Annotated in this window: 115 protein-coding genes and 3 tRNA genes (2 of these 118 cut by a window edge); 62 read left to right on the top strand and 56 right to left on the bottom strand. The window is 56.5% G+C overall.

Annotated elements, in window-relative coordinates:
• Positions 1-430, top strand: the final stretch of a protein-coding gene (locus tag COMA2_RS13015) for an APC family permease (protein ID WP_217490747.1). The gene continues 1,046 nt to the left of window position 1, outside the view; only the last 430 of its 1,476 coding nucleotides appear in the window; its start codon lies off the left edge, out of view; the stop codon is at positions 428-430.
• 85 nt (positions 431-515) lie between these two features.
• On the top strand, positions 516-1,664 hold the full coding sequence (locus tag COMA2_RS13020) for an agmatinase family protein (RefSeq protein WP_090898880.1): 1,149 nt from the start codon (positions 516-518) through the stop codon (positions 1,662-1,664).
• Positions 1,665-3,102: 1,438 nt separating this feature from the next.
• On the opposite strand, the gene COMA2_RS13030 is transcribed toward COMA2_RS13020, so the two are convergent.
• A complete protein-coding gene (locus COMA2_RS13030) occupies positions 3,103-3,315 on the bottom strand; it encodes a hypothetical protein (RefSeq protein ID WP_090898885.1) in 213 nt (70 codons plus the stop codon).
• Between the two features lie 535 nt (positions 3,316-3,850).
• Here COMA2_RS13030 and COMA2_RS13035 point away from each other — a divergent pair.
• From COMA2_RS13035 to COMA2_RS13050, 4 genes are all read left to right on the top strand, one after another.
• Positions 3,851-5,089, top strand: a complete 1,239-nt coding sequence (locus COMA2_RS13035) for a vanadium-dependent haloperoxidase (protein ID WP_217490748.1) — start codon at positions 3,851-3,853, stop codon at positions 5,087-5,089.
• A 209-nt stretch (positions 5,090-5,298) separates the two neighbouring features.
• Positions 5,299-6,387, top strand: a complete 1,089-nt coding sequence (locus tag COMA2_RS13040) for a phosphotransferase family protein (RefSeq protein WP_090898888.1) — start codon at positions 5,299-5,301, stop codon at positions 6,385-6,387.
• Between the two features lie 145 nt (positions 6,388-6,532).
• Positions 6,533-7,075, top strand: a complete 543-nt coding sequence (locus COMA2_RS13045) for an adenylyl-sulfate kinase (protein WP_090898891.1) — start codon at positions 6,533-6,535, stop codon at positions 7,073-7,075.
• Between the two features lie 90 nt (positions 7,076-7,165).
• The gene (locus tag COMA2_RS13050; RefSeq protein WP_090898894.1) at positions 7,166-10,798 is read left to right on the top strand and encodes a DEAD/DEAH box helicase; all 3,633 of its coding nucleotides are present in this window, start codon (positions 7,166-7,168) and stop codon (positions 10,796-10,798) included.
• Positions 10,799-10,974: 176 nt separating this feature from the next.
• Here COMA2_RS13050 and COMA2_RS13055 read toward each other — a convergent pair whose 3' ends face one another.
• The 7 genes from COMA2_RS13055 to COMA2_RS13080 form a co-directional block, all read right to left on the bottom strand.
• A complete protein-coding gene (locus COMA2_RS13055) occupies positions 10,975-12,111 on the bottom strand; it encodes a Fic family protein (protein WP_090898897.1) in 1,137 nt (378 codons plus the stop codon).
• A gap of 291 nt (positions 12,112-12,402) precedes the next feature.
• Positions 12,403-12,531 carry a hypothetical protein gene (locus COMA2_RS20925; protein ID WP_281176444.1) on the bottom strand — a complete coding sequence of 43 codons (129 nt, stop codon included), beginning with the start codon at positions 12,529-12,531 and terminating at the stop codon, positions 12,403-12,405.
• Positions 12,532-12,553: 22 nt separating this feature from the next.
• On the bottom strand, positions 12,554-13,981 hold the full coding sequence (locus COMA2_RS13060; protein ID WP_090898901.1) for a pentapeptide repeat-containing protein: 1,428 nt from the start codon (positions 13,979-13,981) through the stop codon (positions 12,554-12,556).
• 247 nt (positions 13,982-14,228) lie between these two features.
• Positions 14,229-14,702: a c-type cytochrome gene (locus COMA2_RS13065; RefSeq protein WP_175304589.1), complete on the bottom strand. Its 474-nt coding sequence runs from the start codon at positions 14,700-14,702 to the stop codon at positions 14,229-14,231.
• A gap of 4 nt (positions 14,703-14,706) precedes the next feature.
• Positions 14,707-14,871 (bottom strand): FmdB family zinc ribbon protein, encoded by a 165-nt coding sequence (locus COMA2_RS21340; protein ID WP_090898907.1) that lies wholly within the window; start codon positions 14,869-14,871, stop codon positions 14,707-14,709.
• A 20-nt stretch (positions 14,872-14,891) separates the two neighbouring features.
• Entirely contained in the window at positions 14,892-15,755 is an 864-nt protein-coding gene (locus COMA2_RS13075; protein ID WP_175304590.1) for a universal stress protein, read from the bottom strand.
• A gap of 45 nt (positions 15,756-15,800) precedes the next feature.
• Positions 15,801-16,757, bottom strand: a complete 957-nt coding sequence (locus COMA2_RS13080) for a magnesium transporter (RefSeq protein ID WP_090898914.1) — start codon at positions 16,755-16,757, stop codon at positions 15,801-15,803.
• Positions 16,758-17,217: 460 nt separating this feature from the next.
• Here COMA2_RS13080 and COMA2_RS13085 point away from each other — a divergent pair, with 460 nt between their 5' ends.
• The 8 genes from COMA2_RS13085 to COMA2_RS13125 all read left to right on the top strand — a co-directional run bounded on the left by COMA2_RS13085 (position 17,218) and on the right by COMA2_RS13125 (position 23,966).
• On the top strand, positions 17,218-17,721 hold the full coding sequence (locus tag COMA2_RS13085) for a universal stress protein (RefSeq protein ID WP_090898917.1): 504 nt from the start codon (positions 17,218-17,220) through the stop codon (positions 17,719-17,721).
• Positions 17,722-17,745: 24 nt separating this feature from the next.
• Positions 17,746-18,171, top strand: coding sequence for a cupredoxin domain-containing protein (locus COMA2_RS13090; RefSeq protein ID WP_090898920.1), 426 nt, complete (start codon positions 17,746-17,748; stop codon positions 18,169-18,171).
• Complete coding sequence (locus COMA2_RS13095; RefSeq protein ID WP_175304591.1) at positions 18,168-19,124, top strand: universal stress protein; 957 nt, start codon at positions 18,168-18,170, stop codon at positions 19,122-19,124. Before COMA2_RS13090 ends, COMA2_RS13095 begins: the two co-directional genes overlap by 4 nt.
• Before the next feature lie 14 nt (positions 19,125-19,138).
• Complete coding sequence (locus COMA2_RS13100) at positions 19,139-19,363, top strand: DUF2934 domain-containing protein (RefSeq protein WP_090898925.1); 225 nt, start codon at positions 19,139-19,141, stop codon at positions 19,361-19,363.
• Positions 19,347-20,738, top strand: coding sequence for a P-loop NTPase family protein (locus COMA2_RS13105; RefSeq protein WP_090898928.1), 1,392 nt, complete (start codon positions 19,347-19,349; stop codon positions 20,736-20,738). The genes COMA2_RS13100 and COMA2_RS13105 overlap by 17 nt, the downstream gene beginning before the upstream one ends.
• 105 nt (positions 20,739-20,843) lie before the next feature.
• Positions 20,844-22,091, top strand: a complete 1,248-nt coding sequence (gene pfp / locus COMA2_RS13110; RefSeq protein ID WP_090898930.1) for a diphosphate--fructose-6-phosphate 1-phosphotransferase — start codon at positions 20,844-20,846, stop codon at positions 22,089-22,091.
• 231 nt (positions 22,092-22,322) lie between these two features.
• A complete protein-coding gene (locus COMA2_RS13120) occupies positions 22,323-23,180 on the top strand; it encodes a universal stress protein (protein WP_090898935.1) in 858 nt (285 codons plus the stop codon).
• A gap of 105 nt (positions 23,181-23,285) precedes the next feature.
• Positions 23,286-23,966 carry a MarR family winged helix-turn-helix transcriptional regulator gene (locus tag COMA2_RS13125; RefSeq protein ID WP_090898938.1) on the top strand — a complete coding sequence of 227 codons (681 nt, stop codon included), beginning with the start codon at positions 23,286-23,288 and terminating at the stop codon, positions 23,964-23,966.
• On the opposite strand, the gene COMA2_RS13130 is transcribed toward COMA2_RS13125, so the two are convergent.
• Together COMA2_RS13130 and COMA2_RS13135 are read right to left on the bottom strand one after the other, a co-directional pair.
• Positions 23,952-24,548: a hypothetical protein gene (locus tag COMA2_RS13130; protein WP_090898941.1), complete on the bottom strand. Its 597-nt coding sequence runs from the start codon at positions 24,546-24,548 to the stop codon at positions 23,952-23,954. The two genes, COMA2_RS13125 and COMA2_RS13130, sit on opposite strands and share 15 nt — an antisense overlap.
• Before the next feature lie 57 nt (positions 24,549-24,605).
• Entirely contained in the window at positions 24,606-25,097 is a 492-nt protein-coding gene (locus COMA2_RS13135) for a hypothetical protein (RefSeq protein WP_090898944.1), read from the bottom strand.
• Positions 25,098-25,299: 202 nt separating this feature from the next.
• On the opposite strand from COMA2_RS13135, the gene COMA2_RS13140 reads away from it, so the two are divergent.
• From COMA2_RS13140 to COMA2_RS13165, 6 genes are all read left to right on the top strand, one after another.
• The gene (locus COMA2_RS13140) at positions 25,300-25,725 is read left to right on the top strand and encodes a rubrerythrin family protein (protein WP_086416402.1); all 426 of its coding nucleotides are present in this window, start codon (positions 25,300-25,302) and stop codon (positions 25,723-25,725) included.
• Between the two features lie 107 nt (positions 25,726-25,832).
• Positions 25,833-27,113, top strand: a complete 1,281-nt coding sequence (locus COMA2_RS13145; RefSeq protein WP_090898947.1) for a heterodisulfide reductase-related iron-sulfur binding cluster — start codon at positions 25,833-25,835, stop codon at positions 27,111-27,113.
• A 49-nt stretch (positions 27,114-27,162) separates the two neighbouring features.
• Entirely contained in the window at positions 27,163-27,753 is a 591-nt protein-coding gene (locus COMA2_RS13150) for a DUF3501 family protein (protein ID WP_175304592.1), read from the top strand.
• 12 nt (positions 27,754-27,765) lie between these two features.
• Positions 27,766-28,518: a 6-carboxytetrahydropterin synthase gene (locus COMA2_RS20250; RefSeq protein WP_175304593.1), complete on the top strand. Its 753-nt coding sequence runs from the start codon at positions 27,766-27,768 to the stop codon at positions 28,516-28,518.
• Positions 28,519-28,714: 196 nt separating this feature from the next.
• Entirely contained in the window at positions 28,715-29,005 is a 291-nt protein-coding gene (locus COMA2_RS21135) for a BrnT family toxin (protein WP_090898950.1), read from the top strand.
• Positions 28,986-29,216, top strand: coding sequence for a BrnA antitoxin family protein (locus COMA2_RS13165; RefSeq protein WP_090898953.1), 231 nt, complete (start codon positions 28,986-28,988; stop codon positions 29,214-29,216). Before COMA2_RS21135 ends, COMA2_RS13165 begins: the two co-directional genes overlap by 20 nt.
• Before the next feature lie 31 nt (positions 29,217-29,247).
• On the opposite strand, the gene COMA2_RS13170 is transcribed toward COMA2_RS13165, so the two are convergent.
• The gene (locus tag COMA2_RS13170) at positions 29,248-29,511 is read right to left on the bottom strand and encodes a type II toxin-antitoxin system RelE family toxin (protein WP_090898956.1); all 264 of its coding nucleotides are present in this window, start codon (positions 29,509-29,511) and stop codon (positions 29,248-29,250) included.
• Complete coding sequence (locus tag COMA2_RS13175) at positions 29,495-29,725, bottom strand: ribbon-helix-helix protein, CopG family (protein ID WP_090898959.1); 231 nt, start codon at positions 29,723-29,725, stop codon at positions 29,495-29,497. Before COMA2_RS13175 ends, COMA2_RS13170 begins: the two co-directional genes overlap by 17 nt.
• Positions 29,726-29,954: 229 nt before the next feature.
• On the opposite strand from COMA2_RS13175, the gene COMA2_RS13180 reads away from it, so the two are divergent.
• The 5 genes from COMA2_RS13180 to hsdR all read left to right on the top strand — a co-directional run bounded on the left by COMA2_RS13180 (position 29,955) and on the right by hsdR (position 36,690).
• A complete protein-coding gene (locus tag COMA2_RS13180) occupies positions 29,955-31,418 on the top strand; it encodes a class I SAM-dependent DNA methyltransferase (RefSeq protein WP_090898962.1) in 1,464 nt (487 codons plus the stop codon).
• Positions 31,419-31,517: 99 nt separating this feature from the next.
• Positions 31,518-32,651 (top strand): restriction endonuclease subunit S, encoded by a 1,134-nt coding sequence (locus tag COMA2_RS13185; protein WP_175304594.1) that lies wholly within the window; start codon positions 31,518-31,520, stop codon positions 32,649-32,651.
• A gap of 10 nt (positions 32,652-32,661) precedes the next feature.
• Positions 32,662-33,684 (top strand): DNA-binding protein, encoded by a 1,023-nt coding sequence (locus COMA2_RS13190; RefSeq protein WP_090898968.1) that lies wholly within the window; start codon positions 32,662-32,664, stop codon positions 33,682-33,684.
• Positions 33,685-33,686: 2 nt separating this feature from the next.
• Positions 33,687-34,130, top strand: coding sequence for a type II toxin-antitoxin system death-on-curing family toxin (locus tag COMA2_RS13195; RefSeq protein WP_090898974.1), 444 nt, complete (start codon positions 33,687-33,689; stop codon positions 34,128-34,130).
• Positions 34,131-34,311: 181 nt separating this feature from the next.
• Positions 34,312-36,690, top strand: a complete 2,379-nt coding sequence (hsdR, locus tag COMA2_RS13200; RefSeq protein ID WP_090898977.1) for an EcoAI/FtnUII family type I restriction enzme subunit R — start codon at positions 34,312-34,314, stop codon at positions 36,688-36,690.
• Between the two features lie 106 nt (positions 36,691-36,796).
• Here hsdR and COMA2_RS13205 read toward each other — a convergent pair whose 3' ends face one another.
• The 7 genes from COMA2_RS13205 to typA all read right to left on the bottom strand — a co-directional run bounded on the left by COMA2_RS13205 (position 36,797) and on the right by typA (position 42,047).
• Positions 36,797-36,994 (bottom strand): type II toxin-antitoxin system RelE/ParE family toxin, encoded by a 198-nt coding sequence (locus COMA2_RS13205; protein ID WP_175304595.1) that lies wholly within the window; start codon positions 36,992-36,994, stop codon positions 36,797-36,799.
• 31 nt (positions 36,995-37,025) lie between these two features.
• Complete coding sequence (locus COMA2_RS13210; protein ID WP_090898980.1) at positions 37,026-37,478, bottom strand: hypothetical protein; 453 nt, start codon at positions 37,476-37,478, stop codon at positions 37,026-37,028.
• 211 nt (positions 37,479-37,689) lie between these two features.
• On the bottom strand, positions 37,690-38,175 hold the full coding sequence (locus COMA2_RS13215; protein ID WP_090898983.1) for a hypothetical protein: 486 nt from the start codon (positions 38,173-38,175) through the stop codon (positions 37,690-37,692).
• A 98-nt stretch (positions 38,176-38,273) separates the two neighbouring features.
• A complete protein-coding gene (locus COMA2_RS13220; protein WP_090898986.1) occupies positions 38,274-38,606 on the bottom strand; it encodes a thioredoxin family protein in 333 nt (110 codons plus the stop codon).
• 53 nt (positions 38,607-38,659) lie between these two features.
• The gene (locus COMA2_RS13225) at positions 38,660-39,130 is read right to left on the bottom strand and encodes a redoxin domain-containing protein (RefSeq protein ID WP_090898988.1); all 471 of its coding nucleotides are present in this window, start codon (positions 39,128-39,130) and stop codon (positions 38,660-38,662) included.
• A 167-nt stretch (positions 39,131-39,297) separates the two neighbouring features.
• Positions 39,298-40,059, bottom strand: a complete 762-nt coding sequence (locus tag COMA2_RS13230) for a hypothetical protein (protein ID WP_090898991.1) — start codon at positions 40,057-40,059, stop codon at positions 39,298-39,300.
• 131 nt (positions 40,060-40,190) lie between these two features.
• Positions 40,191-42,047 carry a translational GTPase TypA gene (gene typA, locus COMA2_RS13235; protein WP_090898994.1) on the bottom strand — a complete coding sequence of 619 codons (1,857 nt, stop codon included), beginning with the start codon at positions 42,045-42,047 and terminating at the stop codon, positions 40,191-40,193.
• Positions 42,048-42,513: 466 nt separating this feature from the next.
• Between typA and COMA2_RS13240 the strand changes: the two genes are divergently transcribed.
• Positions 42,514-44,916, top strand: coding sequence for a penicillin-binding protein 1A (locus tag COMA2_RS13240; protein WP_090898996.1), 2,403 nt, complete (start codon positions 42,514-42,516; stop codon positions 44,914-44,916).
• Between the two features lie 9 nt (positions 44,917-44,925).
• Here the strand turns inward: COMA2_RS13240 and iscX are convergent, their stop codons facing one another.
• The 7 genes from iscX to COMA2_RS13275 form a co-directional block, all read right to left on the bottom strand.
• The gene (gene iscX, locus COMA2_RS13245; RefSeq protein ID WP_090898999.1) at positions 44,926-45,138 is read right to left on the bottom strand and encodes a Fe-S cluster assembly protein IscX; all 213 of its coding nucleotides are present in this window, start codon (positions 45,136-45,138) and stop codon (positions 44,926-44,928) included.
• Positions 45,139-45,248: 110 nt separating this feature from the next.
• Entirely contained in the window at positions 45,249-47,069 is a 1,821-nt protein-coding gene (dnaK, locus tag COMA2_RS13250; RefSeq protein ID WP_090899002.1) for a molecular chaperone DnaK, read from the bottom strand.
• Between the two features lie 168 nt (positions 47,070-47,237).
• Complete coding sequence (gene hscB, locus COMA2_RS13255) at positions 47,238-47,843, bottom strand: Fe-S protein assembly co-chaperone HscB (RefSeq protein WP_175304596.1); 606 nt, start codon at positions 47,841-47,843, stop codon at positions 47,238-47,240.
• Positions 47,844-48,020: 177 nt separating this feature from the next.
• On the bottom strand, positions 48,021-48,377 hold the full coding sequence (locus tag COMA2_RS13260) for a HesB/IscA family protein (protein WP_090899008.1): 357 nt from the start codon (positions 48,375-48,377) through the stop codon (positions 48,021-48,023).
• Between the two features lie 21 nt (positions 48,378-48,398).
• Positions 48,399-48,797 (bottom strand): Fe-S cluster assembly scaffold IscU, encoded by a 399-nt coding sequence (gene iscU / locus COMA2_RS13265; RefSeq protein ID WP_090899011.1) that lies wholly within the window; start codon positions 48,795-48,797, stop codon positions 48,399-48,401.
• A 75-nt stretch (positions 48,798-48,872) separates the two neighbouring features.
• Positions 48,873-50,090 carry an IscS subfamily cysteine desulfurase gene (locus tag COMA2_RS13270; protein ID WP_090899014.1) on the bottom strand — a complete coding sequence of 406 codons (1,218 nt, stop codon included), beginning with the start codon at positions 50,088-50,090 and terminating at the stop codon, positions 48,873-48,875.
• Positions 50,087-50,560, bottom strand: coding sequence for an RrF2 family transcriptional regulator (locus COMA2_RS13275; RefSeq protein WP_090899017.1), 474 nt, complete (start codon positions 50,558-50,560; stop codon positions 50,087-50,089). Before COMA2_RS13275 ends, COMA2_RS13270 begins: the two co-directional genes overlap by 4 nt.
• A 133-nt stretch (positions 50,561-50,693) precedes the next feature.
• Here COMA2_RS13275 and COMA2_RS13280 point away from each other — a divergent pair, with 133 nt between their 5' ends.
• Positions 50,694-51,110 carry a 2Fe-2S iron-sulfur cluster-binding protein gene (locus COMA2_RS13280; RefSeq protein WP_090899020.1) on the top strand — a complete coding sequence of 139 codons (417 nt, stop codon included), beginning with the start codon at positions 50,694-50,696 and terminating at the stop codon, positions 51,108-51,110.
• An 89-nt stretch (positions 51,111-51,199) separates the two neighbouring features.
• On the opposite strand, the gene COMA2_RS13285 is transcribed toward COMA2_RS13280, so the two are convergent.
• A complete protein-coding gene (locus COMA2_RS13285) occupies positions 51,200-51,904 on the bottom strand; it encodes a ferredoxin--NADP reductase (RefSeq protein ID WP_090899023.1) in 705 nt (234 codons plus the stop codon).
• Positions 51,905-52,031: 127 nt separating this feature from the next.
• Between COMA2_RS13285 and gltX the strand changes: the two genes are divergently transcribed.
• From gltX to COMA2_RS13305, 4 genes are all read left to right on the top strand, one after another.
• The gene (gltX, locus tag COMA2_RS13290) at positions 52,032-53,453 is read left to right on the top strand and encodes a glutamate--tRNA ligase (RefSeq protein WP_090899394.1); all 1,422 of its coding nucleotides are present in this window, start codon (positions 52,032-52,034) and stop codon (positions 53,451-53,453) included.
• A gap of 36 nt (positions 53,454-53,489) precedes the next feature.
• Positions 53,490-53,563: transfer RNA gene (locus tag COMA2_RS13295), tRNA-Gln, on the top strand.
• A 49-nt stretch (positions 53,564-53,612) separates the two neighbouring features.
• Positions 53,613-53,686: transfer RNA gene (locus COMA2_RS13300), tRNA-Gln, on the top strand.
• Between the two features lie 344 nt (positions 53,687-54,030).
• Positions 54,031-54,210, top strand: coding sequence for a hypothetical protein (locus tag COMA2_RS13305; RefSeq protein ID WP_090899026.1), 180 nt, complete (start codon positions 54,031-54,033; stop codon positions 54,208-54,210).
• A 245-nt stretch (positions 54,211-54,455) separates the two neighbouring features.
• Here the strand turns inward: COMA2_RS13305 and COMA2_RS13310 are convergent, their stop codons facing one another.
• The 7 genes from COMA2_RS13310 to COMA2_RS13340 form a co-directional block, all read right to left on the bottom strand.
• A complete protein-coding gene (locus COMA2_RS13310) occupies positions 54,456-54,953 on the bottom strand; it encodes a hypothetical protein (RefSeq protein ID WP_090899031.1) in 498 nt (165 codons plus the stop codon).
• The gene (locus tag COMA2_RS13315) at positions 54,954-55,175 is read right to left on the bottom strand and encodes a hypothetical protein (protein WP_090899034.1); all 222 of its coding nucleotides are present in this window, start codon (positions 55,173-55,175) and stop codon (positions 54,954-54,956) included.
• 72 nt (positions 55,176-55,247) lie between these two features.
• Complete coding sequence (locus tag COMA2_RS13320) at positions 55,248-56,291, bottom strand: NAD(P)-dependent alcohol dehydrogenase (protein ID WP_090899037.1); 1,044 nt, start codon at positions 56,289-56,291, stop codon at positions 55,248-55,250.
• Positions 56,292-56,442: 151 nt separating this feature from the next.
• Positions 56,443-56,688, bottom strand: a complete 246-nt coding sequence (locus COMA2_RS13325) for a DNA gyrase inhibitor YacG (protein ID WP_175304597.1) — start codon at positions 56,686-56,688, stop codon at positions 56,443-56,445.
• A complete protein-coding gene (locus tag COMA2_RS13330) occupies positions 56,646-58,349 on the bottom strand; it encodes a glutamine--tRNA ligase/YqeY domain fusion protein (RefSeq protein ID WP_175304598.1) in 1,704 nt (567 codons plus the stop codon). The genes COMA2_RS13325 and COMA2_RS13330 overlap by 43 nt, the downstream gene beginning before the upstream one ends.
• A gap of 103 nt (positions 58,350-58,452) precedes the next feature.
• Positions 58,453-58,878, bottom strand: a complete 426-nt coding sequence (locus COMA2_RS13335) for a DUF6941 family protein (protein ID WP_090899044.1) — start codon at positions 58,876-58,878, stop codon at positions 58,453-58,455.
• A gap of 147 nt (positions 58,879-59,025) precedes the next feature.
• Positions 59,026-59,559 carry a hypothetical protein gene (locus COMA2_RS13340; protein WP_090899048.1) on the bottom strand — a complete coding sequence of 178 codons (534 nt, stop codon included), beginning with the start codon at positions 59,557-59,559 and terminating at the stop codon, positions 59,026-59,028.
• A gap of 260 nt (positions 59,560-59,819) precedes the next feature.
• On the opposite strand from COMA2_RS13340, the gene COMA2_RS13345 reads away from it, so the two are divergent.
• Together COMA2_RS13345 and COMA2_RS13350 are read left to right on the top strand one after the other, a co-directional pair.
• Positions 59,820-59,897, top strand: a tRNA-Glu gene (locus COMA2_RS13345).
• A gap of 144 nt (positions 59,898-60,041) precedes the next feature.
• On the top strand, positions 60,042-60,602 hold the full coding sequence (locus COMA2_RS13350; RefSeq protein ID WP_090899051.1) for a hypothetical protein: 561 nt from the start codon (positions 60,042-60,044) through the stop codon (positions 60,600-60,602).
• A gap of 1,836 nt (positions 60,603-62,438) precedes the next feature.
• On the opposite strand, the gene COMA2_RS13355 is transcribed toward COMA2_RS13350, so the two are convergent.
• The 3 genes from COMA2_RS13355 to COMA2_RS13365 form a co-directional block, all read right to left on the bottom strand.
• Entirely contained in the window at positions 62,439-62,789 is a 351-nt protein-coding gene (locus COMA2_RS13355) for a hypothetical protein (RefSeq protein ID WP_090899055.1), read from the bottom strand.
• A gap of 33 nt (positions 62,790-62,822) precedes the next feature.
• A complete protein-coding gene (locus COMA2_RS13360; RefSeq protein ID WP_090899058.1) occupies positions 62,823-63,155 on the bottom strand; it encodes a hypothetical protein in 333 nt (110 codons plus the stop codon).
• 841 nt (positions 63,156-63,996) lie between these two features.
• Positions 63,997-64,449, bottom strand: coding sequence for a DUF3015 family protein (locus tag COMA2_RS13365; RefSeq protein WP_175304599.1), 453 nt, complete (start codon positions 64,447-64,449; stop codon positions 63,997-63,999).
• 219 nt (positions 64,450-64,668) lie between these two features.
• On the opposite strand from COMA2_RS13365, the gene COMA2_RS13370 reads away from it, so the two are divergent.
• The 8 genes from COMA2_RS13370 (at position 64,669) to COMA2_RS13405 (ending at position 72,006) form a co-directional block, all read left to right on the top strand.
• Positions 64,669-65,061 carry a hypothetical protein gene (locus COMA2_RS13370; protein WP_090899064.1) on the top strand — a complete coding sequence of 131 codons (393 nt, stop codon included), beginning with the start codon at positions 64,669-64,671 and terminating at the stop codon, positions 65,059-65,061.
• Positions 65,062-65,439: 378 nt separating this feature from the next.
• Entirely contained in the window at positions 65,440-66,546 is a 1,107-nt protein-coding gene (locus COMA2_RS13375) for a deoxyhypusine synthase family protein (RefSeq protein ID WP_090899067.1), read from the top strand.
• Positions 66,543-67,184, top strand: coding sequence for a DsbA family protein (locus COMA2_RS13380; RefSeq protein ID WP_090899070.1), 642 nt, complete (start codon positions 66,543-66,545; stop codon positions 67,182-67,184). The genes COMA2_RS13375 and COMA2_RS13380 overlap by 4 nt, the downstream gene beginning before the upstream one ends.
• A 157-nt stretch (positions 67,185-67,341) precedes the next feature.
• Positions 67,342-67,554 carry a hypothetical protein gene (locus tag COMA2_RS13385; RefSeq protein ID WP_175304600.1) on the top strand — a complete coding sequence of 71 codons (213 nt, stop codon included), beginning with the start codon at positions 67,342-67,344 and terminating at the stop codon, positions 67,552-67,554.
• Positions 67,555-67,584: 30 nt separating this feature from the next.
• The gene (locus tag COMA2_RS13390; RefSeq protein WP_090899076.1) at positions 67,585-69,039 is read left to right on the top strand and encodes an aldehyde dehydrogenase family protein; all 1,455 of its coding nucleotides are present in this window, start codon (positions 67,585-67,587) and stop codon (positions 69,037-69,039) included.
• A gap of 149 nt (positions 69,040-69,188) precedes the next feature.
• Entirely contained in the window at positions 69,189-69,761 is a 573-nt protein-coding gene (locus COMA2_RS13395) for a pyruvoyl-dependent arginine decarboxylase (RefSeq protein ID WP_175304601.1), read from the top strand.
• Positions 69,762-70,132: 371 nt separating this feature from the next.
• Entirely contained in the window at positions 70,133-71,065 is a 933-nt protein-coding gene (gene speB, locus COMA2_RS13400) for an agmatinase (protein ID WP_090899078.1), read from the top strand.
• Positions 71,066-71,304: 239 nt separating this feature from the next.
• Entirely contained in the window at positions 71,305-72,006 is a 702-nt protein-coding gene (locus COMA2_RS13405) for a pseudouridine synthase (RefSeq protein WP_090899400.1), read from the top strand.
• A 94-nt stretch (positions 72,007-72,100) separates the two neighbouring features.
• On the opposite strand, the gene nhaR is transcribed toward COMA2_RS13405, so the two are convergent.
• A complete protein-coding gene (gene nhaR, locus COMA2_RS13410; RefSeq protein ID WP_090899081.1) occupies positions 72,101-73,000 on the bottom strand; it encodes a transcriptional activator NhaR in 900 nt (299 codons plus the stop codon).
• Between the two features lie 143 nt (positions 73,001-73,143).
• Here nhaR and COMA2_RS13415 point away from each other — a divergent pair, with 143 nt between their 5' ends.
• The 7 genes from COMA2_RS13415 (at position 73,144) to COMA2_RS13445 (ending at position 83,409) form a co-directional block, all read left to right on the top strand.
• A complete protein-coding gene (locus tag COMA2_RS13415; RefSeq protein WP_175304602.1) occupies positions 73,144-74,760 on the top strand; it encodes a TolC family protein in 1,617 nt (538 codons plus the stop codon).
• A gap of 24 nt (positions 74,761-74,784) precedes the next feature.
• On the top strand, positions 74,785-76,362 hold the full coding sequence (locus COMA2_RS13420) for a TolC family protein (RefSeq protein WP_090899087.1): 1,578 nt from the start codon (positions 74,785-74,787) through the stop codon (positions 76,360-76,362).
• A 25-nt stretch (positions 76,363-76,387) separates the two neighbouring features.
• Positions 76,388-77,983: a TolC family protein gene (locus COMA2_RS13425; protein WP_090899090.1), complete on the top strand. Its 1,596-nt coding sequence runs from the start codon at positions 76,388-76,390 to the stop codon at positions 77,981-77,983.
• Positions 77,984-78,111: 128 nt separating this feature from the next.
• Positions 78,112-79,788, top strand: a complete 1,677-nt coding sequence (locus COMA2_RS13430; protein WP_090899093.1) for an ATP-binding cassette domain-containing protein — start codon at positions 78,112-78,114, stop codon at positions 79,786-79,788.
• Positions 79,789-79,833: 45 nt separating this feature from the next.
• Complete coding sequence (locus COMA2_RS13435; protein ID WP_090899096.1) at positions 79,834-81,279, top strand: HlyD family secretion protein; 1,446 nt, start codon at positions 79,834-79,836, stop codon at positions 81,277-81,279.
• A 379-nt stretch (positions 81,280-81,658) separates the two neighbouring features.
• On the top strand, positions 81,659-82,249 hold the full coding sequence (gene purE / locus COMA2_RS13440) for a 5-(carboxyamino)imidazole ribonucleotide mutase (RefSeq protein WP_090899099.1): 591 nt from the start codon (positions 81,659-81,661) through the stop codon (positions 82,247-82,249).
• The gene (locus COMA2_RS13445; RefSeq protein ID WP_090899102.1) at positions 82,246-83,409 is read left to right on the top strand and encodes a 5-(carboxyamino)imidazole ribonucleotide synthase; all 1,164 of its coding nucleotides are present in this window, start codon (positions 82,246-82,248) and stop codon (positions 83,407-83,409) included. The genes purE and COMA2_RS13445 overlap by 4 nt, the downstream gene beginning before the upstream one ends.
• A 66-nt stretch (positions 83,410-83,475) precedes the next feature.
• Here COMA2_RS13445 and COMA2_RS13450 read toward each other — a convergent pair whose 3' ends face one another.
• The 4 genes from COMA2_RS13450 to COMA2_RS13465 all read right to left on the bottom strand — a co-directional run bounded on the left by COMA2_RS13450 (position 83,476) and on the right by COMA2_RS13465 (position 87,055).
• The gene (locus COMA2_RS13450) at positions 83,476-84,177 is read right to left on the bottom strand and encodes a rhomboid family intramembrane serine protease (RefSeq protein ID WP_090899105.1); all 702 of its coding nucleotides are present in this window, start codon (positions 84,175-84,177) and stop codon (positions 83,476-83,478) included.
• Between the two features lie 12 nt (positions 84,178-84,189).
• Complete coding sequence (locus COMA2_RS13455) at positions 84,190-85,062, bottom strand: hypothetical protein (protein ID WP_139077343.1); 873 nt, start codon at positions 85,060-85,062, stop codon at positions 84,190-84,192.
• A 78-nt stretch (positions 85,063-85,140) separates the two neighbouring features.
• On the bottom strand, positions 85,141-86,196 hold the full coding sequence (locus COMA2_RS13460; protein WP_090899111.1) for an LOG family protein: 1,056 nt from the start codon (positions 86,194-86,196) through the stop codon (positions 85,141-85,143).
• Positions 86,197-86,278: 82 nt separating this feature from the next.
• On the bottom strand, positions 86,279-87,055 hold the full coding sequence (locus COMA2_RS13465) for a CBS domain-containing protein (RefSeq protein WP_090899115.1): 777 nt from the start codon (positions 87,053-87,055) through the stop codon (positions 86,279-86,281).
• 165 nt (positions 87,056-87,220) lie between these two features.
• Here COMA2_RS13465 and COMA2_RS13470 point away from each other — a divergent pair, with 165 nt between their 5' ends.
• The 5 genes from COMA2_RS13470 (at position 87,221) to nhaD (ending at position 92,832) form a co-directional block, all read left to right on the top strand.
• On the top strand, positions 87,221-88,708 hold the full coding sequence (locus COMA2_RS13470) for a multinuclear nonheme iron-dependent oxidase (protein WP_090899117.1): 1,488 nt from the start codon (positions 87,221-87,223) through the stop codon (positions 88,706-88,708).
• Positions 88,709-88,710: 2 nt separating this feature from the next.
• Positions 88,711-89,886 (top strand): tRNA dihydrouridine synthase, encoded by a 1,176-nt coding sequence (locus COMA2_RS13475; protein WP_090899120.1) that lies wholly within the window; start codon positions 88,711-88,713, stop codon positions 89,884-89,886.
• Complete coding sequence (locus COMA2_RS13480) at positions 89,877-90,509, top strand: Maf family protein (protein WP_090899123.1); 633 nt, start codon at positions 89,877-89,879, stop codon at positions 90,507-90,509. The genes COMA2_RS13475 and COMA2_RS13480 overlap by 10 nt, the downstream gene beginning before the upstream one ends.
• Before the next feature lie 96 nt (positions 90,510-90,605).
• Entirely contained in the window at positions 90,606-91,253 is a 648-nt protein-coding gene (locus COMA2_RS13485; protein ID WP_139077345.1) for a hypothetical protein, read from the top strand.
• Positions 91,254-91,476: 223 nt separating this feature from the next.
• On the top strand, positions 91,477-92,832 hold the full coding sequence (nhaD, locus tag COMA2_RS13490; RefSeq protein WP_090899129.1) for a sodium:proton antiporter NhaD: 1,356 nt from the start codon (positions 91,477-91,479) through the stop codon (positions 92,830-92,832).
• A 21-nt stretch (positions 92,833-92,853) separates the two neighbouring features.
• On the opposite strand, the gene COMA2_RS13495 is transcribed toward nhaD, so the two are convergent.
• From COMA2_RS13495 to COMA2_RS13525, 7 genes are all read right to left on the bottom strand, one after another.
• On the bottom strand, positions 92,854-93,237 hold the full coding sequence (locus tag COMA2_RS13495) for a CBS domain-containing protein (protein ID WP_090899133.1): 384 nt from the start codon (positions 93,235-93,237) through the stop codon (positions 92,854-92,856).
• 270 nt (positions 93,238-93,507) lie between these two features.
• Positions 93,508-94,023 (bottom strand): hypothetical protein, encoded by a 516-nt coding sequence (locus COMA2_RS13500; RefSeq protein ID WP_139077347.1) that lies wholly within the window; start codon positions 94,021-94,023, stop codon positions 93,508-93,510.
• 231 nt (positions 94,024-94,254) lie between these two features.
• Positions 94,255-95,364, bottom strand: a complete 1,110-nt coding sequence (locus COMA2_RS13505; protein WP_139077350.1) for a hypothetical protein — start codon at positions 95,362-95,364, stop codon at positions 94,255-94,257.
• Between the two features lie 244 nt (positions 95,365-95,608).
• Entirely contained in the window at positions 95,609-95,809 is a 201-nt protein-coding gene (locus tag COMA2_RS20930) for a winged helix-turn-helix domain-containing protein (protein ID WP_281176446.1), read from the bottom strand.
• 279 nt (positions 95,810-96,088) lie between these two features.
• The gene (locus tag COMA2_RS13515; protein WP_245631016.1) at positions 96,089-97,843 is read right to left on the bottom strand and encodes an ABC transporter ATP-binding protein; all 1,755 of its coding nucleotides are present in this window, start codon (positions 97,841-97,843) and stop codon (positions 96,089-96,091) included.
• A 63-nt stretch (positions 97,844-97,906) separates the two neighbouring features.
• Entirely contained in the window at positions 97,907-98,125 is a 219-nt protein-coding gene (locus tag COMA2_RS13520; RefSeq protein ID WP_090899142.1) for a DUF6812 domain-containing protein, read from the bottom strand.
• Positions 98,126-98,155: 30 nt separating this feature from the next.
• Positions 98,156-98,251: an AURKAIP1/COX24 domain-containing protein gene (locus tag COMA2_RS13525; RefSeq protein WP_086416514.1), complete on the bottom strand. Its 96-nt coding sequence runs from the start codon at positions 98,249-98,251 to the stop codon at positions 98,156-98,158.
• 76 nt (positions 98,252-98,327) lie between these two features.
• Between COMA2_RS13525 and COMA2_RS13530 the strand changes: the two genes are divergently transcribed.
• Positions 98,328-98,861, top strand: a complete 534-nt coding sequence (locus tag COMA2_RS13530) for a hypothetical protein (protein WP_090899145.1) — start codon at positions 98,328-98,330, stop codon at positions 98,859-98,861.
• A gap of 2 nt (positions 98,862-98,863) precedes the next feature.
• Complete coding sequence (nadB, locus tag COMA2_RS13535; RefSeq protein ID WP_090899148.1) at positions 98,864-100,498, top strand: L-aspartate oxidase; 1,635 nt, start codon at positions 98,864-98,866, stop codon at positions 100,496-100,498.
• Here the strand turns inward: nadB and COMA2_RS13540 are convergent.
• From COMA2_RS13540 to COMA2_RS13550, 3 genes are all read right to left on the bottom strand, one after another.
• Positions 100,431-101,132 carry a transglycosylase SLT domain-containing protein gene (locus COMA2_RS13540; RefSeq protein ID WP_245631018.1) on the bottom strand — a complete coding sequence of 234 codons (702 nt, stop codon included), beginning with the start codon at positions 101,130-101,132 and terminating at the stop codon, positions 100,431-100,433. The genes nadB and COMA2_RS13540 overlap by 68 nt on opposite strands.
• Positions 101,133-101,251: 119 nt before the next feature.
• Positions 101,252-102,103: an aminotransferase class IV gene (locus COMA2_RS13545; protein WP_175304603.1), complete on the bottom strand. Its 852-nt coding sequence runs from the start codon at positions 102,101-102,103 to the stop codon at positions 101,252-101,254.
• Between the two features lie 20 nt (positions 102,104-102,123).
• Positions 102,124-103,602 (bottom strand): anthranilate synthase component I family protein, encoded by a 1,479-nt coding sequence (locus tag COMA2_RS13550; RefSeq protein ID WP_175304604.1) that lies wholly within the window; start codon positions 103,600-103,602, stop codon positions 102,124-102,126.
• A gap of 164 nt (positions 103,603-103,766) precedes the next feature.
• Here COMA2_RS13550 and COMA2_RS13560 point away from each other — a divergent pair, with 164 nt between their 5' ends.
• The 4 genes from COMA2_RS13560 (at position 103,767) to atpF (ending at position 105,617) form a co-directional block, all read left to right on the top strand.
• The gene (locus COMA2_RS13560) at positions 103,767-103,994 is read left to right on the top strand and encodes an AtpZ/AtpI family protein (RefSeq protein ID WP_090899157.1); all 228 of its coding nucleotides are present in this window, start codon (positions 103,767-103,769) and stop codon (positions 103,992-103,994) included.
• Positions 103,995-104,026: 32 nt separating this feature from the next.
• Positions 104,027-104,776, top strand: a complete 750-nt coding sequence (locus tag COMA2_RS13565; protein WP_090899160.1) for a F0F1 ATP synthase subunit A — start codon at positions 104,027-104,029, stop codon at positions 104,774-104,776.
• A gap of 36 nt (positions 104,777-104,812) precedes the next feature.
• Entirely contained in the window at positions 104,813-105,046 is a 234-nt protein-coding gene (gene atpE / locus COMA2_RS13570; protein WP_086416522.1) for an ATP synthase F0 subunit C, read from the top strand.
• Between the two features lie 64 nt (positions 105,047-105,110).
• On the top strand, positions 105,111-105,617 hold the full coding sequence (gene atpF / locus COMA2_RS13575) for a F0F1 ATP synthase subunit B (RefSeq protein ID WP_090899163.1): 507 nt from the start codon (positions 105,111-105,113) through the stop codon (positions 105,615-105,617).
• A gap of 23 nt (positions 105,618-105,640) precedes the next feature.
• Here atpF and larE read toward each other — a convergent pair whose 3' ends face one another.
• From larE to rlmN, 4 genes are all read right to left on the bottom strand, one after another.
• Positions 105,641-106,453 (bottom strand): ATP-dependent sacrificial sulfur transferase LarE, encoded by an 813-nt coding sequence (gene larE, locus COMA2_RS13580; protein WP_217490749.1) that lies wholly within the window; start codon positions 106,451-106,453, stop codon positions 105,641-105,643.
• Positions 106,454-106,669: 216 nt separating this feature from the next.
• Entirely contained in the window at positions 106,670-108,058 is a 1,389-nt protein-coding gene (locus COMA2_RS13585) for a M16 family metallopeptidase (RefSeq protein ID WP_175304605.1), read from the bottom strand.
• 7 nt (positions 108,059-108,065) lie between these two features.
• Entirely contained in the window at positions 108,066-109,466 is a 1,401-nt protein-coding gene (locus tag COMA2_RS13590) for a M16 family metallopeptidase (RefSeq protein ID WP_245631019.1), read from the bottom strand.
• A gap of 1 nt (position 109,467) precedes the next feature.
• Positions 109,468-110,553 carry a dual-specificity RNA methyltransferase RlmN gene (gene rlmN / locus COMA2_RS13595; protein WP_090899168.1) on the bottom strand — a complete coding sequence of 362 codons (1,086 nt, stop codon included), beginning with the start codon at positions 110,551-110,553 and terminating at the stop codon, positions 109,468-109,470.
• Positions 110,554-110,674: 121 nt separating this feature from the next.
• Here rlmN and COMA2_RS13600 point away from each other — a divergent pair, with 121 nt between their 5' ends.
• The 3 genes from COMA2_RS13600 to COMA2_RS13610 form a co-directional block, all read left to right on the top strand.
• Entirely contained in the window at positions 110,675-113,005 is a 2,331-nt protein-coding gene (locus COMA2_RS13600; RefSeq protein WP_090899170.1) for a lytic transglycosylase domain-containing protein, read from the top strand.
• A gap of 66 nt (positions 113,006-113,071) precedes the next feature.
• Positions 113,072-113,326, top strand: coding sequence for a hypothetical protein (locus tag COMA2_RS13605; protein WP_090899173.1), 255 nt, complete (start codon positions 113,072-113,074; stop codon positions 113,324-113,326).
• Positions 113,319-113,405, top strand: partial view of a cell division protein ZapA gene (locus COMA2_RS13610; protein ID WP_175304606.1) — the start only. Its footprint extends 210 nt past the window's final position; the window shows 87 of its 297 coding nt (coding positions 1-87); the start codon lies at positions 113,319-113,321; the stop codon falls past the right edge of the window. The genes COMA2_RS13605 and COMA2_RS13610 overlap by 8 nt, the downstream gene beginning before the upstream one ends.

A 113,405-nucleotide genomic window follows, 5' to 3' on the forward strand; every position in this document is an offset into this window, starting at 1 on the left:
GCGGAATGCCGTGCTGTTCACGGTACTGCTGGCCGCCCTGGGATTACTTTTCGGTCTCAATGATGAAGCCGTCGCCACGGTACTGGCGTTCGGCACGGGCGGATTGTACGCCATGTTTGCGATGACCACGGGCGTCGGACTCTACACCCGTCTCACGGGTCGCTGGGACCCTTCGCAAGGCCAACTGAAGCTGGGCTCGTGGGGGTTACTGATCAATGCAGCGGCGTTTCTCTGGTCACTCTTTGAATTCGTCAATATCGCGTGGCCACGTCCCTATGCCGTATCGCCCGATGCCCCTTGGTGGCAACTCTGGGCTGTCCCGCTGGTTCTCGGAAGTATCCTAGGTGTGACCACGCTGTATCTCCTGGTCGTGAGAACGACAAGTAGCGACGCTCTGAGTCCGCGGGAGTCGACACCAACTCGAGAATGAAAGATCGGTCGTTCGCCAAGTCTCGTACAGCAAGGAGCGCTTCACAGAGAGTCAGAATCCATTCATCCGATAGAAAGGAGCATTCATGGCAAAGAAGAGAACATACCAAGGCAAGGTTCCCCTACATGACAAATACGGGCCAGAGGCGAAGTTCGCCGTGGAAGCGGAGGCGCTGCTGCCGACGACGAAACATGAAGAAGAAGTGGCTCGAGGTCTCGAATTGGGCCTGCAGGGGGCTGATTCCATCAAAGATCGCCGCATTCCCACCTTTAGTCGCGGAGAGCTCCCGCACTTCGCGGGCATCAACACCTTCATCAAGGCTCCCTATGTCGAGGACGTTCGCAAATGCGGGGCATACGATGTCGCTATTCTCGGCGCGCCGTTTGATGGCGGGACCACCTATCGGGCAGGTACCAGGTTCGGACCCCAGGGAATTCGCAAGATCTCAGCGTTGTACGGCACCTACAGCTTTGAACTCGGTGTGGATTTGCGTGAATCCATCTCCATCTGCGATGTGGGCGACGTGTTTACGATTCCCGGCAACATCGAAAAGACCTTCGATCAAGTCAGCAAGGGCGTGGGCCATGTCTACGCCAGCGGCGCCTTTCCCGTGGTGCTCGGCGGAGACCATTCCCTGGGCTTCGCCACCGTGCGGGGAGTGGCTCAGAATATGAACGGCAAGAAGCTCGGCATCCTTCACTTCGACCGGCATGTGGACACGCAAGAGACCGATCTCGATGAACGCATGCATACCACGCCCTGGTTTCATGCGACGAATATTCCCAACGTGCCCGCGAAGAATCTTGTTCAGATCGGCATCGGCGGTTGGCAAGCGCCAAGACCCGGCGTGAAGGTCGGCCGTGAACGCCAAACCACGATCATGACCGTGACCGATTGCGTGGAAATGGGCATCGAGAACGCGGCGAAGCAGGCGCTCGAAGTGGCGTTTGATGGCGTGGATGCCGTGTGGTTGAGCTTCGACGTCGATTGTTTGGACGCCGCATTCGTGCCGGGCACCGGCTGGCCCGAGCCGGGAGGGTTTCTCCCGCGTGAAGTGTTGAAGTTTCTCCAGATCATCGCGGACACGAAGCCGTTGGCGGGCATGGAAATCGTGGAATGTTCACCGCCCTACGACGCGGCGGAAATTACGAGCCTCATGGCCACGCGGGTGATCTGCGACGTCCTGGCCTGCCAGGTGCGATCCGGCAACTTGGCTAATCGGAAGAAACGCTGAGAGATGCTGGTTTTGGAATGACAAAGCAGCGAGGTGAGGGGCTTGCACCCGTGCAAGCCCCTTCGTTCGCCGGATTCATTGTACACATCCAGCTGGTGATTCCCATCGATACGGCTGATTAGGAACTATTCATATCACCGACGATGACTTTGCCAACTGAATGCAGGCATTGCTAGTACCGAAGGCAATGCACGAATGACCAGTCTATACACATGCTGATCCTACTTATGTGTCACTCTGTTCCGGGCTTACTCTCGGATACATAAAGCAGTCATGTTGTTTGAAGAACAAGTTGTTGAGCTGCTTAGGCGGTGTGAGAAACTCGTTGGGAAAGAACTGTCCCAAATACGAAGCGACCTCAAGTCAGCACAAACTCGTGGCGCAGCTGTCTGGGAACTGCTCGTTATTGAAGCGTCCGCTCATATGGGCGCTCTTCAACACGAGCCAAGGCAAAATGGGACTCTAGATATATAGGTAAGTCGTCCAGAGGGTAGGCCCATATGGGTGGAAGCCACATATCTAAATTCGAGATTTCTGGATCAAGAACGGAGGTCGGACGCTGTAAAGGCTTGGTTCTTTCAAGAGGCAAGTCGTCGCAAAATTCCTTTGTCCCACATGTCGGTTCGCTTTGATGGACGAACGACACAAGCAGGGACAGCAAGAGCTCTTCCGGAACTCAATGAACGTCCACAATTCCTCAAAATTGCGGAAGGTCCGAGACTTCTTTGAGGCGATCGAATCTCAGCCGAATGATTCCCATACGTGCACATTGTCTCAATATACAGTGTCGGTCACGTATACACCTATATCTCAAGGACCATGGGTTTCAAGCTGCGGGCTGGCAATGGAATCGGCTAAGTCATTAAAACAGCACGCCGTATATCTGAAGTTGAAAAAGAAAGCCAGCCAGGTCTCGCTGGCAGAACCCATGATTGTTGCGTAGGAAGTGACACCAGCCCAGCGTTTTCGCGCCTTCGGGCTCCAGGGTCTTCCTCTATAAGAGATGCAGTCATGGCTGCCTTTAGAGAGCATTCGTCGCTGTCAGCCGTTGTGCTCGTTTCCATAGGGATCGATATTGGTTCGTTCGAACGTCGGGTCACAGTTCAATTGTGGGTCAATGATTCAGCGAAATATTCACTTTCGGATGACGAAGTAGAACTTCTAAACCAAATGAACTTTAATCGTTGGAAATACACGTACCCGTTTGCGAACTGGGATCGAGCAGGCACTGCCCAACCAATGGTTGGTACGTTGACTACAAAGGTGAGGACGATGGAGATAGAAGTCGAGATTCCGTCATCAATTCTTATGAGTTTCTAGCAGGACGAACATGCTTGTCGAAATCCTACAAATGGGAACATCCTTATGTGATTCGAGCCTTAGAAGAAGGATGGGCAATAACTGCCTGCTCCTTAAAGGATGGAGATATCGAGTCCGCTCAAACACCCAAAATAGTCCTGAAACTCGTTTCACCTTCGCGGTTCGTGCGGGCAAGTAAACCAAAATCGAGCCCGATGGCCTGCTGCTCCTCCACGTGCTGTTCATCAAGCAGCGCGTGCTTTTCTCCGTACAGGCAACTTGCCCCGCAGTCAGATGGCGGAGAGCTGCCGCGTATTCCAAGGTGCAAGATGAAAAGATTTTCACGAGGCATTCATATTCCCTTCATCCAGGGCTGTTATACAGAACCATGTAATGGGTATTTGGAAGATGAGGAATTCCTTGGTTCCCTTCATCGTACTTCAGCCGTATGTTGTCGATGCTGAAAGAAAAAGAAAAAGGAGGTCTGACGTCATGACGGCCATAATTCTCTCCGTGTTTATGCTGGGCATCATGTTTGGGGTCATGTACAAAGCGTTTAGTACAAATTAGTTGAGCTGCTGGCCGAAAGTTCGCATGTGTTCAAGTGAAATTATCCGTGGGAAATTTCACGGCAAGCGCGTTCATCCCTCCTCATGCTGCGGAGTTTCAGTTGTCCAAACAATTAGACGATCTTGAGGACCTTATCCCCACGCTCCCAACTGTTGACTATTCCGCACTGCCGAACTGCCGAAAACAACTAATAATAGAGAGTCCGCGTGTGGTCGCCGTCAGCGGAGCAAGCACGATAGTTGCTGAGAGACAGGCTTGAGCTTGAGGCGCTTGATTCCACGGCGAGTCATGTTTCGAGAAGGAAAGGTGATAGGCACATGATGATCAAGTATCCGGTCATATTGCGAGCAGGCCTGATTTCAGTGCTGTTGACCGCATCCGCACTGTCGGATGCCGGCGCGGATGCCGTTACCGACTGGAATGAGCGTGCCGGAGAGATCATGGTAAGCGCGCACATGGGGCCATTGCCGGCGGCTCGAGCGCTGGCGATGGTTCAAGCATCGGTGTATGAAGCCGTGAACGCCATCACGCAGCGGTATCCGATCAGCGATCTGAAACTGGAAGCCGCATCCGGCGCGTCAGTTGAGGCGGCGGTCGCGGCGGCCAATCATGCGGTTATGACCGAGCTTATTCCTTCTCAGCAGGCCGTGATCGATCGGGCCTATCAAACCGCGCTGACGGCAATCGCTGATGGAGCAGCCAAGACCGGCGGGATCGCAATCGGTGAAAAAGCGGCGGCGGGCGTTCTGGCGTGGCGCGCCGATGACGGAGCCGCAGCAGGCGAATCGTATCGTCCTTATACAAGCGCAGGAACCTATGTGCCCACCGTCATACCGGAAGTTCCCCAGTGGAGGAATCGCAAGACCTGGTTGATGACCGGCCCGGCACAGTTTCGTCCTGGACCACCTCCCGAACTGGGAAGTGAACTATGGGCGCGTGACTACAAGGAGGTGAAAGCGCTGGGCGGAAGGCAGAGCCGCCGCCGGACCGCCGAACAGACCGATATTGCGCGGTTCTGGGAAGAGGTCATGCCGCCGATTTACGATGGAATCGTGCGTTCGGTCGCGAAAGGCTCGGGGAGAGACATCACGCGGAACGCGCGCTTGTTTGCCGCAGTCACACAGGCCGCGGATGACGGCTTGATTGCCGTGTTTGACGCCAAATATCACTATGAGTTCTGGCGGCCGGTCACCGCCATTCGCAACGGCGATATCGACGGCAACGAGGCGACGGAACGAGAAGAATCTTGGGTGCCGTTCATCGATACACCCATGCATCCGGAATATCCTTGCGCGCACTGTATTACTGCCGGCGTCGTCGGTGCGGTATTAAAGGCGGAGATCGGCAATGATCGAACGCCGGTACTCACAACGACCAGCCGCGCGGCAGGCGGGGTCGTGCGCAGCTGGACCACGGTGGATGATTTCATGCAGGAAGTCTCGAATGCGCGTATCTATGACGGCGTTCACTATCGTAACTCCGGGGAAATAGGGACCGAGATGGGCAAGCATATCGCCCAACTGGCGATCGCCAAATACATGTTGAACCAAAAATAGAATCTACGGTCTCACTGCTCCGTGATGATCATCGCTCAACCGATTTCTCCTCTCCTTCGCTCCTGGCCGTCACTGTAGATGACGCATTTTCCCACAGCGACGGTCCGATCGGTGGGGCTCAATGCGCCAGTTCTTAGCTCTCAACCTGCCTCTCGATCGGGTATATTGCAGCGGTGATTTCTGGAACATGACTTGCGAGGTCTTGCGGTATGCCAACGTTGAGCAAGCACTCATTGGAAAAGTATCTGCGGGCTCGTTTCGGCCCTCAGGTCGAGCTGTTGGCTTATGGAGTCATCGGCAAAGAGAGCTCCAAAGGAGAGCAGAAGCGGTATGGGTATGGCACGCCGGTCAAAGTGACCTTCCAAATCGGACGGCGGGTTCAGTCCGCGGTGCTCGAAACGATGAAGCCGGGTCCGTTCGGGCACGAACATATGGCCGATCGCGCCCAGGCGATGTTGTGGGACTACGATTCGTATGGACGCCTTCCGCGCCATGTGAAGGCTCTCGATGTGGGAGCGTTCGACGCCGACCAGGCGCTCTTTTCCTTCGCGGAGGCCCGCGAGTTCTTCGTGCTGAATGAATGGACCGATGGAGCGAGCTATCATGCGGATCTTGCGCGGCTGGCGAAAGGCGGGAGCTTACGGAAGTTGGATCGACAACGCACCGTCGCATTGGCTCGTTATTTGGCTCAAATCCATGCCAAGAAACGACGAGACGCGGATCTGTACAAGCGTCGGTTGCGTGAATTGATCGGCCACGGCGAATGCATTATGGGGTTGACCGACAGCTATCCCAAGCGTTGCGGCTTTATCACAGGCGATCTGTTGCGAACGGTCGAGGAAGCCTGTAACCGTTGGCGGTGGCGCCTTCGTGACAAGGTCAATCGTCTTTCACAGGTTCATGGGGATTACCACCCCTACAACGTGCTGTTCCGTGCCGGGACGGATTTTGCGGTGTTGGATCGATCACGAGGGGAATGGGGCGAGCCGGCGGACGACGTGACCGCGATGACGATCAACTATCTCCTTCACTCATTGATCAGCCGGGGCAAGCTTCAAGGGTCGTTCGAGATCTTGTTCCGATTGTTTTGGGACACCTATGTGGAGGTCAGCGGGGACAAAGCAGTTGCGGAAACGGCTGCGCCGTTCTTCGCCTTTCGTGGCCTGGTCGTGGCCAGCCCGCTCTGGTATCCCAATCTGTCGATCGACATCCGGCGCAGCCTCTTCCGTTTCATTGAAAACGTACTCGATGTGCCGCGCTTTGAGCCGGAACGGGTGAATGAGTATTGCGGGGTTTAAACAGTCATGGGTCAATCGTCATGAGTCATTGGTGAAGAGTGGAACTGTTGCGAAGCGAGGACAATCCTGTTGGGTCCCATTGGCAGGAATCACCACCCGAGCCTATCGACCGATGACCATAACCATTAACCATTCCCATTGACGCATGCCCATTGACCATCCCCCAAGCTTTGCCATTTGGCTCACCGGCTTGCCCGCTTCGGGGAAGAGCACAATTGCAGCCGCGCTAAAGCCAAAGCTGGAAGAGATTGGTCCTGTCGAAGTCCTCGAATCGGATGTGGTCCGCAGGATTTTGACGCCTCATCCGACGTACAGTGTTGCGGAACGGGATCTGTTCTATCGTTCACTCGCGTTCATGGGCGCAAGACTGGTCGCTCATGGCGTCACCGTCCTCTTCGATGCCACAGCCAACAGACGCGCCTATCGAGACTTTGCCCGCGGCCTGATTCCTCGGTTCATCGAGGTCGCCGTGGAATGTCCGTTGGAACTGGCCATGCAGCGTGACTACAAGGGGACCTATCAGCGAGGCCGACAGGGAGAATCTTCGACCGTGCCGGGGATGCAGGATCCCTACGAAGCGCCGATCCATCCTGAAGCGGCCATAGATACAACGAAGCTCTCCGTGAACGACGCGGCAAGGAAAGTACTGGACGTCGTGAAGGAGAAATTCGACCCACCGTATTCTTGAGCGTTTCTGTAAGCGCCCATATGCAGCTGCGCGAGCCATCGTCCCACGTTGCTTGATGAGGCCCTCTCCCGGTCGCTATAGTGTCGCACCATGAGTAAGATGCCTGCGTCCCGTCGCAGAGGGGGGAGTGGCCCCCTTTCTGAAACGAAGGAGAGCCTCTTCATTCCTACTTCCGCCTCGGCGGCCCTTGTTGCCGCATTCCGCGCCCTTACCGTCAACGATCTCTACACGATGGCCCCTAAAGAGACGGTGCTCAGGGGATATGACTACTACCGGCAGCAACGGCTTCAGCACTATGTCTGGGGTAAGGACGGCGCCATGCTCGCGGCGCAGGTGCAGGGAACCAGCCTGTACGAGGTCATCTTTTCTCTCGACGAGGGGTTTCTCGCTTCGTTCTGTGACTGTCCGGCCTGGGATTTCGATTGGCTGTGCAAACATGTCCTTTGCGCCTGCTTTGCCGCCAAACATCTGCTGTCGCCCGAGACGTTCCCATTGTCCGATCGGCAACAGGCGCACCTGGCCGCGCTCCGAATTGAGCTGCTCGGCGACCTCGCCGAGGCGGGTTCCATCAAGGGGATGGTCCCCTCCTGGAATGGGGGCGGTCTCTCTGAGTCGGGCTATGAAATCGTAATCAACGTCGGCCAGCCGTATCCGCAACTTGTGATCCATCGGAACGGTGTGCGGCTTCCCGCAGGATGCACTCCCGCGTTACCGCCGGAGCTGCGTCCACTCCTGAATCCGTCTTGGTTTTCGTCAGGATATGGGGACGAACCCTTACAGCGCTATCTCCTTGTCTCCAAGCGCCGGTTCCCGATCGTGCTGAAAATCGGCCTGGAATCTATCGCCCTGGACTGGACTCCGTCGGTGACCTGTCGGAGCAAGACAGAGATCGCTCTTGCCGGTGATGATGTGAGGATTCGCGCGGTCTGCATCGCCGACGGAACGGCGCTCGACAGGATCGTTCGCATTCGCGGCTTCGTGGTCGACGTGACCGGCCGCCGCTTGCTCTGCTTGGGGGATGAAAGCGGATGGGCTTCGTTTCGTGCGTTACGCAACGGTTTCCAAGGGTTCAACGCCGATGCCCCTGGGGGCGGACCGGCCGGGACGTTGTGCGCCGTGACCTTACCCGACGGCCGGGGCCATGGGCGATGGCAGGGCCTCCACCATGAAGTGGAGTTCACCGTCTCACGGAACGAGTTCCGGTCCGCGCAGATCGATCTGCTTCAGGAACAGGCCGACAAGATCTTGCGCGATCTTCTGCTGCGCGTGGATGGGAACGAGGCGCCGGTGCATTCTTCTGACCCTGCGTCGGGGGTCGAGGAGGTGTCGTACGCGTTGATTCTGGCGCCGCTCCCGGACGAGGCCGGCGCGCCGACCACCGCATGGATGCTGCGGACGGAATGCCGGCGCAGTGACGCCCGGTTTGCTCCGAGCGCCTCGACCTTTTCCTTCATCCGGGCGTTGGAACAGGGCCGAGCCGTGTCCGCGCCGTTGCGGGCACAGAAGCGCAAGACCATGCTCTATGATCTGTTCTTCGCGTTGCTCACGGTCGGCGAGGCCAAGGAACGAGATCGTCGCATCAAAACGGCGCTGGATCAGACCGATTGGGCGAGAAGCATCCGTCTTGAGGCCGCTCAATGGCTGAGACACCATCTGTCGGTGTACGCCGGTCAAGATGTACGGTTGCAGGTCGACGAGAGGCGGTGGACACTTCGCGCGATCGACAAACACCGCGAAGCATTGCTGTACCGGATTCCATTCGAGGTCTTCGGTCTAGAGGCGTTTCGCGGCATGCCCTCGTACGACGCGATGAGGATCGACCCGCTCGTGCTGTTCCAGCGATTGCCGGATCTTTTGGAAAAGCTGACGGCAGCCGGGATCACATTGCTGTACGAAGACAAGCCGCTCCGGCCCATTCAGTGGGACTGCACTGTCCAAGTCGGGCGTCAGGATCGAGAGGGGACCGGGATCGACTGGTTCGAGATCCGGCCGGAGATTCGCTGCGACGGGGTGGTGATCGACGAGACGGAATGGCGGGCGGCCGTCCGGCAGGGCGGAATGATCGATACCGGGCACGGTCTGCGGGTCTTGGATGGGCAGACCATGGAGCGGCTGCGCGCGATCATCGGCCTCACGGGTGATGCGACGGAGGATCGAAAAACAGCGCAGGTCGTGCATGTGCCTCGGTTACGGATCCTCGATTGGCTGGCGCTGCGCGAGCAGGGCATCCCCGTGTCGCTGCCCGCTGAGGATGAGGCGGTGCTGGCGCGATTGCTGGGGTTCGAGCGGATCGAGAAGCCGCCGTTGCCGAAGGCCCTGCACGCAAAGGTGCGTCCCTACCAGCAGGACGGCTACGCCTGGCTCGCGTTTCTCTACGAGCATCGATTCGGCGCCTGCTTGGCGGACGACATGGGATTAGGCAAGACCCTCCAAACCATCTGCCTGCTGGCCGCCATCAAGGAGGGATGCATCAAGACCGCTTGCGGGATAAAGGGGCCTCATCTGGTCGTCGTCCCGACGAGTCTGCTCTTCAACTGGGAACAGGAGCTCGCGCGCTTCGCGCCCGGTTTGACGGTTCATGTATATAGCGGGAGCGAGCGGACGTTCGAGGCCGGGGACGGCGATGTGGTGCTCACGACCTATGGGTTGGCCCGCCGGGATATCGACAGCTTGGAGCGAACGGCGTTCCATGTGATCGTGTTCGACGAAGCCCAGGCGGTCAAGAACATTCGGGCGGACACGACAGGCGCGGTCCGCCGGCTCAAGGGGCGCTTCAAGATCGCCCTGACCGGCACACCGCTCGAAAACCATCTGGGCGAGTATTTCTCCGTGATGGACCTGTGCGTGCCGGGCCTCTTAGGCGAGTACGATGGCTTCAAAACGGATCTGAAACGTATCGAAGGTCGCGCGCTCGATCAGGTGCTGCGGCGGACGCGGCCCTTTATTCTGCGGCGGACCAAGGCCGAGATCCTTCAGGACCTGCCGCCGAAAATCGAACATGAAGTGTTTCTTGAGTTGACCGATCGGCAAAAGGCGCTCTACAAACAGACCGTCGATCAGGTTCGCTCAACGATCGACGACGCCTATCGCACCAAGACCTCCGGGCAGGCGCAGCTCATCGCGCTCACGGCCATCCTCAAGCTGCGGCAGGTCTGTCTTTCGCCACGCCTCCTTACGAAGCAAACCGATGAGACCTCCCCCAAGCTCGGCTTCCTGGTGGAGCGGCTCCAGGTCTTGCGCGATGAGGGGCACAGCGCCCTGGTATTCTCGCAATTCACCAGCTTTCTGGACCTCGTGCAGGAAGCATGCATCCGCCATGGGTTGCCGTACCATCGCTTGGATGGGTCCACGGCACCGACTCTGCGCAAGGCCCGCGTGATGGCGTTTCAGACCGGTGAACAGCCGAGCGTGTTTCTCTTGAGTCTCAAGGCGGGAGGGCAGGGGCTGAATCTTACCCGAGCGAGCTATGTCTTTCATCTGGACCCCTGGTGGAATCCGGCGGTGGAGCGTCAAGCGTCGGACCGCGCGCATCGCATCGGGCAACGGCAGACGGTCTCGATCGTGCGGATTCTCATGCGCCACAGTATCGAGGAGAAAATGGTGGCGCTCAAACAGCGCAAGCTCGAGTTGTATGATGCGGTCATGGCCGGCGTGGTGCGGGGTTCCGGACAAGGCGTCCTGACGAAAGCCGACTTCGATTTCCTGCTCTCGCCGAGTGGGTGACCTCGTGGATTATCGCACTTCCGGCTCAGGGAACCGGGGACTGTTCTCGTTCTGATCCTCCCAATCTCACGCTGCTTTCAGGTATTGGTGAAACCACCCGCCGGCATGTTCCGACATCTGTTCTAGAGTTCCGGGCTCTTCGAAGAGGTGCAATGGGACCAGGACGATGGAGTAGGTTACCGTCTGAACAGCCGCACATAGTCGTCGAAGATAAAGAGGCGGTTACGTCTCTGACCGGTGAACTCTTTCAAAATTCCGAGCTTGACGAAGTCGTCGATGAGCGCGGCGGCGGTGTTGGTTTCGGCTTTGATGAGGCCAGTCACCATCTTAATGGTGGTCACTGGAGACCTGTAGAGCGATAGCATGAGTGTCTGTGCATTGATCTGGCGGCGAGCATGGAACGTTGGCATGTGCTTGCGTTCGATGCGTTCTTTCAGCGCCAGAATATCCTTGAACACTTGGATGGAGAGGGCGGTCGTCTCTCGCATGCCAAATAGAAAGAACCGCAGCCACGGTTCTAACTTGTGTGTCGTTCGGACAGCCATCAGTTGATCGTAATACTCGCCCTTGTGACGCTCAAAGAAATCGGAGAGATACAGTGCGGGTTTCTGCAGAAGGTTGAAACCGACGAGATAGAGCACGATGAGCAGGCGGCCCAGTCTCCCATTTCCGTCAAGAAATGGATGGATAGTCTCGAACTGGTAATGTATGAGCGCAACTTTGATCAAGTGCGGAACATGAATTTGGTCGTTATGCATGAACTTTTCGAGATCGCTCATGAGGTCTGGCACATGTTGGTGGTGGGGGGGGATAAATGTGGCGTGCTTGAGACTGACGCCGATCCAGTTTTGGCTGGTGCGAAATTCTCCAGGCTGTTTGTGCTTCCCGCGCACACTTCGTAATAACATCGCATGGGTCTCCCGCAAGAGACGGTTGGATAGGGGAATACGGCTCAACTCTTCGATGGCAAAATTGATCGCTTCGATGTAGTTGTGTACCTCCTGCCAGTCATCTCGTTTTTCCGGATCAACATCGAGTTTGCCGACCAATGCCTCTTCAATATTCGTTTGCGTGCCCTCTATGCGGCTGGAGGTGGTGGCCTCCTTGGTGATGTGCATTCGGATGAAGAAATCGACGTCCGGGATGAGCTGAGAAAACGCGTTCAACTCTCCAATCCGACGATTAGCCTCTTCTAGGAGAGTGAGGATTTCCGGATTGGACACGATCCATTCCCGGTTAATCGAAGTGGGTAAAAAGCTCCGGTATTCGTATTGTTGTTCGGGCTCTCCTGCTTTGAATTCACTGATATTCATAGGTTTTCCGGCTTTGTCTTTCTGATTTGAACTAAGGCTCCTCGCTATGTCAAATAGACGGGGGTAATTTGATATAAACAATGGCGTATGTCAAATGCTCGAGCGGCCTTAGGAATGGGTTAATCCATCACTCGCTAGCTGACCAGCCCCTGTATTGAGAAGGCTTTTATTGCGATTTGATGGAAAGGTGGTTACGTGTGAGGTGCAAGTAGTGCCGGAACCACTGCGTCGCATGCTCCGCCACCTGTTCTCACGCACCTGGTTCTTCGCGGGCGCTGAAATATCCGATCTTCAGATGCGGGGGCCGAGGTTCTGCTTCCAGCCGGCCTCTCGTCGGTAACAGCCGATCTGCCAGCAGCCGATATCAAACACCTTGCGTCGGTCGTCCGCTTCCTCTTCGGTCAATAAGTCCAGCAGCAACGTGGCAAGTCCGTCGTTGTAATCATCGCACCTCTTTCTTAATAGAGCTGCAGGGAGCGGGACGATTGAGACCAGGCGGTAATTTGGTCCGTTCGTCGACGCAGGCGGCATTGAGTTGGGGCTGCGTGAGACCGATGACGGACGAGAGGTTGGCGCCCGTGAAGGTCGCGCGACGCAAGTCGGCTGAGTCCAGTCGAGCACCACTCAAATTGACGGAAACAAAGATGGCATCTTGCAGATTCGCGTCCTGAAGATTGGCGTGAGTCATGTTGGAGTGGCTGAAATTCGCCCCGCGAAGATCTGCGCCGACCCAATTGGCCGATTCCAGATGGGTCCTGTTGAATTGTGCAAACTGGAAAGAGGATTTCGGAGCGTAGATGTCGCTTAGATCGCCGTTCATGAAGTTGATGCGCAATCCCTTGGCCCCGATCAGGACCGCGCGATTGAGGTTCGCGTCCATGAGATTGGCCTCATCAAGGACGGCATGATGGAGAATAGCCATTCGAAGTTTCGCCGAGTGCAGATCCGCCTTGCCCAGAGCAGCTTCTTCGAGGTTGGCTCCTTCCAAGTCGGCGTCCTGCAGGTCTGCCCCCTGCAAGTCCGCGTACCGGAGATCTGCGCCGCGAAGAATCGCTCCCTTCAGGTTTGCGTCACGCAAATTCGTTTCGTCCAGATAGGCGCTTTCCATGTCGGCTTCGATGAGGCGGGCTCCTTCCAATTGCGCATGGTCCAGCAGCGCGCCATGAAGAGTAGCTCGATGCAGATTCGCATTGGTCAGGACGGAGCGGCGCAGGTCGGCGCCTGTCAGATCAGTATTTACCAGGATCGCACCTTTCAGGGTTGCTCCGTAAAAATACGCCTCGACGAAGTTGCCGTCGGTCAAGTCGGCAGAAGTGAGATCGGCACCCTCCAATTGCGCCCGCTCGAACGAGGCTTCGCGTAGTTTGGCGCCGACCAAGACTGCGTCAAAGAGCGCAGCTTCATCGCCGATGGCACGGGAGAGATTTGTTCCAGTGAACCGGGCACGGCGTAGATCGGCACCAGAGAGATTGCCGTCTTCGAGGACAGCTTTGGTGAGGTCAGCCCCGGCAAGGCTGGCCTGAGCGAGGTTGATCTTGGACAGTTTCGCCTGGCGCAGAACTGTGCCTTCCAGATCGGCCCGTTCGAGACTCGCTCCCGCGAGTATTGTCCGGCTCAGGTCCGCTTGGCAGAGCTCCATCCGCTTGGCATCCGGGTTGCCTCGATATTCCACCCATCGTTCGTGCGAACGCACGAGGGCTTCCAACATCTTGGCAGGGACGGACTTCTGTTTGTAAGGGCTCTTGCAGAGGGGAACCGCGAGCGACGTCGCGGTGGATGCAGATGAGCCTGCCGCCTCGGCCCATGAGGCGGGGAGTCCGATGAGGATGATCATTCCCGCAAAGACGGTCGATATGGAGAAACGCTTCATCTTGGGTCTCCTTCGATGTTAGATCTACGGTCGACTGTCCGGGCTAAGCGTGGCAAAGCCATGGAAATCCGAGCGGCATAGGCTCAAGCGCTCACAGGGACTCAGGAATCCGTCCACCTGCGCGGTTCGGCCGAGTTTGATGATCAAGCCGAGTGGGGCAGCGAATAGTGGCCAGAGTAATGGGAAGACCGCGTGCCTGAAACCGCTGAATATAGTTCTCTATGGCAAACAGAATCGTAGCATCACCTTAGTGGACCGATTGTTGCCCTTGTTGCGACAGAAGGCGAATGTACGCCACGGCGTCTTGCATTTCTCCGTCGGTGAGCTGGCCGCGCCAGGAATGCATCGGGCTGAAGACCACACCATGTTCGATGGTTCGCAGCAACTCTTCATCGGATTTCAGGAACGACCGAAAGCGCTGAAAATCGGTCGGTGGCACTTTCAAGGAAGCGGCGGCAGGTCCCTCGCCTCGACCGCTCGGTCCATGGCAGCTTTGACAATCCCGCTCGTACACGGCTTTCCCGCGCGTACGGTCTGGAGGATAGTCCTGGGCGTATATGGGGGACAGCAGCGCCAAGCTAATTGGAGCGAGAAAAACGCACAGCGTGTTCAAAAAGTTCGTCCAGCAAGGCCGCAGCGAGAGAAGGGCCGAGGCGTACCCTCTGGGGTACGTTGAGGCTCTGAACGATGCGAGAACGCCGCTGGCGGACTTTTTCAACACGCTGCTAACTCTTCTTCGTGGTGCGAGCGATGAATGGGCTGAACAGTTGCTGCAGTTTCTTGCTTCCGCATCCAGGACAAGCGACCTCGCCTGCAGCATGCTCTTTCAATGTTACCACGATCAATGATTCCTTCCCGCAATCGAGACACTTATAGTCATACATCGGCATGGTGTACACCCTTTCGACAATCAGCCGAAAATCATGAGTGGATAGGTCCCTTGGTGTAACAACGCATGGGATACGCTGCCGAGCACCATGCGGGTGATGCCGCGACGTCCACGGGATCCCGCGAGAATAAGGTCGGGATTCAAGGTTTTGGCTTCCTGAAGAATTGCCTCGACCGGGGTGCCTAACGTAGTCGCCACGCGGGTTTGGTAGCCATATGCTTTGAGCTTGGCGGCTATATCTTCAAGGAAGTCCTTCGCTTTGCCGAGGGAATGGGTTTCCATGTGCTCGGCCGAGACCGCATCGACCGGCCAGGGTGGCCTGGTATGGGGAAGAACGGTGAACAGCGTAATCGTGGGGGGATGGCGAAAGGGCTTCTGTTGAAGGAAGGAGAGCGCGTGGTCTGCATCATAGCTCCCTTGCAGGGGAAGCAAGATATGATGAAGCGCTTTCAAGGGGCCGGGAAGAATCAGTTTCGCGCCGGGCCCGAATGTCAGCACTCGGTGCGAGACACTTCCAACGAGCCGTTCTTTGACCGGTCCAAGGCCTCGGGCGCCCAACAGAATGAGATTTATTTTTTGCTGTTCAGCCAAGGCCACGATCTGATCCACCGGAGATCCGACGACCAAATGCTTCATCACCGGTCCGGCATCCAATGGGAGCAACGACACGATGCGATCCAATAAACGAGTTCCGTCATCGCGCATGTTGCGCTCAACCGTCTCGTACAGTTCTTGTGCCACTTCCGGCATCATCATGGGATAGGCTGGACTCGGGACATCGAGTATGTGCACGATGTGCAGTTTCTCGGCACGAGCCAGGTATTTCAAAGCGCGCACGGCTTCATACGAGTTGTCGGAACCATCGACTGCGAGCAAGATTTTCATAAGCATCCCTTTCTGTCACGGCCTTGCTGTCCGCTCACATATGAATCATAGGGGCAGCAAGGCCGTCGCAATCATCAGATAAATGCCCACGCTCAAAATGTCTTGCACAACGGTCGCCACCGGGCCGCTGGCTAGAGCCGGATCCGCCCCGAGACGCGCCAATCCCATGGGCAGGAGGCTGGCCATTATGGTGGCGACGACGGCAGTCACCCCCAGCGAGGCTCCCACGACCATCGCCAAGGCCGGATGTCCGTTCCAGAGCCACAATCCTCCGCTTGCCACGCTTGCGACGATCGCGCCGATGCATGCGCCGATCACGGATTCTTTCGCTAATTGTTCCCACAACGACACTTTTCCATAGGCCAACCGACGCACTAAGACCGTTTCCGTTTGGGTGCCGACGGCATCGGCCATATACACGATCAAGGGAAGAAAGAACGCGAGGGCCACTTCGTTCTTCAGCGAGGTTTCGTACGCCGAGGCCACGCCACTGGCCAAGAATCCTCCGCCCAGGCCGACCATCAACCATGGAAGACGCGAGCGCACAGCGGTGAGCGTCTGTTGCGCGGTGAGCGACAAATGGAGATGGTCCATTCGGCTTACGCCGCCCATTCGCAAGAAATTGTCCACATGTTCCTCATGCAGCAGGGCCAAGAGCCTTCCGATCGGAATGGCGCCCAACAACCGGCGACGGTTGTCGATGACGGCCACATCGGCGTCATGCCGTTCGACCGCGCGCAGCGCGACTGTCTCGGCCGCATCGTCAGGAAAGACTTCGATTGGAGGGGAGCCTTCGAGTTCCGCTAGGTAGGTCTGTTCCTTCGCCTGGAGCAGTCGCTCGATCGGAACCTGGCCGACGAGCGTGGCTTGATCATCAACAAGGTAGATATGCCCCACCTCGTCCCATGTATGGTCTCGAAGCGCCGCGACCATGTCTCCCACTGTGCGGTGTCTGTCGCTTCGGGGAATGTTCAGGGTCATCAGGTCTGCGGCAGTCGCCATCCCGCTCCTTCTAGTTTACCGACAATCTGCAGGGCAGAAGAAGACAAAATAGATCACGATCGCCAGGCCCAATCCTACTGCTCCCATGAGGAGCCACTGCGCGCGTGTCATTCTTCTTCCCCTCGATAGATGCTCTTCAGCAAGTCCAATGCCGTCCTAGGCGGGAAACGTGAAACGTGAAATGTGAAAGGAATCCGGGGCGGTTTAGAGACACTTGTTTCTCGCCTCAACTTTTCACTTCTCACGCGTCACATCCTATGGCGCCTTCTGCCACAGGGAGCGAATGGCTGCTGTAGCAGGGAGCCCCTGCTTCCAGACGTGGCTCCATAGCCAGTAGCTGATCACGAAAGGAACCAACTGCAAATCAGTGGTTTCTCCAACCTCTTCATTATCTCCGGAAGCTCTTCGTGGGTGGCATCGCCCTTGCTCAAGCTCAAATCGTAGGTCAGGAGGATCGTGCATGGAATATGAGAGAGATCTCTTCAAGGCCATTCTGGTTCCTGTGGACTTCTCCCCCTGTTCAGACGAAGCATTCAGGGTTGCCTGTCAGGTCGCGCGGCTGTGTGGGGCGAGACTGCTTGTTCTGCACGTGATCGACACCAGCGCGCTTGCCGCATTCAATCGATTGGGTTTGCTGGCTGTTCCGTCCGATGCCGCGCCACAGCGCCGCCGTTTACGCCATCATGCGCGTCTAAACGTGAGGCAGTTGTTGGAGTCGAAAGTAGCCCTGGATGTGAAGATCACACGCCTGATCGTGGAGGGAGCGCCCTTTGTCGAGATCGCCAAAGTTGCGCGCACGGGGGATATCGATCTGGTCGTGATCGGAAGTTACGGCGGCCGGTCCGGCAGCGTGGACAAGATTTTCTTCGGCAGCACGGCGGAAAAAGTCGTTCGCACGGCCGGATGTCCCGTCTTGACCGTGCCGCTTCCCACATCCGCCCCACGGCAAAAATCAACGCGTTGACGAACAGAGAGAGGAGAGCATGATATGAGAGGAAATCAGGTTCGGTGGCGGAGCGTGGGGATGGTTCTATCCATGACGTGTCTGGCCTGGATCTATGGCGCAACCCTGCTGGCGCAATCGGAACAAACGGTGGAGGTGACGATCAAGGATTTTCGTTTCGTGACGAAGCAAAGCTCGTTGCGCTTGGGGTTTCCCACGGTCATCAAGGTGCGGAATGAAGACGCGGAGCGACATGATTTCAGCTCGACCATGTTCGAAGGGATTCCGACGCAGATTGAAAAAGACGGGGTGATCGTGTATGGACGCGGGGTGGGGGGTGTCTTTCTCGATCCGAAACGGGACGCCACGATCCGATTCGACATGACGCGACCAGGCAGGCACGTCTTTCGATGCTCGATTCACCCGACGATGAGCGGAGAGTTGCTTCTATTGAACGCAGAGGCGGTGTGACTGTGCCTGCAGGGGGATTGAGCATTCTCTTTGCCACCGACGGGTCACAGGGATCGGCGCGGGCAGAGGCCTATGCCTGTGCGCTCGCCCGATCGTGGGGGGCCTCGCTGACCGTGATGAGCGTGCTGGAGTTTCCGCCGGGGATGAACCCGGACTATGCGGTGAATCGATTGTACCTCGATGAATTGATGCAGGAAACAACGACCAGACTGGTGGATGTCACAGCACGGGCGCGTAGCCTCGGGCTATCAGTCCGGTCGCGCATCGCAACCGGAATCCCGAGTAAAGAAGTCATAGCCGTCGCAGGGGCTGAAGAAGCGGATCTGATCGTGGTTGGAACGAGAGGCAAGACCGGTCTTGAGCACGTTTTGCTGGGAAGCACCGCTGAGCGAATCATTCGGACGGCGCCCTGCGCCGTGTTGACGGTCCCGGCGGCGAAAGAGCGGGCAGAGGACAATCTGAAAGTCTCGGTCACGAGAATGCTCGTGCCCGTCGATTTCTCAGAGTGCTCTCTTGGCGCGCTGGAATATGGAGCGTTGATCGCGCAACGGGCGAACCTCTCCATGACGCTTCTTCACGTACTCGAACCGGTGTCGTACGGGTTGGACTTTACGCTGCCCCATATGGCCCAGCGGGAATCGAGCAAGACAGCCATCACGAAACGGTTATCGGATCTCGTCTCCGCGCTCACGTCCCTCGGTCTTGCGTCCGACTGCCGGATGGCGGGGGGGCTGCCGGTCGATTCCATCCTTGATGCGGCTCGAGCTCAATCGGTTGACATGATTGTGATGGGGACGCATGGCCGCCGGGGGTTGTCTCATGCGTTGTTCGGCAGTGTCGCGGAGTCCGTCCTGCGGAGATCCTCGTGCCCTGTTCTCACCGTGCGGAGCCCGAAGTTCCCGCCAGACCATCGTCGTGTCTTCTCGGGACTATCAATGCCGACCAATGTTTAACCCAGGAGCAAGTCATGCGAACGCGAAAAACAACAACCGGTAAAGCGAAAGGCCGAGTCGCCCCCAAGATCGGTCGAGCCGCGAAACCCATTGAACGACCGGACGGCATGTGGGAACGGATCTCGCAGAAAGCGTATGAATTGTGGGAACGGCGCGGCCGTCAAGAGGGCAACGCGTTTCGAGACTGGCTTGATGCCGAGGCAATCGTCATGGAAGAAATACATGAAGCTCGCGAGTGAACAAGCAACGGGGTTCTGGACTCCCCGGCCCGCGCCTCTTGACGCGCTCCTCGCGCGCTTGGAACGCCTCTCCCTCAAGCCTGAATTTCGAATGCAACGCGAGGTGGCCTACGCACGCGCGCTCAACTCGTATTTGGAAGGCGGAGCAGGGCGAATCGTCGCGCCGCTGGAGCAGGAAGTGGAACTCGCGAAACTGTACCTCTTCTGCGACTACTATCCTGAAGACGGGCAATTGACGCTGATCGAACAGTTGCGGGACGTCATCACCGAACATATCCCCGAAGAGGAGCGCCGGTGGCTCGATCCCTTGAAACATTCTTATCTCGACATGCTGGAACCGACCTCCCCGCCGAGGCCCGGGGAACAGCTCACCGTGCGATCGCTCGGAGATCGAACCGCATTTGTGGTTCCCGGTCATGAATCCATCAGCGACCTTGCGGCCGGCCAGGTGTTGCTGACCCGCCTCGTCGTCGCTCCGGACGGCGGCGGATCAGGCAACGCGGTGTGGGCGGGCTGCGGAATCGTCTTGTCTCAGGCCGATGCGAAGGCGCTGATCGAGATGACCGCGGAATGGCGCCGAGACATGGAGATGACCACCGGATCCTTTGCGTTAGGGGAGTGGAGGGAGTTTACCAAGCGTTTCGGGTATATGTTTCTCTGGGCATTCGCGCGGCTCCGCACGGACGCGTTGGTGGACGCCGTCGTCCATATTCGTTATCGCCGCCCCGATGGCCGGCCCTATCTCTATGCGGTGGCCCTGTACGATCACCATGAGTATCGGTTCTTCGGCGATGGGTTGTCCGAGATGAGCGAGTTTGCATCAGAGCAGGTGGCGCCGCAGTCCGGCGGACAAGGCCAGAGCGACGAAATCCCTCCGGCTCGCACATGGGTCCAGCGGGATTTGAGCGGCGGGACCGACGCGATCGTCGCGAAGGTGACACTGACGTCGTCTCAGCTCATCGTGGAATGCGATAGCCCGGCGCGACTCGACCAAATCAAGCATCGACTCGCGGCCTCTTTTGGATTCTCACTGCATTTCCGCAGTGAGACGCTCGTGCCACCCGCGCGGAAATTATCGATAGCCGAACTCATGTCCGATGAGCCGCCGCCGGTGGTCGTGCCGCCGGAGGAAGACCGGACGCTGCTCAACCAATTCCTGGAAAAAGCCTACTTGGAATGGTCGGATCAGCCCCACCTCGCGCTCGGCGGGCAGACGCCACGCCATGCCGCCGCATCCGCCGCCACGCGCGGCAAGGTCGGTGCCCTCATTGATGAAATGGCCCAGCATGATCCGGGCCGTCAGCGATGTGGCCGACCGGCGTTCGAGTACAACCGTCTTCGCGCCCATGTGGGCCTGGAAGACCTGCCGGAGTAATTCAAGCCGTACCCCTTGCCTCTCGACGAGATGGAGTATACAACCATGCCGCAGATCATGAAAAAGCCGGGAGACCGGTGGAACCCTCTGTAGGGAGAGCAATCGATGACGGATCAGCGAACGACGGTCGGCATTCTTGTCGGCGGCGGGCCCGCGCCCGGAATCAATAGCGTGATCAACGCGGCGACGATCCGCAGCATCCTCGGCGGCGCGGATGTGCTCGGAATCATCGATGGGTTCAAATGGCTCATGGAAGGGGGCACGGGACAGGTCCGGCCGCTGTCGATCGAAGACGTCAGCCGGATCCATTTTCGAGGAGGGTCCTACCTGGGTACGTCGCGCGCGAACCCGACGAAAAGTACAGAGCTGCTCGACAATGTCTTGTTCGGACTGTCGAGCCTCGGAATCACTCGGTTGGTGACAATCGGCGGAGACGACACCGCGTTTTCAGCGATGAAGTTGGAGGAACGGTCTAACGGTCGACTACAAGTCGTCCATGTTCCCAAGACGATCGACAACGACCTGGATCTTCCTTTTGGAATTCCGACGTTCGGGTTTCAAACGGCCCGTCACATCGGCGTTGAAATCGTGAAGAATCTCATGGTCGATGCCCGCGCCACAACGCGGTGGTATTTGGTCGTGACCATGGGGCGCAAGGCCGGCCACCTGGCCTTGGGCATCGGCAAGGCGGCCGGCGCCACCCTGACGATCGTTCCGGAGGAGTTTCGAGACCGGCCGGTCGGACTTCAATGGGTCGTGGATCTCTTGATGGGAGCCATAATCAAGCGGCTTGAACATGGTCGGGCCGATGGAGTCGCGGTGCTGGCCGAAGGGCTGATCGAAATCATTGATCCTCGAGATCTTGGTGGATTAGAGCATGTCGAACGAGACGAACACGGCCATCTACGAATGAGCGAGATAGACATCGGTGACGTGCTGCGGCGTGAGCTGACGAAGCAGCTCCGTCAGTTGGGGCTTGCCGTCAGTCTGGTGGCGAAGAACGTGGGGTATGAGCTCCGTTGCGCCGACCCAATTCCATACGATATCGAATACACGCGCGATCTCGGCTATTGCGCCGCTCAGTACCTGCTCGACGGCGGGACATCGGCCATGGTCTCGATTCAAAACGGACGGTTCACTCCGATCCCATTCACGCAGATGGTGGATTCCTCCACCGGACGGACCAAAGTGAGGATGGTGGATATCGAATCCCAGTCCTACCAGATCGCCCGGCAATACATGATTCGACTCACGGAAGCCGACGTGAACAATCAGGACGCGCTGGGCCGCTATGCCGCTTTGACAGGCCTGTCTCCGGAGGCGTTTCGAGAACGGTTCGGCACCGTCTGTTGAACAACATGGATCGAGCCCACATTATTCATGAACACTTCGGCTGCAATCGCCGATCCGCTGTTCCGACGAGCCTGCGGCTGGCGGGCTCGTCCCTCGGACCCTCGACGTACTGCACGAGTATGCCTCAGGTCCTCTGGGCTCCGCGCGCCGGTCTCACGACGCGGCTTGGCGATTTCGCGACGAACTGTCATGAATAATGTGGGCTAACTCGTCGAACAAAGGATATCCGATATGAAGATTCTCGCGGCAACTGATGGATCGAAACATGGCAAGTGGGCGATCGAATGGTTGGCGGCAATGCCGTTCGCGGTGCAGCCGGTCGTGCGTGTGCTGCATGTCGTCGATGTGGCGAGCCTTCGGGCTCCCTTCCTGATCCAACCGATGATCGTCGGGACTGAACGGTACATTCAGTCCGAAGTCAAGCGGATGGAAGCGGCGGCCAAGTCCACCCAAAAAGAGTCGGAGGGTTTGTTGTCGACGCTCGGCTTGAGCGGGACCGTGACGACCGACCAGGGCGGGGTGGCAGCCACGATTATGAAGCATGCGCAGCGTGGGGTCGGACTCCTGTCGATCGGGGCTCGAGGCTTGGATGCCTTGGATCGATTCATGCTGGGGAGCATTTCGAATCATGCCATCCACCATGCTCCTTGCTCGGTACTGGTGGTGAAAGAGTCCCCTCGCCCCGTCCGGCATATGATGCTGGCAGTCGATGGGTCCGCTGCGTCGAATAAGGCGGTCAAGTTTCTTCTTCGCACAGTCAATCCGATACCTGATGGTCCGGATCGCGAACCGGTCATGGTGACCGTGATGCACGCGGTGCCCTACTTTAAGTATCCGGAAGTGAAAGAAACCGGGAAAACACTGGTGCAGCGCTACGGAGATAAGCTTGCGAAATCAGGCTTCCAGATACGTGAAGCCTTACGGCTGGGGAAATCGGCGGACGAAATTCTAGCCGTGGCCAAAAAAGAGAAGGTCGATCTCATTGTAACCGGAGCGAAAGGGTTGGGTGCGATCCGCCGCGTGCTGCTTGGCAGCGTGTCAACCCGGGTGGTGCAGCATGCCCACTGTGGAGTGCTGGTGGTCCGCTGAACATCAAAAGTAGGGGGTGGCCCATGGCGGGCCGAACAGGCTTGACGGACGGGAAGAAGGCGCAATAGACTGACACCCTCTCGGGTCAACAAGAGAGGAAAACGTATGACCGCCTTAATGAAGATCGATCAAGAGTCGCTCCCAGATCGTTTGGTGACAGGGCTTTCAAAAATCGGGCTGGCGATGAAGAGCCGTGCCTGGCGGCGGAAGGGACGGCAAGGCATTGGTCCCTTGCAAATCCAAGTGCTGACATTTCTCCGCTCTCGGCCGAATCATTCGGCTACCGTCTCGACGATTGCCCGTGAACTCTCGGTGAAGCTGCCGACTGCTTCTGAAGTCATCCGGACGCTCGAGGGTAAGCGATTGGTCCGCCGGCGCCGTCGGGAGATCGATAACCGCGTCGTGACGGTTCACCTCACGTCCCTTGGGGCGAAGGCAGGTCATGTGGAAAACCGATGGCCCGAGATTCTGGCCTCTGCGACCGAGAATTTGTCGGTGCAGGAGCAGGTCGCTCTTCTTGGCTCGCTCGTGAAGTTGATTCGCGCGCTTCAATTGCAAGGAGAAATTCCCATTGCGCGCATGTGCGTCTCCTGCGAGCATTTCCGCCCGCATGCCTATGCGGGATCGGACCAGCCGCATCATTGCGACTTCTATAATGTTGCGTTCGGAGATCGAGCCTTCCGCCTTGATTGCCCTGAGTACGTGGAAGCCCTGGCGGAAGATCCGAGCAAAAAGACTGATTCTCGCACAGCTGAGACCATGGCCCAAGGCTTAGCGGCCGGTTGACGGCGTATCCTTATCATGGGACGGTCTCTGTAACGGCTGCTCTGTTCGCCCGAGGTAGATTGCTCCGTCCTCCTCGATCTGTCTCATTAAGTCTTCCAATGCTCCCCGGAGCGCGGTTTCAATGGGGTCGCGGTCCGATGCTGTGACCCACCGCGCTGATGATCCCGCTGCCGTGTGCTCGGCACGATAGGATTTGATAAGCCGGGCGTCTTCGCTGACCTCTGCCTGTAACAGGATTCGATAATGATAGAGGCCGCTGCGAGATGTCAGTCTCAATTTCGTGGCCACACGAAGCGTCAAGTCGGCTGGGTCAGGCGAGACTGAAGTGAAAGTGCCTCGTTGTTGCAGGTATCGGAAGACCGCCTGTTTCAGGTCAAGATGCGACCATTCGAGCAAAGCGATGCCTGGCCGATGGTCCGCGCCTTCCATCGCAATCGGACTGATCACGGGCTGAACGGTTCGATGGATAGTGATGGACGACACGCCGATGGGAAGAGGCCGCACTTGGATCCGATGGACACATCCCGCCTCTGCAACGCAGAGGACCAGTAGGAGCATGGTGAACGGTATCGAGTGGGTCATTCGAATCAAGGGATGGCCGTCGTCAAGGCCTCCTCATAGCGCGCTCATTCGCAACGATCAGCGAGTCGAGTCGGGAGAGGGCTCTGACAGCATCTCCAAGTCTTTCAACGCTCGAGCAGCCTGTTCTTGGTAGGTCCGTTCCGTCGGATCGGTGTAGGTATCGACCACACGTTGATAGGATGCACGGGCTTTCTCCGGCTGCTGCTTGATCGCGAAATATTGTCCCAACGCAATCCAGTTCTGAGCGGCCGTTCCTCGAGCCGTTTTCATCAGCGCGAACTCCCGCTCGACCTGCGACGTCCCCTGCAACCGACCCTGTTTCCTGACGGTGTCCGCCATCTGGTCGGCCATGGCTTCGATCTGTTCGTTTTCATGAACCGCCGCGGCCACTCGATTGGCCTTCAGGTGCGTGTAGAAGGTCTCGACGTGGTCCTTCATGACCTCCGCTCGTCGTTGATAGGTGTCTGTCGCGCAACCGGCCAGAAGGAGGACAAACAATGAGATGGCACCTGTCGTTCGGTAGAAGACGTGGCGACTGGAAATCTTCATATGGTTCCTCTGCGGATAAGAGTCCTCGTATGTCTGCCCTGCGAGAGTGTAACATACCTCAGCCGCGCGAACACGAACTGGACCGGGTGGCACGAAGCCCCTTGAACCTCCGACGACGGCTGCGCTATCTTAGTTGCCGGTTTGCTAGCGATGAAATCTCGGCGGGGGTAAGGGTGGGCCTTCGAACAACGAGGAGGATGACATGGGAAAGAGCTTAAAAGGAACCAAGAGTCACGACAATCTGAAACACGCGTTTGCCGGCGAGTCACAGGCTAATCGCCGGTATCTGTATTTCGCACGGAGGGCGGATATTGAAGGCTATCCGGACGTCGGTGGGCTCTTCCGGGACACATCGGAAGCGGAAACGGGCCATGCCTTTGGGCACCTGGACTTCTTGAAAGAAGTGGGAGATCCGGCGACGGGCGTGCCGATGGGCAACACGGACGCGAATCTCAAGTCCGCCATCGAGGGCGAAACGTACGAATATACGCAGATGTATCCCGGAATGGCGAAGACCGCCCGCGACGAAGGCTTTCCCGAGCTGGCCGAGTGGTTTGAGACTTTGGCGAAGGCCGAACGGTCCCATGCCAATCGGTTTCAGAAGGGATTGGATACTCTGAAGAGCTAACGCGCGCGTATCGGTTCACGTTCAGCGGTCAGTTTTTGGCGACGCGACTGGAATCCGTCGGCGAAGGCTGGCCGCTGGTCATTTTTGGAAAGAGGAATGAGAGAGGAATGAAAGGTCTCAGCCTCATCACCCCGATCGATCCCACGCAGTTGGAGAAGGAAACGCTGCGGATCTATGAGGTCTGTGACGGTTGCCGGCGCTGCTTCAATCTCTGCCCTTCGTTCAACACGCTCTTGGATCGGATCGATGTGTGCGAGAGTGACGTGGCCAAGCTGACCCCGGCCGATCACCATCAAGTCGTCGACGAATGCTACTACTGCAAGCTCTGTTTCAACCATTGCCCCTATACTCCGCCGCATCAATACGAAATCGACTTCCCGCACTTGATGGTCGCCTGGAAGAAGCGTCTTGCGGCGGAGCGCGGCGTGCGGTGGCGAGATCGCCTGTTGATCATGACGGATGCGATCGGAAGACTTGGCAGCGCCACCGCCTCGCTTACGAACAGTTTGTTGGAGAACAGGCTTGTGCGCCGTTTTCTGGAACGAGTCATGGGGATTCATCGGGACCGCCGGCTCCTGCATTTTTCAGGAGAGACGTTTCCCCGCTGGTTCAGTCGTCGAACCAAACCGGCCACAACGGATCCACCCGTCCGCAAGGTCGCCCTCTTTGCCAGTTGTCTCGTGAACTTTCAGACGACCGACGTCGGCAAGGCAACCGTGCAAGTGCTGGAGAAGAACGGAGTCCAGGTGGTGGTTCCGGAGCAGCGCTGTTGCGGGATGCCCAGCTTCGATATTGGGGATATCCAGGCGATTCAACAGGCTGCCCGCAGCAACGTCGCGTCATTGTACCCATTGGTCGCCGAAGGATACGATGTGGTGGTTCCGACCGCCAGTTGCAGCTTGATGTTGAAACGCGAATATCCGGAACTCTCTCGCGATGAGAAAACGAAGCGGGTCGCGGAGCGGACCTTCGATGTCTGTGAATATCTGATGGCCATGAAAAAAACCGGCCAGTTGGCGACCGATTTCACGCAGAATCCAGGGCGAGTCGCCTATCAGATTCCCTGCCACCTGAGGGATCAAAATATCGGGTTTAAATCCAGAGAGCTCATGGAGTGCGCCGGCGCCCAAGTCGAGGTAATCGAACAGTGTTCGGGGCATGACGGCGCTTGGTCGGCCAAGACGGAGTTCTTCCAGCTTTCGATGAAGATCGCCGGGAAGGCCATGCGAACAGTCGAGCGCACGCCGGCGGATCTCATCGCGTCGGACTGTCCCCTGGCCGGATTGCAGTTGGATCAGGCCGGCGCGTCGGACCATGTGGGAGGGCGGAGCACGCTGCATCCGATTCAGATCGTCCGTGATGCCTATGGGTTGCCACGACGACCATGAGACCGGAGTCAGCTTCACGCCGGACGAATCACGAGAGAGGGGACTTTCGGTGAAAGCAATCGCTCCAGAAGATATCATATCGCACCAGGAATATGAGCGGCAGCGCGAGGCCTTTCGAGCGAAGATCATCGCGCTGAAGCAGCGGCGGCGCCTGTCGGTCGGCTCCTGTATTACGATGGTATTCGAGAATCGTGAAACGGTGCGGTTCCAAATTCAGGAGATGATCCGCGTCGAGCGGATTTTCGATCCGGTCAAGGTTCAGGATGAACTGGATGTGTACAATGCCCTTCTGCCGGATTCGGGCGAATTGAGCGCAACCCTGTTGATCGAGATCACTCAGGACGCGATGATCAAGGAACGGCTCGATCAGTTCATGGGGCTGGATCACGGAGAAAAAGTAGCCATTGTCGCCGGCGGCGAGGAAGTATTCGGCGAATTTGAAGGCGGCCGGAGCCATGAGACCAAAATCAGCGCGGTCCATTTCGTAAAGTTTCGACCGACCGCATCCATGACCAAGACCTTTGCGGATCTCAGTCGACCTGTTACAATCCGTGTCGCCCATGGCGACTATCGAGAAGAAACGCCTGTATCCGGCACGATGCGCGAAGAGTGGCTTGCCGACTTAAAGGGCGGTGCGTAGCACCGGAAAACCATGCCCCCTGTCTTGTTGACGAAACGGATTGAATTCGCCGCCGCGCACCGCTATATGCGGCCGGAATGGGATGATGCAAAGAATCGCACGGTATTTGGGCGTTGCTACAATCCTCCCGCGCATGGGCATAACTACCTGCTCGAACTCACCGTCTCCGGTGAAATAGACCCGAAGACCGGCATGGTCGTGAATCTGTTCGATCTCAAGCAGGTGCTTCTGAACGTGATCGAAGAGTTCGATCACAAGAACCTGAACCTGGACATGCCCTACTTCAAAGACCGGATTCCGACCTCCGAAAATTTCGCACACGTGTTGTGGACGAAGTTGGCTGCTCAACGGGATATCGGCACCCTCCATACCCTTCGGCTCTGTGAGGACGAAGATCTCTATGCCGAAGTCACCGTAGCCGACGGGCCGGACGCCGCTGCGGTCTCAAAACGATATTCGTTCAACGCGATCCACGAAAGCCATCAGGGGCGAGATTGGGACTGCTACGTGACGGTTCGCGGGACGATCGATCCCGCGACGGGCATGGTGACCGATATCGGAGCATTGGATCGATTGGCGGCAGACCGGATCATCAAGCCGTTTGACCGGCAGGATCTCCGACAGGTGCTTGGCTCGGAAACGGTGAGGGGAGAAGCCCTCGCCAAGACCATCTGGGACCGCCTCGCCGGGCATGTTTCAGGCGGAACACTCCACAACGTCCGCCTCGTCCAAACCCGTGACCTCTCGTTCGACTACGCAGGGTAAGCAAGAAGCCTTTGCCTCTTTCTTCTTTTTCATCTGTGCTTTCCGCATTGGCGTACGTGCCTATTGCGTCAGTCATCTACTACGAGCCGGACCGGCATCGAGTAACCCACTCACCTCGGCGAAAGTTCGCACGTCCGGACGACCATCAGCGCCGGATTCTTGCGTATGACAGAAGACTTCCTGTATATACAGGTATGTGTTCACCTGGGATATCGGCAAGGCGATCTCAAATTTCGAGAAGCATGGTGTCCCATTCGAAGAAGCGACCACAATTTTCGGCGATCCAAATGCTATGGACGGGGAGGATCCCGCTCACTCATTGCACGAACTTCGCCGCCAGCGCATAGGTCGTTCGGTGGCGGGGCGAATTCTGTTCGTGGCGTACACGGTACGGAGGTCAGATCATGAGAAGCCAACGATCCGCATCATCAGCGCGAGGCAGTCGAGTCGCAAGGAGCGCCAAGCATATGCCCGACTCGCAGATTGATTTTTCCGATATCCCTGAGGCTACCAATGAGCAGCTGCGGCGCATGCGTAGAGTCGGGAGACCGACCAGCGGCGTGGCCAAACAGCTGATTGCCATTCGGATATCCCCCACATTGCTCAATCAGCTGAGGAAGATGGCGGCAAAGCGCCGGAAGCCCTACCAAACCTTGATCCATGAGTTGCTCGAAAAGGCCGCGTCCCACGCGGCGTAGCGCAGGGGTGAGCCCTAAGCAAAATGACACGTCAGCGATAGCTCTCGCGGCGATGCCCGATCTTCACGATCTCAACGCGACGCGCGGCATCATCAATGCCGAAGACAATGCGATAGTCGCCTTGCCGAATCCGGTAGCGTTCGGATTCGCCCGAGAGTTTTTCGCATCCCCACGGCCGAGGCTGTTGGGCCAAGCCTCGAATGCGATCGACGACCCGCTTGAGGTCACCTGAAGGTACCGCCTTCAGCTCCTTCTCGGCGGATCGCTTGATGACGAGGCTATAAGGTTCCGTCACGCTTCAACTCCTCGAGAACCTTCTCAAATGAGCGCGCTGGTTCTTTCGCGCGGCGCTCAAATGCTTCCAGGTCCAACGCATCCTCTCGAAGAGATTCCAGCACGGCGGCATTGACCAAGTCGGAGACAGACCGATCCGTGGTGGCGGCTTTGACCTTGAGGGCTCGATAGACTTTAGGCTTCAAATAGATTGTCGTGCGAGTATCCGATGGCATGGCGCTCCTTTCTTGCGACGTTTAGACATTATAGCATCATGATGTTAAAGCGCCACCGATCTCCTTCCATGCTCTCTTCCTCTCGGCTTGTCTGTGACGAGCACCTCACGCCTCATCCTGAAGCCTGTTGAAGGGCAGCACTTCCTCCCCAAGAGAAGGCGTGGTTTCTTCTAGGAAAAACAGGTAAGCTTCGGCGCTAATTTCCTACTGCTGGTGGGAGACCGTCCGCATGTTCGAACAAGCCTTTAAGAACATTGACGATGTGCTCTGGAAAGAAGCCGGGTGCACGACCGAGCTGGATTATACCGAGCAAACCTCGTGGTTGTTATTCCTCAAGTACCTCGACGGACTTGAACAGGACAAAGCGGACGAAGCCAGACTGGGAGGAGAAGCGCTACAGTTCATCCTGGACAAGGACTACCGCTGGGAGAGCTGGGCCGCGCCCAAGGGCAAAGACGGCAAGCTCGACCATAACAAAGCCCTGACCGGCGACGACCTGCGGGACTTCGTCAATCTCAAACTCTTTCCCTATCTGCATGGGTTCAAGCAGAAGGCCAGCGGGCCGAACACCATCGAGTACAAGATCGGGGAAATCTTCGGGGAGATCAAGAACAAGATCCAGAGCGGCTACAACCTGCGCGAGATCATCGACCACATCGACGAGCTGCGCTTCCGCTCGCAGAAAGAGAAGCATGAGCTGTCTCATCTGTACGAAGCGAAGATCAGGAATATGGGCAACGCCGGACGCAATGGCGGGGAGTACTACACCCCGCGTCCGCTCATTCGCGCCATGGTGCAGGTGGTCAAACCAAAGCTAGGCGAGAAGATCTACGACGGGGCTTGTGGCTCGGCGGGTTTCTTGTGCGAAGCCTATGACTATCTCAGTACGCGGCCCAACCTGACCGTCGCCCAGTTCCAAGCACTTCAGACCCGCACCTTCTATGGGAAGGAAAAGAAGTCTCTCGCCTACGTCATCGCCATCATGAATATGATCCTGCATGGCATCGAGGCGCCGAACATCATCCACACCAACACGCTGACCGAAAACCTCGCCGACATTCAGGAGAAGGACCGCTACGACGTGGTGCTGGCCAATCCGCCATTCGGCGGCAAGGAGCGGAAGGAGGTACAGCAGAACTTCCCCATCCGCACCGGCGAGACGGCCTTTCTCTTTCTTCAGCATTTCATCAAGATGCTCAAGGCGGGCGGGCGCGGCGGCGTGGTCATCAAGAACACGTTCCTCTCCAACACCGACAACGCTTCTGTAAGCTTGCGCAAGCTGCTGCTGGAAAGCTGTAACCTCTACACGGTTCTTGACTGCCCGAGCGGCACGTTCCAGGGCGCGGGCGTGAAAACCGTGGTGCTGTTCTTCGAGAAGGGCGCGCCGACCAGAAAGGTCTGGTACTACCAGCTCGACCCAGGCCGTAGCCTTGGCAAGACCAACCCGCTCAACGACGACGACCTCGCCGAGTTCGTGAAGCTCCGAAAGACCTTTGCCGACTCGCCCAAAAGTTGGAGGCTGGATGCCAAGAGCATCGACCAAAAAACCTTCGATCTCTCCGTGAAGAACCCGAATGGCGGCGAGGCAGTGGTGCACCGCAGTCCGCAGGAAATCATGGACGAAATCGCTGAACTGGATGCGGAGAGTGCGGATGTGCTGCTCTCGATCAAAGGGATCATTGGCAATGGATAAGGGACAATGGACAGTGGACAATGAAGCAAGGGTAGTGCTTTCGGCTTTGTCGTTGTCCGTTTTCAATTGTCCGTTGTCAATTGAATCATGGGCGTTGCTATGAGGAAGGGGTGGGAAACAAAAACCTTGGGCGACCTCTGTGAGATCTATCAGCCAAAGACCATCTCAGGAAAAGAGATGGTTGAGGATGGAGCATATCCCGTATATGGAGCGAACGGTGTTATAGGCCGTTACAATCAATTCAATCATGAAAAGGCTCAGCTCCTAATCACTTGCCGTGGCGCGACGTGTGGCTCGGTTAACATCTCTGCACCGCAATCATGGATCACTGGCAATGCGATGGTGGTGCGACCCAAGAACGGATCGCTTGAGATGCGTTACTTGGAATACCTTTTTCGTGGTGGAATAGACATTTCCAGAGCAATCACTGGCGCAGCCCAGCCTCAAATAACGCGTACGAACCTTGCGCCTCTCGAAATATCTTTCCCCGTGTCAATTGGCGAGCAGCGACGGATCGTCAGCATCCTCGATAAAGCGTTCGAGGGCATCGCCACCGCCCAAGCCACCGCCGAACAGAACCTCCAAAACGCCCGTGCTCTTTTCGAAAGCCACCTCCAATCCGTCTTTATCCAGCGTGTCGATAACCCCGTAGTGCCGATTGGCGATGTTGCAGAAGTGTTCGACGGACCGCATGCGACTCCCAAAACTGTTGATGTTGGCCCGGTGTTTTTGGGGATTAGCGCGCTCCAAGATGGAAGGATCAATCTCGGAGAAACTCGGCATGTGACGCCACAAGATTTCCGGCATTGGACTCGTCGTGTTAAGCCACAGGCTGACGATATTGTTTTCTCATACGAAACACGGCTGGGTCAGGCGGCGATCATTCCAGAAGGGCTTGAATGTTGTCTCGGCAGACGTATGGGATTGGTTCGCGTTAATCGAAAGCGGATAGATCCTCGATTCTTTGTCTATCAATACATTTCGCCATCCTTTCGGAAGTTTCTCGATAGCAAGACGGTGCGCGGTGCGACCGTGGATCGCATCGCACTTAAGGACTTCCCTTCCTTCCCAATCAGTTTGCCATCTCTCGCTGAACAGAAACGAATGACAAGCCAGCTTGATCAACTCAGGGCCAAAACTCAACGCCTCGAAGCCATCTACCAGCAAAAGCTCGCCGCGCTGGACGAGTTGAAGAAGTCGCTGCTGCACCAGGCGTTCAATGGAGAACTGTAGGAGTCATCCAATGAGTAAAGACCTGACCACTTCAGCGATAGACCGGCAAAACATTCTGAACAACCCATATGCCCTCGCTGAAATTGAGAAGGCGGCAGGCATTCGCGGAATTCCGTTTGAGGGTAAGACGGTTGTCCTTAAGGAGCAGGTAGCGGTGTTTTTCGAGGTCACACTTCGCACGGTAGAAAATTATTTGGAGCAGAATGCCGAAGAACTGGCCCGAAATGGGTATGAGGTGCTGACGGGTAACCGACTGAAAATATTGAAGTTAGCAATTCATGAGCTGGGTGATCCCGAAACCAATTTCGGGATCACGGCGAAGACGGTCCGGCTGGGAGTGCTTGATTTCCGCGCGTTTCTCAACCTCGCCATGCTCATGACGGAATCCGAGCGAGCCGGTCTGCTGCGCAAGGCCATTCTGGACATCGTCATTGACACCATCAACCGGCGCACCGGCGGCGGCACAAAATACATCAATCAGCGCGACGAAGATTTTATCCAGTCGGCGTTCATCGAGGACAACTACCGCCAGCAGTTCACTGATGCCTTGAAGGATTGTGTGGACATGGGCAAGTTCAAGTATGCCCTCTACACAGACAAAATCTATGTGAGCATTTTCCGTGAGAAGGCGCAGGTCTATCGCCGGGTGTTGCGGCTGGATAAGCGCGCCAGCGTTCGGGACACCTTTTACTCGGAAGTTCTCGACCTGATCGCCGCATACGAGTGTGGATTTGGCGATGCTCTGGTTAGGTCTTTCAATGAAATGGGACGCAAGCTCACTTCTTGGGAGGTGGATGAGTTGTTTGCGAAGTTTGAGTCGCAAGCACACTGGGAACCATTGATTCAAAAAGCTCGCCAAAAAATGGCCAGTCGAGACCTTGCGTTTCGGGATGCCTTGCATCTCCAACTGCAAGAATATGTCACTCCGCTGAAGCGCGACGAATTTGAACGCTTTCTTGGGGAGAAAAGTAAGGAATTAGCGGAACGGCTCGAAGAAGCCAAAGACGTGATGAAGCGTCTGAAGGACCGCTAACAATGGCTTGGGTGTATCTCACAATAGAGCAGGCCATTGAGATTCACAGGAAAACGGTGGACGTCAGCGGCGGAGGTTCGTTCGGTCATCTTGACATTGATAAGCTGGAGGCCGTCCTACAGCACATGCAGAACGATGAGTACTACCCGACCTTTGATAGCAAGCTGACACATTTGTTTTTCTGCGCATGCAAATTTCACTGTTTTGAGGATGGTAATAAGCGAATTGCCATTACGCTGTGTGCCCAAATGTTGCTCTCGAATGGCTATTTGCGAAGCATTCATGGATTTATCCGAGACTCAGAAAATATCAGCTACCATGTGGCTGCAGGCAACATTTCGAAGGAATTGCTCGGTGAGTGGATTGAGGCCGTCCTTTGTGGTGTTGAAGACGATGAAGCTTTGAAGCTGAAAATCCTCACTGCAATAAGTAAAGGAGGCATCTAGGACCTCATAGGTCCAGGCTGATGATCAGTGGAATGAGCGAATTCGCTGAAGCCCCAACCGTTAAGCCATACTTAATAGTTGCTCGACATGGGACCTATGTGGATGGGGACTTTGAACGGGACGCGAAGAAAATTTAATAGATGCTAAGACAGAACAAGCCGAAGAAGTCGAAGAAGTGGTCATGAACGAAGCCGAGACTAGAGCCGAGCACATCGATCCTGCCCTTAAGGCTGCGGGGTGGGGCGTGGTCGAGGGGAGCCGCGTGTTGCGCGAGTATCCCATCACGCTTGGCCGGATCGAAGGTTTGGGACGGCGTGCGAAACCGCTGATTGCCGATTATGTGCTGGTCTATCGCAACCACAAGCTGGCCGTCATCGAAGCGAAAGCCTGGGACGAAGAACTGACTGAGGGGGTGGCACAGGCGAAGCATTATGCGGGGAAGCTGGCCGTTCGCTTCACCTATGCCACCAACGGACAAGGCATCTACGGCGTCGACATGGAGGCCGGCAGGGAAGGGGAGGTGTCGCAGTATCCCACGCCGGACCAGCTCTGGAACCTGACCTTCGCGAAACAAAATGCCTGGCGCGATCGCTTCTCCGCAGTCCCATTCGAAGATAAGGGCGGGTCGCACCCCAGCCGCTACTATCAGGACATTGCGGTTGAGCGCGTGTTGCAGGCAATGACAGAGAGCAAACCGCGCATTCTGCTCACGCTCGCCACCGGCACGGGGAAGACCTTCATCGCCTTTCAAATTTCCTGGAAGCTCTTTCACAGCTGTTGGAATCTGAGCCGCGAGCCATCACGTCGGCCACGTATCTTGTTTCTGGCCGACCGGAATATTCTGGCCAATCAGGCCTACAACGCCTTCTCCGCTTTTCCGGAGGATGCGCTGGTACGGATCGAGCCGGACGATATTCGGAAGAAGGGCAAGGTGCCGAAGAACGGGAGCCTATTCTTCACGATCTTCCAGACCTTCATGAGCGGACCAGGGGACACGCCATACTTTGGTGAGTATCCTCCTGACTTCTTCGACTTCATCATCATCGATGAGTGTCATCGGGGCGGGGCGAACGACGAAAGTAATTGGCGCGGCATTCTGGAGTACTTTGCCCCCGCTGTGCAGCTCGGTCTGACAGCCACGCCAAAACGTAAAGACAATGTGGATACCTACGCCTACTTCGGCGAACCGGTCTATATCTACTCGCTCAAGGACGGCATCAACGACGGTTTCTTGACTCCCTTCAAAGTGAAGCAAATCTCTACGACCCTTGACGAGTACGTCTATACACCTGACGACCAACTCATCGAGGGTGAGATCGAAACCAAGAAGCGCTACACGGAGAGCGACTTCAATAAAATCATCGAGATCAAAGATCGAGAAAAGAAGCGCGTCGAAATCTTCATGGGCCAGATCAACCAGCAGGAGAAGACGATGGTCTTCTGCGCCACGCAGGATCACGCGCTGGCCGTGCGAGACCTCATCAACCAGATGAAGACGAGCACAGACCCCAACTATTGTCAGCGAGTGACGGCCAACGACGGCGGACTCGGCGAACAACACCTCCGCGATTTTCAAGACAACGAAAAAACCATCCCAACGATCTTGACGACCTCGCAAAAACTTTCTACTGGGGTGGATGCCCGCAATATTCGCAACATCGTGCTGATGCGACCGATCAATTCGATGATCGAGTTCAAGCAGATCATCGGGCGTGGGACTCGGTTGTACGATAGGAAGGATTACTTCACGATCTACGATTTCGTGAAGGCTCACCACCACTTTAGTGATCCTGAATGGGATGGAGAGCCGATCGAGCCGGAACCCTGCAAAACATGCCAACAGCATCCCTGTATCTGCATCAAAGAACCTCCACCACCGTGCTATGTCTGCGGTCGACTGCCTTGCGAATGTGATCGGGAACCTTGCCCGAAGTGCGGCAAGCGACCCTGCAAGTGCAAACGGAAGGCGAAGGTGAAACTCGCCGACGGAAAAGCCCGTACCATCCAACACATGGTGGTGACTACCTTTTGGCATCCGGACGGCACGCCCATATCGGCGCGGCAATTCCTGGAAATACTGTTTGGGAAGCTCCCGGAATTTTTCCGGAACGAGGCCGAACTCCGCGCGCTCTGGAGTAGCCCCGATACACGCACCAGGCTGCTAGAGGGGCTTGCTGAAAAAGGGTTCAGTGCCGAACAGATGGCGGAGATGCAGCGCATCATCGATGCGGAGAACAGCGATCTCTTCGACGTGCTGGCTCATGTGGCTTACGCCATGGCTCCGCTCACACGCGAAGAACGCGCTGCTCGAGCCAAAGTAGAGATCAGCGCTCACTTCAACCACAAGCAGCAAGCCTTCTTGGACTTTGTTCTTGCTCAATATGTGAGGGTGGGTGTGGAGGAACTCGCACAAGAGAAGCTGTCGCCGTTACTGAAGCTCAAGTACCACAACGCCATCGCCGATGCCGTGGCCGATCTCGGCCGGCCCGAGGAGATCGGCAAGGTCTTCGCAGGGTTTCAGAAGTATTTGTATCAGCCACAGATCCAACGAGTCTTGTGATGTGGAAGTGACGTGGAATTCGCAGAAAGGATAGTCACGGCATGTGCAGGAATCGCGGGGTGAGGGCGAACTCCGCTGCGGAGAGGTTAGGCGGCGGACTGTTTGGTCACGTCCCAGCCGGGAAATACGAGGACGGCGGGATGACACCGCAGGACGCGCGCTCCTCAACCTTGTTGATCACGCGATACTGCGCATTCAGCCGTGACGAGCGATACCCTTCCCATTCGCCCTGGAGACGTTCATCATGGAATCCCTTGATCAGGCGCAGACCTGCCGGCCCGGAGATACGCACGATGTTTTCCATTTCTTTAGTCCCAGCATCGAGCAGACTCTGATCAATGTTTCGGCTTGTGGTGCTCGCTTGTTTGCGCGGCTCCGCCTTTGGGATTGAGTGGAGTGAAGCGGGCCGCGTAGGCCTCTTGCTCTGGTAACCGGAGGAAGACCATGATGGCGGTATCCGGATTGATCGCAAATTCCCCGGTCCCCTTCAACTGATTGTCACCGGATGGTTCCAACTCCACTTGGAGTGTGGCCTTTTCAAATCCCTGCTGGATGGTGGCTTTTGCTTTCGCTCCATCGGTGGGGATGGCCTTGTCCGAATGATCCGTCACATAGAGAAGCAGTTCCCCGTCCTTGGCGACCAGCTCGAGATGATACGGCCCCGCAGCAAGTGATTGCCCACCGTGGAGAGCCTTTACGGGCTCGGACTGTTTCGCCTTGTGGGCGTCGGCCGGTACCGTCCCGAGCAGTATCGCGCACAGTGCTATGTTTCCCAGCAGATGTTTCATGATTGGTTCTCCCGGGAGGCTGTTGAAAAAGCCCGCCAGCGGTGTTCTCGCGGCACTTAGAGACTCAGCGTACGGCCTGGGCAAACGCCTGTTCATACAGACGATGGCTGGGCCCGGGTCAAAACTATCTACGCTTCGCCTCTTCGCTTGCTGCGGCCTTGCTGGACGGCCTTTTTGACCAGCCTGCCTGTTCGTATCGATCAAACTGACGTCAATGCTTCGGCGGATGATGGTGATGGTGGTGCTCGCCTCCGTCGGTCGACGTCGCCTCCTTGGATTTTTCGCTAGGGTCCGGTTTGGGTTTGAGCGGCATGAAGCGGGCGGCATAGCCGTCTTGATTCGGCAGCTTCATGAAGACGACGACCACGGTATTGGGGGTCAACGGAAAAGTGCCGGAGCCCCTGAGCACATTGTTTCCCACCGGGTGCATGTTCACCTGCGTCCTGGTTGACCCGTTCTCGATGTTGGCTTTGGCTACACCGCCGTCGACGCTGATGGGGTTGTCGGCGTGGTCCGTGACGTAGACCGTCAGGTCTCCATCCTTAGTGACCAGCTCCATATGAAACGGACCGGTCATGCGCAATTGTCCGCCATGGGGTGCCTGGACGGATTCGAAATATTCGTCCGTATGGGCACCGGCTGGTAGGGACAGGGTCATGGTCATGCCACATACCAAACCGATAATCGTCTTGTTCATGCTTTGCTCGTCTCCTAACTGGTCGACTGTTCGGTGCCGCCCGATCCAGCGGTCAAGGAAGAGTTTCCGGGCTCACGCACTCACGATGCAACGCCGACCTACTTGAGTAAGTGGTCTGAAATGAGCGCGGCGAGTTCGTCCGGCTCAACGACTCCCTCGCGCGTCAGCAATAATTTACCATGCGCGAAGAAATGTGTGGTGGGGTATGTTTCAAACGTGTGGGTCTTCTTGATCTCGCGACAGCGGCCCGGCACATGCATCTTGGCCTTGCCGATTTTGATCTCGTGGAATTTCGCGGCGGTCGCTTCAAGAATGGAATCGTAGGCCTTGCAAGGCTCGCAGGTGGCAAGGCCGTACGCGACGACCGCGCCGGCGCTGTCGGTGAATTCTTTGTAGTTGGCGTCGCTGACGTCCTGGACGATTCCGCTCATGACGAGTGCTGAGGACTGAGCTTCGGATCCACCCAGTCCTCAGTCCTGTATGGCTAGTTCAGCTTCGACAACGCGTCAAGGATGTCCTTGTCTTCGCGCGCGGTCTTGATTTCCTGCACCTTCGCATAGGCGACCTTGCCGTTCTTATCGACGATCACGGTCGCGCGCTTGGAGCAGTTCAGCGGCTCGAAATACAGTCCGTACGACTTCGCGGTCGTCCGGTGTACGTCCGACAACAAGCGGTGCTTCAGGTCCAACGAATCCGCCCAGGCTTTGTGGGAAAAGAAGCTGTCGCAGCTGATGCCGAACAATTCCGCATTGGCAGACTGGAATTTAGGAAAGTCATCAGTCAGGCACTTGTTTTCACCCTGACACACAGGGCTCCAATCCAACGGATAGAAGCAGAGCACGACGTTCTTCTTGCCTTTGTAGTCGCTCAACTTCACGTCCTTTTGGTCCTGATCCTTCAGATTGAAGTCCGGTGCTGTATCGCCCACCTTGATTTCCGATGCTACGTCGCTCATTGCAAACCTCCTTATTAGGACATCTATTTGTATAGGTGATAGCTGTACTGAGGTCTCGGATTGGCAGGACCCCACATGAACCATAAACTTTGTAACCTGTGGTTTGAAGGGATGTCAACGGCCTGGTAGGCCTCGCACTGGATGCGAATTGATAACATATTGAGTTATCAACGGACTTCCGAGGTTTGAAGTTCTCGGAATCCCAGCATCCGTCCGGCAGGCGCAGCGGTGCGATAGTTCCTGATGTGAATGGTGCGGCCGATGAGCGGAAGGTCGAGCGCTGTCCCAACCTTTGGAGAATGGCCCAGCCTCAGCAATTCGCCGGCCGACTCTGTCAACAGGTCCTTTGCCGCGCTGTCGGAAAGTCCTTTCGCCGCAAACACTTCAACTTCGTCCAACCCGAACTTACTGAGTCCGAGTGAGTAGGACCACACCCGGTCCGGGTGAGCCGTGTCGTCATGGACGATGGAGACATGGTCATCCAGAACAAAGCTCCCGAGCGTGCGAGGTTGCCAGTCCGAGGGATTGGCGTACGCCTGCCTAACGACGTCATAGGCCGTGCCCTGCGACAAGAGGGTCAGGCAACGGGCCAGGCGCGCGGCGAGGAGGACCGTGTCGGGCATGTCACGAGGGGAGGCGATAGACGGTGCCACGGCGCCCATGACCTCATGTTCCCAGGTCAACTGTTTCATTACTTCGGCGACATGACTCATCGGTAGCGGAAGCACCACATGGGCGGACCAAGGCCCGTGCGTCGCCTGCCAGGATTCAGGCGCGCCGTCTTCATGGCGGATGGCCAAGGGGACGCCGTATTCCCGCTCATACAATGTCTTGACCTCATCCGTGGCCGGGGCAGTCCCGCGATAGCCGACGAAATAGAGGGGAGGCCGTTTGGCGGAGGGCTTGGGCGATTTCTTGCGGATTCTCATATCAAAACCGTATCTCGTTCCTCGTCTCTTGCAAGGCCAAGCTAGTCACTGGTCATGAGTCAACGGTCATTCCTTCGGCCAATGACGAGTGACCATTGACCAATGACGGTTTTCACGTTTCACGAACGACATCATTTCCCCGCTTTCCTGGCTTTGCGGCGGTCTTCCGGATTCAGCAACCGCTTTCGAAGACGAAGGTTTTGCGGGGTGACTTCGACCAACTCATCGGCTCCGATGTATTCCAACGCGAATTCCAGCGTCATTTCCCGCGGAGGGGTGAGCACTAAGGCTTCATCGGACCCGGAGGCCCGCATGTTGGAGAGATGCTTCTCTTTGCATACGTTCACATCCAGATCCTCGTCCCGACTGTTTTGGCCGACGACCATTCCCCTGTATACCTCGACTCCGGGGCCGATGAACATGGCGCCCCGCTCCTGGGTCATGAAGATGGCATAACCTGTGCTGGACCCGTCTTCGTAGGCGACGAGCGAGCCATGCGGGGTCACGAGGAGGTCTCGTTCTTCCGCCGGCTCGTAGGCCGAGAAGACATGGTGCAGAATGACGGTTCCGCGGGTCTTCGCCAACAGCACGTTCTTGAGGCCCATGATGCCACGAGTCGGAATGTGGTATTCCAAATGCATTTCACTCGTGCCGGCATCGGAGTGAATCAGCCGCATGTGCCGCATCTCGCCTCGGCGTTTGCCGATCTCTTCGATGACCGTGCCCTGGTAGTTCTCCGGAACCTGGATGGTCAGCTCTTCGTACGGCTCCATGACTTTGTCGCCTTCGCGATGGACGATGACCTCGGGTTGGGAGACCTGCAATTCGTAGCCTTCCCGTCGCATCTGTTCGATCAACACGGAGAGGTGAAGTTCGCCTCGCCCCGCCACGAGAAAGCGATCGGCGCTGTCCGTCTCATTGACGCGGAGCGACACGTTGGTTTCCAGTTCCTTGAACAGGCGCTCACGCAGATGGCGAGAGGTGAGGAACTTGCCTTCACGCCCGGCGAACGGGCTGTTGTTGACGGAGAAGGTCATTTGCACGGTCGGCTCATCGATCGACACGCGCGGGAGGGCAACCGGCTTGTCGGCATCGGCGATGGTGTCGCCGATGCTCACGTCATCGAGTCCCGCCACCGCGACGATTTCGCCGGCCGCCGCCTGTTCGGTGTCGGCCCGTTCGAGACCAGAATAGACGGCGAGATCGGATACTTTGCCTGGAGCCTGCGCGCCGTTTTTGCCGAGCACCATGACGTTCTGCCGCCTCGCAATTGAACCGGACTGGATCTTGCCGATCCCCATCTTGCCTTTGTAGGGATCTTGCACAAGCGCCAGCACAAGAATTTGGAGCGGGGCATCGACGGTAATGGCGGGGGCGGGAATCTTCTCCAGCACGGTATCGAGCAGCGGGACGATATCGGTTCCCGGTTTGTTGACATCGAGCGTGGCGATTCCTTTAATGGCCGACGTGTAGACGATCGGGAAATCAAGTTGCTCGTCGGTGGCTCCCAGATGAACGAACAGGTCGAAGGTGCGGTTGACGACGTCGTCGATGACCGCATCCGGCCGGTCAATCTTGTTGATGACGACAATGGCTTTGTGTCCGAGCGCCAAGGCTTTCCGCAACACGAAGGTTGTTTGGGGCATGGGGCCTTCTTTGGCATCGACCAAAATCAACACCCCATCCACCATGCGCAGCGTGCGTTCCACTTCACCGCCGAAATCGGCATGGCCCGGCGTATCGACGATGTTGATTTTCACCCCGTTGTAGATGACGCTGGCATTTTTGGCCCGGATCGTGATCCCACGCTCCCGTTCCTGATCCATCGAATCCATGATGCGCTCGCCCATATCGTCGATCTTGCGATGGACGTGCGTTTGGCGGAGCACGGCATCGACCAGGGTTGTTTTGCCGTGATCGACGTGGGCGATGATGGCTATATTCCGAATATCACTTCGACGGTCCTGAGGGGCGCGTGCAGTGGACATGGTGACGGTGCTTCCTTCATGACAAAAAGGCGCCCTGGTAATGAGGCGCAAACTTGGCAGTATACTCGAACTGTGTTCTTCCACACAAGCTAGGGTCGCGAAATAATCTTGGAAGGGAGCTTCAGAAACAGGGACAGCTGAAAGACCAGAGAGCGGTCTCTGTTACGCCATGAAGGCTACTCTTCCCTCAGGAGGCGTTCCTGCAAGAAGGGCTTCTTCAAATATTCATGGCTCCAAGATTGGATGTGCTAATCCACTCGAACTTGGCGCTTGATGTGTCTCGATCTTGTGCGGGGCCTCGTACCGGTGCTAAGAGAATCGGTGTTCGGGGCGGACAAATTTAGAAAAAGCGGAATCCGGGAGAGGCCGGAGAGCCGGGCTCGATCGGCATCTTGCTTGAGTTTTGAAAAGACGCATTGTAAGGTTTTCCAGCCTTGCAGATCGGCTTCCACAGGAGTGAATTTTCATGGCAGGCGACGGACGGTTCGTCGAAATTCAGAAACAGCCACGCCGCCGTCTGCGCTGGTGGCAGATGACCCTGATGGCTCTGGTCGCCCTGAGTATCGTCGGAGCCACGACGGTTGCGGGAGTCATCTGGTATTTCTCCAAGGACCTTCCCTCGCTCGATCTGCTCCAAAATTATCAACCGAGTTTGGTCACCACCGTCTATTCCGATGATCGCCAACCTATCGGCCAATTCTTTATCGAGCGCCGCATTCTGACTCCGCTCCCGGAAATTCCCAAAACGCTGACGCAGGCGGTCATTGCGACCGAAGACGCGAGGTTTTTTGAGCATCCGGGTCTGGACTATATCGGGATGCTGCGAGCGGCCTGGACGAACATTCGGCATGGTGGGAAGAAAGTTGAGGGAGCCAGCACCATCACGCAACAACTGGCCCGTGCGCTCTTTCTGTCGTCCGAACGGTCCTATGAGCGGAAAGTTCGCGAGCTCATTTTGGCCTACAAAATGGAAGTGGTGTCCGGGAAAGAGCAAATTCTTGAAACCTATCTGAACCAAATTTACTTCGGGCAAGGAGCTTATGGCGTCGGCTCGGCGGCGCAATCGTATTTTGGGAAAGATATCAGGAGCCTGACCCTTGCCGAATCGGCATTCTTGGCCGGTCTGCCGAAGTCGCCCAGCCGGTTTTCTCCGTTCAGCGCCTATGAATCGGCGAAGAAGCGCCAAGAGCATGTTCTCGCGAGGATGGAGGAAGTCGGGTTTATTACCGGTGCGGAACGGGAAGCGGCCACTCGCGACAAACTGAATTTCCAGCGGCCAGGAAGCGAGCATCTTGCGCCGTACTTCGTCGAATACGTCCGTCAACTGCTCATGGCGAAGTATGGGGAGTCGATGGTGTACAAGGGCGGTCTCCAAATCTACACGACCTTGAATTTGGAGATGCAGAAAGCGGCGGAGTCGGCGTTCTTGAGCGGGGTTCGCGAGCTTGATAAACGGGAAGGGTGGCGAGGCCCTCGGCGAACCGTTGATTTGGCGACGTTCCGCCCTTCGGAACTCGCCTCCGGGGATCAGCTGCTCAAACCGGGGTATCTGGGGGAAGGGGTCGTCTTACGGGTTGCCAAGGATCACTATGTGGTGCAAGTCGGCGCGTTCGCCGCGAAGCTGGCGTTTGACGACATGGCCTGGGCCAAACGAATGCTCAAGGGACCGGATCCCACCGTGGATTTTGCCGTGAATCCGAATCTCAAGTCACTCCTGAAGCCTGGGGATGTCATCGAAATCGGTGTGAAACGGCTCACCAAGGACGGCGTGCAACTCACATTGGAGCAGACGCCGGTCGTCGAAGGAGGGCTGATTGCGATCGATCCCAAGGTGGGTGCGATTCGTGCGATGGTGGGCGGCTATGATTTCTCCCGCAGTGAATACAACCGCGCGGTGCAGGCCCACCGGCAACCGGGGTCCGCGTTCAAACCCCTCATTTATGCGACGGCGATGAGCCAAGGGTTGAGCCCTGCCACACAGATTCTCGACGCCCCGGTCGTCTATGAACAGGCGGAGGACGACAAGATTTGGAAGCCGGAGAACTACGGCCGGAAGTTTCACGGCATGGTGAGTCTTCGGGATGCGCTGGCTCAGTCGCACAATCTTGCAACGGTTCGGTTGTTGGACAAGGTCGGCGTGAAAAACGTGATCGAGTTCTCGCGCACGGTCGGGATCACGAGTCCGCTCCCCGCGGATCTCTCCCTCGGACTCGGCACATCGTCGGTCGGCTTGCTGGAGTTGACTTCGGTCTATGGGGTGTTCTTGAACCAGGGAAATCGAGTGGAGCCCTTTGCCGTCAAATCGGTCAAAGACAACACGGGGAAAGTCCTTGAAGTGACCGAGCCCGAGCCTCGTGAAGTCATCGCCAAAGAAGCCGCCTATTTGATTACCAATATGATGGAAGATGTCGTGCAGCGGGGAACCGGGCAGGCGGCGAAGGTGCTGGGACGTCCGATCGCCGGGAAAACCGGCACGACGAACGACTACATCAACGCCTGGTTCATCGGTGGAACGCCGAATCTGGTCACCGGCGTCTATGTCGGCTTTGACGACCGTCGCTCGCTCGGAGAGAGCGAAACGGGAGCCCGCTCCGCCTTGCCGATCTGGATTACTTTCATGAAAGAGGCGCTCAAGCAGCTTCCTGTCGTGCCGTTCGAGATTCCGGACGGGGTGACTTTCGTGAAGGTTGATTCTTCGACAGGACTTCTGGAGTCCGAACAGGAAGGCGAAGGGCAAAAGGGAACGGTTGAGCTCTTCACGAAGGGGAGTGAGCCGACTCAGGCGGTCCAGCGTCGACAGGATCCGACGGATTTCTATAAGCTGGACCAGATTCCCGAGGGACCACCGGTCGGAGACGGGAATTTGTAACTCCGGAAACTATGCTTTCGTATCCTGATATTCTTCGTGCCACGCCATCTGAATCATTTCCAAGATTTTCTCGTTCGATTTCTTCGGGTCGTCTTTAAATTCCGGCAGCGCAACGATCCAGGTGTGCATGTCGGTGAAACGCACGGTGAGCGGATCTGTCTCTGGGTGTTCTTCGACCAACCGGATGGCGATCTCTTCGGCGTCTTGCCATTTCAAGTCCATTCACAACTCCTTCGTATCTCGTCGTTCGTGAAGCCCGCTTCGCCAGTTCAGCCCGCGTCGACAAGTCTGCGAGGGAGCGTGAAGCGCGCGATACGCTTCAGAGGCACGCTTCACGTTACCTCGGATACCTTCTTCCCTTGGAGGCCTTTCTTGAGAGAATCCTCCAGCATCACGACGTTCAAGTGCTTCGCGGCCTGTTCGAGTTCCACCATGCGGGCTCGGATGGCTCGCGGGTCCGTTCCGTCCTTTGCGGTGGATACGCGCGACAATGCAGCGCGGATATCATCGGCCTCCTCCTGCGCGATCATGCGCTCCGCTTCGCTGAGAGACTTTTCGATCGTTTTCAGCAAAGCGTCTGCATCCAAACGAGCTTCGATCAGCTTGCGAGCGCTGACGTCCTCGGCCGCGAACTTGAACGAGTCCTCGATCATCCGCTCCACTTCCGAATCGGATAGTCCGTAGGAGGGTTTGACCTCGATCGACTGGCTTTGGCCCGTCCGCATGTCCGTCGCCGTGACGTTCAAGATCCCGTTGGCATCGATTAAAAAGGTGACCTCGATACGCGGGACGCCGGCGGGGAGAGGCGGTACTTTGAGGCGGAATCGGGCCAAGCTCCGGTTGTCTTTGACGAGTTCGCGCTCACCTTGGAGGATGTGGATATCCACTCCGGTCTGACCGTCGACATAGGTCGTGAACATCTCCTTGGCGCTTGCCGGGATGGTCGTGTTTCGGCGGATCAGGCTGCTCATGACGCCGCCCATCGTTTCGATGCCGAGGGACAAGGGCGTGACGTCCAACAGCAACATATCTGTCGTTCCGCCGCTGAGAATGTCGGCCTGGACCGCCGCCCCCAGGGCCACCACCTCGTCCGGATTCAAGTGGCAATGGGGTTGCTTTCCGAACAGCGCTGCCACTCGTTGCCGGACCAATGGCATGCGGGTGGAACCGCCCACCAATACGACCTCATCAATGTCTTGTGGAGTAAGCCCGGCGTCTTTTAACGCGATGCGACAAGGCGCTAAGGTGCTCTCGATGATCCCTACCACGAGAGATTCAAGCTGATCACGCGTCAGCTCTCTGGTAAAGCGTCCTTTGTCTTCCGGGAGCTCGATGGTAATCTCGGTCTTGTGCTCATCAGACAGGCGTATCTTGGCCCGCTCCGCTTCCAACCGGACAGTCTGCATATGGTCGGGGTAGCGGTCGATGTCGATTCCGTAACGATCTCGGATATCTCCGAGGAAAAGGTCGACGAGTACGCGGTCGAGATCGTCTCCGCCAAGATGGGTATCGCCGTTGGTCGCCAGCACTTCGAAGATGCCGTCTTTCAGCTTTAGGATTGAGATGTCGAATGTCCCGCCGCCGAAGTCATAGACGGCGATCGTCCCTTGCGTTTTTTCCTGAAGCCCGTAGGCCAGCGAGGCCGCGGTCGGCTCGTTGATGATGCGCAACACCTCCAACCCGGCAATGAGGCCGGCATCCTTGGTGGCTTGCCGCTGGCTGTCGTTGAAGTAGGCCGGCACGGTAATGACGGCTTTGGTGATACTCTCGCCGAGGGAGGCCTCCGCCCGCAGCTTCAGTTCCTTGAGGATCATGGCGGAGATCTGTGGCGGTGAATAGCTCTTCTGGCCAAGCCTGATCCGGATCACACCGTTCGTCTCGGTGACATGATATGGGAAATAGGCCAGCTCGTTCTGGACATCGGCCAACCCCCTGCCCATGAAGCGCTTCACGGAGTAGACCGTTCGTTCAGGAGTTCTGGTCAAATGCTCCTTCGCAGAATCTCCGACGATCAATCCATTGTCCGTCAGGGCGACGACCGAAGGCACCATCGTCCGTCCGTGACGGTCCGGGACGACACAGGGCTGCCCGTCTTTCATGTACGCAACCAGCGAATTGGTTGTGCCTAAGTCGATGCCGACGATGCGTGCCATATCAAAGAGGCTGAAAAGGGTTGCTAACTTCGTTCTCGGTCGTTGTCCCCTCTCGACGTACAGAGCAAGTACGCCTCGGGGTCGTCACTCCCTGTGGTTTCGTTGGAAACCCGTTTGAGCATCTTTGAAGGATGCCGACAGCAGAGAGCCTTATGGCAAAACATTTGCTCAACTGATCGTTGCCGCCAGATCGTTGACGATGTTGTTGATATAGGTCCGATGCGACAGGAGATCGCGCATTTGCTTCAGGATTCTGTCCCGTTCCACCCTTGCCACGCTCGTGGCTTCCCCCGCCTCTTGTAGCTGGTCCCAGTCGGCGAACAACTGCCGAAGTTGAGATTCCATTCCTTCCTTGCGCCGCTCCAACGCGCCCTGCTCAGTTTGGAGGGCGGCGCGGAGCCGGTGTCCCTGATCCGAAGCGCGATCCGATGCCCGGTAGTCTTCCAGGGTATCTTGAAGTTCCAGAATTTCTTCAAAGAGATCCGCCGGCGGAGAGGTACGAATGTCTTTGACCGAGCCGGTTTCCAGGGCCAGGAGGTATTCCGCTCGTTGAATGGGATCACGGAGCGTGCGATAGGCTGTGTTAAGGACGGCGGCATTGCTGAGGCTGATGGTCTGTTCGGGCGCGCTTTTAGTCTGATAAAAGTCCGGATGGAATGTCCGGCTCAGTTCGTAGAACTTGGCCTCCAGCTTCTTCGGATCGAGCAGGAGGCGCCGTGGAAACCCGAGACAGGTGAAGTAGTCGGTCTCTTTTGAGACCGGCTGAACTTTCACGCACCGGTCACAGAAGTATTCTCCCGTCACTTCCGATTGACAGTGCCAGCACATGCTCCGGGCCATCTGCAGCTGGCGACGAGTATCGGGATGGGTAGATGATTGATGGTTATCCATGGGTAAAAACGGGCATGGCGCATGCCCCCTGCCCCGTCGGCATTGTGAGTAGAGAGTGAATTAAGCCGAGAACGATTCTCCACAACCACATGTCTTATTGGCGTTCGGGTTCAAAAACTTGAAGTTTCCGCCCATCATGTCTTTTTGATAATCCAGTTGGGTGCCTTGGAGATAGATGGCGCTCTTGGCGTCGACGATCACTTTGACACCGTCGATCTCATGGACTTGATCGTATTGTCCGATCTTGTCATCAAAATTGATCGTGTAGCTCAAGCCCGAACAGCCTCCTCCCTTCACTCCGAGGCGAAGTCCGCCTTCTTCAATGCCTTGTACGTTGATCAGCCGCTTGATTTCTTTCACGGCTGCGCCGGTGAGCGAGATGATCGGAGCCTGGGTCTCGACATTCGTTGTGTCCATGGGACGCTCCCTTCGTGGCTGTTACTTGGTGCCGGCTGGCTGTCCGTCGGCCTTTTTCTGATAGTCGGCCAATGCGGCTTTGATGGCATCTTCCGCGAGGACCGAACAGTGAATTTTCACAGGAGGAAGATTCAGCTCCTGCACGATGTCCGTGTTCTTGATCTTCTGGGCTTCTTCCAAGGTCTTGCCCTTGAGCCATTCGGTGGCCAGGCTGGAACTGGCGATTGCCGACCCGCAACCGAAGGTCTTGAACTTCGCATCCACGATCGTGTCGTTCTGGACCTTGATCTGGAGCTTCATCACGTCACCGCACTCCGGGGCCCCCACCATCCCGGTGCCCACGTCCGCATCGTCTTTCTTAAAGCTGCCCATATTGCGGGGATTGTTGAAATGATCGACGACTTTATCGCTGTATGCCATAGAAACCTCCTTGGTATCTCGTCGTTCGTGAAGCGCCGTTCGTGGTCTGCGAGATGCGCTTCACGTCTGGCGTCATTAATGCGCCGCCCACTGAACGGATTTCATATCCACGCCTTCTTTCGCCATTTCATAGAGCGGGGACATTTCCCGCAACTTGGTGACGACCTCAATAACCTTCTTGATCGTATAGTCAATCTCATCGTCGGCGCTGAACCGGCCCAAGCCGAAACGGATCGAGGAGTGAGCAAGCTCTGTCCCGACGCCGAGCGCGCGCAACACGTACGAGGGTTCCAGCGTGGCCGACGTGCAGGCTGAACCGGACGAGAGCGCGATGTCTTTCATGCCCATGAGCAGCGACTCCCCTTCGACGTAGGCAAACGAAATGTTGAGGTTGCCCGGCAAACGGTTCGTCGGATGGCCGTTGAGGTAACTCTCTTCGAGGGCTGCCATGATATCGGCTTGAAGGCGGTCGCGCATCTTGGTGAGCCGCGCTGCTTCCGTTGACATCTCCTGCTCGCAGAGTTCGCAGGCCTTTCCGAATCCGACGATCAGCGGAACCGGCAGGGTGCCGGACCGCATGCCGCGTTCATGGCCCCCTCCGTCCATTTGGGCCGCGATCCGAACGCGAGGGTTCCGCTTTCTCACGTACAGCGCACCGACTCCCTTGGGGCCATAGATCTTATGGGCTGAAAACGACATAAGATCGATGCCCATGGCCTGGACATCGACGGGAATTTTACCGACGCCCTGGGTGGCGTCGCAATGGAACAGAATCCCTTTCGCTTTGGCGATCTTGCCGATATCCTGGATGGGATTGATCGTGCCGATTTCGTTGTTGGCCAGCATGACCGAGATCAGAATCGTCTTGTCGGTGATCGCGTTCTGCACGTCCTGTGGGTTCACCATGCCGTATTTATCGACCGGCAAATACGTCACAGTCGCCAGCCCTTTGGCTTCAAGGGACTTGGCTGTATCGAGCACGGCCCGATGCTCCGTGGACGACGTGATGATGTGGGTGCCTTTCTCCTTGTACATCTCCACGACACCCTTCAACGCCAAGTTGTCCGATTCAGTGGCGCCGCTGGTGAAGACGATCTCTTTTGAATCGGCCTTGATGAGCTTTGCAATCTGTTTCCTGGCTTGTTCCACCGCTTCTTCCGCGGCCCAGCCGAATGCATGGTTGCGGCTGGCGGCGTTGCCGAACTTTTCGACGAAATACGGAAGCATCGCCTCCAGAACTCGTGGGTCCATGGGAGTAGTGGAATGATTGTCGAGGAAAATGGGAAGCTTCATCGTTCGACTCCTTGTGCCGAGGGAGACTGAATTGTAATAAGAGGCGTACCGCCCATCATATCTCCCAACGTCATGTTGTTCAGTAACTGATAGATGCTGTCTTGGATTTTCAGGAGCGGCGTGCGGATGTTACAATGCTCGCGCTGCATGCAGAAATCGCCATCTTTTTCGTGCGAGCAGTCGGTGATGGCAAGCGGGCCTTCGATGCTTTCGATGATTTGCGCAATCGTGATCTCTCTGGCTCTGCGTGCCAGGAGATACCCTCCCTTAGGACCATTGTGGCTTTCGATGAGGCCGTGCTTCGAGAGAACTTGCAGGACCTTCGCCAACAATTCCAAGGGAATATTGTATTCCTCGGCAATCTCTTTCGTATTCACCACACGGCCGGGCGTCACATCGCCGAATTGGACCGACGCAATGTGCTGCAGCGCCATGAGCGCATAATCAGCCTTTTTTGAAATCTTTAACATTGCTATTGCCGATTCCTTCGATCGGAGACTATAATGATCTCCGATCAATCTGGTCGTATTAAGAGTAGCATGCAGGTTTCTCAAGTGTCAATACTCAGCCGGAGTCCAGCACTCACCTAGAAAGGAACAGGCAATGGGTGGCACAAACCCTTATATTCAACAGGCTCAATATGAACTTCCCCAAGTTTCCTATGCCGTGACATTCATCCAACCAGATGGGAGTTCCACCACGGTCGCGGTTAATCCGGAAAGGCTTCCCTACGGGGCCACTGGGCTCCCGGGGAGCATTTTGGATATCGCGATGGGACATGGAGTGGATTTGGAACATGTGTGCGGTGGGGTGTGCGCCTGCTCAACCTGTCATGTGATCGTGAAACAGGGGCTGGAAACCTGCAATGAAGGCACGGACGATGAGTATGATCAGCTGGATGAAGCTCCCATGACGACACTCCAGTCTCGACTGGGATGCCAGTGTGTGCCGAATGGAACCAAGGATATCGTCGTCGAAATTCCAGCCGTGAATAAAAATCTCGTGCGAGAGGGGCACTGATTCGTCCGTTCGTGAAGCGTCAATCGTTAAACGGTATTGATTAAACGCAAGAGAAGAATCCGGCGATTAACGATGCACCAATAGCGTTTTCAGTCGTATGTCTCTATCTTCACGTCCTTTCGGTCATAGCCTTCCTCCATAAAATAGGCACGCAGGGGACGGACGAATGCTTTGGTTCCACAAATCATGGGCACGACTTTGGGCTGTCCCTTGACCAGCGGCGTGAGCATGGACTTGGTTTTATCCACGGCGTCCGACTCCCCGTTCTGAGCGACCAGCGGAAGATAGCGGAACGAGGGGTACTGCATGGTCATCGTGAGCCATTCTTGATGGAACAAGACTTCGTCTTCATGGGGCGCCACGGCAATCAATAAGACCGGAGTTTGGATTTTTGAAAAAAACATCTGCTTGAGAAGGCACCGGATCGGAACAAGCCCCGTATAGCGCGCGATCAGCAGCAGCTCTCGATCGAACGGTCTGGGCAGGACAAAATTTCCGTAGGGGCCCGACAAAGCAACCTCGTCTCCGGACCTCAACTCATAGAGATAATTGGAGCCCAGCCCGCCTGGGACACGATCAAATACCAGCGTTAATTCCCCGTACGGCGACGAAGGGTCGGCCATGGAGTATGCGCGGTTGAGCGGGGGAGTCGGTCCCACCGGCAGCTTGAGGGAGACCCACTGTCCCGGTTGAAAGGAAATTTTGCTGGTTTTGGGTTTGACGACGAGTTGGCGAACGTGGGGCGTGAGATCGGTGACCGCGAGCACCGTGGCCGGTTGCGTGAGTTCCGCCATAATCGATTCGCGGCTCCGTCATAGCAGATGCCGCCGGGAGATGAAAGTGGCAAGGCGATGTACAAGGATTTTCACAGCATGGTATAGATGCTTGGTGTGTCGTGTATGAAGAAAGGGCGGCATGGTCATGCGTCAGGTTCGCGTTCGGTTTGCCCCCAGTCCGACGGGGTTTCTCCACATAGGAGGAGTGCGGACGGCTCTGTTCAATTGGCTCTTCGCGCGCCAACAACAGGGTGTGTTCATCCTTCGCATTGAGGACACCGATCAAAGTCGCTCGACCGATGAATCCATTCAGGCCATCCTGCAAGGCATGCAATGGGTCGGGCTCGATTGGGATGAAGGGCCATTCCGTCAAACAGAGCGGATGGACTTGTATCGAGCTCACGCCATGAAGTTGCTTGAGGCGGGGCAGGCGTACTGGTGCGTGTGCAAGGCTGAAGAGTTGGACGCTCGTCGAAAAGAAGCCGAGGCCAAGGGCTTGTCGCCTCGCTACGACGGGCGCTGTCGCAATTTGAAGCTCGTCTGTTCGCCAGGAGATGCCGCGCTTCGATTCAAGGCCCCGCAAGAAGGCCAGACGGTGATCGATGATCTCATCAAGGGAAAGGTCGTCTTCGACAATGCCGTCGTGGATGATGTGATCATTCTCAGGTCCAACGGGTATCCCACCTACAACTTTTCAGTCGTGGTCGATGATGCCTTGATGGGCATTACCCATGTGGTGCGAGGGGACGATCATTTGACGAACACGCCGCGCCAAATTCCCATTTTCGAGGCGCTGGGGTTTGCCGCGCCGCGTTTCGGACATCTGCCGATGATTTTAGGCGCCGATAAGACCAGGCTCTCCAAACGCCATGGGGCGACCTCGATCATGGCCTACAAAGACATGGGCTATCTTCCTGAGGCCATGGTCAATTATTTAGTCCGTCTCGGCTGGTCGCACGGGGATCAAGAGCTCTTTACTCGGCAAGAGCTGATCGAAAAGTTTTCGTGGGACCATGTGCAAACGTCGGCGGCTGTCTTCAATCCGGACAAGTTGCTCTGGATGAACGCCGAATATATCAAGACGAGTCCACCGAGCGAGGTGGCACAAGCGCTCGTGCCCCACCTGGAACAGGCGGGTTTGAAGGACGAACTGCGCACAGTGTCAGCCGAATGGCTTGCGCAATTGATCATATTGGTTAAAGAACGGGCGAAGACCTTGGTCGACATGGTGGATTGGGTCAGGCCGTATTTTGGGCAAGAGGCCACGTTCGAGGTGGAAGCTGCCAAGAAATTTCTCACCCCGACGACCGTGCCGTTGCTGCAGAAGCTTCTGGCACGATTCGAGGCGCTTCCGATCTTTTCCAAACAGGTGTGGGAAGAGAGTTTCAAGAAGCTCGTCGAGGAAGAAGGCATCAAGATGGGTGCGTTAGCCCAGCCAGTTCGGGTCGCCTTGACCGGACGGACGGCAAGCCCGGGGCTCTTCGAAGTCATGGAGGTTCTTGGACGCGAACGCACCCTCGTTCGGCTGAAGGCAGGAATTGAGCGCGCGAAAGTCTGCCAGGCTTGACGGATTGAGCGGTCCTATATTACGTTGAACGCCGGTTGGGGGATCGTCTAGCGGTAGGACGTCAGTCTCTGGATCTGACTACCTAGGTTCGATTCCTAGTCCCCCAGCCAAAAATTCTCTCTTCTTGTTTCCGCATCACGAAATATCACCGTACCGCGCTGGGGGATCGTCTAGCGGTAGGACGCCGGCCTTTGGAGCCGGCTACCTAGGTTCGATTCCTAGTCCCCCAGCCATTTCCCCTAAACCCTCAGGCGCGGCACCGACTTCAGCTATTGAGGTGCCAAACTTGTGCTGGTATTGTTGTGCGCGATTGATTGAGAGCCGAACAAATGACGAGTGGTAGGAGATCGCATGCTACACGAGGACCGATGGTGCCAGCGATAAGGCCTGCAGAAAGAAAGGGGAGGCTGCCATGAGGCAACGGAGCCCGTGGACTCGATTCCAATTGGTAACAATCGAAGGACTCATTATCCCCCGTCGCCGAGATTCGGGCGTTGGAAACTCAGCAAGCCGCCTCCCACCGCCGCTTGGATGATCTCTTTCACTCCATGCTCCGCCGCACCTTACAGGATGAATTATGACAAGCGAGGAGAAGCCTGCCGGCTGGTCGGCCATTCGCCGTCATCTGAACGAGCAGTCGAAGCCGGCACTGCTGGCGCTGGTCAAAGACCTCTACGACGCATCCCCCAGCACTCGCGATTTTCTGCATGCTCGTCAATTTGATAAAACGCTGCCGGAAAACCTCAGTTCCCTTTGATACTTCCATGAGAATCTTGACGGCTTGGTGACCAACCAGCACTCGGGTTTATTGTATCCCTGTCAGACTTTGGGCCACTGCAATCTTTACCAGGTGCTCGGTTCTGTGCACACAAGATCCATCGAATAATAGAGTCGGGATAATAATCGGCGCGTGTGAGCGGGAGAAGAGCGGTCTATTGCTGTCGAGAGAAAAATCGGTGAGTAGAAGCGAGACTTGACATGGGTCGCAAACGAGGCCCGAAATTACTTCGACTCAGTCTCTCGGCGTGAGGCACGAAGCACTTCAAGGGCGCGTTCTAAGATGATTCGATCCGGAACATCCTTTTCACGAAGCGTTTGTTTGGTGAGGAGTAGTCCTTCCAGATTGATGGTTTTCACCGGGATCCCCTCGAACTCGATAGTTTCTGCGTATGGACGGAGTGCGTCATATGTCATGCCATTGGCGTTCAGCATGACATCCACGACAAACGCATCGGCGACCCGAATATTTTCACCTTCTTCGAACCAGGCAGGTTCTATCTCTTTGGCAGCGTGATCGGGAAGGATCAACAGCGCGTCCTTGACCCGTTGTCCCGCCGTGGCGGAGGCCGGAACCACGATGAATGTCAGTCGTCGCCCGGTGGTATCCATGGCGGCCAGCGCATACCCACCGATCAAGAAATAGTCGATGTGATGTTGATTGAGGGAACGTAAGAGGGTCTTGAGATCATCGAGCGTAGCGGGTCGGCTGTACTCCTCCATTTACTCTCGCTCGGCTGCCAATCGTCCCATGCCCCGTACCAACGAGTCTTCTTGTTGTTTATTGGCGTCCTTGTGCGATTGAAAACGGTACACACCTTTCGGAATAAACGTACTGTTGGCCAGATGTGCGATGGTTTCGCTGAAGCGGGCACCTTCTGCCAGCAATGTTCCGTCACCCTGCATGGCGAGCGATCGCTCGCGCCTCTGTCCAACCGTTATCATGCTGTCTACTCTACCTGAGGAGACACAAAGGGGCAAGCTGACCTCAGTGACTGCGTCGCCGATGTGTAGGAGTTACGTCAGCGTGCCGATGTCGATTACGAATCGAAACTTCACATCGCCGCGGAGCACTCGTTCATAGGCTTCATTGACCTGTTGGATTGGAATCACCTCAACATCCGACTCGATCTGATGCTGCGCGCAGAAGTCGAGCATTTTTTGCGTTTCTTTGATCCCGCCGATGAGCGAGCCGGCCAAACGCCGCCGTTTGAAAATGAGCGAGAAGGCCTGGACCGGAGTCGGCGTTTCGGGTGCGCCTACGAGAATCATGGTGCCGTCCGTCTTGAGGAGGTTCAAATAGGCGTTGTAATCATGGGGAGCCGAGACCGTGTCGAGGATGTAGTGGAAATACCCCTGGAGCTTGGTAAAGGCCTGAGGCTCTGATGTCACGACAAAGTTCGCGGCACCCAGCCGCTTCGCATCTTCCCGTTTTTTCTCCGATGTGCTGAATACCGTGACCTCGGTTCCCATCGCCCTGGCAATTTTGACCGCCATGTGGCCAAGCCCACCGAGGCCGATGACGGCCAGTTTATGATAACGCCCGACACCCCATTGGCGCAGGGGGGAGTAGGTCGTAATCCCGGCGCAGAGCAGCGGGGCCGCTCCCGCCGGTGAGAGTGTCGTGGGAATTCGGAGGACATAGTTCTCATTCACCACGATCTGAGACGAGTAGCCGCCCTGAGTAATCCGTCCGGCTCGATCCTGTCCGCTGTAGGTCCAGACTGTGCCGCCGTCGCAATATTGTTCCAGACCTTCGCGGCAAGCCGTGCAGGTTCGGCAGGAATCCACGAAGCAGCCGACGCCGGCTCGATCCCCCACCTTGAAAGTGGCCACCGCCTTGCCGACTTGCGCGACGGTTCCGATGATCTCGTGTCCGGGCACCATGGGAAAGAGAGAGATGCCCCATTCGTTACGGGCCTGGTGGATATCTGAGTGGCAGATCCCACAGTGCGAGATCGAAATCAGGACGTCCTGGGGACCGACATCGCGTCGTTCAAAGGAGAAGGGCTGTAAACTCTCCTTGGCGGCCATCGCCGCGTAGCCTTTAGTCGCAAGCATGGATGTTCTCCTTCGAGAGGTGAGCAAACAATACGACCTTAGCAAGTTCAACGGGACTTGCCAACAGCAAAGGCGGCATATTTTTGGTGTCACCGATAGCAGCGGGTCCTTGGGTGATCCTAGACCGCGGGACGGTGGAATTGGGAGGTGCTTAAGTGCGGTCGTTCGTCTTGCCGTCGTCGGTCGATTCAGGAACGTCGGTGTCTGTGGTGAGCGGCGAACCGGGAATGCGGTACTGTTCTGCCGCCCATGTTCCCAAGTCCGTGACCTGACAACGTTCAGAACAGAATGGGCGCCAGCTATTTCCTTCCCACGTGGTTGGCCGGCGACAGATCGGGCAGAGCATGAAGGTCTTCAGCGCCGAGGGGCTTGCTGGGTTTTCTCGATTTTGGCCCATGCATCCTTGAGAGAGACGGTCCGGTTGAAAATGAGTCTCTCGGGTGAGGAATCAGGGTCCACGCAGAAGTATCCTTGTCGTTCGAATTGGAAGCGGGAGCCGGGTGCGGCTGAACGGAGGCTTGGCTCAACCACACAGCCGCTGAGGAGCTCAAGTGAGTGAGGATTCAAGGATCGAGTCCAATCCTGTTCAATCGGAGGCTGGGCCTGGTCGGCGAGAAGAAGCGGATGATAGAGCCGGACGGCTGCTTTGACCGCATGTGGCGCCGACACCCAGTGAATGGTGGCTTTCACCTTGCGCTGTTCTTGTGCCGAGCCGCTTCTTGTCTCAGGGTCGTACGTGCAGTGCAGTTCGGTAACCGCCCCGGTCCGAGGATCCTTCGTCGCGCTCACACATTGAATGATGTATCCATAGCGGAGCCGGACCTCCCGGCCGGGCGCGAGGCGGTAAAACTGTTTGGGTGGATCTTCGCGGAAATCGTCTTGCTCGATGTAGAGCGTCCGTGAGAAGGGAACCCTCCGAGTTCCGGCGGCAGCGTCTTCGGGGTTATTCACGGCATCGAGTTCTTCAACGACGCCTTCCGGATAATTGTCGATCACCACCTTTAACGGTCGGAGCACTCCCATCACGCGTGGCGACTGTTTATTCAGGTCTTCTCGGATGAAGTGTTCAAACAGCTGCATCTCGACGATGGCGTCCCGCTTAGCCACCCCGATGTGTTCGCAAAAGGCCCGAATCGCTTCAGGCGTCACGCCTCGTCGCCGGAGGCCCTTCAAGGTGGGAAGGCGCGGATCATCCCAGCCGTTCACCAGTTTCTTCTCGACCAGTTCCAGGAGCTTCCGCTTGCTCATCACGGTGGAAGTGAGATTCAGCCTGGCGAATTCGATCTGCTGAGGGCGATGGGGAGCGCCGGTTTCAGCGACGACCCAATCGTACAAGGGACGGTGGTCTTCAAATTCAAGGGTGCAAAGGGAATGGGTGATGCCTTCGATGGCGTCGGACAACGGATGCGCGAAATCATAGGACGGATAGATGCACCACCCCGTGCCGGTCCGATAATGCGTGGCATGTCGGATGCGATACAGAATCGGGTCTCGTAGGTTAATGTTGGGCGAGCCCATATCGATTTTTGCGCGTAAGACATGCGCGCCGTCGGCAAACTCTCCCGCCCGCATACGCGCCAACAGATCGAGGTTGTCCTCGATGGACCGAGTCCGAAAGGGACTGTCGCGGCCTGGCTCGGTCAGGGTGCCGCGGTATTCGCGGATTTGATCGGCCGTGAGACTGTCGATATAGGCCTTCCCATTTTTGATCAAGCCTGTGGCAAAGGTATAGAGCTGCTCGAAATAATCCGATGCGTAGAACATCTTCCCATGCCAATCAAATCCCAACCAGCGGACATCTTCCTGAATGGCTTGGACATATTCAGGGTCTTCAGTCGTCGGGTTGGTGTCGTCGAATCGCAGGTGGCACATCCCGCCGGGACTGTCATGGGCGATCCCAAAATTGAGGGCGATGGACTTGGCATGCCCGATATGAAGATAGCCATTGGGCTCGGGAGGAAATCTGGTGACCACGCGACCGCCGTGCTTGCCGGCGGCACGATCGGTCGCCACCAGCTCCCGAATGAAATTCGATGAATGCGAGGACTCTGGTGTCATGATGAATTTCTGTGCGAACGGTTCGGCAGAGTCATGGTTTCATGGCCAAGCTTCAAGGGAGTTCTACCATAGACGAGCCGATGGGAGGAATGGGGGGCGACGGCTAAGCGGAAGGTTCTGTGGCGGAGTCGCCTGACGCCTGCATGACATGGAAGTCTTTTTGGGCGATGAGATGTCCGTCCATTCGCAACCGGAATTCATACCGACCAGGCGCGGGAAAGATCAAGAGAGGAATATTGATCCCGAAATCCGAAATCTGGAGGCGATCGCTGATCTCGATGTTGGGAAGCGTGGCCCTGCAGATAAGCTGTTCGGAGTTGAGGTAGACCAATTCGATATCGAAATGGTACGGGCCTTCCGCGTCGGTGAGGCAGAAATAGAGCCCCATCTGCTGATGCTGGAAGGGGAAGGCCGCTGTCTGCAGATGTGTGAAGATTCCGATCAAGCTTTTCTTTTTCGTCAAGCTGTCCTCAATGACTTGATCGCAGACGAGAAACGCTTGGACGGTAGGTGTGGGGAGATCGGTCATGGGATTATTCTAAGGAAAGCAGGAGGAACGGCACAACGGTTCCTGCTTTTCCGCGGCATGAGGGAGCGGGTATCGCGTCCCAGGAGAAGGTTGAAAAGATGAAGAATATGTCTGAGCCGAGGGGGTATGTGAAAAGACCGACTGCGGTCAACCGAGAATGGCGGGACCGCCTCGGGCTTCGACGATCTCCCGAAACAGGGTTGTGTGGGAGCCGATTCGACAGTAGTGAGAGGTGATTTCCACCGGGATGCCCCGGTGCGAGTGCAATCTCCCGCAGATGAGGTCGACTCTGGAGTCCGATGCCATCCGCGCTTCGAACACGAGGTGTCCCGATTGTAAATCTCTCAGGCGAACAGACGGCATGTCGGCCGGCGACAGACTTTGGCCGAGCCGAACATCGACAGCGAACCGTTCACCTTCATTCAACGTGAGGACATTTCGGCGCAGGTGCGCAATGCGGGTGCCGTGCTCGTTATACAGATCGAGCGTGACGAGAAGCAGTCGCTGCTCCGATTTGGCTTCAATGACGAGTTGCTCTTTCCCGTGGATCGTGACCACACCGTTGGTGCGGCGAAAAACGTTGGATCCGATCCGCAGTTCAAGTCCTGGCCTGGGGAGTACCCCCGCCGTTGCCGTACGATCAAAGGATTCGGTCCTGCGGAACGCCGCCGGATCATCCATGCGAGCCTCGAAGTCACGTGGTTCCAGGTCCTGTGGAGTTTCGCAATCCCACACGGAGCGTCACTAAAACATTAGGGAGGCTAGGCTTTTTGTGCAGCTCTGTCAAGGGTATGCGCCTCGAGGACCTGGGCATATTATGGCCAGGTACAGTAGGCCCAAATGGACGTTCTCAAACCCTCTTGCCCTTGCGAATGAGTGGCGCTTCGTTGCAAACAGAAAACCGCTTATGCTACGGTTCATCGTTCGGGCGGTTCCGGGATGGTCCCATCGTCTAGCCTGGCCTAGGACGGAGCCCTCTCAAGGCTTAAACACGGGTTCGAATCCCGTTGGGACCACCACACCAAGCTCGCTCATGCCGGCCGCTATTTTGAATCTCATCGTAATTGTCGCGGCCGGATAAATACCTCCAAGCAGCCGTGACCGAGTATCTTTTTCGGAAGGTTCCAAATCCAGCTACCCGTGGTGACGGGAGGGATTGAATTATGAACCTGGTGACCTTTCGCTTCCGCCAGTCCCAGGCCGTGGACTTTTATTGGAGCCTTGAGTTGGCCAAACGGGGCTCCCTACGCGAATTCAAGGTAGATCCCAACATCACCATTTATGAGTCGGCGTTTGACCTCCTGAACCCGATTCAAGTAGGACATGCCTTGTCCCTGGCCAAGGCCTTGGTGCTCGACAAGCGAGCCGAGGTCTTCTCGGGAAACACGTCGTTGACCATGGTGACCGTCCGTGATGTGTTGCAGTGCTATCAGCAATCGATGCTGGTCGACGACCATCATGCTCATTGTTGGTTCAAAATCCGGCTCACGTTTGACCTGACCGTGACACGATTCGAGGTGGAGTCCGGCGACTCCGCGAAGTCGTTCGTGTTCCCGTGTCGACGCGCGGCCACATACGCCTATGGCATTCACTATGAGCACCCGGGGACGATCTACAACCAACTGGACTCGGCCTTATGGCGTGCCGGCACACGTTGGTGTCCGCGGCTCACGGATCTCACAGAAATAAAACTTGTCAACGTGGAGTTGCGGACTAAAAGATGAAGAACCGCTCCCGACTTGGGAAAAAGTGGCGAAACCAATGATAATAAATGGCGAAGTCGTCGTCGAATTCAAACACGAGTTCGAATTCCGTTGGGACTATCAAACCTCGCTTATGCTATTCCTGAAATTCTCCAGTGCCCATATGGTGCACACAGGCTACAGATTCCTCAAAACTCTCCCATAAACCCTTTGATAATATTTCTTGTCCCTGCATGACGAGTCGACAGTACATCAACTATCTTCAGTGCGACGTAGAAAGCATCGTGAAGTCAGGATGCTGTTTTTTGTTTGGTAAGATCGGATGAAAGAGTTGAAATGTCTGCTGTCCTTTTCGGTCGAGCCCTTGAGGGAATATGGTCTGGCCCGCAGCACTATATTCACGCATCTTTGCATGAAGCGATGCTCTCGCCTTATCTGCTGTAGGAAGACTCACATCTTGGTCGATGGCGGAGAATCTGACTAGTTCATTGCGTCCAAGAACAACGTAGCTCTAGTCATGGTCTATCCTGTCCAAGAGGACCGTACCAAGAACGCTCTCGCTCTGGTCCGCATACCATTCCTTTTCTTCTGCATAGAGCTTGGCCGTAGATCGTCGCATGAAACAGAGTGCTTCAAACCTTGCCGCCGAGATGGGCCGTATCATCTCGTATCCTCTTCGTCTAAGTTGCCTGGGCGATCTCCACAGTAGCGGGCGCTGTCACAGCTTCTAGCGAAAGTCGGATCAGCTGAGAAGATCCCTCGCTCTTCAAGCCGCAATGCTGAGTTTTTCGCGATGAGATCGTTAGCTATACATCCCAGGAAATCTGACAGCTGGCGAAGCTCTTCGGCTCCCTTATTTTGAACGACACGGCGTTCCTCCGTCCTTGAAAAAGGGCGGAGATTTTTGGGGGTGCCCGCCGCAGATCGTCTATTATCTGCATGGCCATTGAAGGTGACTTAAGGTTGAGTCGAGAGTGAAGGAGTATCCTGGCAATGCGCTTGTGGTTTAGCACAGACGGGTGCTATCTGCCGCTGAAGTTCCTCTACGTAATATTCAAGAAGTTGGCACTCATCCGATGTGAGTCTTCCACTTTCATGCGTGAAGCCAAATAAACGCTCGCATGATTGCATGAACTTTTTAACTTCTGGCCGCACGTTTTCCATGGGCGAGGTTTTAGCATAAGAACCACAATTCGTAAACCATATATTTTCTGAGCTTAATTACAGCGAAGCGACGATCCTTCCCCGCGATGGACTCACTCTGGCAGCTGATACAGCGCCATTGTTCACCATGCTACAGCGTTTCCCCGTGTGGAGGATCGTCCGCATTGCTCGCACCCTGGTTATGGAAGAAACCCTCGGCGACCAACTTACCAGAGAGGAAGCGGAAGTTGTGCGTTACTGCACCTCTGAGCTACTTGAAACAGTGCCTGAATTGCCTTAGCGACTGTACCTGTTCACGCTGCTTGAACCAATGACGGCTGGCGGGGTCTGCAGATTGGCGGAGTGAGCATGGAATCCTTATTCGCAGAAATGCATTCCTGGTAAATAACGGCACTCCCAGTTGAACGTCCTGGGTGACAATTTGGTCATTGGCTCTCGACAGTAGCGCCGTTTACGCATGACCTTCAATGAATTGGCGGAGACGGTGTGAGTATTTATCCGGGACAACTCGGATGTTTGCAGAAGCAAGCATTTCCCTCCTTATCGGTCGTTCGGCATTCGGCAGAGCAGAATTCGTTTCCAGCCGGCGCGGAACACCTACACCGAGGATGTGCACACTTCTTTTCCGTCCTGATTTCACCCAGTGGTATGCAATATGAACGTGTTCGTACCGTGCACACGGGCTTCTTCCCTTCAGCTATGTGTCGGCGCTGGACTGGCACGCATCCACCCAATTTCCGGTTCAGCGCCAAGAAAACGTACCGGACGATCACGACTGAGATGCTCCGGCGTAATAATGTAGGTTCCATAGATGCACGGGATCCAGATTCTTTTCGCCGCCGTCTGGCAAAATCCAGAAAATACATAGGCGAGTCCACCAACGATTCCACCCCCCAGAGCGAATGCCGCTTTAAACGGGAAGTAGAGGATCGTGGCAGCTGCGGCGGTAAGCTGTATGTCAGGAGGTGCCTGGCTCCAAGCCGGAGGAACCAGCACCGAGCAGTAGGCGATGACTACGATAAAAACCACGAGCGGGAATCTCACGGACAGCTCCTTCATTCTCACCCTGAGCCCCCCTTAATTATCCCGCTGCAACGTCGTCGTAAGGCCCTGGTCTGTCACATAGGCTTTAACCAAGTCGCCCGTCACCACTTTGTCCAACTTGGTTCTTTTATCGACATGGATTCTTTGGATCATGCCATCGTTGTCCATGATGTAGTAATATTCACCCTCTTTTCTCACTAAGGTCCCTTCTTTTCTCGTCAGGGTACCCGTGATAGGGTCGTGCATGAGATGCTCGTTAATGGTTGGATGAGTTTCTTTTTGAGCCATGGGATCGGCTGGGGAGGCCGAGCCGAGTCCGGAACCCAATAGTCCGCCCACTAGCATCGATAGAAATCGAACTTCCATTGAGGCCCTCCGTTCAGTATTTACTGTCGCGTAGAGCTACCGAATTTGTAACGGGGGAAATTCCTTGGACGAGAGGTGGAGAGTGTGAGGCAATAAGGAACATGGGCAAGGTCGATTGTCATGGCTGGAATGTAGGGCCTTCACGTCCGGACCAAATCCACCGTCCTTTTAGACGATTCGAGATTTGCCCCTGCGACCGGGCGATACTGTGGACTTCTGTTCGGAGAGGCTGTACTCATTGCGGGAGTAGGCAGCCGAAGCCAGATTGCTGCCCAACGGAAAGGGGTCCCCAACCTTCCGAAATGGAGGCAGTGAGGGAAGGGGTGGTAAAACAACTGAAACCTAATTCAGTGGAAAGTCCGAGGGAATGGGTTTGGCAGTCTCCGACTCCGGAGCAAGGACACGAATCCTTCCCCGTAATGTCCTTCGCTCAAGTTCACTGTGCTGCGCAGATGCCCATGCGAGTGACCATTTCCTGTCTGCTTTTGCGAACTGCATGTCGTATGTGGTTTCTGTCGTCACCCATGTTTCAAGACGATCGGCTGGCGGAGGTACGCGTGAGTGAAGAGGTTCATTAGCAGACCAATCCCCTCGTACCCAGCCTCGCGGAGTCAGATGCCACTCAAAATGGACGATGTCTTTACTCATGAAGAAAATGCTATGGGCTTGGCGTGACAGATAACTTCTATATCGACCGTCCGGCATAATCACACGGTGAGCTGGCGACACTAATTCTTCTTCTCAAATGGGAACCATGGTTCTGTGTTCTGGCCGGAGGAGGGATAATTTGTCGATCCATGGCTGACAGTATTAACTGTTTCAATTATCGGCCTTGCACATTTTACAACCGCCTTGCCACGTTGGCTTGTAAACCGCTTGCTGTGGAAAGGTTCTGTGTCGTGTCATTCTTTCCATAGCCCGCCGACCAGGCATGGTTGACAACCAGTGTCCACGACTCTTTCCTTGATAAGAGCGGATCATAGAGCACCGCATAGAGGCTTTGCATCTCCTTTTGAAATGCTGTCCGCGCATGGGTCGGAATTCCGCCTGCGACCGCTAGGGATGTCAGATATTCGCCACGGCCCTGCGCAATATCGCCCCTGACACTCTCGTAGGCAAATCCGACAAACCGTTCCAATTGCTGACGAGCTTTGGCAGGCCCGGTCGGCGCACTGTTGCCCGGTGAGGTGCTAGACGTAATGTCAAAGGGGGCTTGAAGGGTATCGGTAGTTGGTCCGCATGAAACCCCGCCCATGAAAAGTATCGGAATCAAGAAGGCCGCGCTCGTTTTCATCCTGTCCTCCTGGGAGGGATGGACCCCCATTATTATAGTAATCACGACATAACACCAAGCGTAGCATGACCGATGTGCTGGTCTTGACTAGGCAATGCCCTGGGATGCCATCGGAGCTATAAAATGTCCTCCCTTTCCAGGGGAATACCTAACTGCGCCACCAATGAAAGAAAGATATACAAAGAACGGCATGCGAAGACCATCAGGAAAGGATAAGTTATGACGGAAGTGAACTCCATGTATCATGCACAATCCCGAAGCGATGCACTCAAATCGCAGATCGATAAGCTTGAAAGCCTCGCCCATCATACGGTTGTGGATCCCGTCTTCGATCAGTTCGACGCCGACACCGAAGACATCCTGACCAAAATATATGGAACCAATCATCCGTACATGGAATCTTACAAATATGCCACGATAGCGGAAGCCGAAGCGCTGGTAAATTTGCCGGAATCGGCTCAGGAGCCCCAATCGCGAGACATGCCCAAGAAGGGACTACTGCAACGCCGGCAGGCGCTACAAAGTATTCTAACCGAGCTGCAGGCACTTGAAATGCAAGAAGCGGATGTTCTAACCGGAGAAGATCGCGAGGATCCGCCAGGCCCCAGCTAAGGTAGGCATAAAATCTTTTCCCCGACCCGTGCCTCGTGCTGCAAGCCTCGCCTGGCGTGTTTCGCAGTACTTCGTTCAGTCCTAACAACATGAGGCCACGAGTATATATCGCCTTGGATTCTTTACCTGAGTCTCACCCAATCAGTGCGCCACGATGGGGTGAATCCCGTCGTTGTCCCGGTCCTTTCATGGTATTCGTTGCTCTCATTGCCAAGCCACTTCTTGTCGATGCTGCAGAACGATCTTCGGAATGCAGAGAGGCTGCGCGCGCAACTTCTACGAACTGGTGAGGCCTGCCGCACGAGTCCACTTTCATTGACGCCCCTATTCGTGGTTGTGTATAACGAGAGCGCTGGCGAATTTTTCTAGAGGATCGTTATGTACGCACGGGAATTTCGTGACGGTGCCAAAGACGGTTTGGAAGCGCTCGAGCCGCTGGATCCCGACAAGATTGCGTCGTTCAGCGATCTGCTCGAAGCGATGGGCAAGACTGCGTTCGGGGGGCGGCATCTCGGCCACGCGTTCGATGTACTGTGGGCGATGATCGAGGATCCTGACTGCCACGTTGTGATGACCTTGTCCGGCGCGATGACGATCGCCAAGATGGGCAAGATCATCACGAAGATGATTGATGAGGGCATGGTGCAATGCATCGTCTCGACCGGGGCGTTGATGGCGCATGGCCTCAGTGAGTCGGTCGGCAAGACGCATTATCGCCATGATCCTGCGATGAGCGACGAAGAGCTCTTTCGAAAAGGGTACAATCGCGTCTATGACACGCTCGAGATGGAATCGAATTTGAATTATGTCGAGCACGTTGTCGCGCAAACGTTGAAGCGCCTCGATCAGGATCAGCCGCTTTCGTCGGCCGTTCTCACGAAGGAGATCGGGAAGACGTTGGCGGAGGAGTTGGACGGCGACGGAATTCTGAAAAGCGCGTATTTGAAAAAGGTGCCGGTGTATATTCCGGCGTTCACTGATTCGGAAGTGGGGTTGGACATGGGAACCTGGGCGATGGCTCGGGAGGTCGATCGAGCCCGGTCTCAGGTCGAGCCCGGGAGGGATCTGGATATTTTACGAGCGATCCATCAGTCATATCCCTCATTCAATCCGTACCTCGATCTCAACAGCTATGCCGACCATGTCCTTTCCGCTAAACGACTTGGCATTTTCACGATCGGCGGAGGGGTTCCTCGGAACTGGGCGCAACAGGTTGGGCCCTACATTGAAATCGGTAATCTTCGGTTGGGCCTGAACGTGAAACCGCCTCGATTTCATTACGGGGTGCGCATTTGTCCTGAACCGGATTACTGGGGGGGGCTCAGCGGCTGCACGTACCAAGAGGGTCTGTCCTGGGGGAAATTTGTGACTCCCAAAGACGGTGGGCGATTTGCTGAAGTCTTAAGCGATGCCACGGTTGTCTGGCCCTTGTTGATGATGGGGATTCTGGAACGAAAGAAGGCCGGCGCGGTGCGTCGCTCATGATTCGAATGGTAGGTCGACGATCGGTTCAGCTGTTCGTGTGCGGCGCCCTTCTGTGGTCTTCCTCGGTCCTTGCCGGGCCCTCATCTGAAAGCGACGTGCGGATCAGGGGGCAAGCCAACGCGCCTGTGACCTTGATCGAATATTCCGATTTCACATGCGGGTATTGTGTGAAATTTTTCAAACAGACGTGGCCGCGGATTCAAGCTCGCTATGTCGACACGGGAAAAGTTCGATTTATCTACCGCGATTTTCCACGAGGGGATCAAGGATCCGGGGTAGATGCGGCCATGGCCGCCCGATGTGCCGGTGGACAAGGGCAGTATTGGGCGATGCATGACCGATTGTTCGCCGAAGGGGGCCAATTGGGTAAGCAGGTCTATCTCCGCCATGCCGCGGCGCTCAATTTGGATCAGCCTGCGTTTGAGCGGTGTGTGAATGATGGACGGTATACGAAAGCTATTTTTGATGATCGCCAAGAAGCCAATCAATGGGGATTTCACGGGACCCCTGGGTTCATCCTTGTGCGAACGTCCAGTGAGCCGACGGATAAAGAGCCGGCGGTCGCGATCCCTGGAGCCTTTCCATTCGAGATGTTTGCGGAGGAAATCGATCGGCTTCTGGCGGGTGAAAAAAAATAGCTGAACTGTGCTGGAGCAGCGTGAGTCTTTGAGCGCACAGTTGACATCGGCGCGCAGGTACGATAGTCCTCTTCGACAATAAAGGTAGGGTGCTCCTATGGCTTCAATGCAATCGTTCTGGCCCGTCTCTCATCGTGATGATGATTTTTGGGTGTGCATGTCGTGCCTGACCGAAGTGTTCTACAGAAAAGTTCCGATGCCGGACTGTCCGTCGTGTCACGGAGTGTCGACCTACGAAGGATTTGCGTTGGAGGCGATCCGCGATTGGGGTACGGAAGAACTGATCGCCAAGGCCGTTGTCGCGCAAGAAGCAGCCACGGCTGCTCAGCCTGTCGTTGAAACCGCTGCGCCGGTTGAAGCGGCGGACTAAACCTCATCACAGACTCCGGTGAGTCTTCCAGTGCAGGATTCCCGTCCGTTCCTCGTGCATGGCCAATGGAAGTCAGGCGAGCGCGTGGCTCCCGTCGTTGATCCGTTCACCGGGAAACTTGTCGCTCAGGTGACCCAAGCCACTGAATCGGATGTCGATGAGGCCATCGCATCCACGTGCAGCGCGGCTGCCATCATGGGCCAGCTTCCGGCGCATGCCAGATACGACACTCTCCAGCAGGTTGCAGCCTTACTCTATCGACGGCGAGATGAGGTCGCGCAGACCATCACGGCGGAGGCCGGTAAGCCGATTACCGACGCGAAGCGGGAAGTCAGCCGGGCAATCCAAACCTTCACGGTTGCCGCCGAAGAGGCGCGCCGGATTCCGGGCGAGGTGGTTCCGCTGGATTGGACACCGGGCTTCGATACGCACCTTGGGCTGCTCCGTCGGTTTCCGATCGGCCCGATTCTCGGCATTACGCCCTTCAACTTTCCGCTGAACCTCGTGGCCCACAAGGTGGCGCCGGCGCTCGCCGCCGGCAATCCGATTCTGATCAAGCCGGCGCCTCAAACCCCGTTGACGGCTTTGCTTCTCGGAGAGATCGCGCTCGAAGCGGGACTTCCTCCGGGCGGGCTCAATGTGGTGCCCTGCGACAATGCCCTGGCCGAGCGGATGGTGGTCGATCCTCGATTCAAGTTGCTGAGTTTCACCGGAAGCGCCTCGGTGGGATGGATGCTGAAGGCCAAATGTGGAAAGAAAAAAGTCACGCTCGAACTCGGGGGCAACGCCGGCGTGGTCATCGAACCCGACGCCGATCTTGAGCTGGCGGCCCGGCGTTGCGCGGCGGGCGGATTTGGGTATGCCGGCCAGACGTGCATTTCGGTGCAGCGGGTCTTCGTCCACCATTCGATCGCCGATGCGTTTACGACCAAGTTGCTCATGCATGTCGCTCGATTGAAGGTGGGAGATCCGACAGACGAAGCGACGAGCATCGGTCCTCTTATCGATCACGTGGCTGCGCAGCGCGTGGAGAGCTGGATCGGAGAAGCCGTCGCGGAAGGGGCAAGGGTGCTGTTGGGTGGAAAGCGGATGGGCTCTCTCGTTGAAGCGACGGTGTTGTCGAACGTGAAGCCCGACATGAAAATCTCGTGTCAGGAGGTGTTTGGGCCGGTCGTGACCGTGACGCCGTATCGCCAGCTCAGCGAGGCCGTGGCGCTGCTCAATCAATCGGACTATGGATTGCAGGCCGGTCTTTTTACGCAGGACATCAACAAGATTTTTTACGCCTTTCGACATATGGAAGTCGGGGCGGTCTTGGCGAATGAGATCCCCACGTTTCGGGCGGATCATATGCCCTACGGTGGGGTGAAGGATTCCGGGTCGGGCCGCGAAGGCGTTCGTGCCGCGATCGAAGATATGACCGAGCCGCGCATGCTCATCTTGAATTTAAAAGACCCTTCTAATCTCTCCGAAAAAAGTGTCTAGAAGATATTGCGAAGCCAGTCCAATCTTGCTACAACAAGCGCCCGATAGTGCAGTTGATCTGGTCCGGTTTGTCTGGCTGGCGGATTGGAATAACGTCACCACGCAACCTCCGAACAACCAGACAGGCCGATCACCAGATGAAAGGGGAGATGATGGTACCTACGCATATGTTTTTAACGAGAGGAGTGGGGGTCCACAAGGAAAAGCTGACCTCCTTCGAGGAAGCGTTGCGCAGCGCCGGTGTGGCCTACTGCAACCTCGTCAGCGTGTCGTCCATTCTTCCGCCCCATTGCAAGGTTGTTCCCCGGAAGCGCGGGGAGAAACTGTTGAAGCCTGGAGAGATTACGTTTTGTGTCATGGCCCGTTCCGAAACCAACGAACGAAATCAGCTGGTTTCAGCATCCGTCGGCCTTGCGAAGCCCACCGATCTAGGCACGTATGGCTATCTGTCCGAGCACCATGCCCATGGTGAGACGGACGAGGAGACCGGAGAGTATACCGAAGATCTGGCCGCGCAGATGCTGGCGACGACGTTAGGAGTCGAGTTCGACCCGAATGTGGCTTGGAAAGAGCGTGAGCAAGTGTTCAAGATGGGTGGGAAAATCGTGAAGACCCAGAATATCACACAGTCGGCCGTCGGAAAGAAGGGGAAGTGGACGACGGTCATTGCATTGGCGGTCTTCATTCCACCGGAGAATGTCCCCGCCCGTTCTCGCAAGTAGAGGCTTGTCGGTCTTGGCTGTCCTCATACCGCCTCAGCCGTTGGTCTAACAGGGTGCTGAAAAATCTCCCAGCGGCGTTCCCCGCCTTGCCGAAACGGCTTCGCGAGGCAGGTCGCATCGCTTGGAAGTCTGTGAAGCCCGCTTCGCCAACTCAGCCCGCATCGACGAGTCTGCGAGGCGAGCTCGCCTCGATGAGTTGGCCCCGGGTCGATGAGTCCGCGAAGCGGGCGCGCCGGGGCTGGGTGGGTGAGAGAAGTCTGGCCGTTTGAGCATCCTGAAGTGATTCCGGTATTAGCACCGAACGGAAACGCGCCCATATTTTTGGCATCCATCGAGTTTTTACACAGCCTACTGATCTACGAAGAACGCCCATGACGCTTCCCGTCGGTTGGGAAGGGCCCGACCACAACTTCCTGGGTATCGAGGAACCCTGGTGTCATCCGGACCACGCGGGCGTCTACGTGTTGCCCGCTCCTTATGAGCACACCTCCAGCTATATCCGTGGATCGGACCATGGTCCGTCAGCCATTTTGGAAGCCTCGTGCCAGGTTGAATTCTACGACGAACAACTCGGGGCTGAACCGTTCCGAGAATGGGGCGGGATCGCGACCGCTTCACCCCTCGACCTCAAAGGGAGCGTCGACCGCGCGGCCGTCGAGGCCATTGAAGCGTTTGTTGCCCCGCATGTCGGAACCGGACGGTTTCTCATCACGCTGACCGGTGAACACACCGGCGCATTGGGAGCGATCCGGGCCCATGCGAAACGATATCCGCAGATGACCGTGGTGCAGATCGACGCCCATGGAGACCTGCGGGATGCCTATCAGGGCAATCCGTTCAGCCATGCCAGCGTCATGGCGCGGGTAGTGGACGATGGTTTATCACTGGTGCAGGTAGGCATCCGATCGATCAGCCGGGAAGAGGTCGCTCGTGTCGAGGCCACGGACCGGATCACAACGTTTTATGCGGCAACGATCCTTGATCCATTCGGTCCGTACCAAGGTCAGGCGTCGAACTGGATACCGGACGTAGTCGCGGCTTGCCGGACGCCCGTGTACCTGACATTCGACTGTGACGGGTTGGATGCCTCCATCGTGCCCGCTTTAGGCACTCCCGAGCCGGGTGGGCTTGGATGGTACGAGACCCTCAATCTCATCACGGCGCTGGCCAACGGGCCAGGCATCGTCGGCATGGATGTCAGCGAGATCGCCCCCATCGAAGGATTCGTGGCGCCGCAATTTTCCATTGCACGGTTGATCTATCGCATGCTCGGTCGTATCAAGGCCGGCCGTCGTGTGCATTAAGCCGGATACTGAAACAGGTCGCCCGCATCGTTCTCGTCGCATTCAGAGGCTCAACGTACCACCGGGCAAGAGCTGCCACAGCAGCTCGGGGCGGGTGGGTGAGAAAAATTACGCCTCGCCCTCTTCGCTCGCTGCGGCTGACCCGCGGAAGGGCGCGTCTAGGCGCGCCGGGGTTGGGCGGGTGAGAAGAAAAACCTGTTTGAGTATCCGGTAATAACTCAGTTCCTGTGGCGCAAACAATTCGCATCAATAAGTTCTTCACGGAACATGGAATCTGTTCCCGGCGCGAAGCGGACCGCTTGATCGAGTCCGGTGCCGTCACGATCAATGGCCGGGTGGCTCAACTCGGGGACCAGGTCGAGTCACGCGACGTCATTGCCCGAGAGGGCCGCGTCATTCCGTGGGGGAAGCCGAATCTCTATATCAAATATCATAAGCCGGTCGGCGTGACGACCACGAGCGAATCCCATGTCGTCCGCAACATCATTGCGGAGATCGGGCACCCTGAGCGAATTTTCCCGATCGGACGGCTGGATAAGGATTCGTCCGGCCTCATCTTGCTGACGAACGACGGGAACATCGTGAACGAGATTCTCCGTGTCGAATTCGGACATGAACGAGAGTATCTCGTGCAGGTCGATCGTCCGTTCGACCAATCGTTCCTGGACCGCATGGCCGGCGGAGTCGACATTCTCGGAAGCGCCACGAGGCCCTGTCGGATGGCGCGTGTCGGGCGTGATCGGTTTGGCATCATCCTGACCGAGGGACGGAATCGGCAGATCAGGCGGATGTGTCACGCGCTTGGCTATCGGGTGATACAACTGCATCGCACGCGGATCATGCACATCACGGTGAAAGGGTTGAGGGCTGGGGAGTGGAAAGAACTCACGCGTGAAGAGCGAGAGCAGTTGTTCGCGGCAGTGGGGCGGGGTGCCGGCTGATGCGGCTCTGGATTGTGGCGCGTGTGCGACCGATGGAGTGATGTCCGCGCAACTGTGCCGGGGATGAAGGCCGTTCCGGTCGTGGGAAGAGCCGCTAACTCAGCAACTCCTGCCTGGCGCTCCGGACGAGAGCAAGGACGGCCGGGTGCTTCAGCCGTCGTTCCACCGTGATCGCATAGAAATGTTGCTTGAGGTTATCCAATTGTCCGACCACCTGCACTCGGTATTGGCGGCAGATCTCCTTTTCGATCACGGACACCCCGGGGAAGATCCCATAGCCGTCCTGGCCAAAGGCCTTGAGAGTCGCGCTGTCGTCGAACTCGCCCACGATGTTCGGGCGCAGCCCGTGGTTGACCAGCCATTGGTCGACCAGCCGCCGAAGCACGGCATTGGATGTCGGGAGGAGCAGAGGCGCGCCGGTCAATGATTGCGGAAACCCCCGACGATACTGCGTGGCCAATTTCGACGTGGCAAACAACGTCACGCCCGATTCGCCCAAGGGATGACTGTAGGTGTGTTCCTTGACGCTCGAGGGGGTTGGTGTGTCGGCGATCACCAGATCCGATCGATGGGCCATCAGATCCGTCAAGAGTTGGCGAAATTTGTCTTCTTGGCAGATCAGGCGAGTCGGCCGATACAATTTCAGAGCCGACTTGAGGAGTTGGGTGGCCAGCGGTTTCGGGACGGCGTCCGAGATGCCCACGACCAGTCGGGCAGGATGCCCGTTTGCCTGGCCTTTGACCGTGTTCATGAGCTCTTGACCGGTCGAAAAGATGTCTTCGGCGTATTTGAACACCAATTGTCCCATCTCCGTCAATGCGAGCCGTCGCCCTGTTCGGATGAACAACTTCTCGCCCAAGGTATTTTCCAACTGACCGATTTGTCCGCTGATCGTGGGTTGAGCCAAGCGGAGTTCTTCGCACGCTTTCGTCATGGTGCCGTGCTTGGCGACGGACCAGAAATACAAGAGATGATGATAGTTCAACCAATCCATGCGGCCCTCTTCGGTAAGTCGGAGGCGCTACTATACATAGAAATTACCGATATCTCCAATCCGCTTTATCTATTTTTAAAAAAGAAGGGGAGGTTGCTAGTGTTGGCGCCGTCCGCCGAATGTATACGAGAGGAGCATCCTTCATGATCGCTCTGGTATTGGCCCTTGTGACTCTCCTGCCAATGACCGCACTGGCGGAACCGATTCAGGATTCCAGTTCATTGAAAGCGCAGTCGACTCGCACCGCTCCACTGACCATCGGTGAAGTGCTGGCCAGAATCGAGTTAACCCACCCCCTGCTTCAGGCGACCGGAGCCGAGCGAACCAAGGCTCGGGCGAAAATCCTAAAGGCGCTCGGGGCCTGGGAACCGCAGTTCAAGAACAATGTGGAGGCCCAGCGGTATGAAACCTGGAATCTCACCACGGCTCCCACCCCCGGCTTGAACTTTTCCCCCTGTGAATCAGATCGAAGTACAGCGACTCGTCCTTGCAACGGCATACAGCCACAGGTATTGACGGGGGGCTATAACGATACCAAGCTCGATGTCGGGCATCCTTGGGGCTTCCGGGTCCAAGCCGGGCTCCGTAACGGCTTTGGGGATCGCAGCAACCAAATTATTGCTGTTATCCCGGATATGCAGGCCTTCTATCGGCAGCAGCAAATCATCCTCAGTGGGTCGTTTCAGTTGCTGCGCGGCCTGATGATCAACGAAGAGTATGCCGCGTATCAACAGGCCGAACTTTCGGGGCCGCAGGCGGAGATCAAAGTGGCGCAGAAACGGCAGGATCTCTATCTCGCCGGGGCCGTGCAGTACTGGGATTGGCAGATCGCCGTCAAACAGGCCGAGGTGGTGAGGCGCGCCCTGGCCGTGGCCGAAGACCGCCTGGTCCAGGTCGAAGGGCTCGCCAAGGGTGGAAGAGTCTCGCCGCTCGATGTCGTCGAGGTGAACCAAGAGGTGCAGAAGCGGCGAGCGGCGGCGATCGCCGCGCAACGGAAGGTGGAGTATGAGCAGTATAAACTGTCCCTCTTTCTCTGGGAGAAGAACGAGCCGGTAACCCCGCGACCGGAATGGGCGCCGGAGTTCCAGGGCGAAACGCCGCTCCCGACCGAAGACGAGGTTACGGCTTATAAAGTGGAGGCGAAAGAAGATCGACCGGAAGTGCGGGACCTCTACATCGAAGCCAAGATGAACAATGTCGATCTCAAGCTCGCCAAGAACAAACTGCTCCCGTCGTTGTCTCTTGAGGGAGGGCCGACCCCCGGCGCCGTGGATTGGATTGTGGGAATCGGCTACCGGACCGGAGTGCACTTCGAGATGCCGCTGTTCCAGCGGGAAGGGCGGGGGAAGGTCATGGCCGCGGAAGTGGTCCAGCAACAATTGGCGTTGAAACAACAATATACCGAGCAGCAAGTCAGCCTCGACGTGGATAACTGGCTCTCGGCGATCGTACGGGCCCGAGACCGAGTGACGGCGGCGACGGAAGCGCTGCGGCTGGCCAAGACATTGGAAGAAGGCGAGCGGACCCGGTTCAATATGGGGGCGACCACTGTGCTGTTCGTCAATCTCCGGGAGCGCAACGTGGTGGAATCGGCGTATCAGCTGTATCGGGCCCAGGCCGACTACGCCGTGGCGCGTGGAGGGATGCTGTGGGCCAGGGGCCTCTTGTCGAAGCCCTGGCCGACTGAATCAGTGACGAAGTATGGAGATCCGCTGACGGCGGCCGGTGCCTATGGGTTTCAAGGACCGGGCCGCGATTAATCCGGGCATAAGGAGCATGCTTCGATGGCCTTGTTAGTACTCGCGATTCTGCTCTTACTTCCTGTGACGACCGTGGCTGAACCGGTGCACGATTCCAGCGCATTGAAGGCGCAGTCTGTCCGCACCGAGCCTCTGTCCATCAGCGAAGTGCTCGCCCGTATTGAGCTGACCCATCCCCTCCTCCGGGCCCAGGGCGTCGAGCGGATCCAGGCCAGGGCGAAGATTCTGAAGGCGCTCGGGGCCTGGGAACCGACGTTCAAGAATATTACGCAGGTGGCTCGTATTCAAATTTGGAACTTCCTGTATAACCCCGATGTGGGGACGGGGGGGTTTAACGACAGCAAGCTCGAGGTCGGGCATCCCTGGGGCTTCCGGGTCCTGGGAGGAATCCGTAACGGCTTTGGGGATCTCCCCATTACCGGGACGCCTGGCATCAGTGGTTTGGCAGCAGGGACAGTCGCGGTCATCCCCGATGTAAAGCTCTTCTATCCGCAGCAGCAAATGATCTTCGGCGGGTCGTTTCCTCTGCTGCGCGGCCTCATGGTCAACGATGAGTACGCCGATTTTCAAAAGGCCGAACTCGCGGGGCCGCAAGCGGAGATCGCGGTGGCGCAGAAACGGCAAGATCTCTATCTCGCCGGGGCCGTCCAATATTGGGATTGGCAGGTGGCTGTGAAGCAGGCAGAAGTGCAAAAACGGACATTGGCCGTCGCGGAAGAACGCCTCACTCAGGTGCAAGGACTCGCCAAGGGCGGGAAGGTCGCGCCTCTTGATGTGATCGAGGTGAATCAAGAGGTTCAGACCAGACGAGAGGCGGCGATCGCTGCGCAACGGCAGGTGGAGTATGAGCAGTATAAGCTGTCCCTCTTTCTTTGGGAGAACGGCGAGCCTGTGACCCCACGCCCGGAATGGGCGCCGGAGTTCCAGGGTGAGACACCCTTGCCGACTGAACAAGAAATCGCGGCCTATAAAGTGGAGGCGAAAGAGGATCGGCCGGAAGTACGGGACCTCTATATTGAAGCCAAGATGAACAATATCGACATCAAGCTGGCCAAGAACAAACTGCTCCCGAAGTTGAATTTTGACGGGGGACGAATGGATGCTCCCGCGGATTGGATTGTGGGTGTGGGGTATAGATATGGAATGCAGTTTGAGATGTCCTTGTTCCAGCGGGAAGCGCGTGGGAAAGTCCTGTACGCGGAGGCGGACCAGCAACAATTGGCCTTCAAGCAGCTGTACACCGAGCAACAAGTCAGCATCGACGTGGATAACTGGCTCTCGGCGATCGTGCGGGCCCGAGACCGGGTGAAGGCGGCGACGGAAGCGTTGCGGTTGGCCAAGACGTTGGAAGAAGGTGAGCGGACCAGATTCAATATGGGGGCGACCACCGTCCTGTTCGTCAACATCCGGGAGCGCAACGTGGTGGCGTCAGCGTACGAATTGTATCGGGCCCAAGCCGACTACGCGGTGGCGCGTGGAGGGATGCTGTGGGCTAAGGGCGCCCTGTCGAAGCCGTGGCCCGAAAGCGAGCTGGCCAAGTACGGGAATCCCCTGAGCGCGGCTGGTGCGTACGGCTCCACTAAGCAACCTGGACGCGATTAATTCAGCAACAAAGGAGCATCCTTCCTTGATTCTTCTATTGTTGTTCTCGTTGATGATGGTGCCGGCGACCGTAATGGCAGAAACCCAGGCCGCGGCGAGTTCGTCACGCGCCGAATCGGTGCGCACCGCCCCCTTGACCATTGAAGAAGTGCTCGCCCGGATCGAACTGACCCATCCGCTGCTTCGGGCCACCGGATTGGAACGCTCGCAGGCTCGGGCGAAAATTTTAAAAGCGTTGGCAGCGTGGGAGCCGAAGTTTCGGAACGAGGTCGAGGTTGATCGGTTTACAAACTTTAATCTGACAAACGTCGGCGGCGTGCCGAATACCCTGACTGGTGGCTATAGCGATTCCATGCTCAAGATCGGGCATCCCTGGGGCTTTGAGGTCTTTGGTGGCATCCGTAACGGCTTTGGCGATCACGCAACGATCGGTATGCAGCGCGGCCTCGGCCACGAAAGTTCCGCGGACTTTGGCCCGGTCGCCTTCCCTACGGATATGACACTTTTCTATACGCAACAAATGGCCATCGTCGGCGGTTCGTTTAATCTGCTCCGAGGATTCATGGTCAACGAAGCAAATGCCGAGTTTCAGCAAGCAGAGCTCGCCGGGCCGCAAGCCGAGGTGAAGGTGGCTCAGAAACGGCAAGACCTTTATCTCGCCGGGGCCGTCCAATACTGGGACTGGCAGGTTGCCGTCAAGCAAGCCGATGTGGTGAAGCGTACGCTGGCCGTCGCGGAGGAGCGCTATCGCATGGTGGAGGGGAGATCCAAAGCCGGCGCGGTTGCTCCGATCGACGTGGTGGAAGCCCGAGAAGAAGTTCAGCGGCGTCGAGAGGCGGCCATTTATGCGCAACGAAAGGTCGAGTATGAGCAATATAAGCTGGCGCTCTTTCTCTGGGAAAACGGCCAACCTGTAACACCTCGCCCTGAATGGGCCCCGGAATTCCAGGGGGAAACGCCGTTGCCGAGCGAAGAGGATGTGGCGGCCTTTAAGGTGGAAGCCACTGAGGATCGACCGGAAGTACGCGACCTCTACATTGAAGCCAGATTGAACAATATCGAACTGAAACTTGCGAAGAATAGCCTGCTTCCCAAGCTACAGGTTGAGGGAGGACCGGCGGTGGGCGGTATCTATTGGATCGGAGGATTCGGCTACCGGGTGGGGACTCTCTTCAGTATGCCGTTGTTCAATCGAGGCGCACGAGGGAAGGTCCTTCACGCGGAAGCGCAGCAGCAACGATTGGCGTATAAGCAGGCCTATACCGAAAAGCAGGTTGCGGTCGACGTTGATAACTGGCTCTCGGCCATCGTGCGGGCGCGAGATCGAGTGAAGGCCTCGACAGAGGCTCTGCGCTTGGCCAAGACTTTAGAAGAAGGCGAACGAGCCCGGTTTAACATGGGAGCGACGAGTGTGCTCTTTGTCAACCTCCGAGAGCGCGCCGTGGTCGAAGCGGCCTATGAACTCTACCGGGCCCAAGCCGATTATGCGGTCTCTCGTGGGGGGATGTTATGGGCGAGAGGGGCGCTGTCGAAACCTGTTTCCGAACGTGTCTTAAGCAAGTATGGGGATCCCCTGCAGGCCGCCGGCTCGTCCGGCCACAAAGCGTCGGGACGTGATTAACGTTGGTGGGGCAGGATAGTTCATTCGGTGGATTGGCTCTCGAAACAGAAACATGGTTATGTAGACCCGTTATTTGAGTTCAGTAAGGGGCGGATCAATCACATTCTGAATTATTACTGGGGGTGGTCATGAAAGAACCTCAGGGCGAAGGTTCCAAGGGCCTGTTCGAAGCACTGATGAAGCAGTTGTCCGTGGCCATGCGGGCTGAGAAAAAAATCATGAGTTTGATTTTTTCTTACGCGCTGGCCGTCGGGTTCTTTTCTCTTATCATCCCATTGACCGTACAGGAACTGGTCAGCACCTTTTCCTATGCGGTTCAGCCGGTCATGATCTGGACGTTGACCGGCATTATGCTGCTGGTGCTGTTGTTTGTCGGCCTCTTCAAGACATTCCATTTCTACGCGGTGGATGTCGTGCAACGCCGGATCTTTGCGCGAGTCACGGTTGCGATGGTTGAACAGCTTCCACGGAATCGTTTTAAAGGGGCGCGGCCGGAAATTGCGAATTACTTCATTGAAACGGTCTTCATGCAACGTGCCCTGTCCACGCTGCTGATCGATCTTATCAATGTCGTGGTGGGCGGTACGGTCGGTATGATCATGCTGGTGGTCTACCATCCCTATTTTCTCATGTACAACCTCCTGCTCATGGCGGGATTTGCGATCACGTTTTTCGTGCTCTCGCGTGGTGCCCTCCGGACGACTCTCGCCATGTCTCACGCGAAGTACGACGTCTTCAATTTCATTCAAGAGGTGTCGAAGAATGCCCTACAGCTGAAGGCCACTGACAGCCGCCCGTTTCTCATGAACAAAGCGAACGATCTCGTCGGTCGGTATGTGGAAACTCGGAAGGCGCGGTTCGCGGTTCTCGTGCGGCAATATTTGGGTTCAGTGGGCGGACAAGCTATCGCGCAAGCCGGTGCGCTGGGCATCGCAGCCTCGCTCATGGCGTCCGGGCAATTGACGCTGGGGCAGTTAGTCGCTGTTCAAGCGGTCGTGAGCGCGCTCGTCATCAATTTCGACTCCCTGATCAAGAACATGGGGGCTGTGTACTATTTCTTCGCGTCACTGACACACCTTGATGAGGTCTTCAGCCAGGAGCAAGATCACATCTCAACTGAATCAGTCGTGGCACTGCCGAAGCACTTGACTCAAGGTGTCCGGGTTACCTGCAAAGGTGTCAGTTTGGTTCACGGCGGGGTGTCCGTATTCGATGGTTTCAATCTGGATGTCGCGCCGGGCGAGAAGCTCGGCATCTACGCTCGGACAACGGCGGCCAAGACGGCCTTGGCCAGAGTGTTGGGTGGCCTCGAAGTTCCAACGAACGGCGTCGTTCAGTACAATGGGGTCGACCTCCGCTATATCGAAGGGGGTGCCATCAACCAGTGCCGCAGTGTCATGATCGACTCTCAGTTATCGTTGGTGAGGGGGACGATCGAAGAAAATATCGTCATGGGACGCTCCTACGTCACGTATGACGATCTCAACTGGGCGCTCCGTTTCACTGAACTTGAAGAAGATGTCGAGGGGTTGCCACGCGGGGTCAAGTCCGATGTCTCTGCGCTGGGCGAATCTCTCTCGCCGACCCACATTGTGCAGATCCTCCTAGCCAGAGCCATCTTAGGACGTCCGCAAGTCCTTATATTTGATGGTCTCATTCACTCGCTCGAGCCGTCGTTGCGCGAGCGTATTCTGCGGCGGCTGTGCTCGAAGGACGAAGCATGGTCCGTGATTTTCGTCTCGACGGATCCCAATCTTACGGATCATGCGGATCGTCGTATCATGTTGCATCATGCCCATGCGTAAGCGATTGGAATGGAAAATCAACACCGGTAAATTAATGGAGGCTCCATGGCTAGCCTAGGTCGCGGTCTCGAAAACAGTGGCGAACGTGCGCTGGTCCGGCGGGGGGTCGGCTTAGAGGCGATCACCATCGAACAGGGACCGGCATTGGGCAAGTTACCATGCTGGGAGGCGGTACAGATTCCCGGCGGAATGTTTACGGCTTCTCGTGCGATTCTGACGATTCTGTTGCTCTTTCTGATCGTCCTCGAATTCGTGCCCTGGACACAAACTATTCAGGCATCCGGGAAAGTGTCGGCGTACACGCCTTATGACCGTCCCCAGCAGATTGAGTCTCGGATTACAGGCCGTGTCAAGGCCTGGCATATTTACGAAGGAGTCAAAGTCAAAAAGGGCGAGCTTGTCGGCGAATTAGAAGATTACGATCCGACCTTTATGGCCCCCGAAATTCTCCCCCTCTTCGAACAACGTAAGGTAGCCTTGGAGCAAACGCGTCAGGCAGCCCTGGCCAGAGCCGACCAGCTGAATAAAAGAATAGGGGAGATGAAAAAATTAGTGCAGGCAGCCGTGCCCTCGGCGGAGGCTCGTGTGGTGGAGGCAGACAATAAGGTGCGCGAGGCTCAACAGAAGGTTGAGCAGTATAAGATTGACGTGCACACGGCTCAACTCAATGTCGACCGTCATCGACAACTTGTCCGGGACGGACTGGTTTCACAGCGGGAACTCGAGCTCACGATCCAGACTGAAATCGGCACCAAGGCCGGTCTGCAGGCGGCACAGGCCAGTTTGTCGGCTGCCGAGCAGTCTCGGTCAGCCTTGAGCTTCGGTCGTGATCAAATCACTGCGGATGTACAACAACGCCTCATGGATGCAATCGCCTCTCGGGATTCTGCAGTGGCGGAGGCGGCCAAGGCTACGGAGCAATTAGCGGATATCTCCTACCGACAACAGGGAGTCCAGCAACGTATTGAGGCTGCAAAGCTGTTTGCACCGATGGACGGCACGGTCGTCAAGATGGCAAAAGTCGGTATCAATGAGACGGTCAAGCAGGGAGAAAACCTGGTCACTATTTCTCCATTAGCATCTGATCCGGCCATCGAAATGACGGCGGAAGGATTGGATTCTCCGCTTTTGAAGCCTGGGCGAAAGGTTCGAATCCTCTTTTTCGGAGTCCCGGCCATCCCATTGCCGGCTTGGCCTGGGTTGATGGCAGGCACACGTGGGGGCGTGATCAAGGTCGTTGACCAGATTGACGATGGAAAAGGCAACTACCGGTTCTGGGTCGTTCCTGATCCAGAAGACCCTCAGCCATGGCCTGAACAGACACAGGTGCGGCAGGGTACAAAAGTGTTGGGCTGGGTGATCATGAATCGTGTTCCTCTGTGGTATGAATTGTGGCGGCGCTTTAACTTCTTCCCGCCGGACTATTTGGAGCGCGAGCCCAGTGTGTTTGAAATGTTCGCACCCAAAGTAGCAGCACCGGGCGGTAAGTAGTCGATCGTATGCCGCACCATCGGTGCGGCACACGAGTTCTCCTCCTTAAAGATGGCGCAGGGGGATCCCCCTGCGCCATCTTTTCGATCAGCGATCGCGACAGACTTCCTCCCTGTCAATTCTCCAATGGCATTTCAGTTTTTCAACAAGCCACTATCGTACCTCTATGCCGTGCGTCAGTCTTGTTGTGGAAGTCAGCGCACACTGTTGTGGCGTTATCCCGCTCAGCCGTCCAAAGCGAGAGCCAGAGAGCGAGGGATTCCATCAGGGTACTTGGTACGACTCCAATCTCCTTGACCCAATCAGATGGAGTCGCTAAGGTGCCATTAATTTTCTCTGGAGAGAAAAGGCCTGATGGAACATAACGGAGAGGTAGACGATGGCCAGAAAACAGCGGGCAGCAAGCCGGTCTCGGCAGCAGGCAAGCCGTGAGATCACGAGCCGCAAGCCGCTTGTCGGGATCTTGGGCGGAAGCAAATCGGATTTTCCCGTTTTACAAAAATCCAAGGCGATATTAGACGAGCTCAATATTCCCAATGAACTTCTCGTTGTTTCTGCGCATCGAACGCCGGACCGTCTCTTCGAGTACGCTACAAGCGCTCCTGGCCGCGGGATCAAAGTGATCATTGCGGGGGCCGGAGGAGCGGCTCACCTTCCTGGTATGTTGGCAGCCAAGACGCACCTTCCGGTGATTGGAGTGCCGATTCCCACGGAACACCTGCGCGGCCTCGATTCCTTGTTGTCAATCGTCCAGATGCCCAAAGGCATTCCCGTAGCCACCGTGGCGATCGGAGGTGCCGAGAATGCAGGGCTCCTTGCTGGACAGATTTTGGCAGGAAGCCATCCTGAAATTGCACAAACCATTAAGCGCTATCGGACCGCTCAAACGAAGAGCGTTCTCGATTCTCCTGAGGCCGGAGGCACAAGTCTCGGCCACCTCAGAGCGAGCGGACTAAGCCGACGGCCGTGATAGAGCGAGTTCTTAAGCCTGGCTCGACGCTGGGAGTACTGGGTGGAGGACAGTTGGGGGCGATGTTCGTCACCGCTGCCCACCGCATGGGCTATCAGGTGGCGGTCTGGGATCCGGATATCGACGCGCCCGCCCATCGGCTTGCCACCCACTCATTTGCAACGTCTTTTTCCGATCTTGGCACCCGCGACCAATTTTCCAGTATCGTCGATGCCGTTACTCTGGAATGGGAAAATGTCCCGGCGGGGCTCTGTGAATGGCTGGAAACGCGCTGCCCGATGCGACCTTCCGGAGCTGTGCTCAAGATCCTCCAAGACCGGATTGAACAGAAGCAATACTTGTCGTCACGGCAGCTCGCTGTTCCCGCGTTTGCCATCGTTGAATCGGCCTCTCAACTGCTCTCAGCAGTCGACCGTCTCGGCCTCCCTGCCGTCTGCAAGACCGCCACGAGTGGGTACGACGGGAAAGGTCAGTGGCTCCTCCGAGAGTCCTCGGATGTTCAGGAGATCGAACATATCTTGGGAACAGTCAAGTCTGGTCGGCGATGGATTCTCGAACAGTTCATTGACTATGTCCGAGAGCTCTCGGTGCTCGTCGTGCGAAGCGAATGCGGGGCGTCCTGTGTGTACCCGGTGGTGGAGAATCGGCATGAGCTGGGCATCTTGCGAGAGACCCGTGTACCCGCAGCTATTCCCCTTGAGGTTGCCGAGCGGGCAACAGAACTCTCGAGGCAAGCCGTCACGGCGTTACAGGGTGTAGGAGTCTTCTGTGTGGAACTCTTTCAAGCCCATGATGGTTCGCTCCTCATTAATGAGATCGCGCCTCGCCCTCACAACTCGGGCCACTATACGTTGGACGTCTGTACGGTATCTCAATTCGAACAACAGGTACGCGTGACCAGTGGGCTTCCATTGGGAGAAACAAGATTGTTGAGCCCCGCGGTTATGATCAACCTCATTGGCGAGGAAGTGACCGCTGTAACATCCAGCGAAGGATCTTACGCACTCTGTTCAACCGCAGGGGCTGTGCTTCATCTGTACGGTAAGCGGATGATTCGTCCTGGTAGAAAGATGGGGCATGTGACCGTTACCGCGCCTCAAGCTGCCACAGCCGCAGAAGCGGCTCGTCAGTTCATTGCACGCGTCCGACGACCTGCCTAAGCTCGTTCCGATCCTTTACGCCTATATTGGTCAAAAAGGCTTCTGCCGATTCTCGCAGGTACGTTTTCATGAAGGCCACGTCGACCGGCCAGGTGAAAAAAACCGCACATCTTTCCGTTTGAAGAAGCCGATGAGCGTCATCCCCGCGATGAATCCACCGATATGAGCAAAAAAAGCGACACCACCTCCAGCAGCTCCCACGCTCATGCCCCCGCTGATCAGCTGCGTGACAAACCACATGCCGAGAACGATGCCCGCTGCTACTCTGGTCATTCCGATCGCCGGCAGCAAAACCAGCACATGAGCGCGTGGAAATAACAGCAGATAGGCGCCGAGTACAGCCGAAATGGCCCCGCTAGCCCCCACCATCGGGATTTGGGAGGAGGGGTCGGTTAAGGCATGGCTCAGCGCAGCCAGGATACCGCAGAGGAGATAGAAGACGGTGAATTTCACGTGGCCCATCACATCTTCGATGTTATTGCCGAAAATCCAGAGGTAGAGCATGTTCCCGAGTAGATGCATCCAGCCTCCGTGAAGAAACATGCTGCTTACCAGCGTCAGGGATGCCGGCAAGGCAACGGCTTCGTCGGGAAGCGAAGCCTGGCCAAAGACAATGGCAGGGATGGCGCCGTATTGAAACGCAAAGAGCTCGGCGGCCTCCTGAGGAAGATTCGTTTGATAGAGAAACACAGTGACACAGATGCCGATAAAGATCATCGTGACGATGGGAATCCGTTGGGTGGGATTATCGTCGTGGAGAGGAATCATGAGGGTCCACAGCTATGGCGTTTGGCGATGACCGTGAATCATACGAGGCAATCTAGGATCATTCGGAGGAGTCCCATCCCTCTCCAGCAGAACGGAAAAGCCGGCTGCATGGGTATGGCCCCCGCCGCCAAACGAGGCGGCAATGGTTCCAACATCCGTCCCGTCGGCTCGAGAGCGCATGCTGAAATAGCGACGACCATCGCGGTCATGCCAGATCAGGCAAAAGGGATGATGCGGCGAGAGCCGCTCGCCGATTTGACTCGTCAGAATGGCGCTTTGCACGGAGGGAACGACCGCTCCCTGAAATTCAACGAGAGCGGCTTGTGCCGCGAGTTTACCGACCAGTTCCTGTTCATACCGTAAAATGGCTCGGCCTTCCTGTTGGAGCGTCGACTGAGTAAAGCGTTCCCATACGTTGAAATCAAATGGGTAGGAGGCCAATGCCGCGTTGATTTCGCGACTGTCCGGCAAAGCCCAGGTCCATAAATCCTTGTCCTGAATATATTGCAGCAACCATGGAGCCGGCGTCCCGTGGGCCCATTCCCAGCTCAGAACGGCACCGGACTTTGTTTGATCGAAGTATGCGTTTGAAAAGCCGTCCAAGGTCCGCTCGGCGGTGATATGGTGATCGAGAACCAGAAGTTCTTTGGTCTCGGAAGCCATGGCTTCCAGGATCGGACGGGCGTAACTGAAATCGACAATCACGACACGGCGATCCTGGAGATCGGGAGGGGGCGGGTGGCCATGTTTGACCGGTAAAAAACTCGCGCCCGGAAACTTTTTCCACAGGGCCCAAGCCGCTCCGAACCCATCGGAACACTCGGCATGATACAAGACAATGTCCGGAGAGCCATGGAATGGGGGGGCGGAAGATACGGTACCCATAAGAGTTGGGAGAGAATAGCATGCCTAGGTCAGGACTAAAAGGCGTCTGTCGCGTTCATGCCGACCGGCAGGCATGACTCACAACTCGTTCAGGTGACAGATCAATTGGCGAAGTCGACCGGCGCTGCGTCGATTAAAATTGAACACGAGTCGAGGGAGATCGCGCAGGGTCGGCTCATCCAATTCTTCCGCAAGTGGGCCGCGAAGTTCGAATGTGCCGTCCAAGAGGAGATCGCCGAATCGGTCGCGGATCTGTTCGAGTTGCTCAGCCGTAATGGTCTGCTTGAGCCGCATGGCGAGCTCTCGCCCTACAAAGCGTATGGAATGGTAGCGCCGGTAGAATCTGAGGATCTGGCTCACGGCTGCGTCTGCGGTATCGACGATTGAGAAGAGATTCATATCCTCTTCATTGATGAGTTTGCGCCTCAGCAATTGCCGCGTCACAAAAGCCGACCAATCGTCCCAATAGTCGCAGCCCGGGGCCTGAAGGCAGATGATCGGTTGCGGGTCGCTTTTGCCGGTCTGGGCGAGCGTGAGGATTTCAAACCCTTCGTCGTGCGTGCCGAACCCGCCGGGGAAAAGCGCGATGGCATTGGCTTCCTTTTGAAACATCAACTTGCGGGTGAAAAAGTATTTGAAGGTAATGAGCTTCGGATCATCGGCGATCGTTGAGTTCGGCCCTTGTTCGAACGGCAGCATAATGTTGACGCCGAAACTGTTCTCGCGTCCGGCCCCTTCTTGGGCCGCACGCATGATTCCATCTGCTCCACCGGTGATGACCATGAACCCTTCCCGGACGATGCCTTGGGCGAATTGGTGTGCAAGTTGATAGTTCGGATCATCGGAGAGTGTTCGTGCCGAGCCGAAGATGCTGACTTTCTGGCGATGGCGATACCCATGGAAAACACTGAATGCATGACGCAGCTCTTTGACGGCACGATTCACGATTTTCACATCCAGAAGATCCAAGTGCGCATCATGGAGTTTCAGCAGCCCTGTCAGAAGTTCCGTCATGAGGCCGGCATGCAGGTCATCCTCACGGCTGTCGAGAAGGGCGCTGATTTGATGCAAGATCTCGTCTCGTGACAAGGCGGGACGAGGTCGAATCTGCGGAGATCTGCCGGTTGTATTCATGGTTGTCCTCATACGGTAAGTGAGAGAAGGAATTGTACCAATGGATCGGAGGTTGGTCAAAGATTGACGGGATCTGGTGCGGCTAGGAGGGGTCGAACGATTTGGGGAGCTTGGCCAGCACCCAGGCTTTGATCCTGGACTGATCCGCGAGGGGAAGGTCGATGAATTGTATCTCTACACCCCGAGGTGCGGCGATGAGGGAACTGGTGGGGCCGGCTACCGGCTCAATGCTCGTGTTATTCAAGATGTTCCCTCGGATGGTCAAGGGACTCATCATCTCAGAGAGACAAAAGCTCAATAGGACTTTAGTCCCCGGCAACAACAGCGCGGGAGACTCCACCGAGGCGCCGGCATGACTGAGCTGCGAGATGGCGATCTGATATTCCGCTCCCGCACCCTCTCCATCCAAGATACTGATGGTGGCTGAGATGTTTGCCGCGCATCGCTTTGGAGAAAGGACCAGGTCCCTCGCGGTGAGGACGCCGACCGGTTGATCTTGTTTCGTGACGATGAGGATCGGTGTCCCGGTGGACATCATGAGCGCCGACGCCTCGTCCATTGCTCGATCGTATTCGATAAACTGGACCGGGCGTGTCATGATGGTTCGAACCTCGATGTCATCCGGTTCGAGACCCTGCGCGACGACCTTCTTGACGATGTCGGTCGGCGTCATGAGTCCGAAGCGAGACTCGGTATCTTTGACCAGAAGGCAAGGCATGCGTTCGCGTTCCAAGAGCGATGCGGCTTCAGTGACCGAGACGTCTCCTGGAATCTGGACTACGCCGGGTGTCATCATGTGTGCAACCAGTATGGTCTGGTGATCCGTGGCTTTTGGTTCTTGACCGTCCGTGTCCGCCATTCCTCAGCGAGGTCCTTTTTTCTCACGAATCTGCCCCCCTCCTGGCCGCAACGTATGGCAAGTATAGCAGAAGGTTCCTTGCGGCCAGGAGAGGTTGAAAGCCTTGTCATTCAATAGTTTGACGGCATACACTAGGAACGAATCTCGGCCATCGACAAGAGAGAAATGATGGTGTTGAGCGGGGCTTACCATAGAGAGTTCATTCGTCGGCTCGAGAGCATTCCGGTGCATGGGTTGGGACTTTCCGTCGACATTCATGCTCCGGACCTCGCTAGCTTGCGTCGAATTCTACAAGAACGTCAAGTGTCGCCTGCCTACCTTGAAGTGTTCCGCACGACATCGACGGCCTTGGCATCCACCAGGAAGGAGGCCGAAGACGGGCTTCTGACATATCATGGCGAAGGGTTGTGGGTCACGCAACCCGAGATGGCCGATTCGGCGGCATTTGAGCACGAAATTTCCGAGACTACAGCGCAACTGATCATCTTGCAAAGTGCTTGGCTGAATCATGAGTGTGCGACGAAATATCTCGCCGGGTATCACTATGGGACCTACCTCCCTCCGCTCTATACGCCGTCAAGCGCGAACGTGGTGGCTGATAATACACGAGTGATCCAACGTCTGCTTAACCAACAGTGTCGTTTGGCCAATGGGAGCACACCGTTGGTGCTCCTTGAAATGCCGCCTCTCACGTACTTTGTCGCAGGGACAATGTCTATCCCAAGGTTTTTTCAGATGGTCAGCGAACAGGCTTCTTGTGGGCTGGTCTTGGACGTGGGCCATCTCTGGACGGTGTTTCGATATTCCGGCGCGCATCGGACCATGTCGCTGACTCGATTTGTCGAGGCATTTCTCAACGAGTTTCCCTTGGATCGCGTGGTTGAGATTCACGTGGCAGGCTTGGCTGTTCATGAATCACACCGAGCCCTCACTTCACGGCTGAGCGGTGGTTTGGGCGATGACGAGCTTCCTGCATGGATCGATGCCCACGCCGCCCCCATTCCGACCGTCTTGTTCGAGATGCTCGATCAGATTCTATGCCATCCACGGCTCACCAGCTTGAAAGGTCTTGCCCTGGAGGTGGATACGAAACCGATCGAATTGATCGCGGATGAATTCGCGGAATTCACCCGGCGCTATGGAGCATTATTCCATCGGCTGAGTCACATTGAACAGGGCGTGCCGGACTGCGAGGCGCTCTCAGTGGCGGAAGGATCGATGTTGACTCCGAGCACACAAACCCTTAACGAGGCCTATGATCGATATGCACGGGTTACGGCGGGAATCATGGAGCCGGCGGGATCAGAATGGAACCAAGCCACCGCCAACATCCAGGAGCTGGACCTCTATCGTTTCGTCTATCTCCCGTATGAGATTCTTCACTGGGGAGGGAAAGTGGACGACATGTTTGTGGAGTCCTGCCGTCAACTCAGAGAGCGTGATATCTCGCTCGAGGGATTTGTGGCCTTCTGGTTTCGTGAGCCCCGCCCTCTCTCCGGCACCTACGATTTCTTCTTGTTGAAGATCGACCGGTTCGTGGAGTTTGTCCATGAGGTGGCGCCTGAGTTGCGAGCCGTGGCCGAAAAAGAGGCCGACGAGCTTCGGCGCGCCTACCGCTTTGTCAATGAACCAACGTTTCAGTGTAAGAGCTGAGTATGAGCTTTTGGCTGAATCTCCCACGTCCGATCATTGGGTTGTCCCCTATGGATGGGGTCACCGATGCGTGCTTTCGATCGGTCATCGCCCAGCAGGGGAAGCCGGACGTCAGCTTTACAGAATTTACGCATGTCCATGACGTCTGCCACGGACCGGAGATTCAATTGGAGACGCTTCTGTACAGCGAGAGGGAACGGCCCATCGTGGCGCAGCTCTATGGGAAAGACCCGCATCTCTTCTATCTGGCGGCACAGGTGGTGTGCGAGCTGGGCTTCGACGGGCTGGACATCAACATGGGGTGCCCGTCGAAGAGCGTGGCGTCGTCCGGATCAGGCGCCGGGCTGATCCGCACTCCAGAGCTGGCTCGCGCGATCATGCAGGCAGCCCAACGTGGAATCGAGGATTGGGCCGGCGGCCAGAGGCTCGAACAAGCGGGTTTGAAGTCGGCGCGAATTGCCATGTTTGAACGGCTGAATCACCAGCGCGGCCAACCCGGTCCAATCCCGCGCCGCCAACTGCCCCTGTCCGTGAAGACCAGGCTCGGCTATGACTCGGTGACGGTTGAGGAATGGGTCGAGGAGCTCTTGAGGGAACAACCGACTGTGATCTCGCTCCATGGGCGAACCCTCCGGCAGATGTATCGAGGCACGTCGGACTGGTCGGCGATTGGGCGCGCGGTGGCATTGGTGAAGGGGACAGGAACGTTGTTATTGGGGAATGGGGACATTCAGAGCCTTGACGACGTCGCGGGACGAGTTCGTGAAACCGGGGTCGATGGAGTATTGGTCGGGAGGGGTGTGCTTGGCGCGCCGTGGTTCTTTCGCTCGAAAGAGCAGGCCCGCATGCGAGCCTGGCATGAGAATGGTGCCAACATCCGACGAGGTCCAGGCGAGGTTTCGTTGAATGAGCGCTTTGCCCTGTTGGTCGACCATGCGCAACAGTTCCAGGCGCTGGTTGGGGAAAAACAATTCCATCGTATGCGCAAACATCTCGGCTGGTACTGTAAAGGCTTTCCACATGCCGCCTCGCTTCGCGCACGGATGGTGCGGGTCTCTTCCGTCGAAGAGCTCCGTGCCCTCCTCGCAGAGTTTCACGATCGGCCGGAAACCATGGCAGGCCTTCCCCAGTCCGAATCAGTCGATGAGTCGAGCGTGTTGGTCTCACGATGCAGCTAGTGCTGGCGTCGAGTTCGCCGCGCCGCCGGGAACTCCTGACACTACTGGGTCTTTCCTTCGAGGTGTGCTCGCCGGAGTTCCACGAACACCCCACGGTTGGATGGCCACCGATCGAGCAGGTCAGGCACTTCGCGCGTGAAAAGGCGAGATCCGTGGCATGCGCGAGGTCACGAACCCTCGTGCTCGGCAGCGATACCGTGATCGACCTCGATGGCCGACTGCTCGGGAAACCGGTAGACCTTGCAGAGGCACGTGCCATGTTGGCCGATCTGGCCGGCCGCTCCCATCAGGTCCATACGGCCGTCGCCTTATGCGATCGAGAACGGCATATTGAATCAGCGGAGGTGGCCACAGCGGAAGTCTGGATGAAAGCAGACCTCGATCATGCCTATGAACAATATCTTGCATCGGAGGAATCGTTAGGCAAAGCCGGTGCCTATGCGATCCAAGGACTCGGTGGAGAGCTCGTGGAACGGATCGTCGGTGACTATACGACCGTGGTGGGATTACCGCTGAAACTTGTGGCGCATCTGCTTCAGTCGGCGGGGTATCCGCTTCTCGTGAACGTCGAGGGCCTGTATCGACGCAAGCCGTACGCGAACTGGAATCGGTTCGCGTCCTAATTGCAAAGACTTGATCGTTTCCCTACAATGCACTCTCGCTCAGCCCATTGTCTCGGATACGTACCCCTCGTCATGTCAAGGCTATAAGGGCAAGGTATGACAGTTTGCAAACCGCTTGTCTCACTATTGAGCTTGATCGGCATCCTTTCAGTCGGGAACAGCGGCCTGTGGGCGATTGAGGTGACTTTGTCGTCGGACGAGGCGCACAAAGCGCTGGAGATCGGGCGCATTTCGATGGAAAAGGCCAATTCCCCGGATGACGTGAAGAAGGTCCTTCAGCAAGCGTCTTTAGCCACTCGCGTGGGGGCTGACCCGGAGAAAGAGCCCTGCGGCGCCAGCGCGGTTCTTCGCACCAAACGGTATCGGCTGGAAGCCTTTGGTCGCCAAGAGGCAGCAGAATCGAAGAAGCGGAAAACGGACGTGCGCATGCCCGAAGAGTTTATCCAGAAAGTGATGGACATGCCCAACATGGAAATGGAAGTGCAGCTGTGCGGCGACGACGAGTATTTTGCCGAAGGCGCATTGATTGAGTTGCAGCAAGGGGCGAAGCGGATCAAGCCGATCGACATCGGCAAGGCAGAACGAGGACGGAAGAACGAAAGCAATGGCCCAGCCTACCGATCCAGATTTACCGCCCTCTTTGCTTACGAACAGTTCGATCCCACTGCATCGTCCGTATTTGTCGTGAACCTACAGGATGGAAAAGAAATCAGAATTTCCGCCGACTTTTCCAAAGTGAAGTGAGTTCCCTCGTTCTCTGACCTCTGCATCATCGATCCAAACGCTCTTCCCCATCGTTTACACAATAAGGCTTTTATGCATCCAAAATGCCCCTGTGGCATCGAATTCCATCGAGCGGGTTACTCTATCCGAGTCACATTGAGACTCTACTGAGGAATTATGATAGTTAATCCATAAGAGAGCGGAAAGACCGAAAGCAAGGACTTGTAGCCGTGAAAAGGATGGGATGTTGAACTTTACAGACCATTGGACAGGCTATCTGGCATTAGCGATATTTCTAGCCGCTTATGCGTTGGTGATCGCGGAAGAACACTTTGATCTGCGGAAGTCAAAGCCCGTCATGGTGGCGGCAGGGGCGATCTGGATACTGACGGCGATCGCCTATGTCTCTCAACAGCAATCCCATCTCGCCGCGGAGATCCTGCGCCATAATCTGCTGGAGTATGCCGAGCTGATGTTGTTTCTTCTCTCCGCGATGACGTTCATCAACACGATGAGTGAACGCAACATCTTCGAAGCATTGCGGACAGGTCTCGTTTCGATCGGGTTGTCCCTGCGTTCGGTGTTCTGGCTGACCGGGCTGCTGGCCTTTTGCATATCGCCTATCGCGGATAATCTGACCACGGCGCTGGTGATGGGAGCCGTCGTGATGGCCATGGGGGCGGGCAACAGACGATTCATCAGCGGGGCCTGCATCAATGTGGTGGTTGCGGCCAATGCGGGCGGGGCGTTCAGCCCCTTCGGGGACATTACGACCCTCATGGTCTGGCAGAAAGGGGTGGTGCATTTTGGCGATTTCTTTGCCTTGCTCATCCCCTCTCTTGTCAACTGGTTTGTTCCGGCGGCCCTGATTTCGATTGCGATTCCACAGGATAAGCCCGTAGCCAGAACAAAATCAGTGCGAGTCAAGCATGGCGGCTATGTCGTGGTGCTCATATTTTTCATCACCATAGCCACCACGGTGCTCATGCATCATTTCCTTGGGCTGCCTCCCTTTATAGGCATGATGACGGGGCTTGGAATTCTTAAGTCCTACGGCTATTTTCTCCGGCGCAGGGAATTGGATCTGTGGAAGGAGAATCCTGCGTTTGATGGCGATGTAAGCCTCAATGCAGAACTCAAGCCCGCGGTCAAGCCGTTCGATGTGTTCATCAGCATGAAACGTGTGGAATGGGACACGCTGATGTTCTTTTACGGCATCATGCTCTGTGTCGGCGGGCTCGGCGCATTGGGGTATCTGGCCACACTTTCTGAATTTCTCTATAAGGATTTGGGCGCCACGTCCGCGAATGTCCTGATCGGGGTTCTTTCAGCGGTGATCGACAACATCCCCGTGATGTTTGCCGTGTTGACCATGAATCCCGAGATGAGCCTCGGCCAATGGTTGTTAGTGACAATGACAGCCGGTGTCGGCGGATCGCTGTTGTCTATCGGCTCGGCTGCGGGTGTCGCCCTCATGGGGCAGGCACGAGGAATCTACACATTTTCTGCGCATCTGAAATGGACGTGGGCCATTGCCTTGGGCTATGCGGCAAGTATCGCCGTTCATTTCGCATTGAACGGCGCGCTCTTTCATCCCTAGCCCGCATTTTTCGTGGGATCGCTAAAAGTCGTCGATGGAGACGGGTCGGAGAAAGTCCCGAACCGACACCATGCCGATGAGCGCACCCTCTTTGGTGACGCCGAGGTGGAGCGTGCGATGCTTGTCCATGAGGTCGGCGGCTTCCGTCAACGGTCGCCGCTCTTCGATCCCCGGCACCGGACTGCTCATGATGTCCTCCACCGGCACGAAGTAGGACACGTTCTCCGCTCCCACGAACTTCTTGACGACATCCGATTCCGTGAGGATGCCGATGATCTGCGTTTGGCGGGCTACCAGCACACCTTCGACGTTGCAGGCTTTCATCAATTTCGCCGCCTCGACGACCGACGTGCCTGCGTCCACTGTCACCGGTTCTTTCTGCATTAAGTTGCCTACTGTAATCATACTGATCCTCCTCCTTATTATTTTTGTTTGGTTACAGGCTACCAATGTGTTGTTGCACAGGTGTTAGGTGGATATTACGGACGGGTAAAATGTGGGGGAATGATCAGGGAACGCTTCGATAATCCATGCTGTCATGCTGTGTCACCTCCTTTCGGGTTGTCAGGACTTCAGAAAGGTTTGTCGTCGTTCCATCCCTGATCGACATGATGCAGCCAACTGGGTCACTTTTTCCCCTTCGTTACGATCCCGCGAATTCTGTGTGAAGAATGATTACTCGAATTCCTCCCAGCCGCTCAAGCGGCTGCCGAAGACCAGCGTGCGTCTGGTAGTGGAAACGAGGATGAGCCCATTGTCATTCTCCACTTCCACGATTCGCTCGTGCACATCCAGGGCCTTCGACGCGAAGCCCCCAAGCAACGGCGTGAATCCGATCAATCGCTCATTGGTGATGAAGACCGCTCCATAGTCGTTGCTGTGGAAGCGAGCCACTTTTTCGCGCATCCCTAACGTTTCTTCGAGCCATAGGCCGTTGACGCCGCGAAATCCGTACAGATGCCGGTCCGTCCTGATGAGGCTGAAGGTCGGAAGGATCTTCCGTTCCAGGACTTTTTCATTCACGTCCAGTTCTTTCTTGCTCCAGGTCAGGGCACGGCTTGAAAATCCTAAGAGCCGACGAGATGTCACCACGATGCCGTTGATCCCGTTTGCGCCGGAACTGATCACGACTTCCTGGGCGCCCAACGGAATGTCCCTCCGCCCGCTCAGTTGACTGGTCGCGACGGCCATGCCGGATTCGAACCATAAAGCGATCTCGGATTGAGGATCTCCCGTAACGACGGCCGGTGAAATTATCAAAGCCAGACAAAGGTAGGTTGTGCAGAAGAACGGGGTCAAAAGGCCAAGGGAGTCGGTTGCCTTCATGTTTCACGGAGATTGATTTGGTTCCTCGGGCTTCTCCAAGATGCTAAGGCGTGATCGAAACATTGCGCCCCTGCTCAGGTGAGACGACGCGGAGTGTTAGTGCCCCGCCCCCATCGGGAGAAAGGGAAGGGCTATGGAAAGCGTGATCAATATGATGATAATCCACTCAAGCACCTCCATTCGCCTGGTGCCGGCTCGATCCGACATCTTGCCGTAGATACTTTCCAGGGTTTGCAGTTTACGAAGAATGCTCGCGTCCCAGGCCTCCAAATGAAAACGTTGCGAGACGAGCCGATAGACTCGCGCAAGGTACTGATCGCCCAGCAGTTTCAAGGTATTGGTGACGTGTTCGAAGAGCAGGGCGCTGTCTACCTGAAGCTGCGCGATGTGTGTCAGGTCTTTTTCGTGTGAGCCGGGCAGCGACAGGAGCCGCGGCTTTCGAGACAGGGCCTCATACCCTTCATCCAGCGCCAGATCCAACTGTTCGTCGAGCATCCGCATCTCCAGCAACTCCACGTTGGCGAACTCCAACACCGCGCGGACGTCGTCCATTTCTTTGCCGAACAACACCGCTGAATGCCAGTCGATTAGCGCCATGTCCTCTTGTCCGAACGAGATGCGGCAGGAGAGCGCATCGGCCACTTCTTGATCGGACAGCGCGGTCCGCTCCGCGCGCAATAGATGAGCCAAGTCGGTTTCGTGACTTGTCCACATCAGGGGAGGCTCCGGCACGGACGACTCGATCGAAAAAATGATGTAATCCTCCACTTCCTCCGCAATGGCCGGCCGCTCGATGGCCGCGCCTAGCGCATGGACCAACTGCTCCACGCGTGTGCGCGACTCAGTCAGCAGTCGTTCATTCTCATAGAGCGACTCGCTCAGATCTAACAATCGAGCGAATGGTCCTTCGATCGGGAAGCGATAGGTAATGGTGACCGCGCCGAAGTCATAGGCCATGACCTCGATAGTAGAACTCGCCTGATACCGCCCCACGTCGACGATGCTTCCTTCCTGAACCAACCGCAGCGGAGCCGGCCGATACTCAAAATACTGAGGCGCTCTGGTCTTATGGCGCAGGCGCCCTCGTTCCGTCCCGGCGATGATCCGCCGTTCCGCCTCGGTCAGGTTGATGGAGAGCCCGATATCGTACGCAAAAATGGCGAAGCAGGTTCCTTTGGTGATGGTGACATGCTCCGGCATCGTCATCCCTCGCGCTCCAATCATTCTAACAGTTTCACCTCGTGCATTCTGACAAGCATGCCCTGATTGCCCGAGACAGATGCATCGTTCTTGTGCCGATTCGGTGACTCGACTGGTTTTGGTTGTGCAATGGGTGCATGCCCTGACCTCTTGCGATCAGTGATACAGCATAAACGGCAACAAATGATTACGGAGAGTGTGTAAACATCTCGATGTGGTTGCTGTAAATGGACATGGGAAAAAAGTCTTACTACGTCGGACGCTGATCCAATAGTTTGTACCCCGGCGTCTTGACCGAGACGATCGAGTCATTGAGAAGCGGCACTTTTACTTTCAGGCGCCGGACATGGACATCGACGGTTCGTGTCGTCCCATAGTAGTCATAACCCCAGACCGCATTGAGAAGCACCTCTCGCGTCGGCACTCGCCCGGGGTGACGCAAGATGTTCAAGCAGTCCAAACTCCTTGGCCGTGAGCAGCGCTTCTTTTCCTTGCACCGTCACTTCATGTCGCGTCAGATCCATCCGTAAATGACCATATGTAAAAGAGGTGGTTTTTCCATCGGTTGTCCGGTCAAAACGAATGTTCTTGTGACGGAGTGAACTCACGGAATCTCCCCCGATCATTCTTCCTTAAGCTTGCGCGAGCAAACATACGCTCTCTACGTTACAGGCTTGTTACGAATGGAAGGATGGAAAGGCGAAGGTATGAGAGGTGTGAAACGACGATGTCAGGCGGTCGGTTCGTTCAAGCGGATGGTATAGAGGTAGTGGTACAGACCCTTACGGGCGAGAAGCTCTGCGTGCGTGCCTTCCTCGACCAATTTCCCCTTATCCAAGACTAGAATTCGGTCGGCGCGCTGAATGGTCGACAGTCGATGGGCGACGACGAAGGTCGTGCGACCTTCCATGAGGCGCTGAAGGGCTTCCTGCACCAGCCGCTCCGATTCGGTATCCAGCGCTGAGGTCGCTTCGTCCAGCAATAAAATGCGGGGATTCTTCAAGATCGCCCGAGCGATCGCAATACGTTGGCGTTGTCCGCCCGAGAGGTTGACTCCTTTCTCGCCGACCAGGGTGTGGTATCTGTCCGGCAAGCTCGTGATGAAGTCATGAGCATGCGCGGCCTTGCTCGCCTCCAATACCGCGGCTTCGTCCGCTTCCCTCTTTCCGTAGCGAATGTTGTCGAGAATGGTTCCTCCAAAAAGAATGGTTTCCTGTGGAACCAGCGCAATCTGGCGGTACCAACTTTCAAGGGTCACGTCCCGCAGATCTTTGCCGTCGATAGTGAGGCGCCCTTCTATGGGATCGTAGAACCGGTGCAGCAGGTTGATGACCGTGGTTTTCCCGGCGCCGGTTGGGCCGACGAAGGCGACCAATTCTCCCGGCTTGGCTTCGAACGACAGATCCAATAACACTGGGTGTTGAAGGTCGTAACCGAAGCTGATCCTCTCGACCAGGACGTGCCCTTGGACTGTGGCGAGACTTTGTGCCTTGGGTGAGTCTGCAATTTCCGGTTGTGCATCCAGAATTTCAAAGACTCGTTGCAGGGCTCCCTGCGCCTCTTTGAGCTGCGTAAAGATGCGGGCTCCTGAACTGAAGGGGCCGATGAGAATGCCGGCAAAGAGGACGAAGGCGAACAGCTCCCCTGGCGTGACCGTCCCTTCGATGACCTGTCGACCGCCGTACCAGAGCACCGCCGCTGCAGAGGAGAACGTGACCAGGCTGATCACGGGAATGAACACGGCCATGATGCCTGCCCGGTGCAGTGTGAGACGAAGCGTCTCGTTCACCTGGGTGGCGAAGCGAGTTTCTTCCCGCGGTATCTGCACGAAGGATTTGACGATTCGAATGCCGGAAATCACTTCCTCGACGAGAGTGCTGAGCGCAGCTGTGTGGTCTTGAATCGAGGTCGACAGGGACTTCAGTCTGCGACCGAATACCTTGGCGACCAGGACCAGCAACGGGAGCAGAATCAGGATCAGGAGGCAGAGGCGCCAATTCATCATCAGGAGAAATGTCATGCCGCCGATGAAGGTCACGAGTTGCTTGACCGTGTCGATCGGGGTTTCCGTGACGATGGATTGAATGACCGCGACGTCGTTCATCACTCGCGACAGCAACTCCCCGGTGCGACGCCGGGCGAAAAAACTGACTGTCAACGTCTGCAGGTGGCCGAAGAGATGTTTGCGAAAGTCGGCGACAATGTGTTGAGAAACCCACGCCGTCAGGTAGCTGTGGCCCATCGAGCAGAGCCCCTGCAGAATCACCAGGCTCAGGAACAGGCCGATCGACCAAGTCATTTGGTCGGCATCGTGCTGAACGGTAATGACATCCCAGAGGCTGCCGGCCAACCGAACCAAGGCAAGATTAATGAGCGCAACCCCGCTCACTAAGAGCCCGGCCAGCATCAGCCGTGTCACATACGGGCGTACGAACGGCAGGAATCGCTTGAAGATCGACATCGTGGTCAGGCGGCGCGTCGGCACGAAATCGTGCCCTCGCTCGGGGCAACGCTGAAAGAGTACGCTGACGAAGGTGAGAGGAAACGACTAGAGTTGAGCGATCGACTCGATCAGGTTTTTATTGATCGCCACGAAATCCGATCGCTCCGTATCGTCGACAACGACGTCGGTCAGGCTGATAAAGAGACGCGCTTCTTCGTTGATCGCGTCGGAGACACGGTTCCGCATCGGAGGGACCAGGAAGTCTCCCACGTAGGTACAATTGACCGTTCGTACGCGGATGCGGACTTTCTTCCCCTCGGCCACGGTTCCCTCCTCCGGCCACGCCGGTAGAACTTAGCTTTTTCGGCGAAGAAACTTCTGGCGCTGGCGCAGCTTCTTATACTTATGCTTGCGCATCTTCTTCCGCCGTTTCTTCAGGACGCTTGACATGTTCTGTATCTCCTAAGGAGGGGCGAGTCTAAAAGCTTTCCGCTGAAAATGCAAGGTCACGGCGTCTTTTCCCCTTATGCTATACTGCACCGCCATGGAACTCGGAAGGATCGGTTTTGCAAGGCCTCCGGCCATCGTGTGGCTGATCGTGCTTGCGGTGGCGGTCGTTGGGTGTCCGTCGAAGACCATCCGATACCCGGCAGAGCACGAGCGGCTCCTTCGTATCGATCAGGCGGTGGAATCCTTGCGGAGCGCGTATCAGCGAAAGGATCAGTCCGGGTTCCATGCCCTGCTGTTGCCGGCAGATCAGCTGAACGAACTGCGGCAGCAAGCCGAAATGGACTTCGCAGCCTTTTCCACCATCTCTCTTGAATTCAAGATCGAACGGGTCACGATCGAAAAGGACGACATCAATGTCCTTATCCATTGGCAAGGGACGTGGAAGCGAGATGCCGCTGATATGGGTGTCAGGCACCGGGGCCTCGCGCGGCTGCAATGGGTTGGGACGAACTCGATTCTCTTACGCGGCGCGCAGGGAGATTTGCCGTTTGGAATGAAGACAAAACAGATGTTGTCGGAACCTCTCTCATCGCCGCCCCAACCACGATAACCATGCCGCGGAGCGCGCTGGAAACAGATTTTCTCGTCATCGGCAGCGGAGTCGCCGGGCTTCGCGCTGCCTTGGATCTCTGTCGAGTCGGGCGGGTCATCGTTCTCACCAAGGGGCATCCCTTACAAAGCAATTCCATCTTTGCGCAAGGCGGGGTGGCCGTGGCCTTGAGTGAAGAGGATGATGTCGCCATCCATTTGACCGATACCGTGAAGGCCGGACACGGCCTGTGTCGCCGCGAGGCGGTGCGGGTGTTGGTCGAGGAAGGGCCGGATCGGATTCAAGAGCTCATCCGCTGGGGCGCGAAATTCGACAAAGCCGGCGGGAAGTTCGCCTTTGCTCGTGAAGCGGCTCACAGCCGCAGCCGAATTCTCCGCGCGAGAGGCGATGCCACAGGAAATGAAATGGTGCGGGTGTTGATGACGCAGGTGGCGCGACACAAGCAGATCGTCAGGCTGGATTACCACTTCACCGTCGATCTTGTGGTTGAGGGAGGCCGATGTTGCGGCGCGGTGGTGCTGAATGAACATTCAGGGGAACAATTCATCATTCCGGCAAAGGCCGTCGTCCTGTCGACAGGGGGAGCCGGGCAGATTTTTGCTCGCACCACCAATCCGCCCAATGCGACCGGCGACGGCATGGCCATGGCCTTCCGCGCGGGAGCGGAACTTCACGACATGGAATTCGTCCAGTTTCATCCAACCTCACTCTATTTGCCGTCAAGCCCGCCTTTTTTGTTGTCGGAAGCCATGCGAGGAGAGGGCGGTCAGTTGCGCAATAATAGGGGAGAGACCTTCATGTCACGCTATCACCCGCTCGGGGCCTTGGCTCCGCGGGATATAGTGGCGCGGGCGATTTGGGCGGAAATGGCGGCGACGCGCGCGCGGCATGTCTATCTTGACGTGACTCACTTGGGGGCAGATTTTGTCAAACGGCGATTTCCGACGATCTATGCGACCTGTCTTCGTCATGATATCGATATCACAGAAGAGTGGATCCCGGTCTCTCCGAGCGCTCATTACATGATGGGGGGAGTAGGGACCGACCTCAACGGGGCGACGACCTTGCCGGGTCTTTTTGCGGCGGGCGAGGTGGCCTGTAGCGGAGTGCATGGCGCCAATAGGCTGGCCAGCAATTCCTTGCTGGAGGGGTTGGTGTTTGGGATGCGGGCCGGCATTGCCGCCGTTGCCTGGGCCTCACGCCGTTCGATGCCCGATGTGACTCATCACGTGGAGTGCCTGAGGAGCAGTCGGTTGGAACGATTGGAAGATGCCGAAAAAATACGGAGTTCGCTTCGCCGGACCATGTGGGGACAAGTGGGGCTTATCCGTTCTCGGGAGTCGCTTGTCCGCGCGACGGCCCAGCTTGCGCGGTGGGAACGGATGGTGTCCCGACCCTTTGCGGGGAGGGCCGATCTGGAGGTCAAGAACATGGTGCAAGTGGCGCATTGCGTGGCAGAGGCTGCGCTCTGGAGAGAAAACAGCGTGGGCGCCCATTACCGATCTGATTTTCAGGGCTCCAAACGACCAGGCTGGAAACAGCATAGTCAGTTGTGTTCGGGGGGCCGAACTACTGGCCGGACTGAATCGAAGACACAGGAGCGGATCGTGGCATTGCGTACTCCGAAGACGGGATGACGTGCCCGGTCACGGCCAGGTCGCGGGCGAGGAAGAGTCGATAATACCGCAAGACCTTGCGCACGTAGTGGCGGGTTTCGCTGATCGGCGGAAGGGTTCGGTAACGATCGACGACATGCTCCCCGGCGTTATAGGCAGCAAGCGCCAGTGGAAGGTTGCCACGAAATCGGTCGAGCAACTGGCGTAAGTACTTCGTTCCTCCTCCGATGTTGTCCTCGGGGTCGTAGAGGTCCCGGACCTCCAATCGCACTGCCGTTTGCGGCATCAATTGCATCAATCCGATGGCGCCGGCTCGTGAGACCGCACGAGGGTCGAAATCCGATTCAGCCTTGATGATGGCGCGGATAAGAGCGGGGTGGAGTTGATGCTGTTGTGAGAATCGACTGATCACCGGTTCCAACTCCTCCTCCGAGAGAATAGGATGGAGCCGATTCGGGTGGAGGTCGATCCGACGATATCGAGTGTCGGAGGGGACGTTGGTGAGCGATATCGTCCCCTTGGTATCGACATATTGATAAATCTCTGCGCGACTATCACTTGGAACAGCCAGCAGGATGCTGCCGCTCAATGCGACGAGGGCGGCCATGACAGGCCGGTACGTGGTGGAGCGATGTCGTGTGTTTGGTTGTGACATGGTCACACGATAGCAGTCTGGCCCTGCCTGTCAAGAAAATGCGGGTCTTGCGCCTTGGGGGAGGAAAAATGATCAGGGAAACAGGAAGACGAGGACTATCGAGAATGGAGCGTGTTTCCCTATCGGCCTCGTATCACGAGGAATTGTTCTCTTAGCTTCCGGGTCAGCGGACCAGGTGTTCCGTCGCCGACAGGTCTACGATCGATGGAAGTCACCGGCATGATTTCCATGGTGGTGTTCGTGAGAAAGCATTCGTCCGCCTGGAACAACTGGTCAACGGTATAGCGACCTTCTTCGACGTGCATGTTGAGTTCTCCGGCCAATCGAATCACGACCATTCTGGTGATGCCATCGAGTAAGCCGCATTCCAGCGCCGGCGTTCGCAGCGTGCCGTCCAGGGCAAAGAACAGATTGCTGATGGTGCATTCGGTCAGATGCTGCTCCCAATTGAGCAGGAGACTGTCGAATGCGCCTGCCGCGATCGCTTCGCGTTTAGCTTGGATGTTGTTCAGGAAGTTTGTGGCCTTGATCTGCGGCGACAACGCGCTCGGTAAATTCCGTTTCGTGGACGCAATGATCACGTTCACGCCCGTTTCATAGAGATGGGACGCCGGGGGTACGAGAGGATTAGCCATCACGACAACGGTCGGCGACGGACAGAGTGCCGGGTCCAGTCCGATGTCTCCCGTTCCTCGCGAAACGGTGACTCTAAGATAGGCGTCCCGCTGTTCGGTTCCAACCTCGTTGCGGATCATCGCTTCATGCAGAATATCCGCCAAGCTCGTCATGGAAATCGGGATCGTCAGCCCGATGGCCTCGGCGGATCGGAGCAACCGTGACAAATGCTCGTCCCGCATGAAGATGCGGGGACCATAGGAGCGCAGTGTTTCATACACTCCATCTCCGTAGAGAAACCCATGGTCGAAGACGGAGATCACGGCGTCTTCGTCTGTCACGAACTTATTATTCAAGTAGATCCACATGGGCTAGGCTAAGAAAAGGCGCTGAAGAAAGCCTGGGCCTTATGGATCGTCTCTTCATATTCGCGCGCCGGGTCTGAATCGGCCACAATTCCAGCGCCGACCTGGAGATAGCCCCGGCCGTCCTTCATCACCAACGTGCGTATCAGGATATTGAAGTCGAGGTCGCCACTCCAGCTAAGGTACCCCATCGAACCGGTGTAGGGCCCCCGGCGGACCGGCTCCAACTCCTCGATGATCTCCATACAGCGGATCTTGGGTACTCCGGTAATCGTTCCACCCGGAAACATGGCTTTCAGCAGATCGAAGCCGGTCGCGTGATCCTTGAGGGTGCCGGCCACATGCGAGACGAGGTGCGTGACGTGAGAATATTGCTCCAACGTCATCAATTCATCCACCTGGACACTTCCAAAACGACAGACTCGCCCCAGGTCATTCCGCTCAAGGTCGACCAACATGACATGTTCCGCACATTCCTTTTCATTGACCCGCAACTCATCGATCAGTCGCTGATCGTCGGCGGCATTCGTCCCGCGAGGCCTCGTTCCCGCGATCGGTCTCGTATCGGCTCGACGCCCTTCCAGTCGAATGAGCCGTTCGGGTGAGGAGCTGATCAGGCGAATGGTGTCAAACCGGAGTATTCCAGAGAAGGGTGAAGGGTTCAACGCACGCAAGCGCCGGTAAGCAGACAGATCGGTCTGAAGGTCCCCTAGAGAGGAGAATGCCGAGCCGGTCACGTTGAAGCGATGGGAGAGGTTGGCTTGATAGATGTCACCGGCTGCGATGTATTCCTGGCAACGGCGCACATTCCGACTATAGATCGCCTGCTCCTGCTCCGGTGTAAACGTCAAGCGACCGAGATGACTCCCGTGCGTGTCCACCACCTCGGGCCCGGTCAATCGAGCTTCGAACTCCACCAGTCGATCCCTCCCCTCGCGAAACAGCTTTTCCCGAGGCTCGCCTAAAAATCGGTCGAGCGGCGGACAGAACATGAGCACTAGCCGGTTCAATTCATGGTCGACTGCTCCGACTAGATCGAAACATGCAAACTCCAGTTCAGGGCAGGCAAGGTCGTCTAGGGCCAGGGACGGCAACCGCTCGAACCGGCGCGCGAGATCATAACTCAAATAGCCGACCGCGCCGCCGAAAAATGGCGGAGCACCGGGAGGACGAACGATCCGCTGATGGCCTAGGAGGTGAGTCAAATATTGAAACGAAGATATGCCTGGATCCAGACGGCCTTGAATCGATCGGCACACACAGGTCTCTCCCTTCCCATACAGCGTGTGATAGGGATCTACGCCAAAGTATGAATACCGCCCCATGGTGCCGTCACCGTTTCCGCTCTCAAAGAGAAACGAAGGGCAACGCGCTGAGGCGATCTTCGCGTACAGTTCAAGCGGGCTTGCCGAAGGAGCGGGGCGTGTCAGAATGAGCGGCGTAGGAGCGCTGTGCAAAAATGGGATCGACGAGGGGAGCGCTCTGAGCATGGTCGGCATGTTCCTAGACACAAACGTGGGATCACTATACCGTAGCGATTTCTGCCCGCATAGACCTCTAACAGCTTGACATTGCAAGCAGGGTTTTGCTTAAATTGCGAACCCCATCACGGGTAGAGTTTTGCTAGTGTGCTCTAGCCTTCCGTGGGTTTTGGATGCCCCCTCCACAAGATCCGTTATATGCGGGGCTTGGTCAGGCCGTTCGAATGGGAACGGAACTGCTGGCTGCGCTGATCGTCGGTGGTGGGCTTGGATGGGTGATTGATACCTATCTGTTTCAGACAACGCCGTGGGGACTCGTCATCGGGTTGGTGTTCGGTCTGGCGGCCGGCATGAGGAGCGCCTATCGGGCTGCGCAGCGGTGGCAACATCCACCGGAATGATTCGAACTCAGCAAAGATAGGCAAGGGTAGTTATGGAAGAAAGTCCGCTGCACCAGTTTGAGCTTCAGAATTGGATTCCCATCTCGATCGGGGGATTCGACATATCCATCAATAAGGCCGTGGTCTTTATGTGGGTTGTTATTGCCGTGGCCGCGGTGCTCATGATCATGGCAGGATCGTCGCGCAAGCTCGTGCCAGGCAAACTCCAGAGCTTGGCGGAGATGATGGTGGATTTCATTCGCAACATGATTTTGGATACGATGGGCAAGGACGGCATGCGATTTTTCCCTCTCGTCGCGACGCTCTTCGTGTTTATTCTGTTTTCCAATTATATCGGGTTGATTCCAGGCACCTACACCGTGACGAGTCAGGTTATTGTGACGGCTGTCTTTTCCTTCTTGGTGTATGGGATTAGTTTGGTCATCGGGTTCTGGTTACATGGGGTGAAGTTTTTGAGCATTCTCATTCCACCGGGTACGCCCGGATGGCTGATCCCTCTCATGATCCCGATCGAGATCATCAGTCAATTGGCGCGGCCCATTTCACTGGCTGTTCGGCTCTTTGCCAATATGACGGCGGGTCACGTGATGCTTGCGGTGCTATTCGGTCTGACGATCAGCGGTGGATTGTTGATCGGGTGGTTACCGTTCGTATTTACGGTAGGGATCTATCTGTTGGAATTCGGTATCGCCTTCATTCAAGCCTATATTTTTACCATCTTGACCTGCGTTTATTTGGGAGACGCGTTTCATTTACATGGTCATGAAGAGCACGCGCATTAGCGCATGCGAGTTTAGACAAGGGAGGAGTACGTCATAATGGATTCAGCAGCAGCGGGGTTGATCGGTATGGGATGTGCCGCGGCAGGGTTTGCCGGGGCCGGTGTGGGAATCGGGTACATCTTTGGGAAGATGATTGAAGTGGTGGCGCGTCAGCCTGAGGCAGAAGCTCGCGTCACAAAGTACATGTGGATCGGGTTTGCGTTGGTGGAAGCCATTGCGCTGTACGGTTTGGTCATCGCCTTCATCATCATGGGATTTCGCAAGGGCTAAAAGGAACGATGAGGGAGGAACCAGGCTCCCCGCAGATCGTTGTCTCTTTTTCTGAGGAGCTGATATGCCGCAGTTTGAGTCACATTTTTTTTCGTCTTTGATTTTCTGGGAAGTCCTATCGTTCGGCATTCTCTTGTTCTTGCTCTACAAGTACGCGTTTCCCGGCATCTTAAGCGCTTTGGAAGAGCGTGAAAAGAAGATTAAAGACAGCCTTGATCAGGCCGAGCAGCACCGGTCCGAGGCCGAGCGACGACTCAAAGAATATGAAGCCAAGCTTAATGCGGCGGGGAAGGAAGCCGAGGCCATTCTCGCGGCGGCAAAGGAACGCGCTCAACGGTTGCTTGATGAAAACGAACAGCGATTGACCGCGGAAGCGGAGCGCATCAAGGGCGATACGACGCGCCAGATCGAACAAGAGCGTCGCAAAGCCCTCCAAGATATTCGAATCCAGACGACAGAACTCGCTCTGATGGTAGCGGAAAAAGTGGTTCAGCGCAGTTTGACAGAGGCTGATCAGAAAAAGTTTGCGGACGAGGCGCTCGAGGCTCTTTCGAAGTCACACGCACGCTGAGATACCGTGATCCGCGGGTGGAGTCAGCTCAGGGCGACTCCACCCGGCCGGTAACCTTCCAGATCAACCGTCACGAATTTGAATCCCAGCGCTTTCAGCCTGGCACTGATTTCCGCACAGCGATCGGATTCCATGAGCCGAGGGAGTTCGTCCCGCGCCAATTCAATCCGCGCGATCTCACCGTGGCTTCGCACTCGAAAATGACGAAACCCCTCACGATGGAGCACGGCTTCCGCTCCTTCAACGCGGCTTAATTGTTCGCTGGTAATCACGATCCCACGCGGGATTCTTGACGAAAGACAAGCTGCGGCCGGTTTGTCCCAATTCGACAGTCCCAGCTCCTTGGCGAGGGCGCGGATGTCGGCTTTCGACAGTTCGGCCTCAACGAGCGGGCTGCGCACGCCCCATTCCCGAGCGGCCTTAATGCCGGGACGGTCATCACCCAAATCGTCCAGGTTGGTTCCATCGACGACATATGCGGCAGCCCATGATTGCCGCACATTCCCAAGAAGTTGGTACAGGTCGGTCTTACAGTGAAAACAACGATTCGCGTCATTCCTCACGAAGTCATCGATGGCCAACTGATCGGTCTGTACGGTTTCATGGCGGGCGCCGATTTCTTGAGCGACCCGTTCGGCGGCTTCCAGCTCAACAAATGGAAACGTCGGGGAGATGGCCGTGATGCCGATCGCCTTCTCATGGAGTTGGTCGTGCGCAATCTTGAGAACGAAGGTGCTGTCGATTCCACCGGAATAGGCCACCACGACCGAACCCATCTCCGTCAGGAGGGTTCGGAGCCGATCGAGTTTCTGTTGAAGAAGAGGCGGTTGCATCATGTGCTTTCTCTGAGCCTAGGAGACTATTGAAAACCTATTTTAACACTCGCAAACTCTCGGACTCCGGGAAGTCGCGGGTCAACCCAGAATGGCAGCGGGATGTTCAAAAGGCCGACGTTTTCACCTGTCCACACACTTTCAAGCGATCCGACCTGCCTCGCGAAGCCGCTTCGGCAAGGCGGGGAACGAAGCTTGGAGGACCTTTTCAACATTCTGCTAGTGGCGAACTTTCGCCTTCGCAACATTGCCGACCACGACGAGCGCGTAGTGTTGAGGGTCCAGATATTGTTTTGCCACGCGCTGCACATCCTCTTTCGTGACTCGTTCGATCCATTTTGGGTACTGGCTGAAGTAGTCGAACCCCAACCCGAAAAACTCCACTTGCGCCAAGACTTGAGCCAGCTTCGCCGTAGAATCAAGCCGTAGGGGGAAGCTGCCCATCAAAAATGCTTTGGCATCGGCCAATTCCTGATCGCTGACCGGAGCCTCACGAATCGCCTTCATTTCCGCCAAGACGCCGTTGATGGCCTGATTGGTGGTTTCGGTGCGAGTCTGGAGGTTGATCCAGAAGGATCCCGGCATCGATCGGGCGTCGTAATGACTGGTAATGCCATAGGCAAGCCCCTGCTTGTCGCGAATGGAATCCATGAGACGCGACGAAAATCCCCCGGCCCCTAATACATGATTCATGACGGTCACGGCGTAAAAATCCGGGTTGATCCTACTGATTCCGCCGTGGCCTATCATAATGGTCGATTGTGTAAGATCCTTTTCGATCAGTTGCACGATCTTTTTGTCGATGACAGCCGGCTTCTTGACCGTTCTGGGTGGGACCATTCCTTTCTTCCAAGATCCAAAATGTGTCTGGACAAGGGTGGTCGCCTGTTCCACCGTCACATCACCGACGATGGTGAGGATGACTTGATTGGGAAGATACTCTTTGGCGTAGAAGGTCTGTACATCCGCCAAGGTGATCTTACCCAACGTGTCCTCAGTCCCGTTCACCGGCCAACGATAGGGATGATTTTGAAAGACCAACTGATTGAAGGCCTTCATGGCGACATGACCAGGATCGTCATTGCCGCTGGTAATCTCGCCGAGGATCTGCGAACGAACTCGTTCGAACTCTTGTTTGGGAAAAGAAGGGCGCTGAAGAATATCGGCGAGAAGCGTGAATCCGAGGTCGATGTCTTTCTTCAGTATGCGCGCCGAGGCGGTCGTGAAATCTTCGCCCGCCTGCACTCCCAACGAGCCGCCGACAAAGTCGATCTGTTCGGCCAGCTGTCTGGAGGATCTGGTTGTCGTGCCTTCATCCAGAAGACCGGCGACTAAATTCGCCAGACCGGCCTTTTCCGGAGGGTCCTGCGCCGAGCCGGCTTTGATGAGGGCATGGATCTCCACGATGGGGAGAAAATGTTGTTCCAGCACGAGAACGGTCATCCCGTTCGGGCCGGTGAGTCTCGTGGGTGAAATGTCCGCGGCATGCCCTGGCGTCGCGACGCACACTCCGTACAGCACCAGCGCCGCCATGCCGGTTACCGACCACCAACGAACGGATCGAGGGGCAGGAGAATGGCGCTTCCGGTCTCTCAGCTCGATCACCATGGTTCTTCTATGACTTCCCCTCATGGACGGCCGTGGGGGACGGGTCTGGAGGGGGAGGAGGCAACGGAATGAGAATGCCGACGGTCCGATTGTCTTGAGTGAGATATTGTTTGGCAACGCGCTGGACGTCCTTCGCCGTTACCGCGCGGATCCGTTCCACGAATTGATCAATCCGCCGCCAGCCTGCGCCGACGGACTCCGCCTGCCCCATCAACATGGCATGGCGAAAATTCGAATCTTGCTCGAAGACGCGCGCCGCCTCGACTTGGTTCTTGGCCCGCTGAAGCTCCTGCTCGGACGGCAGCTCATTCTGGAGCCGCGCGATCTCGCGCTGGATGGATTCTTCGACCGCTTCGACTTTCGCGCTGGGATTGACCAATGAGTAGAAATAAAACAGGCCGGGATCCGTCTGCAGCACGCTGTACTCGGCGCCGACGGCCAACGAATTCTTCTGGTCATACACTAAGCTTTGGTAGAGACGGGAGCTCTTCCCCTGAGACAGGATCGATTCGAGGATGTCGAGCGCATAGGAGTCCTCGCTTGAATAGTTTGGCACGCGAAACCCCATCATGACAAAGGGCACCTGGGCTTCGCGTTTCAGGAGAAAGCGGCGCTCGCCTCGCTGGTCCGGTTCCGGTGCCAGGCCCTGCCTGGGTGAGGGACCTCTGGGAATCGGTTCAAACAGACGTTTGATCGTCGGAAGTAGAGATTCCACTTTGATATCACCCACCACCACGAGGGTTGCATTGTTGGGAGAGTAAAACGTGTCGTAGTGGCGCTGTAAATCTTCGAGAGCCATCGCATCGAGATCGGCGAACCATCCGATGACGGGCCAATGGTAGGGATGGCTGAGGAAGGCCTGGGCAAACAGCGCTTCAACCAGCGCACCCTGCGGGTCATCCTCGGATCTGAGGCGACGTTCTTCCTTTACGACGTCGCGCTCGGTCTGAAATTCGTTGTGATCGAGAAGGAGGCCCTGCATGCGGTCCGCTTCCAGTTCAAGAGCCAGTCCGACACGATCGGCCGCCACATTCTCAAAATAGGCGGTAAAGTCCTGCCCGGTAAACGCGTTGTCGATGCCGCCGTTCTTCCTGACGATTCTGGAAAATGAGCCTTTCGGATAACGGGCCGTGCCTTTGAACATCATGTGCTCGAGCATGTGCGAGAGTCCGGCCCGTCCCATGACCTCGTTTCGGGAACCGACTTTGTACCACACCTGCACCGTGGCCACCGGAGCCTTGGGAACCTCGACCAGCAATACTTTCATCCCGTTCGAGAGAATGTATTCGCTCGGTTCTGCGCCGAACGAAATCGAGACGGAGCCGAAGGCAAGCAGCGTCGCTAGGAGGTAGATGCGCCAATGATAATGGATAGTTTGCATGATCGTGATGAAGATGGAACTCGTCATGCTAGCAACGAGTTTCAATAGGTGTCAAGGGAAGGGAGGGTCGGCTGTCGGGGAGTTCTCCAAGTTGTCCGCAGGCGCCGAGCACATCTCGTCCTCGGCTCTTTCGAACAAACGCATCGAGGCCGGCATCGCGGAGAATGGATTGAAAACGAAGAACCGCCTGTTCGGACGGGCGACGAAAAGGGCTGCCGGGAAATTCATTGAAGGGAATCAAGTTGACCTTGCACCGCATGGATCTCAGCAATTGGACCAGTCGGCGGGCATCAGTCGCATGATCGTTGACGCCGGCGAGCAGCACATATTCGAACGTCAGCCGTTGGCGAGGGGTGAGCGGATAGCGGCGACAGGCGGCCAGGAGCGACCGAAGCGAAGCGATTTCGCTGGCAGCAGGCATCAGCTCTCGCCGCTGTTCCTCAGTGGTGGCGTTGAGCGAGACGGCGAGATTCACGCCGAGCGCCGCGACCTCCGGAAGGCGAGATGCCAGCCCCGCCGTCGAGACCGTCAGGCGTCTAGGCGACCAGCCAAGGCCCCACGGCTTGTTCGTCAACGCCGTCACGGCGGCCTTGAGATTGTCCACATTGGCCAGAGGTTCTCCCATCCCCATGAACACAAGATTCGTGAGGGACTCATTGGAGCTCAGTAGATCTTGTGCGGTCAAGATTTGATCGATGATTTCGTGCAGCTTGAGGTTGCGTTTAAGCCCCATTTGTCCGGTCAGGCAAAACCCACAATCCAACATGCACCCGACTTGAGTGGACACGCAGAGCGTCAACCGATCCTCATCCGGGATCAGGACGGCCTCGATCGTCAAGCCGTCGTCGAGCGTCAAGAGCAGTTTGCGCGTTCCATCCTCGGACGACAACGTCGTGACGGATGTCGAGCGCCCGATCTTGATGGATTGCGAGAGCGTCATGCGATCATGCATGGGGAGATCCGTCATGTCGGTGAGGGTTCGCGCGCGTCGTTGATAGAGCCATCGCAAGAGTTGCTGTGCCCGATAGTCGGGCCAGTGCCGCGCGCGGACAAACTTCACCATCTGGGCTTCGGTGAGACCCAAGAGCGTCGTCGCGGTACCGGGAGAGATCATAGGCAAACCAGCAGCATCGTCCTCAACGTTAAGAGCCTATCATAGCGGGAGTCATGCCGCATACGGCCATGCCGATCATCGGGTCCGGAAACTTCTTCCATTGCGGACGGCTCCGTATATAATGAGTGCGGATGCAAGTCGTCAGACCATCATGAAGATTTCCACCAAGTATCATTCTATCCGCGGCTGCGGCCTGGCGGTCGCGTCAAGCCTGGCCCTTGTGCTCGGAGGCGTTCTCTCATGCGACGGGTATGCGGCACAGGTTGAGACGTTCGAACAACCGGCCGCCACGGGCTGTCCGACAGCGGAGGAATGCTTTATGGCGGCGGCCTGGCCGAAGGAGCGACTGGGTCAGGCGTTGACGAAGGAACAAGGGTTGGCGCTCAAACTAGAACGTCTCCGAAAGGTGACTGAGGGATTTCCCGGCACGCAGTGGGCCAAGCGCGCCGGGCTATTGTCCGGGGTGCTATTGATCGATCGAAATCCAGCTGCCGCTCTCCCCTTCCTTCGGGCAGCCCAGCGTGACTTCGTCGTGCTTGACGATTATATCCGATTCTGGATCGGAGAGGCCCTGCTGCGTCTAGGAGAGGCCAAGGAGGCGGCCGGCATGTTTGAGGGAGTGCCGCAAGCGGTCCCCGATTCCAATCTGCTCAATCAGGTCGCGCTCCGTGCCGGAGAGGCCTGGTATCAGGCCTCCAGCTGTCCCGAGGCCCTGTCTTGGTTTACCAAGGTCCTCACCACTAATGATAAGGACCCGCAGATCCCTCAGGCCTGGTTGCGGTCGGCCTTGTGTTCTCTCCGAGAAAACAAATTGGCGGAAGGACAAGAAATACTGAAGCAGCTGTGGACGAAGTTTCCACAAACTAAAGAGGCCAAGGAAGCCGAAACGCTGCTCGCGAGCAATAACGGGGGGGGGTGGACGGCGACGCCGGACACGTATTATGAGCGGGCTCAGGCTTTTCTAGGGCAGTCGCTCCACGCGGAGGCCATAGAGGAGTTGAAAAAGTTCTTGGCGCGAGATCCCGCCTCCCCGCACCGTGGGGAAGCCAGGCTGAAATTGGGTATCGCACAAGTTCGGTTGAAGCTGTACGACCAGGCACGCGACACGTTTCATGCGCTGACGGCTGAGCAAGAGCCTCGCGCGGATGAAGCCACTGTCTGGCTGGCGCGGGTCTATCTCAGGCAGGGGCTTGGGGAGAAGCTCTTGGATCTTTGCCGGACGCTCTTAAGGCGAACGATGACTCCGGAACAGAAAGGGCAGATCCATCTATTTGCCGGGATCTGGCTGGAAGACGAGGCACGGTTCGATGAGGCGGTCGCGAGGTATCGGCAGGTGGCGAAGTTGGGAGAACCAGCTTCTCAACGAACGGAAGCACAATGGCGGGAAGGGTGGGTGCTCTACCGAACGGCTCGTTATCAGGAAGCGATCAGTGTGTGGCAGCAGATCGTCGATCAGAAGGACAGCGATTTAGAGCCACAAGCCCTCTACTGGATTGCCCGCTCCTACGGTCATGTGGAAAGCGCGAAGTCAAAAGAGGTGTTTGCGTTGCTCTGTCAGCGGTTTCCGTATACCTATTACTGCCAGTTGGCGCGCGAACAAACCGGCATGTCGGTTTTCACGCAGACGAAACAGGAAAGTTCGGTCGTCGCGATCTCGTCCACTCCGTCTGCTTCGGACGTCACTCAGACGCCGGTCCAGGACCTTCAGGCAAGCAATCGGATGCAGATTGAGCTTCACCCGTCGTATCGGCGGGCGGTGGAACTCAGAACGCTCGGCCTTGAGCAAGATGCCGCGCGAGAGCTCGGCGTATTGACGGATCGGTATAGCCGCGACCCCGAGGTGGTGGCGGCATTGTCGATCATGTTGAACGAGGTCGGGGCCTACCATCAGGCCTTGCGTCTGGTGCGGTCTCGATTTCGTGAAAAGCTGGAGCGAACCGGCGGCATTGTCGCAGAGGGATTGTGGAACGTGGCCTATCCAACCGGATTGATCCCTACGATCAAACTGTCGGGCGCCAACGGGGTTGATCCGTTTCTGGTTGCGGCGATCATTCGGGAAGAGAGTCAATATGATCGGAGAGCCGTCTCGCGTGTCGGGGCGATCGGATTGATGCAAGTCATGCCCGCTACCGCCAATGCCGTGGCTCAACAGCATCGTCTTCCAAGCCTTTCCCGGGAAGATTTGTTCGATCAAGAGACCAACATCCGAATCGGGGCTCGGTATGTCGAGCAACTGTTTACACAGTTTTCCGGCAATGTCGTGCAGGTGATCGCTGCCTACAATGCCGGCCCCATCGTCGTAGGAACGTGGGCGGCGGCCTATCGAGGGCGGAGTGAGGATGAATTTGTCGAGTTGATCCATTATCAAGAAACCAGGCAATACGTCAAACGGGTCTTGCGGAGCTACAAAGAATATCTGCGTCTGGCTGGACATCAAAAAGTCGTTTCTTGACAAGATCTTGTGAAATTTTTATAGTGCGCCACAATCCGTAGGGGCAATAACGAAGAGGGACTGATTATGTCGTTGGATCGACTTGATGCATTGGAAACTCGAATTCGTGACCTGGTGAAGCTTGTCCAAGAATTTAAACGAAAGAATGCGCTCTTAGAGGAAGAGCTCAAGACGGCACGCCAGCGGTTGGCTGCGCAGGATGATACGAATCGAAAATGGGAAAAGGAACGGATGGACATCAAGACCAGGATCGAAAAAGTCATGAATGAGATGGAGTTGCTCGAATGTGTCGAGGATCCTAAGGAGGTGGCCATTGACTAAGACCATTGATGTGGAAATTTATGGTCAACGGTACGCGATCACGGGAGACGGCGATGATGCCTATGTCCGGCGGCTGGCC

The sequence above is a fragment of the Candidatus Nitrospira nitrificans genome, from assembly GCF_001458775.1.
Classification (GTDB): Bacteria; Nitrospirota; Nitrospiria; order Nitrospirales; family Nitrospiraceae; genus Nitrospira_D; species Nitrospira_D nitrificans.

What these genes read in the sequence shown, in the direction of transcription:
- COMA2_RS13020 (WP_090898880.1), top strand. Translation starts at nt 516, where the DNA reads ATGGCAAAGAAGAGAACATACCAAGGCAAGGTTCCCCTACATGACAAA.
- COMA2_RS13030 (WP_090898885.1), bottom strand. Translation starts at nt 3,315, where the DNA reads ATGCCTCGTGAAAATCTTTTCATCTTGCACCTTGGAATACGCGGCAGC.
- COMA2_RS13035 (WP_217490748.1), top strand. Translation starts at nt 3,851, where the DNA reads ATGATGATCAAGTATCCGGTCATATTGCGAGCAGGCCTGATTTCAGTG.
- COMA2_RS13040 (WP_090898888.1), top strand. Translation starts at nt 5,299, where the DNA reads ATGCCAACGTTGAGCAAGCACTCATTGGAAAAGTATCTGCGGGCTCGT.
- COMA2_RS13045 (WP_090898891.1), top strand. Translation starts at nt 6,533, where the DNA reads ATGCCCATTGACCATCCCCCAAGCTTTGCCATTTGGCTCACCGGCTTG.
- COMA2_RS13050 (WP_090898894.1), top strand. Translation starts at nt 7,166, where the DNA reads ATGAGTAAGATGCCTGCGTCCCGTCGCAGAGGGGGGAGTGGCCCCCTT.
- COMA2_RS13055 (WP_090898897.1), bottom strand. Translation starts at nt 12,111, where the DNA reads ATGAATATCAGTGAATTCAAAGCAGGAGAGCCCGAACAACAATACGAA.
- COMA2_RS13060 (WP_090898901.1), bottom strand. Translation starts at nt 13,981, where the DNA reads ATGAAGCGTTTCTCCATATCGACCGTCTTTGCGGGAATGATCATCCTC.
- COMA2_RS21340 (WP_090898907.1), bottom strand. Translation starts at nt 14,871, where the DNA reads ATGCCGATGTATGACTATAAGTGTCTCGATTGCGGGAAGGAATCATTG.
- COMA2_RS13075 (WP_175304590.1), bottom strand. Translation starts at nt 15,755, where the DNA reads ATGAAAATCTTGCTCGCAGTCGATGGTTCCGACAACTCGTATGAAGCC.
- COMA2_RS13080 (WP_090898914.1), bottom strand. Translation starts at nt 16,757, where the DNA reads ATGGCGACTGCCGCAGACCTGATGACCCTGAACATTCCCCGAAGCGAC.
- COMA2_RS13085 (WP_090898917.1), top strand. Translation starts at nt 17,218, where the DNA reads ATGGAATATGAGAGAGATCTCTTCAAGGCCATTCTGGTTCCTGTGGAC.
- COMA2_RS13090 (WP_090898920.1), top strand. Translation starts at nt 17,746, where the DNA reads ATGAGAGGAAATCAGGTTCGGTGGCGGAGCGTGGGGATGGTTCTATCC.
- COMA2_RS13100 (WP_090898925.1), top strand. Translation starts at nt 19,139, where the DNA reads ATGCGAACGCGAAAAACAACAACCGGTAAAGCGAAAGGCCGAGTCGCC.
- COMA2_RS13105 (WP_090898928.1), top strand. Translation starts at nt 19,347, where the DNA reads ATGAAGCTCGCGAGTGAACAAGCAACGGGGTTCTGGACTCCCCGGCCC.
- pfp (WP_090898930.1), top strand. Translation starts at nt 20,844, where the DNA reads ATGACGGATCAGCGAACGACGGTCGGCATTCTTGTCGGCGGCGGGCCC.
- COMA2_RS13120 (WP_090898935.1), top strand. Translation starts at nt 22,323, where the DNA reads ATGAAGATTCTCGCGGCAACTGATGGATCGAAACATGGCAAGTGGGCG.
- COMA2_RS13125 (WP_090898938.1), top strand. Translation starts at nt 23,286, where the DNA reads ATGACCGCCTTAATGAAGATCGATCAAGAGTCGCTCCCAGATCGTTTG.
- COMA2_RS13130 (WP_090898941.1), bottom strand. Translation starts at nt 24,548, where the DNA reads ATGACCCACTCGATACCGTTCACCATGCTCCTACTGGTCCTCTGCGTT.
- COMA2_RS13135 (WP_090898944.1), bottom strand. Translation starts at nt 25,097, where the DNA reads ATGAAGATTTCCAGTCGCCACGTCTTCTACCGAACGACAGGTGCCATC.
- COMA2_RS13140 (WP_086416402.1), top strand. Translation starts at nt 25,300, where the DNA reads ATGGGAAAGAGCTTAAAAGGAACCAAGAGTCACGACAATCTGAAACAC.
- COMA2_RS13145 (WP_090898947.1), top strand. Translation starts at nt 25,833, where the DNA reads ATGAAAGGTCTCAGCCTCATCACCCCGATCGATCCCACGCAGTTGGAG.
- COMA2_RS20250 (WP_175304593.1), top strand. Translation starts at nt 27,766, where the DNA reads ATGCCCCCTGTCTTGTTGACGAAACGGATTGAATTCGCCGCCGCGCAC.
- COMA2_RS13165 (WP_090898953.1), top strand. Translation starts at nt 28,986, where the DNA reads ATGCCCGACTCGCAGATTGATTTTTCCGATATCCCTGAGGCTACCAAT.
- COMA2_RS13175 (WP_090898959.1), bottom strand. Translation starts at nt 29,725, where the DNA reads ATGCCATCGGATACTCGCACGACAATCTATTTGAAGCCTAAAGTCTAT.
- COMA2_RS13180 (WP_090898962.1), top strand. Translation starts at nt 29,955, where the DNA reads ATGTTCGAACAAGCCTTTAAGAACATTGACGATGTGCTCTGGAAAGAA.
- COMA2_RS13185 (WP_175304594.1), top strand. Translation starts at nt 31,518, where the DNA reads ATGAGGAAGGGGTGGGAAACAAAAACCTTGGGCGACCTCTGTGAGATC.
- COMA2_RS13190 (WP_090898968.1), top strand. Translation starts at nt 32,662, where the DNA reads ATGAGTAAAGACCTGACCACTTCAGCGATAGACCGGCAAAACATTCTG.
- COMA2_RS13195 (WP_090898974.1), top strand. Translation starts at nt 33,687, where the DNA reads ATGGCTTGGGTGTATCTCACAATAGAGCAGGCCATTGAGATTCACAGG.
- hsdR (WP_090898977.1), top strand. Translation starts at nt 34,312, where the DNA reads ATGAACGAAGCCGAGACTAGAGCCGAGCACATCGATCCTGCCCTTAAG.
- COMA2_RS13205 (WP_175304595.1), bottom strand. Translation starts at nt 36,994, where the DNA reads ATGGAAAACATCGTGCGTATCTCCGGGCCGGCAGGTCTGCGCCTGATC.
- COMA2_RS13210 (WP_090898980.1), bottom strand. Translation starts at nt 37,478, where the DNA reads ATGAAACATCTGCTGGGAAACATAGCACTGTGCGCGATACTGCTCGGG.
- COMA2_RS13215 (WP_090898983.1), bottom strand. Translation starts at nt 38,175, where the DNA reads ATGAACAAGACGATTATCGGTTTGGTATGTGGCATGACCATGACCCTG.
- COMA2_RS13220 (WP_090898986.1), bottom strand. Translation starts at nt 38,606, where the DNA reads ATGAGCGGAATCGTCCAGGACGTCAGCGACGCCAACTACAAAGAATTC.
- COMA2_RS13225 (WP_090898988.1), bottom strand. Translation starts at nt 39,130, where the DNA reads ATGAGCGACGTAGCATCGGAAATCAAGGTGGGCGATACAGCACCGGAC.
- COMA2_RS13230 (WP_090898991.1), bottom strand. Translation starts at nt 40,059, where the DNA reads ATGAGAATCCGCAAGAAATCGCCCAAGCCCTCCGCCAAACGGCCTCCC.
- typA (WP_090898994.1), bottom strand. Translation starts at nt 42,047, where the DNA reads ATGTCCACTGCACGCGCCCCTCAGGACCGTCGAAGTGATATTCGGAAT.
- COMA2_RS13240 (WP_090898996.1), top strand. Translation starts at nt 42,514, where the DNA reads ATGGCAGGCGACGGACGGTTCGTCGAAATTCAGAAACAGCCACGCCGC.
- iscX (WP_090898999.1), bottom strand. Translation starts at nt 45,138, where the DNA reads ATGGACTTGAAATGGCAAGACGCCGAAGAGATCGCCATCCGGTTGGTC.
- dnaK (WP_090899002.1), bottom strand. Translation starts at nt 47,069, where the DNA reads ATGGCACGCATCGTCGGCATCGACTTAGGCACAACCAATTCGCTGGTT.
- COMA2_RS13260 (WP_090899008.1), bottom strand. Translation starts at nt 48,377, where the DNA reads ATGGACACAACGAATGTCGAGACCCAGGCTCCGATCATCTCGCTCACC.
- iscU (WP_090899011.1), bottom strand. Translation starts at nt 48,797, where the DNA reads ATGGCATACAGCGATAAAGTCGTCGATCATTTCAACAATCCCCGCAAT.
- COMA2_RS13270 (WP_090899014.1), bottom strand. Translation starts at nt 50,090, where the DNA reads ATGAAGCTTCCCATTTTCCTCGACAATCATTCCACTACTCCCATGGAC.
- COMA2_RS13275 (WP_090899017.1), bottom strand. Translation starts at nt 50,560, where the DNA reads ATGTTAAAGATTTCAAAAAAGGCTGATTATGCGCTCATGGCGCTGCAG.
- COMA2_RS13280 (WP_090899020.1), top strand. Translation starts at nt 50,694, where the DNA reads ATGGGTGGCACAAACCCTTATATTCAACAGGCTCAATATGAACTTCCC.
- COMA2_RS13285 (WP_090899023.1), bottom strand. Translation starts at nt 51,904, where the DNA reads ATGGCGGAACTCACGCAACCGGCCACGGTGCTCGCGGTCACCGATCTC.
- gltX (WP_090899394.1), top strand. Translation starts at nt 52,032, where the DNA reads ATGCGTCAGGTTCGCGTTCGGTTTGCCCCCAGTCCGACGGGGTTTCTC.
- COMA2_RS13305 (WP_090899026.1), top strand. Translation starts at nt 54,031, where the DNA reads ATGACAAGCGAGGAGAAGCCTGCCGGCTGGTCGGCCATTCGCCGTCAT.
- COMA2_RS13310 (WP_090899031.1), bottom strand. Translation starts at nt 54,953, where the DNA reads ATGGAGGAGTACAGCCGACCCGCTACGCTCGATGATCTCAAGACCCTC.
- COMA2_RS13315 (WP_090899034.1), bottom strand. Translation starts at nt 55,175, where the DNA reads ATGATAACGGTTGGACAGAGGCGCGAGCGATCGCTCGCCATGCAGGGT.
- COMA2_RS13320 (WP_090899037.1), bottom strand. Translation starts at nt 56,291, where the DNA reads ATGCTTGCGACTAAAGGCTACGCGGCGATGGCCGCCAAGGAGAGTTTA.
- COMA2_RS13325 (WP_175304597.1), bottom strand. Translation starts at nt 56,688, where the DNA reads ATGGGCCAAAATCGAGAAAACCCAGCAAGCCCCTCGGCGCTGAAGACC.
- COMA2_RS13330 (WP_175304598.1), bottom strand. Translation starts at nt 58,349, where the DNA reads ATGACACCAGAGTCCTCGCATTCATCGAATTTCATTCGGGAGCTGGTG.
- COMA2_RS13335 (WP_090899044.1), bottom strand. Translation starts at nt 58,878, where the DNA reads ATGACCGATCTCCCCACACCTACCGTCCAAGCGTTTCTCGTCTGCGAT.
- COMA2_RS13340 (WP_090899048.1), bottom strand. Translation starts at nt 59,559, where the DNA reads ATGGATGATCCGGCGGCGTTCCGCAGGACCGAATCCTTTGATCGTACG.
- COMA2_RS13350 (WP_090899051.1), top strand. Translation starts at nt 60,042, where the DNA reads ATGAACCTGGTGACCTTTCGCTTCCGCCAGTCCCAGGCCGTGGACTTT.
- COMA2_RS13360 (WP_090899058.1), bottom strand. Translation starts at nt 63,155, where the DNA reads ATGGAAGTTCGATTTCTATCGATGCTAGTGGGCGGACTATTGGGTTCC.
- COMA2_RS13365 (WP_175304599.1), bottom strand. Translation starts at nt 64,449, where the DNA reads ATGAAAACGAGCGCGGCCTTCTTGATTCCGATACTTTTCATGGGCGGG.
- COMA2_RS13370 (WP_090899064.1), top strand. Translation starts at nt 64,669, where the DNA reads ATGACGGAAGTGAACTCCATGTATCATGCACAATCCCGAAGCGATGCA.
- COMA2_RS13375 (WP_090899067.1), top strand. Translation starts at nt 65,440, where the DNA reads ATGTACGCACGGGAATTTCGTGACGGTGCCAAAGACGGTTTGGAAGCG.
- COMA2_RS13380 (WP_090899070.1), top strand. Translation starts at nt 66,543, where the DNA reads ATGATTCGAATGGTAGGTCGACGATCGGTTCAGCTGTTCGTGTGCGGC.
- COMA2_RS13385 (WP_175304600.1), top strand. Translation starts at nt 67,342, where the DNA reads ATGTCGTGCCTGACCGAAGTGTTCTACAGAAAAGTTCCGATGCCGGAC.
- COMA2_RS13395 (WP_175304601.1), top strand. Translation starts at nt 69,189, where the DNA reads ATGATGGTACCTACGCATATGTTTTTAACGAGAGGAGTGGGGGTCCAC.
- speB (WP_090899078.1), top strand. Translation starts at nt 70,133, where the DNA reads ATGACGCTTCCCGTCGGTTGGGAAGGGCCCGACCACAACTTCCTGGGT.
- nhaR (WP_090899081.1), bottom strand. Translation starts at nt 73,000, where the DNA reads ATGGATTGGTTGAACTATCATCATCTCTTGTATTTCTGGTCCGTCGCC.
- COMA2_RS13415 (WP_175304602.1), top strand. Translation starts at nt 73,144, where the DNA reads ATGATCGCTCTGGTATTGGCCCTTGTGACTCTCCTGCCAATGACCGCA.
- COMA2_RS13420 (WP_090899087.1), top strand. Translation starts at nt 74,785, where the DNA reads ATGGCCTTGTTAGTACTCGCGATTCTGCTCTTACTTCCTGTGACGACC.
- COMA2_RS13430 (WP_090899093.1), top strand. Translation starts at nt 78,112, where the DNA reads ATGAAAGAACCTCAGGGCGAAGGTTCCAAGGGCCTGTTCGAAGCACTG.
- COMA2_RS13435 (WP_090899096.1), top strand. Translation starts at nt 79,834, where the DNA reads ATGGCTAGCCTAGGTCGCGGTCTCGAAAACAGTGGCGAACGTGCGCTG.
- purE (WP_090899099.1), top strand. Translation starts at nt 81,659, where the DNA reads ATGGCCAGAAAACAGCGGGCAGCAAGCCGGTCTCGGCAGCAGGCAAGC.
- COMA2_RS13450 (WP_090899105.1), bottom strand. Translation starts at nt 84,177, where the DNA reads ATGATTCCTCTCCACGACGATAATCCCACCCAACGGATTCCCATCGTC.
- COMA2_RS13455 (WP_139077343.1), bottom strand. Translation starts at nt 85,062, where the DNA reads ATGGGTACCGTATCTTCCGCCCCCCCATTCCATGGCTCTCCGGACATT.
- COMA2_RS13460 (WP_090899111.1), bottom strand. Translation starts at nt 86,196, where the DNA reads ATGAATACAACCGGCAGATCTCCGCAGATTCGACCTCGTCCCGCCTTG.
- COMA2_RS13465 (WP_090899115.1), bottom strand. Translation starts at nt 87,055, where the DNA reads ATGGCGGACACGGACGGTCAAGAACCAAAAGCCACGGATCACCAGACC.
- COMA2_RS13470 (WP_090899117.1), top strand. Translation starts at nt 87,221, where the DNA reads ATGATGGTGTTGAGCGGGGCTTACCATAGAGAGTTCATTCGTCGGCTC.
- COMA2_RS13475 (WP_090899120.1), top strand. Translation starts at nt 88,711, where the DNA reads ATGAGCTTTTGGCTGAATCTCCCACGTCCGATCATTGGGTTGTCCCCT.
- COMA2_RS13480 (WP_090899123.1), top strand. Translation starts at nt 89,877, where the DNA reads ATGCAGCTAGTGCTGGCGTCGAGTTCGCCGCGCCGCCGGGAACTCCTG.
- COMA2_RS13485 (WP_139077345.1), top strand. Translation starts at nt 90,606, where the DNA reads ATGACAGTTTGCAAACCGCTTGTCTCACTATTGAGCTTGATCGGCATC.
- nhaD (WP_090899129.1), top strand. Translation starts at nt 91,477, where the DNA reads ATGTTGAACTTTACAGACCATTGGACAGGCTATCTGGCATTAGCGATA.
- COMA2_RS13495 (WP_090899133.1), bottom strand. Translation starts at nt 93,237, where the DNA reads ATGATTACAGTAGGCAACTTAATGCAGAAAGAACCGGTGACAGTGGAC.
- COMA2_RS13500 (WP_139077347.1), bottom strand. Translation starts at nt 94,023, where the DNA reads ATGGCCGTCGCGACCAGTCAACTGAGCGGGCGGAGGGACATTCCGTTG.
- COMA2_RS13505 (WP_139077350.1), bottom strand. Translation starts at nt 95,364, where the DNA reads ATGACGATGCCGGAGCATGTCACCATCACCAAAGGAACCTGCTTCGCC.
- COMA2_RS13525 (WP_086416514.1), bottom strand. Translation starts at nt 98,251, where the DNA reads ATGTCAAGCGTCCTGAAGAAACGGCGGAAGAAGATGCGCAAGCATAAG.
- COMA2_RS13530 (WP_090899145.1), top strand. Translation starts at nt 98,328, where the DNA reads ATGCTATACTGCACCGCCATGGAACTCGGAAGGATCGGTTTTGCAAGG.
- nadB (WP_090899148.1), top strand. Translation starts at nt 98,864, where the DNA reads ATGCCGCGGAGCGCGCTGGAAACAGATTTTCTCGTCATCGGCAGCGGA.
- COMA2_RS13540 (WP_245631018.1), bottom strand. Translation starts at nt 101,132, where the DNA reads ATGTCACAACCAAACACACGACATCGCTCCACCACGTACCGGCCTGTC.
- COMA2_RS13550 (WP_175304604.1), bottom strand. Translation starts at nt 103,602, where the DNA reads ATGCTCAGAGCGCTCCCCTCGTCGATCCCATTTTTGCACAGCGCTCCT.
- COMA2_RS13560 (WP_090899157.1), top strand. Translation starts at nt 103,767, where the DNA reads ATGCCCCCTCCACAAGATCCGTTATATGCGGGGCTTGGTCAGGCCGTT.
- COMA2_RS13565 (WP_090899160.1), top strand. Translation starts at nt 104,027, where the DNA reads ATGGAAGAAAGTCCGCTGCACCAGTTTGAGCTTCAGAATTGGATTCCC.
- atpE (WP_086416522.1), top strand. Translation starts at nt 104,813, where the DNA reads ATGGATTCAGCAGCAGCGGGGTTGATCGGTATGGGATGTGCCGCGGCA.
- atpF (WP_090899163.1), top strand. Translation starts at nt 105,111, where the DNA reads ATGCCGCAGTTTGAGTCACATTTTTTTTCGTCTTTGATTTTCTGGGAA.
- larE (WP_217490749.1), bottom strand. Translation starts at nt 106,453, where the DNA reads ATGATGCAACCGCCTCTTCTTCAACAGAAACTCGATCGGCTCCGAACC.
- COMA2_RS13585 (WP_175304605.1), bottom strand. Translation starts at nt 108,058, where the DNA reads ATGGTGATCGAGCTGAGAGACCGGAAGCGCCATTCTCCTGCCCCTCGA.
- COMA2_RS13590 (WP_245631019.1), bottom strand. Translation starts at nt 109,466, where the DNA reads ATGACGAGTTCCATCTTCATCACGATCATGCAAACTATCCATTATCAT.
- rlmN (WP_090899168.1), bottom strand. Translation starts at nt 110,553, where the DNA reads ATGATCTCTCCCGGTACCGCGACGACGCTCTTGGGTCTCACCGAAGCC.
- COMA2_RS13600 (WP_090899170.1), top strand. Translation starts at nt 110,675, where the DNA reads ATGAGTGCGGATGCAAGTCGTCAGACCATCATGAAGATTTCCACCAAG.
- COMA2_RS13605 (WP_090899173.1), top strand. Translation starts at nt 113,072, where the DNA reads ATGTCGTTGGATCGACTTGATGCATTGGAAACTCGAATTCGTGACCTG.